106 protein-coding genes and 2 tRNA genes (2 of these 108 running past the window's edge) are annotated in these 112,351 nt (G+C 61.6%); 43 read left to right on the top strand and 65 right to left on the bottom strand.

The annotated features are described in order from the left end of the window. From alr to SM766_RS07995, 11 genes are all read right to left on the bottom strand, one after another. Nucleotides 1-1,010: the 5' portion of an alanine racemase gene (gene alr / locus SM766_RS08045; RefSeq protein ID WP_368947459.1), read on the bottom strand. Its footprint begins 28 nt before the window's first position; only the first 1,010 of its 1,038 coding nucleotides appear in the window; the start codon lies at nt 1,008-1,010; its stop codon lies off the left edge, out of view. A 108-nt stretch (nt 1,011-1,118) separates the two neighbouring features. After that, nucleotides 1,119-1,568, bottom strand: coding sequence for a YybH family protein (locus SM766_RS08040; protein ID WP_368947458.1), 450 nt, complete (start codon nt 1,566-1,568; stop codon nt 1,119-1,121). A gap of 39 nt (nt 1,569-1,607) precedes the next feature. Further along, on the bottom strand, nt 1,608-3,134 hold the full coding sequence (locus SM766_RS08035) for a replicative DNA helicase (protein WP_065273175.1): 1,527 nt from the start codon (nt 3,132-3,134) through the stop codon (nt 1,608-1,610). A 254-nt stretch (nt 3,135-3,388) separates the two neighbouring features. After that, nucleotides 3,389-4,069 (bottom strand): orotate phosphoribosyltransferase, encoded by a 681-nt coding sequence (locus SM766_RS08030; protein WP_274836758.1) that lies wholly within the window; start codon nt 4,067-4,069, stop codon nt 3,389-3,391. Nucleotides 4,070-4,211: 142 nt separating this feature from the next. Next, nucleotides 4,212-5,267, bottom strand: coding sequence for a dihydroorotase (gene pyrC / locus SM766_RS08025; protein ID WP_368947457.1), 1,056 nt, complete (start codon nt 5,265-5,267; stop codon nt 4,212-4,214). Nucleotides 5,268-5,388: 121 nt separating this feature from the next. After that, entirely contained in the window at nt 5,389-6,345 is a 957-nt protein-coding gene (locus SM766_RS08020) for a phosphoadenosine phosphosulfate reductase (RefSeq protein WP_274831868.1), read from the bottom strand. Between the two features lie 114 nt (nt 6,346-6,459). Continuing rightward, entirely contained in the window at nt 6,460-7,602 is a 1,143-nt protein-coding gene (locus SM766_RS08015) for a glycosyltransferase family 2 protein (RefSeq protein ID WP_368947456.1), read from the bottom strand. Between the two features lie 4 nt (nt 7,603-7,606). Then, nucleotides 7,607-8,296: an FkbM family methyltransferase gene (locus SM766_RS08010; RefSeq protein ID WP_368947455.1), complete on the bottom strand. Its 690-nt coding sequence runs from the start codon at nt 8,294-8,296 to the stop codon at nt 7,607-7,609. A gap of 4 nt (nt 8,297-8,300) precedes the next feature. Further along, on the bottom strand, nt 8,301-10,646 hold the full coding sequence (locus SM766_RS08005; protein WP_368947454.1) for a glycosyltransferase family 2 protein: 2,346 nt from the start codon (nt 10,644-10,646) through the stop codon (nt 8,301-8,303). A 2-nt stretch (nt 10,647-10,648) separates the two neighbouring features. Further along, nucleotides 10,649-11,272, bottom strand: a complete 624-nt coding sequence (locus tag SM766_RS08000; RefSeq protein WP_368947453.1) for a sulfotransferase — start codon at nt 11,270-11,272, stop codon at nt 10,649-10,651. Next, the gene (locus SM766_RS07995; RefSeq protein ID WP_368947550.1) at nt 11,269-12,315 is read right to left on the bottom strand and encodes a glycosyltransferase family 2 protein; all 1,047 of its coding nucleotides are present in this window, start codon (nt 12,313-12,315) and stop codon (nt 11,269-11,271) included. Before SM766_RS07995 ends, SM766_RS08000 begins: the two co-directional genes overlap by 4 nt. A 331-nt stretch (nt 12,316-12,646) precedes the next feature. Here SM766_RS07995 and SM766_RS07990 point away from each other — a divergent pair, with 331 nt between their 5' ends. The 10 genes from SM766_RS07990 (at nt 12,647) to SM766_RS07945 (ending at nt 22,743) form a co-directional block, all read left to right on the top strand. Further along, a complete protein-coding gene (locus tag SM766_RS07990) occupies nt 12,647-13,555 on the top strand; it encodes an AAA family ATPase (protein WP_368947452.1) in 909 nt (302 codons plus the stop codon). Beyond that, the gene (locus tag SM766_RS07985; RefSeq protein WP_274831874.1) at nt 13,555-14,070 is read left to right on the top strand and encodes a hypothetical protein; all 516 of its coding nucleotides are present in this window, start codon (nt 13,555-13,557) and stop codon (nt 14,068-14,070) included. The genes SM766_RS07990 and SM766_RS07985 overlap by 1 nt, the downstream gene beginning before the upstream one ends. After that, the gene (locus SM766_RS07980; RefSeq protein ID WP_368947451.1) at nt 14,070-15,323 is read left to right on the top strand and encodes a vWA domain-containing protein; all 1,254 of its coding nucleotides are present in this window, start codon (nt 14,070-14,072) and stop codon (nt 15,321-15,323) included. The genes SM766_RS07985 and SM766_RS07980 overlap by 1 nt, the downstream gene beginning before the upstream one ends. Before the next feature lie 103 nt (nt 15,324-15,426). Next, complete coding sequence (locus tag SM766_RS07975; protein ID WP_368947450.1) at nt 15,427-15,972, top strand: YeeE/YedE thiosulfate transporter family protein; 546 nt, start codon at nt 15,427-15,429, stop codon at nt 15,970-15,972. A 3-nt stretch (nt 15,973-15,975) separates the two neighbouring features. Next, nucleotides 15,976-16,566, top strand: coding sequence for a DUF6691 family protein (locus SM766_RS07970; protein ID WP_274828719.1), 591 nt, complete (start codon nt 15,976-15,978; stop codon nt 16,564-16,566). 146 nt (nt 16,567-16,712) lie between these two features. After that, nucleotides 16,713-17,696 (top strand): XdhC family protein, encoded by a 984-nt coding sequence (locus SM766_RS07965; protein WP_368947449.1) that lies wholly within the window; start codon nt 16,713-16,715, stop codon nt 17,694-17,696. Next, a complete protein-coding gene (locus SM766_RS07960; RefSeq protein ID WP_368947448.1) occupies nt 17,693-18,709 on the top strand; it encodes a molybdopterin-binding protein in 1,017 nt (338 codons plus the stop codon). Before SM766_RS07965 ends, SM766_RS07960 begins: the two co-directional genes overlap by 4 nt. Before the next feature lie 168 nt (nt 18,710-18,877). After that, on the top strand, nt 18,878-19,363 hold the full coding sequence (locus tag SM766_RS07955) for a (2Fe-2S)-binding protein (RefSeq protein ID WP_368947447.1): 486 nt from the start codon (nt 18,878-18,880) through the stop codon (nt 19,361-19,363). A gap of 113 nt (nt 19,364-19,476) precedes the next feature. Then, complete coding sequence (locus SM766_RS07950; RefSeq protein ID WP_368947446.1) at nt 19,477-21,840, top strand: xanthine dehydrogenase family protein molybdopterin-binding subunit; 2,364 nt, start codon at nt 19,477-19,479, stop codon at nt 21,838-21,840. Between the two features lie 108 nt (nt 21,841-21,948). Next, nucleotides 21,949-22,743, top strand: a complete 795-nt coding sequence (locus SM766_RS07945) for an FAD binding domain-containing protein (RefSeq protein ID WP_368947445.1) — start codon at nt 21,949-21,951, stop codon at nt 22,741-22,743. 69 nt (nt 22,744-22,812) lie between these two features. On the opposite strand, the gene SM766_RS07940 is transcribed toward SM766_RS07945, so the two are convergent. Both SM766_RS07940 and infC read right to left on the bottom strand, forming a co-directional pair. Continuing rightward, complete coding sequence (locus tag SM766_RS07940; RefSeq protein WP_368947444.1) at nt 22,813-23,412, bottom strand: SAM-dependent methyltransferase; 600 nt, start codon at nt 23,410-23,412, stop codon at nt 22,813-22,815. Nucleotides 23,413-23,544: 132 nt separating this feature from the next. Continuing rightward, the gene (gene infC, locus SM766_RS07935) at nt 23,545-24,006 is read right to left on the bottom strand and encodes a translation initiation factor IF-3 (RefSeq protein ID WP_237028470.1); all 462 of its coding nucleotides are present in this window, start codon (nt 24,004-24,006) and stop codon (nt 23,545-23,547) included. Nucleotides 24,007-24,534: 528 nt separating this feature from the next. Here infC and SM766_RS07930 point away from each other — a divergent pair. Beyond that, nucleotides 24,535-25,212 (top strand): hypothetical protein, encoded by a 678-nt coding sequence (locus SM766_RS07930; protein ID WP_368947443.1) that lies wholly within the window; start codon nt 24,535-24,537, stop codon nt 25,210-25,212. 124 nt (nt 25,213-25,336) lie between these two features. Here the strand turns inward: SM766_RS07930 and SM766_RS07925 are convergent, their stop codons facing one another. The 6 genes from SM766_RS07925 to cobA all read right to left on the bottom strand — a co-directional run bounded on the left by SM766_RS07925 (nt 25,337) and on the right by cobA (nt 30,293). Further along, nucleotides 25,337-26,200: a ferredoxin--NADP reductase gene (locus SM766_RS07925; RefSeq protein ID WP_368947442.1), complete on the bottom strand. Its 864-nt coding sequence runs from the start codon at nt 26,198-26,200 to the stop codon at nt 25,337-25,339. 121 nt (nt 26,201-26,321) lie between these two features. After that, entirely contained in the window at nt 26,322-26,723 is a 402-nt protein-coding gene (locus SM766_RS07920) for a DUF934 domain-containing protein (protein WP_368947441.1), read from the bottom strand. After that, the gene (locus SM766_RS07915) at nt 26,720-27,481 is read right to left on the bottom strand and encodes a phosphoadenylyl-sulfate reductase (protein ID WP_274828706.1); all 762 of its coding nucleotides are present in this window, start codon (nt 27,479-27,481) and stop codon (nt 26,720-26,722) included. Before SM766_RS07915 ends, SM766_RS07920 begins: the two co-directional genes overlap by 4 nt. Before the next feature lie 4 nt (nt 27,482-27,485). Next, entirely contained in the window at nt 27,486-29,150 is a 1,665-nt protein-coding gene (locus SM766_RS07910; protein WP_368947440.1) for a nitrite/sulfite reductase, read from the bottom strand. Then, on the bottom strand, nt 29,143-29,451 hold the full coding sequence (locus SM766_RS07905; RefSeq protein WP_274831886.1) for a DUF2849 domain-containing protein: 309 nt from the start codon (nt 29,449-29,451) through the stop codon (nt 29,143-29,145). Before SM766_RS07905 ends, SM766_RS07910 begins: the two co-directional genes overlap by 8 nt. Beyond that, entirely contained in the window at nt 29,451-30,293 is an 843-nt protein-coding gene (gene cobA, locus SM766_RS07900; protein WP_425537292.1) for a uroporphyrinogen-III C-methyltransferase, read from the bottom strand. Before cobA ends, SM766_RS07905 begins: the two co-directional genes overlap by 1 nt. 146 nt (nt 30,294-30,439) lie before the next feature. On the opposite strand from cobA, the gene SM766_RS07895 reads away from it, so the two are divergent. After that, nucleotides 30,440-30,913: an Lrp/AsnC family transcriptional regulator gene (locus SM766_RS07895; protein ID WP_065273197.1), complete on the top strand. Its 474-nt coding sequence runs from the start codon at nt 30,440-30,442 to the stop codon at nt 30,911-30,913. A gap of 25 nt (nt 30,914-30,938) precedes the next feature. Here the strand turns inward: SM766_RS07895 and SM766_RS07890 are convergent, their stop codons facing one another. Next, a complete protein-coding gene (locus SM766_RS07890; RefSeq protein WP_368947439.1) occupies nt 30,939-32,120 on the bottom strand; it encodes a cytochrome P450 in 1,182 nt (393 codons plus the stop codon). A 73-nt stretch (nt 32,121-32,193) separates the two neighbouring features. Here SM766_RS07890 and SM766_RS07885 point away from each other — a divergent pair, with 73 nt between their 5' ends. The 5 genes from SM766_RS07885 to SM766_RS07865 all read left to right on the top strand — a co-directional run bounded on the left by SM766_RS07885 (nt 32,194) and on the right by SM766_RS07865 (nt 38,687). Further along, nucleotides 32,194-33,960, top strand: a complete 1,767-nt coding sequence (locus SM766_RS07885) for an ATP-binding protein (protein ID WP_274828699.1) — start codon at nt 32,194-32,196, stop codon at nt 33,958-33,960. Further along, nucleotides 33,957-35,198 (top strand): sigma-54-dependent transcriptional regulator, encoded by a 1,242-nt coding sequence (locus SM766_RS07880; protein WP_368947438.1) that lies wholly within the window; start codon nt 33,957-33,959, stop codon nt 35,196-35,198. Before SM766_RS07885 ends, SM766_RS07880 begins: the two co-directional genes overlap by 4 nt. 265 nt (nt 35,199-35,463) lie before the next feature. Then, nucleotides 35,464-36,465 (top strand): DctP family TRAP transporter solute-binding subunit, encoded by a 1,002-nt coding sequence (locus SM766_RS07875; RefSeq protein ID WP_368947437.1) that lies wholly within the window; start codon nt 35,464-35,466, stop codon nt 36,463-36,465. Nucleotides 36,466-36,576: 111 nt separating this feature from the next. After that, a complete protein-coding gene (locus tag SM766_RS07870) occupies nt 36,577-37,269 on the top strand; it encodes a TRAP transporter small permease (RefSeq protein WP_368947436.1) in 693 nt (230 codons plus the stop codon). Then, entirely contained in the window at nt 37,269-38,687 is a 1,419-nt protein-coding gene (locus SM766_RS07865) for a TRAP transporter large permease (RefSeq protein WP_274833635.1), read from the top strand. Before SM766_RS07870 ends, SM766_RS07865 begins: the two co-directional genes overlap by 1 nt. Before the next feature lie 163 nt (nt 38,688-38,850). On the opposite strand, the gene tpiA is transcribed toward SM766_RS07865, so the two are convergent. The 7 genes from tpiA to rimK form a co-directional block, all read right to left on the bottom strand. Beyond that, nucleotides 38,851-39,603, bottom strand: a complete 753-nt coding sequence (tpiA, locus tag SM766_RS07860; RefSeq protein ID WP_368947435.1) for a triose-phosphate isomerase — start codon at nt 39,601-39,603, stop codon at nt 38,851-38,853. Between the two features lie 147 nt (nt 39,604-39,750). After that, complete coding sequence (locus SM766_RS07855; RefSeq protein WP_065273204.1) at nt 39,751-40,110, bottom strand: HesB/IscA family protein; 360 nt, start codon at nt 40,108-40,110, stop codon at nt 39,751-39,753. A 112-nt stretch (nt 40,111-40,222) separates the two neighbouring features. Beyond that, complete coding sequence (locus SM766_RS07850; protein ID WP_368947434.1) at nt 40,223-41,461, bottom strand: glycerophosphodiester phosphodiesterase family protein; 1,239 nt, start codon at nt 41,459-41,461, stop codon at nt 40,223-40,225. 103 nt (nt 41,462-41,564) lie between these two features. Beyond that, nucleotides 41,565-41,927 (bottom strand): SUF system Fe-S cluster assembly protein, encoded by a 363-nt coding sequence (locus SM766_RS07845; protein ID WP_065273205.1) that lies wholly within the window; start codon nt 41,925-41,927, stop codon nt 41,565-41,567. A gap of 113 nt (nt 41,928-42,040) precedes the next feature. Beyond that, nucleotides 42,041-42,322 carry an NfeD family protein gene (locus SM766_RS07840; RefSeq protein WP_368947433.1) on the bottom strand — a complete coding sequence of 94 codons (282 nt, stop codon included), beginning with the start codon at nt 42,320-42,322 and terminating at the stop codon, nt 42,041-42,043. Beyond that, nucleotides 42,322-43,212, bottom strand: coding sequence for an SPFH domain-containing protein (locus tag SM766_RS07835; RefSeq protein ID WP_274833639.1), 891 nt, complete (start codon nt 43,210-43,212; stop codon nt 42,322-42,324). The genes SM766_RS07840 and SM766_RS07835 overlap by 1 nt, the downstream gene beginning before the upstream one ends. Before the next feature lie 82 nt (nt 43,213-43,294). After that, a complete protein-coding gene (gene rimK / locus SM766_RS07830; protein WP_368947432.1) occupies nt 43,295-44,707 on the bottom strand; it encodes a 30S ribosomal protein S6--L-glutamate ligase in 1,413 nt (470 codons plus the stop codon). Nucleotides 44,708-44,776: 69 nt separating this feature from the next. On the opposite strand from rimK, the gene tgt reads away from it, so the two are divergent. The 3 genes from tgt to lon all read left to right on the top strand — a co-directional run bounded on the left by tgt (nt 44,777) and on the right by lon (nt 49,358). Further along, a complete protein-coding gene (gene tgt, locus SM766_RS07825) occupies nt 44,777-45,907 on the top strand; it encodes a tRNA guanosine(34) transglycosylase Tgt (protein WP_274836779.1) in 1,131 nt (376 codons plus the stop codon). Between the two features lie 145 nt (nt 45,908-46,052). Then, nucleotides 46,053-46,712: a hypothetical protein gene (locus SM766_RS07820; RefSeq protein ID WP_368947431.1), complete on the top strand. Its 660-nt coding sequence runs from the start codon at nt 46,053-46,055 to the stop codon at nt 46,710-46,712. 234 nt (nt 46,713-46,946) lie between these two features. Then, nucleotides 46,947-49,358, top strand: coding sequence for an endopeptidase La (gene lon, locus SM766_RS07815; protein WP_368947430.1), 2,412 nt, complete (start codon nt 46,947-46,949; stop codon nt 49,356-49,358). Nucleotides 49,359-49,425: 67 nt separating this feature from the next. Here lon and SM766_RS07810 read toward each other — a convergent pair whose 3' ends face one another. The 3 genes from SM766_RS07810 to SM766_RS07800 all read right to left on the bottom strand — a co-directional run bounded on the left by SM766_RS07810 (nt 49,426) and on the right by SM766_RS07800 (nt 51,558). After that, nucleotides 49,426-49,965 (bottom strand): GNAT family N-acetyltransferase, encoded by a 540-nt coding sequence (locus SM766_RS07810; protein WP_368947429.1) that lies wholly within the window; start codon nt 49,963-49,965, stop codon nt 49,426-49,428. 25 nt (nt 49,966-49,990) lie between these two features. Further along, entirely contained in the window at nt 49,991-50,248 is a 258-nt protein-coding gene (locus tag SM766_RS07805) for a YjhX family toxin (RefSeq protein WP_274828683.1), read from the bottom strand. Between the two features lie 257 nt (nt 50,249-50,505). After that, on the bottom strand, nt 50,506-51,558 hold the full coding sequence (locus SM766_RS07800; RefSeq protein ID WP_368947428.1) for a Glu/Leu/Phe/Val family dehydrogenase: 1,053 nt from the start codon (nt 51,556-51,558) through the stop codon (nt 50,506-50,508). Between the two features lie 132 nt (nt 51,559-51,690). On the opposite strand from SM766_RS07800, the gene SM766_RS07795 reads away from it, so the two are divergent. The 3 genes from SM766_RS07795 to SM766_RS07785 all read left to right on the top strand — a co-directional run bounded on the left by SM766_RS07795 (nt 51,691) and on the right by SM766_RS07785 (nt 55,604). Beyond that, nucleotides 51,691-52,152 (top strand): Lrp/AsnC family transcriptional regulator, encoded by a 462-nt coding sequence (locus tag SM766_RS07795; protein WP_065273805.1) that lies wholly within the window; start codon nt 51,691-51,693, stop codon nt 52,150-52,152. Nucleotides 52,153-52,269: 117 nt separating this feature from the next. Next, a tRNA-Val gene (locus SM766_RS07790) sits at nt 52,270-52,344 on the top strand. A 383-nt stretch (nt 52,345-52,727) separates the two neighbouring features. Next, nucleotides 52,728-55,604 (top strand): class I SAM-dependent DNA methyltransferase, encoded by a 2,877-nt coding sequence (locus tag SM766_RS07785; protein WP_368947427.1) that lies wholly within the window; start codon nt 52,728-52,730, stop codon nt 55,602-55,604. A gap of 655 nt (nt 55,605-56,259) precedes the next feature. On the opposite strand, the gene SM766_RS07780 is transcribed toward SM766_RS07785, so the two are convergent. The 14 genes from SM766_RS07780 to SM766_RS07715 all read right to left on the bottom strand — a co-directional run bounded on the left by SM766_RS07780 (nt 56,260) and on the right by SM766_RS07715 (nt 73,240). Next, nucleotides 56,260-56,808, bottom strand: a complete 549-nt coding sequence (locus SM766_RS07780) for a recombinase family protein (protein WP_368947426.1) — start codon at nt 56,806-56,808, stop codon at nt 56,260-56,262. A gap of 303 nt (nt 56,809-57,111) precedes the next feature. Next, complete coding sequence (locus tag SM766_RS07775) at nt 57,112-58,587, bottom strand: reverse transcriptase domain-containing protein (protein ID WP_368947425.1); 1,476 nt, start codon at nt 58,585-58,587, stop codon at nt 57,112-57,114. An 813-nt stretch (nt 58,588-59,400) separates the two neighbouring features. Next, nucleotides 59,401-62,844, bottom strand: a complete 3,444-nt coding sequence (locus SM766_RS07770) for a DUF927 domain-containing protein (protein WP_368947424.1) — start codon at nt 62,842-62,844, stop codon at nt 59,401-59,403. Nucleotides 62,845-63,094: 250 nt separating this feature from the next. Then, entirely contained in the window at nt 63,095-63,298 is a 204-nt protein-coding gene (locus SM766_RS07765) for a hypothetical protein (protein WP_368947423.1), read from the bottom strand. A 291-nt stretch (nt 63,299-63,589) separates the two neighbouring features. Further along, the gene (locus SM766_RS07760; RefSeq protein ID WP_368947422.1) at nt 63,590-63,868 is read right to left on the bottom strand and encodes a hypothetical protein; all 279 of its coding nucleotides are present in this window, start codon (nt 63,866-63,868) and stop codon (nt 63,590-63,592) included. 76 nt (nt 63,869-63,944) lie between these two features. Beyond that, nucleotides 63,945-64,418 (bottom strand): hypothetical protein, encoded by a 474-nt coding sequence (locus SM766_RS07755; protein ID WP_274840623.1) that lies wholly within the window; start codon nt 64,416-64,418, stop codon nt 63,945-63,947. Next, a complete protein-coding gene (locus SM766_RS07750; protein ID WP_274840624.1) occupies nt 64,400-64,645 on the bottom strand; it encodes a hypothetical protein in 246 nt (81 codons plus the stop codon). The genes SM766_RS07755 and SM766_RS07750 overlap by 19 nt, the downstream gene beginning before the upstream one ends. A 209-nt stretch (nt 64,646-64,854) precedes the next feature. Further along, entirely contained in the window at nt 64,855-66,453 is a 1,599-nt protein-coding gene (locus tag SM766_RS07745; protein WP_368947421.1) for a site-specific integrase, read from the bottom strand. A 191-nt stretch (nt 66,454-66,644) separates the two neighbouring features. Beyond that, a complete protein-coding gene (locus SM766_RS07740) occupies nt 66,645-67,328 on the bottom strand; it encodes an ATP-binding cassette domain-containing protein (RefSeq protein ID WP_368947420.1) in 684 nt (227 codons plus the stop codon). Next, nucleotides 67,325-69,070, bottom strand: a complete 1,746-nt coding sequence (locus SM766_RS07735) for a branched-chain amino acid ABC transporter ATP-binding protein/permease (protein ID WP_368947419.1) — start codon at nt 69,068-69,070, stop codon at nt 67,325-67,327. The genes SM766_RS07740 and SM766_RS07735 overlap by 4 nt, the downstream gene beginning before the upstream one ends. After that, nucleotides 69,045-69,893 (bottom strand): branched-chain amino acid ABC transporter permease, encoded by an 849-nt coding sequence (locus SM766_RS07730; RefSeq protein WP_368947418.1) that lies wholly within the window; start codon nt 69,891-69,893, stop codon nt 69,045-69,047. The genes SM766_RS07735 and SM766_RS07730 overlap by 26 nt, the downstream gene beginning before the upstream one ends. 10 nt (nt 69,894-69,903) lie before the next feature. Then, a complete protein-coding gene (locus tag SM766_RS07725; RefSeq protein WP_368947417.1) occupies nt 69,904-71,052 on the bottom strand; it encodes a substrate-binding domain-containing protein in 1,149 nt (382 codons plus the stop codon). Nucleotides 71,053-71,081: 29 nt separating this feature from the next. Continuing rightward, the gene (iaaH, locus tag SM766_RS07720; RefSeq protein ID WP_368947416.1) at nt 71,082-72,464 is read right to left on the bottom strand and encodes an indoleacetamide hydrolase; all 1,383 of its coding nucleotides are present in this window, start codon (nt 72,462-72,464) and stop codon (nt 71,082-71,084) included. 59 nt (nt 72,465-72,523) lie between these two features. Next, on the bottom strand, nt 72,524-73,240 hold the full coding sequence (locus tag SM766_RS07715) for a helix-turn-helix transcriptional regulator (protein WP_065273806.1): 717 nt from the start codon (nt 73,238-73,240) through the stop codon (nt 72,524-72,526). Here SM766_RS07715 and SM766_RS07710 point away from each other — a divergent pair. Then, on the top strand, nt 73,239-73,469 hold the full coding sequence (locus tag SM766_RS07710) for a hypothetical protein (RefSeq protein WP_368947415.1): 231 nt from the start codon (nt 73,239-73,241) through the stop codon (nt 73,467-73,469). The two genes, SM766_RS07715 and SM766_RS07710, sit on opposite strands and share 2 nt — an antisense overlap. 147 nt (nt 73,470-73,616) lie before the next feature. On the opposite strand, the gene SM766_RS07705 is transcribed toward SM766_RS07710, so the two are convergent. Together SM766_RS07705 and SM766_RS07700 are read right to left on the bottom strand one after the other, a co-directional pair. After that, nucleotides 73,617-74,186 carry a thermonuclease family protein gene (locus tag SM766_RS07705; protein ID WP_065273219.1) on the bottom strand — a complete coding sequence of 190 codons (570 nt, stop codon included), beginning with the start codon at nt 74,184-74,186 and terminating at the stop codon, nt 73,617-73,619. Between the two features lie 358 nt (nt 74,187-74,544). Continuing rightward, on the bottom strand, nt 74,545-74,814 hold the full coding sequence (locus SM766_RS07700) for a DUF6455 family protein (protein WP_274828536.1): 270 nt from the start codon (nt 74,812-74,814) through the stop codon (nt 74,545-74,547). 792 nt (nt 74,815-75,606) lie between these two features. Here SM766_RS07700 and glnE point away from each other — a divergent pair. The 4 genes from glnE to SM766_RS07680 all read left to right on the top strand — a co-directional run bounded on the left by glnE (nt 75,607) and on the right by SM766_RS07680 (nt 80,510). Beyond that, the gene (gene glnE / locus SM766_RS07695) at nt 75,607-78,405 is read left to right on the top strand and encodes a bifunctional [glutamate--ammonia ligase]-adenylyl-L-tyrosine phosphorylase/[glutamate--ammonia-ligase] adenylyltransferase (protein ID WP_368947414.1); all 2,799 of its coding nucleotides are present in this window, start codon (nt 75,607-75,609) and stop codon (nt 78,403-78,405) included. Continuing rightward, complete coding sequence (locus SM766_RS07690; RefSeq protein ID WP_368947549.1) at nt 78,398-78,667, top strand: hypothetical protein; 270 nt, start codon at nt 78,398-78,400, stop codon at nt 78,665-78,667. Before glnE ends, SM766_RS07690 begins: the two co-directional genes overlap by 8 nt. Nucleotides 78,668-78,746: 79 nt before the next feature. After that, on the top strand, nt 78,747-79,961 hold the full coding sequence (locus tag SM766_RS07685; RefSeq protein WP_368947413.1) for an RSP_2647 family RNA methyltransferase: 1,215 nt from the start codon (nt 78,747-78,749) through the stop codon (nt 79,959-79,961). 6 nt (nt 79,962-79,967) lie between these two features. After that, on the top strand, nt 79,968-80,510 hold the full coding sequence (locus SM766_RS07680; RefSeq protein ID WP_368947412.1) for an RSP_2648 family PIN domain-containing protein: 543 nt from the start codon (nt 79,968-79,970) through the stop codon (nt 80,508-80,510). Between the two features lie 2 nt (nt 80,511-80,512). Here SM766_RS07680 and SM766_RS07675 read toward each other — a convergent pair whose 3' ends face one another. From SM766_RS07675 to SM766_RS07645, 7 genes are all read right to left on the bottom strand, one after another. Next, nucleotides 80,513-81,505, bottom strand: a complete 993-nt coding sequence (locus tag SM766_RS07675) for an LLM class flavin-dependent oxidoreductase (RefSeq protein WP_368947411.1) — start codon at nt 81,503-81,505, stop codon at nt 80,513-80,515. 105 nt (nt 81,506-81,610) lie between these two features. After that, nucleotides 81,611-82,297 carry a M48 family metallopeptidase gene (locus tag SM766_RS07670; RefSeq protein WP_065273224.1) on the bottom strand — a complete coding sequence of 229 codons (687 nt, stop codon included), beginning with the start codon at nt 82,295-82,297 and terminating at the stop codon, nt 81,611-81,613. A gap of 31 nt (nt 82,298-82,328) precedes the next feature. Then, the gene (locus SM766_RS07665; RefSeq protein ID WP_368947410.1) at nt 82,329-83,771 is read right to left on the bottom strand and encodes an HD-GYP domain-containing protein; all 1,443 of its coding nucleotides are present in this window, start codon (nt 83,769-83,771) and stop codon (nt 82,329-82,331) included. A 148-nt stretch (nt 83,772-83,919) separates the two neighbouring features. After that, nucleotides 83,920-85,104, bottom strand: a complete 1,185-nt coding sequence (locus SM766_RS07660; protein WP_065273226.1) for a vWA domain-containing protein — start codon at nt 85,102-85,104, stop codon at nt 83,920-83,922. A 19-nt stretch (nt 85,105-85,123) separates the two neighbouring features. Beyond that, a complete protein-coding gene (locus tag SM766_RS07655; protein ID WP_165832664.1) occupies nt 85,124-85,291 on the bottom strand; it encodes a hypothetical protein in 168 nt (55 codons plus the stop codon). Between the two features lie 47 nt (nt 85,292-85,338). Beyond that, the gene (locus SM766_RS07650; RefSeq protein ID WP_490363348.1) at nt 85,339-86,724 is read right to left on the bottom strand and encodes a DUF2927 domain-containing protein; all 1,386 of its coding nucleotides are present in this window, start codon (nt 86,722-86,724) and stop codon (nt 85,339-85,341) included. Between the two features lie 180 nt (nt 86,725-86,904). Continuing rightward, nucleotides 86,905-87,747 carry an AAA family ATPase gene (locus tag SM766_RS07645; RefSeq protein WP_065273228.1) on the bottom strand — a complete coding sequence of 281 codons (843 nt, stop codon included), beginning with the start codon at nt 87,745-87,747 and terminating at the stop codon, nt 86,905-86,907. A gap of 198 nt (nt 87,748-87,945) precedes the next feature. On the opposite strand from SM766_RS07645, the gene dksA reads away from it, so the two are divergent. Further along, on the top strand, nt 87,946-88,368 hold the full coding sequence (gene dksA / locus SM766_RS07640) for an RNA polymerase-binding protein DksA (protein WP_065273809.1): 423 nt from the start codon (nt 87,946-87,948) through the stop codon (nt 88,366-88,368). A gap of 99 nt (nt 88,369-88,467) precedes the next feature. Beyond that, nucleotides 88,468-89,646 carry an FAD-dependent monooxygenase gene (locus SM766_RS07635; protein ID WP_368947409.1) on the top strand — a complete coding sequence of 393 codons (1,179 nt, stop codon included), beginning with the start codon at nt 88,468-88,470 and terminating at the stop codon, nt 89,644-89,646. Nucleotides 89,647-89,677: 31 nt separating this feature from the next. On the opposite strand, the gene xth is transcribed toward SM766_RS07635, so the two are convergent. Continuing rightward, nucleotides 89,678-90,484: an exodeoxyribonuclease III gene (xth, locus tag SM766_RS07630; RefSeq protein WP_368947408.1), complete on the bottom strand. Its 807-nt coding sequence runs from the start codon at nt 90,482-90,484 to the stop codon at nt 89,678-89,680. 396 nt (nt 90,485-90,880) lie between these two features. Here xth and SM766_RS07625 point away from each other — a divergent pair, with 396 nt between their 5' ends. The 3 genes from SM766_RS07625 to SM766_RS07615 all read left to right on the top strand — a co-directional run bounded on the left by SM766_RS07625 (nt 90,881) and on the right by SM766_RS07615 (nt 93,419). Beyond that, nucleotides 90,881-91,240 (top strand): DUF6749 family protein, encoded by a 360-nt coding sequence (locus SM766_RS07625; protein WP_274833681.1) that lies wholly within the window; start codon nt 90,881-90,883, stop codon nt 91,238-91,240. A 161-nt stretch (nt 91,241-91,401) separates the two neighbouring features. Beyond that, on the top strand, nt 91,402-92,463 hold the full coding sequence (locus SM766_RS07620; RefSeq protein ID WP_368947407.1) for a DUF6902 family protein: 1,062 nt from the start codon (nt 91,402-91,404) through the stop codon (nt 92,461-92,463). Continuing rightward, entirely contained in the window at nt 92,463-93,419 is a 957-nt protein-coding gene (locus tag SM766_RS07615; RefSeq protein WP_368947406.1) for a DMT family transporter, read from the top strand. Before SM766_RS07620 ends, SM766_RS07615 begins: the two co-directional genes overlap by 1 nt. A 95-nt stretch (nt 93,420-93,514) precedes the next feature. Here the strand turns inward: SM766_RS07615 and SM766_RS07610 are convergent, their stop codons facing one another. Next, nucleotides 93,515-93,838, bottom strand: coding sequence for a HesB/IscA family protein (locus SM766_RS07610; protein ID WP_368947405.1), 324 nt, complete (start codon nt 93,836-93,838; stop codon nt 93,515-93,517). A 92-nt stretch (nt 93,839-93,930) separates the two neighbouring features. Between SM766_RS07610 and SM766_RS07605 the strand changes: the two genes are divergently transcribed. From SM766_RS07605 to SM766_RS07575, 7 genes are all read left to right on the top strand, one after another. Continuing rightward, nucleotides 93,931-95,082, top strand: a complete 1,152-nt coding sequence (locus tag SM766_RS07605) for a deoxyguanosinetriphosphate triphosphohydrolase (RefSeq protein WP_368947404.1) — start codon at nt 93,931-93,933, stop codon at nt 95,080-95,082. A 152-nt stretch (nt 95,083-95,234) separates the two neighbouring features. Next, nucleotides 95,235-96,980, top strand: a complete 1,746-nt coding sequence (gene argS, locus SM766_RS07600) for an arginine--tRNA ligase (protein WP_274831987.1) — start codon at nt 95,235-95,237, stop codon at nt 96,978-96,980. 93 nt (nt 96,981-97,073) lie between these two features. Next, entirely contained in the window at nt 97,074-98,330 is a 1,257-nt protein-coding gene (locus tag SM766_RS07595) for an SPOR domain-containing protein (RefSeq protein WP_368947403.1), read from the top strand. Further along, a complete protein-coding gene (gene nagZ, locus SM766_RS07590; protein WP_368947402.1) occupies nt 98,327-99,334 on the top strand; it encodes a beta-N-acetylhexosaminidase in 1,008 nt (335 codons plus the stop codon). Before SM766_RS07595 ends, nagZ begins: the two co-directional genes overlap by 4 nt. Beyond that, nucleotides 99,327-100,124 carry a segregation and condensation protein A gene (locus SM766_RS07585; RefSeq protein WP_368947401.1) on the top strand — a complete coding sequence of 266 codons (798 nt, stop codon included), beginning with the start codon at nt 99,327-99,329 and terminating at the stop codon, nt 100,122-100,124. Before nagZ ends, SM766_RS07585 begins: the two co-directional genes overlap by 8 nt. Continuing rightward, nucleotides 100,124-100,801 carry an SMC-Scp complex subunit ScpB gene (scpB, locus tag SM766_RS07580; protein WP_274831991.1) on the top strand — a complete coding sequence of 226 codons (678 nt, stop codon included), beginning with the start codon at nt 100,124-100,126 and terminating at the stop codon, nt 100,799-100,801. The genes SM766_RS07585 and scpB overlap by 1 nt, the downstream gene beginning before the upstream one ends. An 84-nt stretch (nt 100,802-100,885) precedes the next feature. Next, complete coding sequence (locus SM766_RS07575; protein ID WP_065273241.1) at nt 100,886-101,125, top strand: hypothetical protein; 240 nt, start codon at nt 100,886-100,888, stop codon at nt 101,123-101,125. 28 nt (nt 101,126-101,153) lie between these two features. Here the strand turns inward: SM766_RS07575 and SM766_RS07570 are convergent, their stop codons facing one another. The 8 genes from SM766_RS07570 to SM766_RS07535 form a co-directional block, all read right to left on the bottom strand. After that, nucleotides 101,154-102,239, bottom strand: a complete 1,086-nt coding sequence (locus SM766_RS07570) for a 2'-deoxycytidine 5'-triphosphate deaminase (protein WP_274831992.1) — start codon at nt 102,237-102,239, stop codon at nt 101,154-101,156. Nucleotides 102,240-102,375: 136 nt separating this feature from the next. Beyond that, a tRNA-Pro gene (locus SM766_RS07565) sits at nt 102,376-102,452 on the bottom strand. A gap of 72 nt (nt 102,453-102,524) precedes the next feature. Beyond that, complete coding sequence (locus SM766_RS07560) at nt 102,525-104,132, bottom strand: MerR family transcriptional regulator (protein ID WP_368947400.1); 1,608 nt, start codon at nt 104,130-104,132, stop codon at nt 102,525-102,527. Nucleotides 104,133-104,176: 44 nt separating this feature from the next. Continuing rightward, nucleotides 104,177-104,479 (bottom strand): integration host factor subunit alpha, encoded by a 303-nt coding sequence (gene ihfA, locus SM766_RS07555; protein ID WP_065273243.1) that lies wholly within the window; start codon nt 104,477-104,479, stop codon nt 104,177-104,179. Between the two features lie 92 nt (nt 104,480-104,571). Then, nucleotides 104,572-105,543, bottom strand: a complete 972-nt coding sequence (locus SM766_RS07550; RefSeq protein ID WP_368947399.1) for a beta-ketoacyl-ACP synthase III — start codon at nt 105,541-105,543, stop codon at nt 104,572-104,574. Between the two features lie 21 nt (nt 105,544-105,564). After that, on the bottom strand, nt 105,565-106,674 hold the full coding sequence (plsX, locus tag SM766_RS07545) for a phosphate acyltransferase PlsX (RefSeq protein WP_065273245.1): 1,110 nt from the start codon (nt 106,672-106,674) through the stop codon (nt 105,565-105,567). Between the two features lie 39 nt (nt 106,675-106,713). Continuing rightward, on the bottom strand, nt 106,714-106,920 hold the full coding sequence (gene rpmF / locus SM766_RS07540) for a 50S ribosomal protein L32 (protein ID WP_065273246.1): 207 nt from the start codon (nt 106,918-106,920) through the stop codon (nt 106,714-106,716). Between the two features lie 238 nt (nt 106,921-107,158). Further along, nucleotides 107,159-107,695, bottom strand: coding sequence for a YceD family protein (locus tag SM766_RS07535; RefSeq protein ID WP_368947398.1), 537 nt, complete (start codon nt 107,693-107,695; stop codon nt 107,159-107,161). Between the two features lie 98 nt (nt 107,696-107,793). Between SM766_RS07535 and SM766_RS07530 the strand changes: the two genes are divergently transcribed. The 3 genes from SM766_RS07530 to SM766_RS07520 all read left to right on the top strand — a co-directional run bounded on the left by SM766_RS07530 (nt 107,794) and on the right by SM766_RS07520 (nt 111,034). Beyond that, the gene (locus SM766_RS07530; RefSeq protein ID WP_368947397.1) at nt 107,794-108,264 is read left to right on the top strand and encodes an outer membrane protein assembly factor BamE; all 471 of its coding nucleotides are present in this window, start codon (nt 107,794-107,796) and stop codon (nt 108,262-108,264) included. 129 nt (nt 108,265-108,393) lie between these two features. Further along, nucleotides 108,394-109,155 (top strand): GNAT family N-acetyltransferase, encoded by a 762-nt coding sequence (locus SM766_RS07525; protein WP_368947396.1) that lies wholly within the window; start codon nt 108,394-108,396, stop codon nt 109,153-109,155. Between the two features lie 67 nt (nt 109,156-109,222). Beyond that, nucleotides 109,223-111,034: an ABC-F family ATP-binding cassette domain-containing protein gene (locus SM766_RS07520; protein ID WP_490363079.1), complete on the top strand. Its 1,812-nt coding sequence runs from the start codon at nt 109,223-109,225 to the stop codon at nt 111,032-111,034. Nucleotides 111,035-111,189: 155 nt separating this feature from the next. Here SM766_RS07520 and SM766_RS07515 read toward each other — a convergent pair whose 3' ends face one another. Next, nucleotides 111,190-111,945, bottom strand: coding sequence for a 3-hydroxyacyl-CoA dehydrogenase (locus SM766_RS07515; RefSeq protein ID WP_274828512.1), 756 nt, complete (start codon nt 111,943-111,945; stop codon nt 111,190-111,192). Nucleotides 111,946-111,996: 51 nt separating this feature from the next. Further along, nucleotides 111,997-112,351: the 3' end of a GNAT family N-acetyltransferase gene (locus tag SM766_RS07510; protein ID WP_368947395.1), read on the bottom strand. 587 nt of this gene lie beyond the right edge of the window; only the last 355 of its 942 coding nucleotides appear in the window; its start codon lies off the right edge, out of view — the gene reads right to left on this strand; the stop codon is at nt 111,997-111,999.

Genomic DNA, 112,351 nt, shown 5'->3' with positions numbered 1-112,351 from the left:
GCGCCAAGAGAGGTCAGGATCTCATACCCGATGGTACCGGCTGCATCGGCCAGCGCGTCGACGGTCTGCTGCTCGTTCAGAAGGGTCAGAACGGCGGGATCCTCGGACAGATCGGTGACGTCGATGGTGATCAGATCCATGGAAATGCGGCCCACAACGGGGCAGGGCGTGGCTCCGGCGTAGGCCTTGATGTCGCCATCGGTCATCCGGCGCAGCAGACCATCTGCATAGCCCGCCGCGACGGTTGCGATGCGGCATTGGCGCGGCGCGGTCCAGGTGTTGCCATAGCCGACGGTCTCACCGGGCATCAGGTCGCGGATCTGGATGACCGGCAGGTCCAGTTGTACCACGGGCAGCGCATCGCCAAATGGGCGACCGCCGTAAAGACCGATACCGGGGCGGCAGAGATCGAAATGGTAATCACGGCCCAGCAGCATGCCGCCGGTGGCCGACAGGGACCGGGGCACTTCGATACCGTCGGTCATCTCCTGGAAGGCTTTCAATTGCTGCGGGTTCATCGGGTGGTCCGGCTCATCCGCGCAGGCAAGGTGCGACATCAGCAGCACCGGGTTCTGGCCCAGTGCGATATCGCGCACGGCGGCCCATTCGCCAGGCTCCATGCCCAGCCGGTTCATGCCGCTGTCCAGCTGCACACCAAAGGGGTGGCCGGGCAGCGCCTCGAAATGGCGCAGCATCTGATCGAGCGAATTCAGCATCGGCGTCAGCTGGAAGTCGCGCAGGAGTTTTGCATCGCCCTCCATATGACCGGAAAAGACCGAGATCCCCGGACCGGGGCCCAGGGCGCGGCGCAGGGCGACGCCTTCCTCGGCGATGGCCACAAAGAAATTGCGCGCTCCGGCCTTGGCCAGAGCGGTGGCGACGCGGCCTGAATCGAGGCCGTATCCATTTGCCTTGACCACTGCGGCGGTCTCGCAGTTGGTCTTGGTGTTCAGGTTCCGCCAGTTTGTCACCAGCGCATCCAGATTGATTGTCAGTCTTGCCGTGCTCATGCCCCGTTCATGACATGCGCGCCGCAGGGGTCAAGTGGAATTCGCCCTGCTTTGGCCTAGGCGCGGCCTCCTTGGCGTGCTCCCGCCTGTGGCAGGGCATTCAGGCGGTCAGTCGCGGTCTTTTGCCGCTGTCGGCATGGAGGCGTTGGAGTGCCAGAAAATCCGCACACAGGTGGCAAGCCCTTGCTCGTTCAGATCGGCAACCAGGGTGCCGTCCAGCTCCATCCGGGGCAGGGGACCGCCGGGCTGGAGGTCGGGCAGGCCGGTGCCAGTGGATTTTGCCCAGATCTGGAACAATTCCTCGCTGGCGACCTGATAGGTGACGTTCCAGTGGCCGATGCCCCCGGTGGGCGTTTCGGCCAGAACCGAGGGCGTCAGGCATATATCCTGTTGCAGCTTGATCCGATCCCAGTAACGGGCCAGTTCGTCGGGGCCGGTCTGCACCTGAAAGGGCGTGTTCCAATATTGCCCGTCGGGGGTGAATAACGCAGAAAAGCCATCGGAATCCTGCGCCTCCCAGACCCGTTTGTAGGCCTGCATGAAATCATGGATGCGCATTGGATGTCCTCTGGCTGAGCTGTTTTGGGAAAGCCTGCTTTATTCGTAGCCGTCCGGCTGCTGCTGCCAGGATTTGGCGAGGTTGCCAAAGCGGGTGAACTGCGCCTCAAACGACAATTCGACCGTGCCGATGGGACCGTGACGCTGTTTGCCGACGATCACTTCGGCCTTGGCATGCAGGCGCTCCATCGCCTGTTTCCACTCTTCCATCTTGTCCAGCTCGTGATCGCCGGGTTTTTCGCGTTCCTTGTAGTATTCTTCGCGGAACACGAACATCACCACGTCGGCATCCTGTTCGATCGAGCCGGATTCCCGAAGGTCCGACAGTTGCGGGCGTTTATCGTCCCGGCTTTCGACCTGACGAGAGAGCTGCGACAGGGCCACCACCGGAATGTTCAGCTCTTTCGCGATGGCCTTCATCCCCATCGAGATTTCGGCGATTTCGTTCACCCGGTTGTCGGACATGCCGCGGCAAAGCTGCAGGTAGTCGATCACCAGAAGGTCCAGCCCGTGGGTCCGCTTCAGGCGGCGGGCGCGGGCGGCTAGCTGCGAAATCGGCAGGGCGGGCGTGTCGTCGATAAAGAGCGGGCAGCTTTCCAGATCCTTGGCGGCCTGCACGAAGCGGCGGAATTCGCCTTCGGTCATGTCACCCTGACGGATCTTGTGGCTGGAAATCTCGGATGCTTCGGCAAGGATACGCCCCGCCAGCTGTTCGGCGCTCATCTCGAGTGAGAAGAAGCCGACCACGCCGCCATCCACGGCGCCTTCGGTGCCATCGGGTTTCACCCCGCGTTTATAGGCCTTGGCGACGTTGAAGGCGATGTTGGTCGCGAGCGAGGTTTTACCCATCGAGGGGCGGCCTGCAAGGATCAGAAGGTCCGACGGGTGCAACCCGCCCAGCTGTTTGTCGAGATCATCAAGACCGGTGGAAATCCCGGCCATGCCGCCGCCACGCTGATAGGCCTCGTTGGTGACGTTGACCGCCTCGGTCACCGCTTTCAGGAAGGACTTGAAACCGCTTTCGGTCTGGCCCTGTTCGGCCAGCTGATAGAGCGATTGTTCCGCTTCGACGATCTGTTCTTTCGGCTCCGAGGACACATCCACCCGGCGCGCCTTGTCAGAGATCGACTGCCCCAGCGCGATCAGCTCGCGCCGGATTGCCAGATCATAGATCATCTGAGCATAGTCGCGCACAGCGTAGGCCGAGATCGAGGCCCCGGCCAGTTTTGCCAGATAGGCCGGACCGCCCAGCTCCTTCAGCCCTTCATCATCTTCCATGAAGGCCTTCAGCGTCACCGGAGAGGCCAGCGCGTTCTTGGAGATCCGCGCCGCGGCGATTTCATAGATGCGGGTGTGGACCGGGTCGTAGAAATGGGTGGAATTGATGATCGACGCCACGCGGTCGTAGACGTCGTTGTTGGTCAGGATCGCCCCCAGAAGCTGCTGTTCGGCTTCGACCGAATGGGGCAGCTCGTTTGCCTCCATACCGCTGGCCTGTTGCGGGGCATCAGGTTCGGGCATGGGCGCGGGGGGCTGGTCGCCATCAAATGGGGTCAATTCGTTCATCACGGCTCTCTTCGTTCGGTCCGGATAGATAGGTCAATTCGCTGGCCCAAAGCCATCTGGAAATCCCTGTGGGCAACCTGTGGATAGCTGCCCGGTGTCTGGGGATCTTTGCGGCCCCCGCAGGGCGGGACGCTATATCGGGTAGCATGGCACGGATGTACGCCCAAATAAAGTATCCAGCACACTGGGGCTGTTCTGCCGAACTGGCGTGCTGGATCAGGGCTTAAACGGCAGGCCGGGCCTGCCTGCACGTTTTAGGCGGATTTATGCGCATCCTGCCAGGCACGCGGGTCCTTGAGGAACTTCTCCACCTCATCCAGCGTTTCGGTGCTGAAGGCTTCTTGCGCGCGGGCCTCGGCCAGAACATCCCACCAAGTGCAGAGGTAGTGCAGCTCGACCCCGTGATCACCCAGCGTCTTGGTCGTCTCAGGAAAGATGTCGTAGTAGAAGATCACCGCCGTGTGGCCACAGGTGGCGCCGGTTTCGCGGATCGCATCGACAAAGGACAGTTTCGAGCCGCCATCGGTGGTCAGATCCTCGACCAGCAGCACCCGCTCGCCTTCGCTCATCGCGCCTTCGATGCGGGCATTGCGGCCATAACCTTTGGGCTTTTTGCGCACATAGGTCATCGGCAGCGCCATGCGCTCGGCCACCAGCGCAGCAAAGGGAATGCCGGCCGTCTCACCACCCGCGATATTGTCGAAGGCTTCAAAGCCTGCGTTGCGCATCACGGTGACGGTCATGAAATCCATCAGCGTGGAGCGGATCCGCGGGAAGGAGATCAGCTTGCGGCAATCGATATAGCTGGGCGAGGGCAGGCCGGAAGCCAGCGTGTAGGGCGTTTCGGTGTTGAAGTTCACCGCACCGATTTCCAGCAGCATCCGGGCAGAGAGGCGGGCGATTTCTTCGGCAGAGGGGTAGGAGGAGGGGATCATGTGGCAGCTCCGCAAATTGAATGTCTTTCCCCATGCGCAGCCGCAATGCCACGCAGGTTTTCGCGCCCGCCATTGGGGACGGGTCGGGCGCGAACCGGATCGCATGCGGTCCGGGGAATTTTGGCAAGGATCCGCCTCGGGCTCACGCCTGAACCGTCCAATGCACCGGGAAGCCGGGATCGAAGACCGTCACTGGGCCTTCGCCGCTTTCGATCTTTTCCGGGAAGGCGGTGGGGGCGTCCTGTTTGACCAGGGTGATGGTGCTGTCGTTTTCCGGCAGGCGGTAGAAAGCCGGGCCGTTTTTCGAGGCAAAGCCTTCCAGCTTGTCCAGCGCGCCATCCTCTTCGAACACATGGGCGAGCAGCGCCATGGTGTTGGTGGCGGTGAAACAGCCGGCACAGCCGCAGGCGCTTTCCTTGTTGGGGTCGGTATGGGGGGCCGAATCCGTGCCGAGGAAGAACCGAGCATCGCCCGAGGTCGCCGCCGCACGCAGGGCCAGACGGTGTTCTTCGCGCTTGGCCACCGGCAGGCAGTAATAATGCGGTTTGATGCCACCAACCAGGATGTGGTTGCGGTTGATGATCAAGTGATGGGTGGTGATGGTCGCGCCAAGGTCCGCCGCGTTGGCCTTCACATAGTCCACACCGTTGGCGGTGGTGATATGCTCCATCACGACGCGCAGGCCGGGGGTGGCGCGGCGTACCGGATCCAGCACCCGGTCGATGAACACGGCTTCGCGGTCGAAGATGTCGATGTCGCTGTCGGTCACCTCGCCATGCACACAAAGCGGCAAGCCGATTTCGGCCATTTTCTCCAGCACCGGACGCACCTTGTCGAAATCACGCACGCCCGAAGCCGAATTGGTGGTGGCCCCGGCGGGGTAGAGTTTCACCGCCTTGATCAACCCGCTGGCATGGGCCGCGGCCATATCGCCGGGATCTGTGTCCTCGGTCAGATAGAGCGTCATCAGCGGCTCAAAGGACATGTCGCCCGGCAGCGCGGCCAGGATGCGATCGCGATAAGCGGCAGCCTGCGCCCCGGTTACCACCGGCGGCACCAGATTGGGCATGATGATGGCGCGGCCGAAATGGCGCGCTGTCTCCGGCAGCACGGCCTGCAGCATGGCGCCGTCGCGCAGGTGCAGATGCCAGTCATCGGGGCGGGTGAGGGTCAGCGTCTGGAGCGTGGTCTGTGTCATGGCGCCGCGTTAGCACAGGCACGCAGAAAGGGGAAGAAAGAAGCCCGCCACAGGACGATCTGTCACCGGTGCCGAGTGCTGGGCATAACTATTCTATCAGACGGCGAGGGGCGCGTTGGGATCAGCGTTCCGGCGGCAGGGTGAAATCACCCTCGGCGGCGCGTTTGCGCAGGTTCTGCAAGCGTTGCCGGAACCGCGGCGCGCGCAGGCGCGCAGTCACGTTGCGGCACAGCAGGGTCATCAGGTAGGGCCGGTCGCGTTTGTCGAGATGTCCCATGACGTTGCGCAGATAGGCGGTGTTGTTGCGCCGCGCGCGCAGAACGCGTGATAAAGCCAGATCTGTCAGCTTGCCCGAACCAGCCATCGACAGGATCTGATAGAGCACATCCATCTCGATCAACCGCGTCTGCACCGCCTCGCCAAAGTCCGGCAGACGGCGGCGGGTGACATTGCTGCGGGCAAACAGGGCTGCGTGCATGGCATCCAGATGTTCGCGCGGATCATACAGGACAAAGGCATGATCTGCGGCGTCCAGCATATCGGGCGCATAGCCATAGCGGTCGGTGAAAGAGGTGCGGCGCATCTCGATGAAGCGTTCATCCCATTCGGTCATGCGCGGATCCAGCGTCGCCTGCGGCTGGATGGCCACCACGGTTGCGCCGGGGGCCGCTACCGAAAAGGCGCTGGCCGCATAGCCGCAGGGGCCGGCGCCATAGAAGACGACATTGTCGAATTCCTCGAAGAACCCGTCGTCGATCAGCTGGTCGATGAAGCCAAAGACCTGTTCGTCGCGGAACCAGGTGTCGCCATCCGAAATCATGCACAGATGCGACCAGCCAAGGTTGCGGACCAGATCAAAGCCCAAGGGTTGCGCCAGTTCGGACAGGCTCTGGATGCCCTGGATGGTTTCAAAGCTCACAAGGAGCGTGTTGCCCTGATCGATGAAGGCGGCGCAGTGGCGCGCGCCCAGAGGCTGGAACATACCCAGTTCCTCGCTGAGCACAGCAAGCCGCTCTTTCCACTGGGCCGGTTTCAGCCCGGAAAGATCTGTCTCAAGCGCGTCTGAACCGTCCTGCATGCCCATGATCCTCTGCCTCCGGACCTTTGACGGACCGGTAGTTGGGTCTGAAGCTAGGGGCGGAATGCGGCAAAATTGAGAAAAACTCATGCCAGTTTTCCGGCTCTGCGCGAGTCAGTCCGTGCCGCTCTCTTTGGGCGTCTCGGTCTCTGCGTTGGCGCGGTCTGCCGATTGCTCCGGGGGCGCTTGTGGTGCGGGGGCGCTGAGTGCCTGTTCGGCCCGGCGTCCCAATGTTGCGAACCCGGCCAGGGTGCGCGCGGTGACGGCGTTGATCGGGCGCGAGGGCGGGGTCATCAATAGCCGGGCAAAGAGGGCGCGAAACGGTTCCTGCAACATCAGCTCGCGGAACCGGGCGTGTCGCCAGGCCACGGCTTTTTCGTGCAGGCGGGCGAGTTTGCCATCTTCCAGCAGCAGCGCCTGAATGGCGGCGCGCGCCTCGCTGTAGCGGGCAATGGAGGTATCTTCATCAGTGTTGAAGTTGCGTTCGACCCAGTAGTCCACATCGAGCATATGATCCGAATGCACCGCGCGGCCTCGGTCTGCCTTCAGGACAAAGCTTTCCATCGCGCCAAGCGCATAGTGGTTCAGCTGAGCCAGCCGGTGGTTGGGCTGGCCGTAGTCGGAAAACAGGCGTCGGGTCTTGAACTGCGGCCCCAGTTCGCGCCCTTCGCAATCGAACCAGCGGAACTGCTCAAGCGCACTGTCGTCCTCTACCCCGCGCGGGCGGTGCACCCCGGTTTTGCGATAGGTGCCGTCGTTGCGATAAAGCGTCTTGAACATCGCCGCGCGCCAGGGCCAGTGGATCACCTCGGGGGCGCAGCGGGTGAACTGCTCCGTCACCGGCGTGTCCTCATAGCGCAGGGTGTCGCCACTACCGAACAGCCGCCATGTCAGGGTGATGGCGTCGGCCTCGGGCAGCGCTTCCAAGAGGTCGCCCAACTGACCACGGCCCGCGTGGATATTGACGAATTCGTCGATATCCAGCGCCATGATCCAGTCGGCTTTTTTCACCAGCCGGTGCCGGTCCGCCAGCTTCAGGGCGCTGAACTGGATGCCACCCTTGCCGTAGGGGCCGTCGTTGCGCACATGGGTCAGGTGGCCAAGGTCATCGAGCCGGTCCAGCATCCTGTCGGTGCCGTCCTGGCAGTCGTTTGAAAAGACAAGGAAATCGGTGAACCCCACGGCGCGGTGATGGGCCAGCCATTCCAGCAGAAAGGCACCTTCGTTTCGCAGGGTCAGGATGGCCAGATACCGCATGGTCCTACCAGTCGGACCGGAACACGGCGACCTTGCCATGCGACCAGCGCGGGAAGAATACCAGACCGGCGGCATCAAGGCATTGAAAGACCTTGCGGATGCCTGCCTTGCCGATCCATTGCGGATGGGTTTCGATCAGCACCGCACGCAGCGAGGACAGGTCCATCTTGGGCAACAGCTCTGCCTCGGCGCCCTCGATATCGCAGATCAGCACGCTGGGCTTCAGCTCTGCCATCACCCGGTTCATGTCGCGCATCGGCACTTCGACCTGCTGAACGTCAGGGCCATCCTCGGCCATTGGTGTCAGGGAAGAGGCAAGGAAGTTGGGCCGCACATAAAAGGGCGCGGTGCCGTCGCTGTCGCTGAGCACTGCATGGGTCACCTTGGCGTTCTGGACGCCATTGAGAGCATGCACCCGGTGGATATAGGGCAAGAGCTGCGGGTTTGCCTCGAACGAATGCACGGATTGCGCCGGGGTCTGGGTGGCGACCAGCGTCGACATGAAACCGATGCCGCCGCCGAGTTCCATCACCACATCCCCGGCGCGGATCAGCTTTCTGGCGGCCACGGCCTCCTTTGCCTCATAGGCGCCGGTGCGCAGCAGTTTGCGCACGCGCGGTGGCAGCACCGCCTTGTCCAGCGGGAACTTCATATCCAGACAGGTCAGAACCGGGTCGGTGGCTGCGGCGGTCATGTCTTCAGCTCTCCATATCCAGCGCAAGCGCATATGCAACGCGTTCGGTTGCGGTCAGTTTTACGTCCAGTGCCTGCCGGTAAAGGGTTTCGAATTCCTCCATCCCATGCAGTTCCTCGGCCTTGGCGCGATGCCAGTCGAGGCCTTTTTCGTGCCACTGGCGCAGGGTCGTATCCTCCATCAGCCTATCATATTCGGCGCGCAGGCGCGGAAGATTGCGCTGGATGGTGACGTCCGTGTGGTCGTTCCAGTCCATGCGGATCCAGTAGTTGAGGCCGATGGAGCGGTCCACATGCAGGGCACGTCCGCGCTGGCGTTTTACCAGAAAACTTTCGGCCGAGCGCAGCGCGTAGTGGTTGAGCTGCAGCAGATCGTAACCGATGGAGCGGCGCGAGTTGCGCCATCCGTTGTCGAGTACATCCTGCGTCATGTCGCGGCCCGATCCGTTGACCCAGCGGACCTGATCGCGGAACCCGTCCTGCAGCTTGTTGGGGCGGTGGCAGCTGATCTTCTGGTAGGCGCCGGTGTTTTTGAACATCGTTTTGAAACCCCAGACCGTGTGCGGCTTGGGGCAGTATTTCGGCGCGCAGGCATCAAACTGGCCGATGACAAATTCGTCCGACAGCCGTGTCACATCGTTATGGCCAAACAGGCGCCAGGTCATCGCCACATTGGTGGCATCCGGCACCCGGTCAAAGAAATCCTGCAGGGTGCCGTTGCCACAGCGCACGTTGATGAATTCATCAACGTCGATATGGACGATCCAATCGGCCTGGGTGATCACCGGTTCCTGCAGCGATTGGTTCAGTGCGTGTTGCTGCGGAGACTTGCCGCGCCAGTCGTCGTTGTTGCGGTGCTGCAGGATGCCCTTCTCCTGCAACCGGTCGAGGATCTCGGTGGTGCCGTCTTCGCAGCCATTGGTGTAGATCAGGAAGTTGTCCACACCGATGGCGCGATGAAAGGCGATCCATTCCAGGATATAAGGCGCCTCGTTCTTCATGCAGCCGACGATCACATTGCCGCTGCTGCCCGCAGGCAGGGCGCGGCGTGGCACCTCCGCATAGGGGGCGGCACGCGCGGTTTCATCCAGCGCGCCGATATTGTCATGCGGCCGGAAGGGCGAGGTTTGCAGCATTTCGAAGTTTTTTAACGCCAGCGGGGTCATCACCTTGCGGGCCTGCGCGGTGGGTTCCGTGGTGGCTGGGTCCGGCTTGGCCTCTTCCGCTGGTCGGGAGGCGCGGGTTGCGGCCTCAATCTGCGACATGAAGCGCAGCAGGTATTGCGAGGCGCGAAAGCCCATTTCCGGGTCTGCCTCCTGCCACTCTGCGCCGGAATGGTCTTGGACACCGGCCTGGGTGGCGAAGCTGGCTGCAGACAATCCGGGGTGCTGCTCGGCAAGGGCCTGATTGGCGGCGGCAAAACGGGCCGAGATGCAGGGCAGATGCGCCGGGTCCATCGGGGCGCCGTCGATCTGCAGCTCATTCAGGAAACCGCGCCACATTTTCGGCGGTACGATCCTGCCCTGATGCAGGGTGATGTGTTGCAGCAGACTATTGAGCCTCCGTGCCCGCGTCAGCCAGGGCGCAGCGGGCATTGCGGGTGGCGTGGCGGCCCCGCAACGACCAATTTGATCGCTGATGCCAATGGCGGCGCGAATCTCTTTGGTGGCCTCCGGCCCGTAAAGCAGGGCCTCGTCGTAAGAGCGGAAGATCATGGACCCGGCGCCGAAAACACTCTCCCAATGCTGTTGCAGGGCCGGATAATCGAGCCAGAAAGGCGCGCCTTCGGTCTCTTCAAACTGGTTTTCCTGCGGTCTGATCTGCGGCTGATGCGCGAGGCAGGCTTGCCACCAGTCCGGTTGATCGGCCAGCGCCAGTTCGCGTTCCAGCGGGGCAGCCCGTCCGTTCAGTACCTGCGCGCCATAGCTGCGCGCCAGCAGGCGGGCGGGATCATCCAGATGCGCCACGAGGCTGATATCGCCGGATAGCGGGGTCAGCATATCCTTCAGCCGCATCAGCTCGCTGCGCCGGTGCAGCCTGCCGCCCAGTTGCGAGGCCGAGAGGATCAGAATGTCCGGCTGCGCCTCATTGACCTCACGGATCAGATCGGCGCTCAGCTTGTCGCGCAACAGCGCCTGCCGCTCGGGATCGGCAAGGCCGCGGGCATGGCGCAGCGGGTCCACGTGTTCCGGATCGGTCACTGCCATGAACAGGCGCGTGTGATTGCTGCCGCCGGGAGAGGTGGGAAACAACACGCCCTTGCTGCGCAGCTGGTCCCGCTTGTGGGCCAGAACCTTTTGCAGCCGCTCGGCGCCTGTATGCTCGAGCCCGATATGAAGAACGATGCGCATGGTCAGGAACGTGCCTTCCGGTTGACGTTGGCCTGGCCCCACCAGGGCAGATCGCGCCCAAGGAACGCGCCCACCCGCGCCTGTGCATCGGCATCCGCGACGTTGATCTCAAGATAATCGGGATCCTCGCGGAACCAGTGTTTCAGCGCCTCGTAATGACCGTCGATCCAGATCATCTGCTGTTCGGGGGTCTTGCCGTATCCGATCGGCAGGCCTGGCACCGTGTTGGCGGGCAGCCGGGCGGTGCCGAGGTTGTTCCAGGCCATGATCGATTTGGAATGACTGGCCGCATCGCGCCGGGTGGCGATGAATTTGAGCCCCGGGTTGAGATCCTTCAGCACCTTCAGCAGGGCAAAATCGAACTGCGGCCAAACCGAGAATTTGCCGTGGATAAAGCTCACCTCTGACAGCGCATCAAAACCATCCAGATAGGCCATGGGATCGCCGCGCTCATATAGCCCTTTGTAAAGGAGGCTGCCGACGAAAATCCGCCGCTTGCCGGGTTTGTCTTCCTCGCGGTCGCGCAGGCGGTGATCGGCCACGGAATAGCCCGCCTGCGACAGCGCCTTGCCCAGCGTGGTGGTGCCCGACTTCGGCAGGCCGAGGTTGATGACCTTGAGGCTCATTGCGCCGCCTCTTTGGTCCAGAGGCCAAGATCGCGCAGCAGCGCCTCTTCCTGCGGCGGCAGGGCGGGGGCGGCGCGCAGTTGATCGCGCATCGCCTGATAGCTGGGCTGGGCCAGCAGCTCATCGCGTCTCGCACCGTGCAGGCGCACTGCCGCCTCGTGCAGGGCGGCGATCTCGGGGTCGGATTTCAGATCGGCAAGCGCCGCCTCCATCGCCGGGAGATGGCGTTGGATCGACAGGTCCTCATAGGCGGGGTCATTGCGTTCGCGCCAATAGGTATCGTCAAAGGCGCGATTTTCCCGGTTCACATCGCCGCGGTCATTCTTCACCAGATAGCTGTCGAGCGAGCGCAGCGCGTAGTGGTTCAGCGTCGCAAGGCTGCGGGCGCCTTTGGCCGGGAGTTTGCGGATATGATCGCGGTTTGCAGCCATCAGGAACCGGAAGGGCACCCGGCGGCCGCCACCATCGGTCCAGACGGGCCGCTTGTCCTTGGCCAAAGCCTTGCGGAAGAACGGGCGATGCGCGCCATAGTATTGCAGCGGAAAATCGCGGCGTACCAGCGTCTTGACCTCGATTGAACCATCGGCGCAGCAGATATCCGGGTTGTGCGAGCGGGTGAACTGGGCGATCACCGGCGCGTCCTCAAAGGCCTCGACCCCGTCGTTGGCAAAGAACTGGAAGCTGAGCGAAATCGCCTGGGGATTGCCACAGGCCGCGATCAGATCGGGGATTGTGTGATCGCCCGTATGGATATTCAGGAACTCATCCACATCAGCCACCCAGACCCAGTCGGCATCCGCCACGATGGGCTGCTGGCGCGCGTGTTTCAGCGCCTCCATCTGGTAATTGCGCCCCTCGGCCGGGTTGGGCAGATGCTGCACCAGCCCCCGCGCCGCCAGCGCATCCAGCAGGTCATCGGTGCCATCGCTGCAATCGTTGGAATAGAACAGGAAATCCGTGACCCCGATCAGCCGGTTGTAGGCGATCCATTCCAACAGGAACGGGCCTTCGTTCTTGACGCAGGTGACGGCGGTGATGCGCATCATGCATCCCCTTTGGCGTCCCGGCGCGAAGTGCCGGGCTGTGTTGATCCGTGGCGCATCATTCGATCTGTTGCCTTGCCGCCTGCATCTTGCCTCTCGTTACAGCACATCGTCGTCACACATGGATCGGGTGCAGCCGGGGCTATCGTCATTGCCAAAATCCATGGCAGGGCGGGCGCCCTGCGTCAATCATTGCAGGGTGTATAGCCGTTAACCCTTGTCGAAGTGTTGCCCAACAAACGAAATCAACAATCCGAAAACGGGGGCAGACCAGCCTTGACCGCGCGCTGGGCGCATGGCCTCTTGGTGCGACCAAGCGGGGAGGCAAGGCATGAAAGAGGCGCAATCCATCGATCAGGTGCAACAGATGTTGGGCGAGCAGGGCTATGTCTGCGGCCGGGCGCTTGCTACCGTGGTTTTCCTGTCGCTGCGTCTGGGCCGCCCCTTGTTCCTGGAAGGTGAGGCTGGCGTCGGCAAGACCGAGATCGCCAAGGCGCTGTCGGCGGCGCTGGGCCGTCGTCTGATCCGGCTGCAATGCTACGAGGGGCTTGATGCCTCCAGCGCGGTTTATGAATGGAATTTTGCCGCGCAGATGGTGGCGATCCGCACCGCCGAGGCTGCCGGAGGCGCTGACCGCGCGGCGCTGCAGAGCGAGCTGTTCTCTGATGAGTTTCTGATCGAACGGCCACTCTTGGAGGCGATGCGCCCCGATGAGAATGGCGCGCCCGTTCTGCTGATCGACGAACTGGACCGCACCGATGAGCCCTTCGAGGCGTTCCTTCTCGAGGCGCTCAGCGATTTTCAGGTGACCATTCCGGAACTTGGCACCATCAAGGCGCCCGAGCCGCCCATCGTGATCCTGACCTCCAACCGCACGCGTGAGGTGCACGACGCGCTGAAACGGCGCTGCCTGTATCACTGGGTCGATTACCCCGATTTCACCCGCGAGGTCGAAATCCTGCGGGCCCGCGCGCCGGAAGCCTCTGAAAAACTCAGCCGCGAAGTGGTCGCCTTTGTCCAGGCGCTGCGGACCGAGGATCTGTTCAAGAAACCCGGCGTGGCCGAAACTATCGACTGGGCCAATTGCCTGCTTGCGCTCGACGTGATCGACCTCTCCCCCGAGGTGATCGCCGATACATTGGGCGCGATCCTGAAATACCAGGACGACATCGCGCAATTGCAGGGCTCCGAAGCGAAACGCATCCTCGACAAGGCCAAGCAGACACTGGAGGAGGCCTGATGCACTATGCTGGTGCGCCCCTTGTCAGCAAAGCAACGGCAACGTCTGGCCGGGCGTGCTTATCACTCGCGGTCGTGGTGGTACTGACGACCCATCTGGAAATTGACACCAGCAGTCTGGAGTTCTTGGGGATTTCCTTTTCTGAGAGCCAGTTGTCTTCGGGAACCTTCTGGGTGCAGCTCATTTTGATCTTCTCTCTGACACTGAATTGGATTGGGGATCTGATTTCTTTGGCCAAGTGGAACTCGTCCATGACCAGCAAGGGAGTAGCAACACTTTTTGGCGGAGGTGGAACGATGAAAGGGCGTCTTGAATTCGTGATAGAGCACCTTGAGCGCGCGATTGATCCTGAAAATGAAATAGAAAAAGGAAATCTCTCCTACGTGAAAAGGCAGCTAGAAGAAATTAACTGTAGCCTTTGGTGGCATGAGAAATATGCCATTCTCTACGTGGTGGGTCTACATTTTCTACTTCCCGTCTCAATTTCACTCTGGGCTATTTGCGAACTGATCTGATGGTTGAACTGCCTGAGCTTTCCCTGCCGGACGATCCGAAACTCGTCCAGAACATCACCCATTTCGCCCGCGCTCTGCGCAAGGCGGGGCTGCCCATCGGGCCGGGCCGGGTGGTGGACGCGGTTGAGGCGGTAGCGGCAGCGGGTTTTACCAGTCGGCAGGATTTCTACTGGGCGCTGCACGCCTGTTTCGTGACCCGCCCCGAACACAGGGCGGTGTTTGCGCAGATCTTTCGTCTTTATTGGCGCGATCCGCGGTTTCTGGAGCATATGATGGCGGCGATGCTGCCTGCGGTGCGCGGCGTGCAGGAAGAGCGCGCCGCCAAACCCGGTGAAAAACGCGCCGCCGAGGCGCTGCTGGATGGCGCCAACGATCAGATCGATGTGCCAGAGGGGCAAGAGGACGAGGGCACCGAGTTCGAGATCGACGCGACGCTGACCATGTCCTCGGAGGAGCGCCTGCGGTCCTTGGATTTCGAGCAGATGAGCACCGAGGAAGTCGCCCGCGCCAAACGCATCCTTGCGCAGATGCGCCTGCCGGTGCAGCCGATCCAGTCGCGCCGCCTGATGGCCGCTCCGCATGGGCAGCGTGCCGACTGGCGGCGCACCCTGCGCGATGCGGCCCGCCGGGGTGGCGATCTGCAGGAGATCGCCCGCGCGAAACGGCGCATCCGCTGGCCCAATCTGGTGGTGATCTGCGATATCTCCGGCTCCATGAGCCAGTACAGCCGCATCGTGCTGCATTTTCTGCATTCGGTCGCCAATCAAAAGGGCGCGGGCTGGGCCAAGGTGCATGGTTTTACCTTTGGCACGCGGCTCACCAATATCACCCGACATCTGGCCACGCGCGATGTGGACGCGGCCTTGGCCGCAGCGGGCGCCGAGGCGCAGGACTGGGAGGGCGGCACCCGGATTGGATCCTGCCTGCATGAATTCAACCGCGACTGGTCGCGCCGGGTGATGGGGCAGGGGGCGGTGGTGCTGCTGATCACTGACGGGCTGGACCGGGACGACCCGGACCAACTGGCCAGGGAGATGCAGCGCCTGCACCTGTCATCGCGGCGGCTGATCTGGCTGAACCCGCTCTTGCGCTGGGAAGGCTTCGCCCCCAAAGCACAAGGTATCCGCTCCATGCTGCCCCATGTGGACAGTCTTCGGGCCGGCCACTCCATTGCCTCGCTCGAAGATTTGGCGCAGGTGATTTCCCGCCCCGAGGACCAGGGCGAAAAGGCGCGGCTGATGGCGCTTCTCTGATGAATTCCGAAAGTCGAATGTAATTGATCTGGGTCAAGCCTGATCTGCGCTCATCCTGCTACATTCCGTAAATGGAATGTAATTTGGGAGGCTGATGATGGCCATGAACTGGAAAACCGGAGGGCTCCTGCTGGGGTTCGTCTTCTTTCTGGCGGTGCTGCTGGTCAAACCGATTGGCGTGTCCACGCAATTCGTGATCCTGGACGGGATCATCGGCGATGCGGTGAACAGCGAATTGGTGACCAAGACCGAGGAAGGATATACCTCGACCAATGCCTATCTGGCGAAATCGAATGGCAAATACGCCAAATCGGTGATGAATCCGCTGAACTACAGCTTTGTCTTTGTGCTGGCGATGGCCGTTGGCGGCTTTCTGTCGGTGATGGCGCGCGGTGGCCTGCCCGAGCGGGAGCGGAGCATCCCCGAACTGTGGCGCGCCAATATGGGGGACGGGACCGCCCTGCGCTACGGCGCGACCTTTGTTGGCGGCTTCATCGTGCTGTACGGCGCGCGCCTTGCGGGCGGATGCACCTCGGGGCACATGATGTCGGGCATGATGCAGACCGCGCTGTCGGGCTATCTCTTTGCCGCCGGGGCCTTTGCTGCTGCGATCCCCGTATCCCTGATCCTGTTCAAGAAGGAGGCCTGAGCCATGATGTCTATCGTTCTCGCAATTGTTATCGGCCTGGCCTTCGGCGCGGTTCTGGACCGTATCGGCGCCAGCAACCCGAACATGATCGGCAAGATGCTGAACCTCACCAACCTCAACCTGGCCAAGACCATCCTTCTGGCCATCGGCACCGGTTCGGTGCTGATGTTCGCGGGGCAGATGCTGGGCTTTGTCGATGTGGGGCATATGTCCGTCAAAACCGCCTATGTGGGCGTCTTCATCGGGGGCCTGATGTTGGGTGCGGGCTGGGCGCTGGCGGGCTATTGCCCCGGCACCGGCGTTGTGGCGGCGGCTTCGGGGCGTAAGGATGCGCTGTTCTTCATCGCGGGCGGCCTTCTGGGTGCTGCGGCCTATATGGTCACCTACCCGATGTGGAAATCGAGCGGCCTTCTGGACAGCATCGCGGGCGGCAAGGTTACTGTTGGCACCGTGCCGGGGTCCAAGTTCGACGGGCTGACGGCGCTGCCGGGCGATATCCTTGGCATCGTTCTGGGCCTTGGCTTCATCGCGCTGGCCTTTGCCCTGCCCGAGCGGCTGACGCCCTCCAAATCGAACCTGCAACCGGCTGAATAGGCACCCTCCCGCGCCTGTAAAATGCCCGAACGCCCGCCGGTCCCGGCGGGCGCTTTGCGTTTTGCGCTGCGTTTTCGGCTTGAAACCTCTGGCCTTCGCGTCAACCTTGGGGGCAACAAGGGCGGAAGACACGCCGGGAGGATTGCATGTCAGAGGAAACCCAGCGTTTCGAGAACGCGCCAGAGGTGGCGCTGGAATGGCACAGGGATGGCACCGGGGCTGCATTGGCCACGGTGGTGCAGACCTGGGGATCGGCGCCGCGCCGGGCCGGATCGCAGCTGGTGGTGGGCGGCGATGGCCGCATCGAAGGCTCGGTCTCGGGCGGCTGCGTCGAAAGCGCGGTGGTCTTTGAGGCGCTGGAAGCCATCGAGGATGGCAAGCACCGCCTGTTGGAATTTGGGGTCAGCGACGATGATGCCTTTGCCGTGGGGCTGGCCTGCGGCGGCACCATCAAGGTTCTGGTTGAACCCGTGGGCGACGCCCTGCCGGTGGATCTGCTGGAGGAACTGGTCGCGGCCCGCAAGGATCGCATCGCGCTCGCCTATGAGGTGGATCTGGACAGCGGCGCGCGCCGTCTGGTGCGCGATGGCTATGCTGAGCGCCTGCGCATGGACCGCTCCGGGGTGGAGGAAGACGGCAAGACCTTCGTTGCCGTGCACAACCCGCCACTGCGGCTGATCGTGGTGGGGGCGGTGCATATCGCCCAGGCACTGGTGCCCATGGCGCGTATTGCGGGCTACGATCCGGTGATCATCGACCCGCGCGAGGCCTTTGCCGCCGCTGCGCGGTTCCCCGGTGAGCGGCTGATGGACGACTGGCCCGACGAGGCGGTGGAAAAGCTTGGCCTTGATGCCCGCACCGCGCTGGTGCTGCTGACCCATGATCCCAAACTCGACGATCCGGCGCTGGAGGCAGCGTTAGGTGCGGATTGTTTCTACATCGGTGCGCTGGGCTCGACCCGCACCCATGCCAAACGGGTGGACCGGATGGTGGCGGCTGGCTTCACCAAGGAGCAGATCGGGCGCATCCACGGGCCCATCGGTCTGGATATCGGCGCGGCGGGGCCGTCTGAAATCGCGGTGTCGATCCTGGCCGAGATGACAGCGGTTCTGCGCGGCAAAGCCTCATGAAGTTCGGCCCGGTTCCGCTGGATCAGGCCGAGGGGGCGATCCTGGCCCATTCCCTGCATCTGGAGACCCGCAAGATTGCCAAGGGCACGGCGCTGACCCCGGCGGATCTGAGTGATCTGGCCGCCTCCGGGTTTTCCGAAGTCACCGCCGCGCGGCTGGAAAGCGGGGATATGCACGAGGATGCGGCGGCGCAGGCGCTGGCCCACGCCATCGTTCCGGACCCGGGCGCCCAGGGCTTGCGCATTTCCGGCGCCGGGGCGGGGCGGGTGAACCTTTACGCCGAAACCTGCGGTGTGGTGGAGCTGGACCGGGCGCGGCTGGAGGCGGTGAATGCGGTGGATCCGATGATCACCATTGCGACCGTGCCCGCCTATCACCGGGTCGATGCAGGCGGCATGATCGCCACCATCAAGATCATCGCCTACGGGGTGCCAGAGGCGCACCTGAGACAAGTGGCAAGGAATGCAGGCGGGGCGTTGCGGGTGCGCGCCCCGGTCTACAAGACCGCAACCCTGATCGAAACGCGGGTTTCTGCGGATGTGCCATCGGACAAAGGGCGCGCGGCGATGGCTGGGCGGCTCGACCGGATGGGAATGGCGCTGACAGATCGCGTGGTTGTGCCCCACCGCGAGGCGGAGCTGTCCGCAGCCATCGCCGATGCGCCGGGAGAGGTCATCCTGATCCTTACCGGATCGGCGACCTCGGACCCGCTGGATGTTGCGCCTCAGGCGCTGCGGCTGTCGAGGGGCACGGTGACGCGCTTTGGCATGCCGGTGGATCCGGGCAACCTTCTGTTTCTCGGCGCGCTGGGCGAAAAGCCTGTGATCGGCCTGCCGGGCTGCGCCCGTTCGCCTGCGCTCAATGGCGCGGACTGGGTGTTGGAACGGGTGATCTGTGGCGTCGCGTTGCGCGGGGCGGATATCGCCGCCATGGGGGTTGGCGGGCTGCTGAAAGAGATTCCCACCCGGCCCATGCCGCGCCGCGCTGGACAGGATGACGCCGGGCGTGGCTGAACACTGCGCCAGAGAGCACAAAATGTCCGCATCTCCAACGTGTTACGCGCGGCTTCTTGCCGTTTGGCAAAAATGTTACGGCCAGAGGCATTTCTGGGGGTTCGCGCCAGCCGCATCCCGTGCTTAACTCCTATTCAGCCAAACAAAAGTAGCGAATGGGAGGAATTCATGGCGAAGGTCTCGATGACCGTGAACGGCAAGCCCGCCAGCGGTGATGTGGAGGGGCGCACGCTCCTGGCGTCATTTCTGCGCGATGAGCTGGGGCTCACGGGGACACATGTAGGCTGCGATACCAGCCAGTGCGGCGCCTGCGTGGTGCATGTGAACGGCAAGGCGGTCAAATCCTGCACCATGCTGGCGGCCGAAGCAGACGGCGCAGAGGTTGCCACCATCGAAGGGCAGGCGGCTCCGGATGGTACGCTGAATAAGATCCAGCAGGCGTTTCAGGATCACCACGGGCTTCAGTGCGGTTTCTGCACGCCGGGCATGGTGATGTCGGCGGCGGCGCTGCTGAAGGAAAACCCCAAGCCGACCGAAGCCGAGGTGCGCGCCTATCTCGAAGGCAATATCTGCCGCTGCACCGGCTATCATAACATCGTCAAGGCGATCCTTGCCGCGTCCGGTCAGGACGTGACGGCCATTGCTGCCGAATAAGGCCATAAGCCCGCCGCGGGCAGCGCAGGGAGGCGCGGCCCGGGACAAAAGACAATTTTGCATGACCAAGAGGTGTGCCCCGGCGCGCACCATCCAGGGAGGAGATTTGGACAATGCCAAAGGATAGTGGCATCGGCGCCAGCCCGAAGCGGCGCGAAGACGTAAGGTTCCTGACCGGAACCGGCAATTACACCGACGACATCAACCTCAACAATCAGGCCTATGTGCATTTCCTGCGCTCGGATGTGGCCCACGGCAAGATCAACGGCATCGACACCACGGCTGCGGCCGCGATGCCCGGCGTCATCCGCATCTTCACTGGCGCTGATTTCGAAGGTGTGGGATCGATTCCCTGTGGCTGGCAGGTGACCGACCGCCATGGAGAACCGATGCAGGAACCTGCGCACCCGGTTCTGGCTCAGGGCAAGGTCCGCTATGTGGGCGATGCCATCGCCGCCGTGGTCGCAGAAAGCCGCGAGGAAGCTCGCGACGCCGCCGAAGCGATTGAGCTCGATATCGAAGAACTGCCCGCCGTCATCGACATGAAGGAGGCCGTCAAGGAAGGCGCCCCCAAGGTGCATGACGATCTCACCTCGAACCTCTGCTATGACTGGGGCTTCGTGGAAGAGAACAAACCAGCGGTGGACGAGGCCTTTGCCAATGCGGCCCATGTGACCACGCTGGAGCTGGTCAACAACCGTCTCATCGCGAACCCGATGGAGCCGCGCGTGGCGGTGGGCGATTTCAACCGGGCCACCGGGGAATCGACGCTTTATACCACCTCGCAGAACCCGCATGTGATCCGCCTTTTGATGGGCGCTTTCGTGCTGGGTATCCCCGAGCATAAGCTGCGCGTCATCGCGCCGGATGTGGGCGGCGGTTTCGGCACCAAGATCTTCCATTATGCCGAGGAAGCCTTCTGTACCTTCGCGGCCAAGGCGCTGAACCGGGCGGTCAAATGGACCTCTACCCGGTCCGAGGCCTTCATGTCGGATGCCCATGGACGCGATCACGTGACCAAGATCGAACTGGCGCTGGATGCGGAGAACAACTTTACCGCGCTGCGCACCGACACCTACGCCAATATGGGCGCATACCTGTCGACCTTTGCGCCTTCGGTGCCGACCTGGCTGCATGGCACGCTGATGGCGGGTAACTACAAGACGCCGCTGATCTATGTGAACGTGAAGGCCGTCTTCACCAACACGGTGCCGGTCGATGCCTATCGCGGCGCGGGCCGCCCTGAGGCGACATTCCAGCTGGAGCGCGTCATCGACAAGGCCGCGCGCGAGCTGGGCGTCGATCCCATCGCGCTGCGGCGTCAGAACTTTATCACCGAATTCCCTTATGCCACCCCGGTGGCGGTGGAATATGACACCGGCGATTACAACGCGACCATGGACAAGCTGATGGAGGTTGCTGATTTCGCAGGCTTCAAGGCGCGCCGCGCCAAGAGCGAGGAAAACGGCAAGCTGCGCGGTCTGGGCGTCAACTGCTATATCGAGGCCTGCGGCATCGCGCCGTCGAACCTTGTCGGGCAGCTGGGCGCGCGGGCGGGTCTTTATGAATCCGCCACGGTGCGAGTGAATGCGACCGGGGGGCTGGTGGTTATGACCGGCAGCCACAGCCACGGGCAGGGGCATGAAACCTCCTTCCCGCAGGTGATCGCGGATATGATCGGCATCGACGAAAGCATGGTCGAGATCGTGCATGGCGACACCGCCAACACGCCGATGGGCATGGGCACCTATGGCTCGCGCTCGCTTGCCGTTGGTGGCTCTGCCATGGTGCGGGCGACGGAAAAGATCATCGCCAAGGCGAAGAAGATCGCCGCGCATATTCTGGAAGCCTCCGATGCGGATATCGAGCTGAAGGACGGCCAGTTCTCGGTTGCGGGCACGGATAAATCCCTGGCCTGGGGAGATGTCACGCTGGCGGCCTATGTGCCGCACAACTACCCGCTTGAGGATATGGAGCCGGGGCTGGAAGAGACCGCCTTCTACGATCCGGCGAACTTCACCTATCCTTCGGGCGCCTATGCCTGCGAGGTGGAGGTCGATCCCGAGACGGGCAAGGTCACCATCGAACGTTTCGCGGCGGCGGATGACTTTGGCAATATCGTCAACCCGATGATCGTCGATGGTCAGGTGCATGGCGGTATCGGTCAGGGCATCGGTCAGGCGCTGCTCGAAGGCTGCGTCTATGACGAGAACGGTCAGCTTCTGTCGGCCTCTTACATGGATTACGCCATGCCGCGCGCCGATGATCTGCCCTTCTATCAGGTGGACCATTCCTGCCAGACGCCCTGTACCCATAACCCCCTTGGGGTGAAGGGCTGCGGTGAGGCCGGTGCCATCGGATCGCCGCCGGCGGTTGTGAATGCGGTGGTGGACGCGCTGCAGGCTGCGGGTAAAGATGTGACGCATATCGACATGCCACTCAGCCCCGGCCGCGTCTGGGCTGCGATGAACAGTTAACACCGGGGCAGGGGCCGGGCAGATGTGCCGGGTCCCTGCACCCATGGGAGATTTGAACAAAAGAACAAGGGGGGAGATCCCCCGGCATTCTTTGGGAAGGAAAGCGGAATGTATAATTTCGAGTTTGAAAAACCTGCCTCCATTGCCGACGCGGTTGCCGCGCTGGCAGAGGAAGACGCGCAGGCGCTGGGCGGTGGCCAGACCCTGCTGCCGACCATGAAACAAAGGCTGGCGATGCCGTCGAAACTGGTCTCGCTTGCTGGGATTGGTGAAATGCAGGGCGTCTGCCGCGAAGATGATGGCAGCCTGGCAATCGGCGGCGCCACCACCCATGCCACCGTTGCCTCCGAGGCCGCAGCGCATTATCCCGCGCTGGCCGAGCTGGCCAGCCATATTGGCGATCCCGCCGTGCGCAACCGGGGCACCATCGGCGGCTCGCTTGCCAATAACGATCCGGCGGCCTGCTATCCGGCGGCGGTTCTGGGCAGCGGCGCAACCGTGATCACCAATGCCCGCGAAATCGCGGCGGATGATTATTTCGATGGTCTTTTCACCACCGCGTTGGAAGAGGGTGAGATCATCACCGGCGTGCGGTTCCCGGTGCCGGAGGCCGCGAACTATCAGAAGTTCGTGCAGCCTGCCTCGCGCTTTGCCCTGGTGGGGGTTTTTGTCGCCAAATACGCGGACGGGGTGCGGGTTGCCGTCACTGGCGCGTCGGAAGAGGGTGTGTTCCGCTGGAGCGAAGCTGAGCAGGCACTGGGCAAGGAATTCCGCCCCGACGCTCTGACGGATCTGCGCATCAACCCGGCCAACATGATGGGCGATATCCACGGCACCAAGGAATACCGTGCCCATCTTGTCGGTGTCCTGACCAAACGCGCCGTGGCCGCCGCCACAGGCTGAGCCACTGGGACAGAACAGCAATGGGGCCTCGCAGCACTGCGGGGCCCTTTTTCATGCGGGTACCTGTGGTCAGGCGGGTTTGCGCGCCACGAAATCGATGAGGGCGGACATGCCGCTGTGGCCGCGTCCCTCCTGCACCTCCCGCTCATAGGCGCGGTTCTCCAGGATGTCCCAGCCTACGAAATCAGCGGCCAGCTGAGCCTCGGTGTACATGTTCTCGGCAAAGGGCGGCCCGCCGGTGCCGAATTCCAGCTGTTTCGGCGTATAGCCATGCAGCAGCAGCACACCGCCGGGTTTCAGGCTGCGTTTCATGCCTTCGAATTGCACCTTGCGATCCTTGGGGCCGACGAACTGGATGAAAATGCCGACCACCAAATCATAGGCATCCTCAGGCCAGTCATGGGTGAGGATATCAACGTTTTGGAAATCCACCGTGACGCCACGCTCTGCCGCCAGATCACGGGCGCGGGCAATGGCGGTGGGGGCGAACTCATAGGCGGTCGTCTCAAGCCCCCGCTGCGCCATGTAGACGGAATTGCGCCCCTCGCCATCGGCCACCGACAGGGCCGTCTGGCCCGGCGTCAGATAGGCGGCATGTTCGGTCAGGAACCGGGCTGGTTCGGTCCCGAACACATAGTCATCGGAGTTTGCAAATCGTTCTTCCCACATGTCGGCTCGTCCTGATCGCATGGCTGTTTATCAGGGGCGACAATGACAACGCCCCCGGCGCAGTCAAGCACCGGGGGCGGAATAGAAAGGCGGAATTCAGCCAGTCAGAGGCCGGTCCGTTAGCGGCGCAGGCTATTTCTGCGGCAGCGGGCCGATCATCATGATCATCTGACGGCCTTCCATCTTCGGCATGTTTTCGATCTTGCCGATATCTTTGACGTCTTCGGCCACACGCTCCAGCAGCTCACGGCCGAGGTTCTGGTGCGCCATCTCGCGGCCGCGGAAACGCAGGGTGATCTTCACCTTGTCACCGTTTTCAAGGAATTTGAAAACGTTGCGCATTTTCACGCTGTAGTCATTGGTGTCCGTGTTCGGGCGGAACTTGACCTCTTTGACCTCGATGATCTTCTGCTTTTTACGGGCTTCGCTTTCGCGTTTCTGTTGCTCGTATTTGAACTTGCCGAAGTCCATGATCTTGCAGACCGGCGGATTGGCGTTCGGCGAGATCTCCACAAGGTCCAGACCCGCTTCCGCTGCCATCTCCATCGCCTTGGCCGGATGGACAACGCCAACGTTCTCCCCTTCGGCGCCAATCAGGCGGATTTCGGGGGCGCGGATTTTTTCGTTCGTGCGCGGGCCGGTATCACGAGGCGGCGGCGCGTTATGAGGTCTGCGGGCTATGGGTTCAATCCTTTGATGGTTGCCGATTTTCGAGCATGAAATCTAAACCGGGGCGCGGCGTCTTTCAAGCGGGAACCGATGCGGGCCTCCGTGAAAAGAGGCGATTGTCACCGCAGAACCGGCGCAGCGTTCCCGCAGCCGGGCCTGCGGGCAGGCAGGCACCGGTGCCCGGTGGGCTGGACGGCAGTTGGTCAGGTGCGATTGGCATTCGATTCGGAGGGCAGGTGTCAGGGGGAAAGCGTTCCGGTTTCCGGCGCAGGCAAAGCCCCGCCAATCGTCCGGGATCCGGTCGGCGGCGGCTGGCCGATGACGCGTCCGGCGGTTTTTGCCCCTTGTGGCGGGCGCTGCGGGAGGCCAGCTAGCCGGTATCGAATGTCGCAAGAACACGCGCCGGTCTGCCTGTCGCCAGACAGGTTCCGGCCAGAACAAAGGAGAGACATCATGAAACCGGTTATTGTTGCCGTAGCAGCCGGGGTGGTGGCGATTGGCGCTTACTATGCCTTTTCCGTCCAGACCGAAGACAGTGTGATCAGTAACGCGCCGGCCAACACGGATGCCCCCGCAGCCGTGACAGAGCCTGCACCTGAGGCAGAACCAGAACCAGCACCGGTGGTCGAGGAAAGCACCGAGGCAGAGGCTCCCAAGTCAGTGGCAGAGCAGGCCGAAGAGGCTGCTGAAGCGGTTGAGAGTGCCGTAGAGGAGACCGTCGAAGAGGCCGCAGCCGATGCCGAGGCCGCCGTGGAGGGCGCTGCAGATGCGGCAGAGACCGCAGCAGATGCGGCAGAGACCGCTGCAGCTGCTGCAGTGGAGGCGGCAGAGGATGTTGTCGAACAGGCGGATGAGGCTGTCCGCGACGCGGTTGAGAGCGCAACCCAGGCTGCGACAGACGCGGCGGGCAGTGCCACGGACCCCGAGGGGGAGCAGGCCGCAGATCAGGCCATGTCGGAGGCGCTGACGCTGGAAGGCTTCGATTATGAAACCGTGACCACGATGATCGCGGATTCGGACCTCTCCGAGACGCAGAAATCGGTTCTGACCGGGGCGGTTGACGCGGCCAAGGACAGCCCGGTGATGCTGAAGGCGGCGCTGGATCAGGTGAAGGCCGCGCTGAACCTGTAATTCCTACGCTGGATTGCAGCGGCGGGATAACCCACTGGTACAAAAGAAAAGCCGCGCCGCCCGTATCAGGGTGGCGCGGCCTTTTTGTATCTGGCCATTGGCGGCTTGCGTCAGGCGTGCTGGCTTAGTCGAGGAAAGCCTTTTCCACCACATATTGCGCGGGCTTGGAATTGGCGCCTTCTTCAAGGCCCGCCGCTTCCAGCATGTCCTTCAGTTCCAGGTTGAAGGCCAGGTTGCCGCAGATCATCGCCCGGTCGCTCTCGGGGTTGAGCGGCTCAACGCCCAGATCCTTGTAGGCCTCGCCCGAGTTGATCAGGTCGGTGATCCGGCCCATCTTGGCACTCTCTTCGCGGGTGGTGGTGGGGTAGTATTTGATCTTCTTCCAGAAGCCCTCACCGATCACCTCATTGAGCAGCTCGTCGTCCTTCAGGCTTTCGATCAGTTCCCGGCCATAGGTCAGCTCGCCTGCGGTGCGGCAGGTGTGGGTGATGATGACCTCGTCGTAATCCTCGTAGGTCTGCGGCTCGCGCAGCAGCGAGGCGAAGGGCGCAAAGCCGGTGCCGGTGGCGAAGAACCAGATGCGTTTGCCGGGCAGCAGGGCGTCATGCACCAGGGTGCCGACGGGCTTGGGCCGCAGGATGATCTGATCGCCTTTTTTGATGTGCTGTAGTTTCGAGGTCAGCGGACCGTCCTGCACCTTGATCGAGTAGAACTCCAGCTCTTCGTCCCATGAGGGCGAGGCGATGGAATAGGCACGCAGCAGTGGCTTTTGCTTGCCGGTCTTGGGATCGGGGTCGCCCATCAGGCCGATCATCACGAACTCGCCCGAGCGGAAGCGCAGCGACGCAGGCCGCGATACCCGGAAGGAGAACAGGCGGTCTGTCCAGTGCTTGACCGCGGTCACGGTCTGGGCGTCCGGCAGGGTCGGGGTCGCCTTGGCGGGCTTGGCTTCGGAGGCAGTGTCGGTCACGGCGGTCATCTCGTTCATCGGTTTCACTGCCGGTCTGGTAGACCGGCACCTCTGATTAATCGTTGATTCAGGTCAGGAAAAGCTTTGTTTTTCCCGAATTACGGTTTGTGGGGGTGTCTGACGCGAGATCAGGCCCGTCTCAGCGGGCGGCCCGGCCGCGTCCCAGACGTGCCTGATAGTCGTGCGCCTGCCAGTTTGCCCGGGCCAACCACTGGTCCTCGGGCTGACGGGCGGCCAGATCATCATCGATCTCGACCTCGTCAAAGCCGCTGCGCCGCGCCATGGCGTATTGATCCGCCAGCACGTGACCATAGGCCCGGAGCCGCCCGATATAACCCATCTGCCGCAATTGCCGCGCCAGGGTGAACCCGCGCCCGTCGGCAAAGCTGGGGAAATGAATACGGATCATCTCGCAGCCGGGGATGCGGTTCGACAGGGGGGACAGATCCGCATCGGGCTGCAGGTCCAGCGCGTCTTCACCTTCGTAGTCGGCCTGCCAGCTGTCGGGGCCAAATCCGGTGTCGGTCACAATTACAGTCATTTGGGGTCAGCTCCTTTGCGGGTGAGTTTGCCATCCACGATGTGGATGCCGCATTCTTCCTTGTTCTGATCGCGCCAGCGTCCGGCGCGGGGGTCTTCGCCTTCAGCCACCTTCGAGGTGCAGGGGGCGCAACCGATCGACGGGTAGCCCTGCGCCACCAGCGGATGGCGCGGCAGGCGGTTTTCTTCCATATAGGCGCGCACGTCCTCGGGCGCCCAATGGGCCAGCGGGTTCACCTTGATGCGTCCGGTGCCGTCCTCGACCTCGAAAAAGTCGAGCGCGGCGCGGCTGCCGGACTGGAACCGTTTGCGTCCGGTGATCCAGCCGTCATAGCCCGACAGTGCGTTTTGCAGCGGCACGGTCTTGCGCAGGTGGCAGCAGGCGTCGGTGTCCGAGAACCGCAAGGCGCCATAGGGGTCCTTTTCGGCGATATCCTCGGCGCGGATGACCTGCACGTTGCGCAGGCCAAGGCGCTCGCTCACCTCCTGCTGATAGACCAGCGTTTCGGTGAACAGCAGCTCGGTATCCACGAACAGCACCGGCACGGCGGGATCGATCACCGCCGCCATATGCAGCAGCACAACCGATTCCGCGCCAAAGCTGGAAACCAGGGCGATCTGCCCGGCATCCTGCAGGGCGCCCTGCATCACGGCGGTGGCTGAATGATGCCGGTAGCGGGCATTCAGCATCTCCACCTTTTCCGCCAGGGCGGTGTCCGGTGCAGCCCCATTGGGGCTGCTCTCTGCGAGCTTCAGCATCGCTCTAGGCCACCTTTTTGCGGGCTTCGGGATAAAGCACGGCTTTGAACGGTTCCATTCCGACGCGGCGGTAGGTATCGATGAAGGTCTCGCCTTCATCGGTCCGCAGTTCCAGATAGGCGCCGATCAGACGCTCGACCGCCGGAACGATCTCGTCATAGGCGAAACCGGGGCCGGTGCGTGTGCCGATGGCCGCCGTTTCAGTGGCATCACCGCCAAGGGTGATCTGGTAGTTCTCTACCCCGGCGCGATCCAGACCCAGAATGCCGATATGGCCGACGTGGTGGTGGCCGCAGGCATTGATGCAGCCCGAGATCTTGATCTGCAGGTGGCCCACGTCGTGCTCCAGCTTCAGCTCTTCGAACCGGGTTGCGATATCCTGCGCAACCGGGATCGAGCGGGCGGTGGCCAGGGCGCAATAGTCCATGCCGGGGCAGGCGATGATATCCGAGATCAGGCCAATGTTGGCGGTCGCAAGGCTGACCTCTTTCAGGCGGGCATGGATCGCGGGCAGATCCGATTTCAGGACATGCGGCAGGATCACGTTCTGCTGGTGGCTGATGCGCAGCTCGTCATAGCCCAATTCCTGCGCCAGATCCGCCATCACGCGCATCTGCTCGGCAGTGGCATCGCCGGGGGTGGCGCCATGCGCCTTGACCGAGATGGTGACGATGGCGTGGTCTTCGTTGCGGTGCGCCGACAGGTTGGTGTCGGCCCAGGCGCGGAACACCGGATCGTTGTCATAGGCTGCATCATAGGCCGTGGTGTCGCCGCTGCGCAGGGCGGGGGGCGTGAAATGCGCCTTGATTTCTTCCAGCAGCTCCTGATCGGCGCCGTTGAACTGGGCGCGGCGTTCGATAAAACGCTCTTCAACCAGGTCGCGGATCTTGTCGATGCCGTTTTCCTGCACGGTGATCTTGATCCGGGCCTTGTACTTGTTGTCGCGCCGACCCAGCAGGTTGTAGACGCTAAGCACCGCCTCAAGATAGGGCAGCAGGTCCGCCTTGGGCAGGAACTCCCGTAGCACCTTGCCGATCATTGGCGTACGGCCAAGGCCACCACCCACGATTACCTCGAACCCGGTCTCGCCTTCGCGGGAGACCATGCGCAGCCCGATGTCATGAGCACGGGTCACGGCGCGGTCCTCTTCGGCGCCAGTCACCGCGATCTTGAACTTGCGGCCCAGGAACTGGAATTCCGGGTGGTCGGTGGACCATTGCCGGATCAGCTCGGCATAGGGGCGCGGATCTTCCAGCTCACCCTTGGCGGCGGCGGCAAAGTGATCCGAGGTCACGTTGCGTACGGTGTTGCCCGAGGTCTGGATCGCGTGCAGGCCCACTTCGGCCAGCGCGTCCAGCATGTCCGGCACGTCCTTCAGGGTCGGCCAGTTGTACTGGATGTTCTGACGGGTGGTGAAATGGCCATAGCCCTTGTCCCACTTTTCGGCCAATAGCGCGAGCTGGCGCATCTGGGCGCTGCTGAGCGTGCCATAGGGGATTGCAACCCGCAGCATATAGGCGTGCAGCTGCAGATACAGCCCGTTCATCAGGCGCAGGGGTTTGAACTCGTCCTCGGTCAGGCTGCCGTCGATGCGGCGCTCTACCTGGGCACGGAACTGGGCGTTGCGTTCAGCCAAAAAAGCGGCGTCAAAGTCGTTATACTTATACATTGGAGAGAGCCTCCTGTTTGCCATGGGCGTAGTTCGAGGGACCGGTGCGGCGGAATTCTTCGCGGAAGTGGACAGGTTCGGGGCCATCCGCGCCAGGTTTGGCGTCGGTCAGGTAGATGCCGACAACGTTGAGAGCATCGCGTTCGGCGGCCAGCAGGCGCAGCTGCGCCTCGGCTTCGTCGGTAATCAGCTCGGCCTCGCTCAGCGAGCGGCTCCAGCTGTCCTTGGCGGTGTAATAGATCACGTCGCCCTCAAGGAGGTCATTCGCGGTGATCACTTTGGGCGTAAAGGGACGGGGCATCAGGCGAGCTCCATATTCAGATCGGAGGTAAGGTCAGAGGCGAGGTCGGGCAGGGCGGCGAGGCTTTGACGCGGCGCCAGCCCGAGGAAGGTAAGGGCCGGGCCGGACAGACCTGCCGCAGCCAGATCGGCGGGCAGCCGGTCCAGCGTTGTTTCCAGAACGCGCTGGTTGGCGCGCGAGGCATGTTCGACGATGGTCACCGGCGTAGCCCGGTCCGCGCCGTGCATGATCAAACGGCCCTGCACGAAACGCGCGGATTTCTTGCCCATGTAGATCGCGGCCACCTCACCGGGGCGCGCCAGGGCGGTCCAGTCGTGATCGGCAAAACCGCGCATGTCGTGCCCGGTGAGGAACCGGACCGAGGAATTGCGCCCGCGTTGCGTCAGGCTCTGACCGATGGCGGCGACCGCAGCAGAGGCGGCGGTGATGCCGGGCAGGATCTGGTAGCCGATCCCGGCAGCGTCGCAGGCGGACAGCTCTTCGTCGAGGCGGCCAAAGACGGTGGGATCGCCGGATTTGAGCCGCAGCACCTTGCGGCCGGCACGGGCATGGGCCACCAGACGGTCGCAGATCTCCTCTTGCGACATGGAGGGGCCAAAGCCTTCCTTGCCGACATCCTCCAGCGCGATGCCCGGGGCGGCTAGGGCCATGATCTCGGGGCTGACCAGGCGGTCGAACAGGATCACATCCGCGGCCTGCATCGCTTTCAGCACCTTCAGAGTCAGCAGATCGGGATCGCCCGGGCCAGAGCCGGCAAAGGCAACCTGTCCCGGCGCGGGGCAGCACATGCCGTCTGCGCGTTCAGGGCTGGCAGAGGGAATGATCGGGGCAAAACTGGACATGTGGCGCCTCATTTCTGGTGTTTGACTTGACCCCCAATATAGGAAATATTCCCATTTAAGCGCCATACGTCCGCCCAAATAAGGACATGTGTTCCACGTGGTTCGGGGCTTGGTGACCAAGGTTTCGATGCAGAGGGAAAATTAGAATGACAGTGCGGATTGATGCCACGGATCGGAAAATCCTGGCGGAGCTGCAACGCGACGCCAGCCAGTCGCTGGATGAAATCGCCAAGCAGGTGGGCAGCTCAAAGACCCCGGTCTGGAATCGCATCCGCAAACTGCGCGAGGCCGGGGTGATTGGCCGCCAGACCGTGATCCTGGACGCCGAGGCGCTGGGGTTCGAGGCTTGTTTCTTTGTGCTCATCCGAACCTCGGAGCACGAGGCGGAATGGCAGGCGTCCTTCCTGCAGGCGCTGCGCGACCGCCCCGAGGTGCAGGAGGCGCACCGGCTGGCAGGCGATATCGATTACATCCTGAAGGTGCGGGTGAAGAACGCGCGGGCCTATGACAAATTCTATCAGGCGCTGATTTCAGAGGTGCGGGTGCACAATGTGACCGCGCTCTTGTCGATGGAGGAAATCAAATCGACCACGCTGCTGCCGCTGGAGCCAGCGGAGTAGGGGAAGTGGAGGGTGGCGCCGACCATCAGCGGCTCACCATCAGCCGGTTGAGGCCATGAAAGTGGTAGCTGTCTGAATACTCGGGTTTTTCTGCCAGACGCAGATCGGGGCAGCGCTGGAACAGGATGGGCAGCGCGATGCGCATTTCCAGCCGTGCCAGCGGCGCGCCGACGCAGAAATGCAGTCCGCCCCCAAAGGACGTGTTGGTCTTGGCCGGGCGGCTGGGGTTAAAGACCTCTGGATCATCAAGCACTGCCGGGTCGCGGTTGGCCGCACCCAGAAGCAGCGCCACCTGATCGCCGCGCTGGAAGGTATGGTCGAAGACCTCGGCCTCTTCATAGGCATAGCGGGTGAACATATGCAGTGGCGGATCATAGCGCAGGATTTCCTCGACCAGTTGGTCGATCCCGTCCTCGGTCAGCCAGGCCGGATCCCAGCCCTGTTCCAGCATCGTCTTCACCCCGTTGCCAAGGGCGTGCACTGTTGCTTCGTGCCCCGCGTTCAGCAGCAGTATGCAGGTGCCGATCAGCTCATCCGTGGTCAGGCTGTCCCCGGCCTCCTCGGCGGCAATCAGGCGGGTGATCAGATCATCCTGCGGATCGCTGCGACGTTGATCGATATAGCTGCGCAGATAATCGGAAAAGGCGGCAGATGCCTCGGCGGCGGAATGCTCGGTCTCTTCCGTGCGCCCGGCCTGATACATGGCCACCATCCGGTGCGACCAATCCAGAAGCTGCGGCGCCATCTCCTCGGGTACGCCGAGCAGGCGGCAGATGGTCACGATCGGAACCTGCGTGCAATAGGCCTGCAACAGATCAAAGGGCTGGTCCGGAAAGGCATCGATCAGATCATGGCACAGCTGGGCGATATCCGCCTCAAGCGCGGTAATCGCGCGCGAGGTAAAGGCCCGCATCACCAGCTTGCGCAGGCGGGTGTGGCGTGGCGGTTCGGCGTCCAGCAGCGAATGAGCCTCGACAGCCAGAAACGGTGCCAGATGGGCCGGGCCGGGCGTGGCCATTTCGGCGGGGATTTCCCGCCCGAAGCGGCGGTCCCGCAGCAGCATGTGAACGGCCGATTTGCGAAAGGCTGCCACCATGTCGTAGTCCTGCCAATAGTGTAGGGCGCCCGCGTCGCGGGCTTTGGCGTAGAACGGATAGGGATCTTGCACAAAGGCCGGATCGGTCGGGGACTGATGCAGTGTTTTCATGCGGCGACTTTTGCCATGGCGGCTGGTCAATGCAAGGTGAGTTTCATAGTCTGGCCTGCATGAGGCAGTATCAATGATCAAACAAACCATGTGGCAGCGCTGGGGCCTATTGCTGGGATTTGCATGTGCAGTCGCAGGGCTGGCGGCTGCGGTCTGGATCTATGGGTACCGGCAGGCGCTGGACTCGCTGGCAGAGCGCAGCGCGGCGGATCTGGCATTGGCGTCGGATCGGGTCAGCACGCAGTTGCAGATCTATCAGGAACTGGCTGTTCTGACGGCGGATCATCCGGTGCTGGACGGGCTGGATACGGCGGCGGGGCAGCAAGAGGCAGCACGGCGTCTGCGCGAGGTGGCGGACAAGACGGCGGCGCTCGACGTGTTCTATGCAGACCGTTCGGGGCGGGTTCTGGCCTTTGCCGAAGGGGTCGCCGGAGGCTCGGTGGCCGATCAACCCTATTTCAAACGTGCCATGCAGGGCGCGCTTGGCACCGGTCAGGCGGTGCTGCTGCCCGAGGGGCGGCGGGCCTATTTCTATGCCGCGCCCAGCTTTGCGCCCGGCGGCGGCGTGCTGGGGGCGCTGGTGGTCGTGGCCGATGTAGAGGATGTGGAGCAGACCTGGCGCGGCTCCTTGCCTGCGGTCTTCTTCACCAACCGCAACGAAGAGGTGTTTATTTCCAACCGGCCGGAATTGCTGTTCTGGCGACGGGCTGAACGGCTGCCTGGCAGCGCGGCCGAGGGAGGCGATCCGGTTTCCTTCGCGGTGGAAAACCATGGCGGGCACGAGGTCTGGCAGATGTCCGGCAGCTCCTACCTGCCGCAGCAGGCGCTGCACCTGACGGTGGACCTGCCGGTCATCGGTATGCGTGGAGAGATCCTGGTGGATGTCGCCCCGGCGCGGCGTATCGCTGCCTTGCAGGCGGCCGCTCTGACGGCGGTGTGTCTTGCATTCGGCACGCTCCTGTTCCTCGCGACCGAGCGGCGCCGAACCCTGGCCCGGGCCAATGTCATTCTGGAAACCCGGGTAGAGGCCCGCACCCAGGCCCTGCAGGTGATCAACACTCAGCTGCGCCGCGAGGTCCATGAGCGACAAGAGGCCGAAGCGGCGCTGAAACAGGCGCAGGAAGATCTGGTCCAGGCCGGGAAACTCTCGGCGCTGGGGCAGATGTCTGCGGGCATCAGTCACGAGCTGAACCAACCGCTGATGGCCATTCAGCAATATGCCGAAAACGGCGCCGCCTTTCTGGAACGGGAAAAGCCCGAGCGCGCGGCGGAAAACCTGACCCGGATTTCCAGCATGGCCGAACGCATGGCGCGGATCATCAAGAACCTGCGGGCCTTTGCTCGCAACGAAAGCGAACCGATGGCGCGGGTTGATCTGGTGCAGGTGATCAATGCGGCGGTGGAACTGACCACGGCGCGGCTGGAAACGGACCATGTGGCGCTCCATTGGGCAGCGCCATCCGGTCCGGTCTACGCCTGGGGTGGCGAGGTGCGGCTGACCCAGGTTTTTGTAAACCTGATCAATAACGCCGCCGACGCCATGATGGAGCAGGACCAGCGGGCGATCCGCATCGCGCTGGAATGGCCGTCACAGCAAACTGGCGCGCGGCTGCGCGTTCATGTCCGTGACATCGGCCCGGGCATCAAGGAACCGGAAAAGATGTTCGAACCTTTCTATTCGACCAAGGCCGTGGGCAGCGCCGAGGGGCTTGGCCTTGGGCTGTCGATCTCTTACGGGTTGGTGCAAAGTTTCGGCGGCCACATCCGCGGCTGCAACAGCAGCGATGGTGCGGTCTTTACCGTCGAACTTGACCCCTGGAGCGAGGAAGAAGCTGCATGACCCGGCGGGTACTGCTCGTGGATGATGACGCGGCGGTGCGCGAGGCGCTGTCGCAGACGCTTGAGCTGAACGACCTGGAGGCGGTGACAGCTGGCTCTTTCGTGGCGGCCAAGGATCTGATCTCTCCCGAATTTGATGGCGTGATCCTGTCGGACATTCGCATGCCGGGGCGGGACGGGTTTCATCTTTTGACCTATGCGCATGAGATCGACGCCGAACTGCCGGTTATCCTGCTGACCGGCGAAGGCGACATTCCGATGGCGGTGCGGGCGATGTCGGAGGGCGCCTTTGATTTTCTGGAAAAACCCTGCGCTCCGGGGGATCTTCTTTCGGTGCTGGAGCGGGCGCGCAAGACCCGGGCACTGGTGCTGGAAAACAGACGCCTGAAGCGCCAGCTGGAGGCGGGCGATCCGGCGGCGCGGATGCTTTTCGGCACCTCCCCGCAGGCAGAGCAGCTCAGGACGCGGGTGCGCGCAGTGGCGCCCACCGGAGCCGAGGTTCTGGTGACAGGTCCGGCGGGCAGTGGCGTTTCCAAGGTCGCTGAAGTCATCCACCTGATGTCACCGCGGGCGCAGGGCGCCTTTGTGAAGCGACCCGCCGCCGGGATGTCCATCGAAGCCTTTGATGCGCTGTGCCAGGATGCAGCGGGCGGGTCGTTGTTTCTGGATGAAATCCCGGCCATGGCCGACGCGGTGCAATACGCGGTTCTGGAACGGCTGGAGCAGGGCGTCGCCGCCCGGGTGATCGCAGGAACCACCAGCGATCTGGCGCAGCTGGCCACCAGCGGCGCCTTCAATGCTGACCTGTTTTATCGCCTGGATGGCATGCGGGTGCGCATTCCATCGCTGGCTGAACGGCCCGAAGACATCCCGGTTCTGTTCCGTCACTACGTGGCCCAGGCGGCCGAGCAGGCGGGCATCGCGGCGCCCGAGATCAGCCAGGAGCATCTGGCGATGCTGATGGCGCAGGACTGGCCTGGCAATGCCCGCTCGCTGATGTCGGCGGCCATGCGGTTCGTGCTTGGCATGCCCGAGGAAGTCTCGGTCGGCTCTGGTCTGGGGCTGGCGGAACAGATGGCGCAGGTTGAGCGGTCCTTGCTGATCGCGGCCCTGGGGCGCCAGAACGGGCGCGCTTCGGCGGCGGCGGCGGCGCTGAAGCTGCCGCGCAAGACCTTTTACGACAAACTGGCCCGATATGGCATCCGCCCCGAGGACTATCGCCGCGCCTCAGATGCGTGATTCCAGCGGTTGAAAAGATGGCGTTACGGCTGTGCGGAAATCCGCACACCTCGCGCTGATCCCTGTGCGGGTTTTCGCACAGCCTATAATTTAGGCGCCTGCGCCCGGGAACTGGGCGCCATGCATCTGTCTGAAAAGTTTATAAAAAAATCAAAATCAGCCGAATCACGACTCAATTCTTGAGCGGGGCAGTGCGATTCGCGATCCTCTCCGCGGGGCTTGTGCATTGCGCACAGGCTATGGAGAGAAATCTGGGAGGACTATTATGAAGTTCCTGACTGCTACCGCCGCCGCTCTGGCGATGACCGTATCCGCTGGTGCCGTTCAGGCGGCCTGTGACGAAGGCGAGATCGTCGTCAAGTTCAGCCACGTCACCAACACCGACAAGCACCCCAAGGGGATTGCCGCGACGCTGCTGGAAAAGCGTATCAACGAAGAGATGAACGGCACCATGTGCCTTGAAGTCTATCCGAACTCGACCCTCTACAATGACAACAAGGTGCTTGAAGCGATGCTGCAGGGCGACGTGCAGCTGGCCGCGCCGTCGCTGTCCAAGTTCGAGAAATTCACCAAACAGTTCCGCCTGTTCGACCTGCCGTTCATGTTCAAGAACATCGATGCGGTTGACGCCTTCCAGGCGTCCGACAACGGTCAGGCGATGCTGGATTCGATGCAGCGCCGCGGCCTGCAGGGCCTGGCTTACTGGCACAATGGCATGAAGCAGATGTCGGCCAACAAACCGCTGGTCGAGCCGACCGACGCCAATGGCCTGAAGTTCCGCGTGCAGTCCTCGGACGTGCTGGTGGCGCAGATGGAAGCGATCGGTGGCAGCCCGCAGAAAATGGCCTTTTCCGAAGTCTACGGCGCTCTTCAGCAGGGTGTTGTCGATGGTCAGGAAAACACCTGGTCCAACATCTACGGCAAGAAGTTCTTCGAAGTGCAGGACGGGATCACCGAAACCAACCACGGCATCATCGACTATCTGGTGGTGACCTCGGTGGACTGGCTGGACAGCCTGGAGCCGGAAGTACGCGACCAGTTCCTGACCATCCTGTCGGAAGTGACCGAAGCGCGGAACTCTGAATCCGCCAAGGTCAACGCAGCAGCCAAGCAGGCGATCATTGATGCCGGTGGCACCGTGCGTCAGCTCTCGGCCGAGCAGCGCCAGTCCTGGGTCGACACCATGAAACCCGTCTGGGCGCAGTTCGCCGGTGACGTGGGTCAGGACAAGATCGACGCCGCACAGGCGATCAACGCAGGCTTCTGATAGCCGCACCCCGGGGCGCGCCATCCAAGGATGAGTGCTGCGCCCCGTTTTGCAGGCGGCGTGGGGATCCGCCGCCTGCACCATTTTATCAACATAGCAGGGGAGACTGGCATGTCGGGGGCAAGAACCGGCCCGGCCGGGGTCATCAATACGCTGGAAGAAACGCTGATCGCGCTGCTGTTGGGGCTGATGACAGTGATCACCTTTGCCAATGTGGTGGCGCGTTTCGTGTTCAACTCCAATATCCTCTGGGCGCTGGAGCTGACGGTGTTCCTTTTTGCCTGGCTGGTGCTGCTGGGGGCGTCTTACGCGGTCAAGACGCATGCGCACCTGGGGGTGGATGCCATCGTCAACACGCTTGCGCCGCCTGCACGCCGCGTTGTGGGGCTGATCGCGGTTGGCGCCTGCCTGCTGTTTTCGCTGTTGTTGCTGAAAGGTGCCTATGATTACTGGGCGGTGTTTGCGGATCTGCCGCCGACCTCGGGGCGCTGGTTCCCGACCGGGCTGGATATGAAGGCCCGCAGCCAAAGCTTTTACGAGGTGCAGGACGTGCCGATGGTGGGGATCATCCGGTTTCTGGAGGATCTGATCAACTACGGCGATTCCTACGAAAAACTGCCCAAGGTGGTGCCGTATCTGATCCTGCCGCTGTCGATGCTGCTGCTGGTGATCCGGTTTGTACAGGCTGCCCTGCGCATCTGGCGCGGTGAGGCCGACCGGCTGGTGGCCAGCCACGAGGTTGAGGACGAACTGGACGAGGCCCGCGCCCGCGCCACCGGAGAAAAGACGGGGGGAGAAAACTGATGGACGTCGTTCTGCTTTTTGCCATGGTGGTTGGCCTGATGCTGATCGGCGTGCCGATCTCCGTCTCGCTGGGCCTCAGCTCCACCCTGTTTCTGCTGGTCTATTCGGACAGTTCGCTGGCCTCGGTCGCCGGCACATTGTTCGAAGCCTTCGAAGGCCATTTCACCCTCTTGGCCATTCCGTTCTTCATTCTCGCCTCGACCTTCATGTCGACCGGCGGTGTGGCGCAGCGGATCATCCGGTTCTCGATTGCCTGCGTCGGCCATTTTCAGGGCGGTCTGGCCATCGCTGGCGTCTTTGCCTGCATGATGTTCGCGGCGCTGTCCGGGTCCTCTCCGGCGACCGTGGTTGCCATCGGCTCCATCGTGATCGCAGCAATGCGCCAGGCGGGCTATTCCAAGGAATTCGCGGCCGGTGTGATCTGTAACGCCGGCACGCTTGGCATCCTGATCCCGCCCTCCATCGTGATGGTCGTCTATGCGGCATCGGTCGACGTTTCGGTCGGACGGATGTTCCTTGCCGGTATCATTCCGGGCCTTCTGGCCGGGGTGATGCTGATGGTGACGATCTACGTCATCGCCCGGATCAAGAACATGCCCAAGGGCGACTGGGCGGGCTGGGCCGAAGTCGGCGCCTCCTTCCGCGAGGCGTTCTGGGGCCTGTTCCTGATTGTGATCATCATGGTCGGTATCTATGGCTACCCGTGGTATTCGCCTGAACTGGGGCTTTACAAGGAAGGCGCGATCTTCACGCCGACCGAAGCCGCCGCCGTGGCATCCGTCTATGCTTTCCTGGTGGCAACCTTTGTTTACCGCGACATGGGACCGCTGGCGGGAACCGAGGTGCGCCCGCGCCGCACCGTCCTGCAGGCGCCGCTTGCGCTGCTATCGGTCTGGTTCCACAAGGACACCAAACGGGCGCTGTTCGATGCGGGCAAGCTAACCGTGACGCTGATGTTCGTGATCGCCAACGCGCTGATCTTGAAACACGTACTAACCGACGAGCAGGTGCCGCAGCATATCGCCAATGCCATGCTGTCGGCGGGCTTTGGCCCGGTGATGTTCCTGATCGTGGTGAACGTGATCCTGCTGATCGGCGGTCAGTTCATGGAGCCGTCGGGCCTGTTGGTGATCGTTGCGCCGCTGGTGTTCCCGATCGCAATCGAACTGGGCATCGACCCGATCCATCTGGGCATCATCATGGTGGTCAACATGGAGATCGGCATGATTACCCCGCCGGTTGGCCTGAACCTCTTTGTCACTTCCGGGGTTGCGGGCATGCCGATGATGGCGGTGGTCCGGGCGGCCCTGCCGTTCCTGGCGGTGCTCTTCGTCTTCCTGATCATGGTAACCTACATCCCATGGCTCAGCACGATGATCCCGAATGCGCTGATGGGGCCGGAGATCATAACGAACTAGAGATTCACGAGTACCGAGTTGTGTAAGAGTTGGTACGAGTGAGGGCGCCCCGGGAGATCGGGGCGCCATTTTCGTCTGCGAGTCGAGAAGCAAAGGCCGTAAAAAAGCCCAGCTCTGCGTCAGAGCCGGGCTTGTCATTCACTTGTGAGGCCGCGCCTCTTGGTCAGGCGTTCTCCAAAGCCGAGATGATCGGAGAGAAATCCGCGGCGGTCAGGCTGGCGCCGCCAACAAGGGCGCCGTCCACGTTCGACACGGCGAAGATCTCGGCTGCATTGCCGGGTTTCACCGAGCCACCGTAAAGCAGGCGAATGCCTTCAGCGGTCTCGGCGCCAAAGCGATTGGTCAGCTCGGCGCGCAGGAAATCGTGCACCTCGCCGATCTGCTCCAGCGTTGGAACCTTGCCGGTGCCGATGGCCCAGACCGGTTCATAAGCGACGACCAGCGTGGCGCCGCTGGCGCCCTCCGGCACCGAACCGGCCAGCTGTGTGCCGACGACCGAAAGGGTCTTGCCTGCTTCGCGCTCTTCCAGGGTCTCGCCAAGGCAGACCACGGCCAGCAAACCGGCAGCAATGGCGGCTTCGGCCTTGGCAAGGACAATGGCGTCGGTTTCACCGTAATCGGCGCGGCGTTCAGAGTGTCCTAGGATCACCGCGCTTGCGCCTGCATCCAGCAGCATCGCCGCGCTCAGATCGCCGGTATGCGCCCCCGAGGCCGCGGCGTGGCAGTCCTGACCGCCGATTTGTACCGGTCCGCCGCGGGTCGCGTCCGCTGCGCGCGACAGCAGCGTTGCGGGCGGGCAGATCAGGATGTCGGTGCCATCCGGCGCCGGATGGCCTTCAGCCAGCGCAGCAAGCTCGACCAGTTCTGCCCCGGTGCCGTTCATTTTCCAGTTTCCCGCCGCCAGTTTCCGCCGCATGTGTCGCTTCCCTTGTTGTTCTGTGGCGTGGTGGTAGCACCCCGCGTCAGAGGGAGCAATTGTGCAAGACGCCGCTGGCAGGGGCGGGCAAAACACAAAAGGGCGACCGAAGCCGCCCCATGCAATGAATACCGTAGCTGCAGGCGATCAAGCGCCGGGCATATCCTTGAAACTGATCGACTCGCCGCAGCCGCAGGCCTCGGCGACATTGGGATTGTTGAACTTGAACCCGCTTTCCAGCAGCGTGGTTTCATAGTCGATCTCGGTGCCGAACAGGAACATCTGTGCCATCGGCGCGATCATCACCCGGGCGCCGTCCTGTTCCACGACCTCGTCATTGGGATCGGCGTCATCGACGTATTCCATGGTGTATTCCATGCCGGCGCAGCCGCCTTTTTTCACGCCAATGCGCAGGCCCGCGTGGCCCGCATTCTGCATCAGCTTTGAAATCTGCGCCGCAGCCTTCGGGGTGATGGTTACAGCCTGTTTGCCGGGGATACCGAACATGAAAGTCTCCAGTTTCGCGCGTTACCCTCAATCTAGGGTCCTGCGGCGGCAGGCTCAAGGGGGCGGCGGCAGATGCGATGCACAGGTGCCTGTGCGGTGGCGGTTTTTTTGTCTACAGGTCCATGCAGTTGGCGTAATAGGTCACCGTTGCAGGCCAGTCGGAAAAGACACCGGAGACGCCCACATCCTGCGCCAGAACGTCCAGCACCTGATAATAGGCCGAGGCATCCGAGATCGCCGGTTTCACTGACCGGTAATACCAACCGCCGCCATTTGTCAGCGGCCCAGAGCGCTCCATCGACCAGGCGATGATCTTGAGCCCCGCCTCGCGCGCCTTGATGGCATAGGGGGAGGGCACGATCTTCCCGTCCTCCAGCGCCAGCAGCATCCAGATCGGCGGTGCGATATAGTTGACCCCCATATCCGCCAGCTCCTGCATGCTCGGCTTGAAACTCGCGGGGTTGGAGGGATCCACCTTGCCTTCATCGGCGTCGGATTTGGAATAACGGTCATCGAGGTACACCGCCTGCGCGCCGAACTCCGGCTCGTTCTCGATCCAATATAGGACATCGCTGAGATCGAAACTTTGCAGCCAGACGTCCGATGCTGGCACGCTCGCGGATTTGTATTCCTCCACCAGCTTCTGCGCGTAGTCTTCCTGCGTGAACCCGTTGAAGGGCATCTTCACCGCGGGGGCCTTCAGCTCGGGCGTGAACTTGGCGCCAAGGCTGCGGAACAGCGTGATGGATTCCGCATGGGTCATGCTGCGGGCGCCGTCCACATAGAGCGTGCTGCGCCAGGGCGCGACGCCGCCCTGATAGGCCTCAGCAGTCGTGGCCGTCTTGTCGCGGCTGTCCATCTTGGGAGTCAGGCTGCGGAACTCTTCCAGCGTGATCTCCGAGGTGCGGCACTCGGCCTTGGCGTCCGCGCCGCCACCTGCGGGGGTGAAGGGGGTGACGCAGGTGTCGGCCAGATCGCTGGTCAGGATATCGGTGGTGGTGTGAAGATCGTTCTGGGCATGACGGCAGACCAGTTCCAGATCCTTGGTAAAGGTCACGTCGCACTCAAGGATCCCGGCGCCCATCTGCGCGGCGGCCATGTTGCTTTCGATGGTGTGTTCGGGAAAGAGCAGCGGTGCGCCGCGATGACCGATGGAGAATTCCGTGCGCTGCGGCACCTGCGCGGCGCAGGACTGCAGCCGGTCCTTCAGCGCGCCCGCGGGCAGTTTGTCGACCAGATAGGCCGGGCGAGGGCCATAGGTCAGGGCGGTTTCGGCGATAGCAGAAGTGGCGGCAAGCGACAGGAGTAGGCCGGGCAGGGTAAGGGCCGACAGGGAAAAGGATAGGCGCAAAGGGATTCTCCGGAAAAATCAGGTTTGAAACAAAAATCGCGGCGCCGGGTAACACCCGCGCCGCGATCCCATGAAACTATTGTGATGATGCACGGGGCAGGGGTTACATGAACCCAAGTTCCAGACGCGCCTCGTCCGACATCATCTCCATGCCCCAGGGCGGCTCCCAGGTCAGTTCGACATCGACGGATTTAACGCCGGGTACGGGCGAGATCGCATCGACGATCCAGCCCGGCATCTCACCAGCGACGGGGCAGCCCGGTGCGGTCAGGGTCATGATGATCTTCACGTCGTTTTCTTCGTTGATGTCGATGGTGTAGATCAGGCCCAGCTCGTAGATATTGACCGGGATTTCAGGGTCATAGACGCTACGGCATGCGTCTGCCACCGCATCGTAAAGCGGGTGGGAAACAGAAGACGGCGCGATCAGCGGCGCCCCTTCAAGAGGTTCGGAAGCGTTGGTCATATCGGTCCCTGACTGGTTATCCGACCGTTTATATAGGGAACAGGGCAAGCGGCGTCCAGTCTTGGACCGCAGGGAACTTGCGCGCTGGTGCAGATGATAGAGGCGATTTTTGACTAGTCGTTGATATCCGTGTCGAAGGTCTTCACCTGCCCGCGCGGCAGGGCAAAGGCGCGGCGCAGGACAAGCCAGGCGATGAGCGATATCGCCGCAAAGAGGAAGACCAGCACAGGCAGGCCAAAGGTGCTGCTGCCCATCGCAAGAAGCAGTACCCCGACGCCAAGGGCGCCGATGGCAAAACCGAGGAAGACAAAGCCCGGCGCCAGCACCTCCAGAATGCCAAGTACCAGCGCCGCAGCGCACCAGACCCACCAGAGTGCCCAGAAGGGAGCGGCCATCACTTGTTTCCTTTCAGCATCTTGAAGGCGTCTCCAAAGGCTTCAAGCGCCTGCGCCGGGACCACGATGGTCTGGCTGCCGGTGCCTGCACCAAGGGTGTTGAGCGCCTCCACCTGTTTCAGCGCCACCTGATACTGCGCCGCCTCCAGACCGTTTTCGGCAATCGCCTTGGCCACCACTCCGGTCGCATAGGCTTCGGCATCAGCCTGAATGCGGCGGGCCTTGGCGGTTTGTTCGGCGGAATACAGTTCCGCATCGGCGGCGAGTTCCACCGCGCGTTTCTTACCTTCCGCCTCGGTCACCTGCGCCCGGCGCGCGCGTTCGGCATTGAGCTGCTGCAGCATCGCATCGCGGGTGGCCTGATCGAGGTTCACGTCAAGGATCTCGGCGCGCGTCACTTCAATCCCCCAGTCATCTACCGCGCTTTCGACGCTGCGCTTGATCTCGCCAATCAGCTGCGAGCGGTTGGATTGCACCTCATCCAGATCCATCTTGCCGATTTCAGCGCGAACAATCCCGGCGACGGTGGTGGCGATGGCACCATCTACATCCCGGATGCGGTAGACTGTCTTTTCCGGCTCCAGGATGCGGTAGAATACCGACGTATCGATCTCTACCAGCACGTTGTCGCGAGTGATCGCATCCTGGCTGGCGTTCGGCAGTTGCCGTTCAAGGATCGACACCTTGTGACGGACCGCATCCAGAAAGGGCACGATGAAATTGATGCCGGGGCCAAGCACCGACTTCAGGCGGCCAAAACGTTCGACGACAAATTTTTCCGACTGCGGAACGATCCGGACGCCTTTGAGAATGACGACGATCAGGAAGATCGCCCCGAGAATGTAAAGCAGGCTGCCGGACAAGAGGGCGGTAATCTGATCTTCGTTCATAACTGGAAATCCTTTCTGAAAGGTATGGAACCAAGATCGGGTGGCGGCGGCGCGCGGTCAAGCCCTGCAGCCGCCAGTGGGATCACTTGCGCGCCGTCGCCTGCTTGCGCACCCGCAGGGGGGCGGGGCGCACGTGGTCTTCGATCTCGTCATAGATCAGCCCGGCAATGTTTTTCTTCGAGGTCCGCTCAATACCTTCCAGCCCGGGCGAGGAATTGACCTCCAGCACCTTTGGCCCGGTTTCCGAGCGCAAGAGGTCCACCCCCGCCACGTTGAGCCCGAATGCCTTGGCCGCCTTTACAGCTGTGGCGCGTTCTTCCTTGCTGATCCGGACCGAGACTGCGCTGCCGCCAAGGTGCAGATTGGAGCGGAAATCGCCCTCGGCGCCCGAGCGTTTCATCGCCGCGACCACCTTGGAGCCGACGACAAGACAGCGGATATCCTCGCCATTGGCCTCTTTCACGAACTGCTGCACCAGGAAGTTTGCCTTGAGTCCGCGAAAGGCGGTGATCACGGATTCGGCGGCCTTCTTGGTTTCGGCCAGCACGACGCCTTTGCCCTGGGTGCTTTCCAGCAGTTTCACGATCAGCGGGGCACCTCCGACGATATCGATCAGGTTTTTTGTATCCTTGGGCGAGGCGGCAAAGGCGGTTTCGGGCATGCCGATCTTCTGACGCGCCAGTACCTGATGGGCGTGCAGCTTGTCGCGACTGGCGGTAATGCCAGCGCTGCCGTTGACGCAAAAGGTGCCAAGGGTTTCGAACTGGCGCAGCACGGCGGTGCCATATGGGGTGATCGAGGCGCCGATGCGTGGGATCACCGCGTCATAGCGGGGCAGGCGCTTGCCGTCGTAATGCACTTCGGGCGCCAGCGCATTGATGTCCATGTAACAGCGGGTGGTGTCGATCACCTCGACCGTGTGGCCGCGTTTCTCGCCTTCCTCGACCAGTCGGCGGGTGGAGAAATTGTCCTCGCGGCTGAGCACGGCAATGCGCAGCACCCGGTTCGGCGCGGCCTTGCGGATGTGTTTCGAGGCATAGACGGCATAGTCCAGCTCTGGCTGGCAGAACCGTTCCGAAGGCGCCACCGCGACGTTCTCTCCCAGCGCCTGGCGACCCAGAAGCATATGCAGTGTCATACCGCTGCGATCGGTGAGGGTGACTTCGATGGGCCAGCTGTGGCCATCGACCACCAGATCGGTCGAGATGACATAGCGCATTTCGCTTTCGCCATTGGAGGAGGTCACCTCACGCCGGTCGATAATATCGGCAGAGCAGGGGATCCGCAGCCCTTCCTGCCCCGGCACGGGGTGGACGGTAAAGCGTACCTTGGGGGCGGCAGCCGGTCCGAAGGTTTCGATTTCAGTGGCATGCAAGGCAGAGGTGCGGGCGCCGGTGTCGACCTTGGCCTTCATTGCAGGCAGGCCAAGCCCCGGCAGGCTTACCCATTCCTCCCAACCGAGGGTCAGTTTTGCGGCGTGCTCGTCTGTGGACATGCGCTTGGCTCCTTGGCATTAGGGGAATCTTATGGTCGTCAGATGACAGAACTAACGCAGGAAGTCGAAATGTCAGAGCTTTTCAAGTTTGAAATGAAAGCGCAGGACGGAAAAGCACGCACCGGTGTGATCCAGACGCCGCGCGGTGACATTCGCACGCCTGCCTTCATGCCCGTTGGCACCGCTGCGACGGTCAAGGCGATGATGCCGGAAAGCGTGCGCGCCACCGGCGCTGACATCCTGCTGGGCAATACCTACCACCTGATGCTGCGTCCAACGGCTGAGCGGATCGACCGGCTGGGTGGCCTTCACAAGTTCATGAACTGGCAGCGTCCGATCCTGACCGACTCGGGCGGGTTTCAGGTGATGTCGCTGGCGGGCCTTCGCAAGCTGACCGAGAAGGGCGTGACCTTCAAAAGCCATATCGACGGCTCCCGGCACGAGCTGACGCCAGAGCGCTCGATGGAGATCCAGCGGCTCTTGGGCAGCGATATCGTGATGTGTTTCGACGAATGCCCGGCGTTGCCTGCGGACCGCGACCGCATTGCCGAGTCGATGCGCCTGTCGATGCGCTGGGCCGAGCGCTCCAAGGACGCATTTGGCGACCGGCCCGGCCACGCCCTGTTCGGGATCATGCAGGGCGGGCTGGAGCAGGACCTGCGCGAGGAAAGCGCCAAGGCGCTGACCGATATCGGCTTTGATGGCTACGCGGTGGGTGGCCTTGCGGTGGGCGAGGGGCAGGAGGCGATGTTCGGCTGCCTTGACTACGCGCCGGACATGCTGCCGCAGGACAAGCCGCGCTACCTGATGGGCGTTGGCAAGCCCGACGACATCGTCGGCGCCGTGGCGCGCGGCATCGACATGATGGATTGCGTTCTGCCGTCACGATCCGGCCGGACCGGACAGGTCTTTACCCGCCGGGGGGTGGTCAACATCAAGAACGCGCGGCACGCGGATGATCCGCGTCCGCTGGATGAAGAGTGCAGCTGCCCGGCCTGCTCGAACTACTGCCGCGCTTACCTACACCATGTGTTCCGCGCCAACGAGATGATTTCGGGCATGCTGCTGACCTGGCACAACCTTCACTACTTTCAGGAGATCATGCAGGGCATGCGCGATGCGATTGCGGCGGGGACGTTCGAGGCCTGGCAGAAGGACTTCCACGACACCCGCGCTGAAGGTGATATCGAGCCGGTGTAATCGGGGGGGATAAAACCGCTGACCACCCTTTTCCGGGTAAGAGGCGGGGGCTGATTGCCCTGTACCTGCGTGGCGACCGTTTATGCCTTGTTCACCAGTTGTGAAGACCTTTTTGCTAGTTTCCCGCCAAAAGGGGAGAATGGTGATGAGGTGGTATCTGGGGCTGGCTTTTGCGGCCTTGATGGGCGGCTCGATGGCAGCTCAGGCGCAGGCGACACAGGATAACACCACGCCAGGATCGCTGGCAGAGGCATCAAGTTTCTTCAAGGCGCCGCGCCTTAACGGTTGCAGCATTCCGCTAGAGGATCTGGTCAAAGGTGGCTCTGCCGGGCTGCGCGGCCAGTGGATCGTTCAAAAAGGCCCGGGAGAGATGTCGACGGCTGTGGGCGGGCGCATCGAGATGGTGCCGCTGCCGCAACGCAGCGGCGATACCCTGTCGCTGCGGTTTCGCAATGGCAGGCTGGTGGCGGATTCACCGGTGCTGGGGCTTATTGGGATCTCTGTACAGGACCGGGGCCCACTAAAGCCCGGAACGGGGCTGCGCGCCGAAAGCGTCGGCCGCGGCGATCTGCCGGATGATGCCGAGGTGTTCCTGGATGAGGTGTCTCTGGGGCCGCTGCCCTGCGGCGCCGATCAACTGATCAGGCTGGCCCTGCTGGCCGAGCGTCCAACCGGCACCGGAGAGGTCTTGCGGCAGGAGGTGCGTTTGTTCCTGATCGATGAAACACGGATGAGCGGAACCTATATTGAAACCGGGCCGGGCGGGCGGATGGAGCGGGGATTCATCACCCTGATGCGACGCTGAATTGACCCGCATGGCCCAAACCGGGGGCAGCTCGCAGCCCCCTTCACCATTTGCTCACCCTTCCTGCATTTGCGCCCTTGTGGTCGCCGCCCTGCAGGGGCAATGTGAGCGCAAAGATTGAGGCGCTGCGGTTGAAATACATGCTGAACCGCACCAGATAACAGATCAAAGAGGAGACGCCTGCGGCTGCCGCTACCTGGGGCCTGGACGTCTTGCCAAAGAAAAGGACCGAGTATGCAAGAGCCACTCAATTCTTCCTATCCCGTGCTGCCGCTGCGTGACATCGTGGTGTTCCCGCACATGATCGTGCCGCTGTTTGTCGGCCGGGAGAAATCGGTACGCGCCCTGGAAGAGGTGATGGCCGATGACAAACAGATCCTGCTGTCCAGCCAGATCGACCCCTCAGAGGACGATCCGGAAAGCGATGGCATCTACCGCGTCGGCGTGCTGGCCAGTGTGCTGCAGCTGCTGAAGCTGCCCGATGGCACCGTCAAGGTGCTGGTCGAGGGCCAGACCCGCGTCAAGATCACCGATTTCCTGGAAAACGACAGCTATTTCGAAGCCCGCGCCGAACTGCTGAACCAGATGCCCGGCGACGTCACCACCACCGAGGCGCTGGTGCGCACCGTTGGTGATGAATTCGAACGCTACGCAAAAGTGCGCAAGAATATCCCCGAAGAGGCGCTGAGCGCAGTTGGCGAGACCACCGAGCCCGCCAAGCTGGCGGACCTTGTTGCCGGTCACCTCGGCATTGAGGTGGACCGCAAGCAGGAGTTGCTCGAGACCCTCTCGGTCAGCGAACGTCTGGAAAAGGTCTATGGCCTGATGCAGGGCGAAATGTCTGTCCTGCAGGTCGAGAAGAAGATCAAGACCCGCGTCAAATCCCAGATGGAGAAGACCCAGCGCGAGTACTATCTGAATGAGCAGATGAAGGCCATTCAGAAGGAGCTGGGCGATGGCGAGGAAGGTTCGGGCGAAGTGGCCGAGCTGGAAGAGAAAATCGCCGAGACCAAGCTGTCCAAGGAAGCCCGCGAAAAGGCCGATGCCGAGCTGAAGAAGCTCAAGAACATGTCGCCCATGTCGGCCGAAGCCACGGTTGTGCGCAACTATCTGGACTGGATGCTGTCGATCCCGTGGGGCACCAAATCCCGCGTCAAGAAAGACCTCAACCGCGCGCAGGATATCCTCGACAAGGACCACTACGGCCTTGAAAAGGTCAAGGAACGCATCGTCGAATACCTTGCCGTGCAGCAGCGCTCGGCCAAGCTGAAGGGGCCGATCCTGTGCCTCGTTGGCCCTCCGGGTGTGGGTAAGACCTCGCTTGGCAAATCCGTGGCCAAGGCAACGGGGCGTGAATTCATCCGCATCAGCCTTGGCGGCGTGCGTGACGAGTCCGAGATCCGCGGCCACCGCCGGACCTATATCGGCTCCATGCCCGGTAAGATCATCCAGGCGCTGAAAAAGGCGAAAACCACCAATCCGCTGATCCTGCTCGACGAGATCGACAAGATGGGCCAGGATTTCCGTGGCGACCCGGCCTCGGCGATGCTGGAAGTGCTTGATCCGGAACAGAACTCCACCTTTGTGGACCACTACTTGGAGGTGGAATACGACCTCTCGAACGTGATGTTCCTGACCACGTCCAACAGCTATAACATGCCGGGCCCGCTTCTGGACCGGATGGAGATCATTCCGCTGTCGGGCTACACCGAGGACGAAAAGCGCGAAATCGCCAAGCAGCACCTCGTGTCCAAGCAGGTGAAGAACCACGGCCTCAAGGCCAAGGAATTCGAACTAACGGATGAGGCGCTGACCGACATCATCCGCACCTACACCCGCGAGGCGGGCGTGCGGAACCTGGAGCGTGAAATCGCAAAGGTGGCGCGGAAATCGCTGACCAAGATCGTCAAGAAGGAAGCCGAGAGCGTCAAGGTCACCCATGACAACCTCGACGAATTCCTGGGCGTGCCGAAATACCGCTTTGGTCTTGCTGAAAAGGAAGATCAGGTCGGTGTCGTGACCGGTCTGGCCTATACCTCGGTGGGTGGTGAGCTTCTCTCCATCGAGGCGCTGCGCCTGCCGGGCAAGGGTCGCATGAAGACCACCGGTAAGCTGGGCGATGTGATGAAGGAGTCGATCGAGGCTGCTTCCAGCTATGTGCGCTCGGTTGCGCCGCAGCTGGGGATCAAGCCGCCAAAGTTCGACAAGTGGGACATCCACGTGCACGTGCCCGAAGGTGCCACGCCCAAGGACGGCCCCTCGGCGGGTCTGGCCATGGTGACCTCCATCGTGTCGGTGCTGACCGGGATCCCGGTACGCAAGGACATCGCCATGACCGGCGAAGTCACTCTGCGTGGCAATGCGCTGGCCATCGGCGGGCTCAAGGAAAAACTTCTGGCAGCCCTGCGCGGCGGCATCAAGACGGTGCTGATCCCCGAGGAAAACGCCAAGGATCTGCCGGATATTCCCGACAACGTGAAGGAAGGTCTGGAGATCATCACGGTGAGCCACGTGTCCGAAGTGCTGAAACACGCACTGGTGGGCAGCCCTGAGCCGATCGAATGGGACGAGGAGGCCGAAGAGGCCGCCGCTGCCCAGGCCGCGCTGGAGGCGAAATCCGCATCGGCAGCCCCCACCGCGCATTAAGCGCCGGTAGCAGTAAGACAGGAAAGGCGGCCCGCTCGGGCCGCCTTTTTCTTTTTTTGCTCGATACCTACCAATACTCCGGATTTCGGAAGGGCGCGGCGCAGGAGGCAGGGCCGACCAGCGGCGCGAAGGCTCCGCCAGTCAGCGATTGGCCCAGCCAGCCATGCGGGTAGGAAAGGGGCATGGGCGCAGCGGCCTCCTGTTCGGTGATCTGCCTGAACCCGACCTTGGCGTAGAAATTGACATCGCCATAGGTCAGGATGATATCAACGCCATGCCTTTTCAGCTGGCTGAGGCCATGGCGCAGAAGCGCCTGACCAGTGCCCTTGCCCTGCTGATCCGGCGCAACCGCTACCGGCGACAACAGAAAGACGACCCGGTCGTCCTGATCATAGCGCATCCGCGTGAACAGGATGCTGGCAACCACCGCGCCGCCCTCTAGCGCGGAGAAGACAAACAAATCCTCCTCTTCCACCGTGGTGAGTAGGGCGCGCACCAGCGCAGCGATGGTTTGCCCTTCGTCGGCGCCTTCCGACGCGGTGAAGGAGGCGGCGAACAGGTCGGTGATCTCTGCTGTTCGCCCCTTGTGGCCTGACACAAATTCCATGGTCTGCTCCTTTGATGTCATGATGTTATCGTTGGTTCAGCTGCGCGCGTACGGCTTTGATCCCCAGTCGCGAGGCGCGATAGGGTTTGCCGTCGCGCGATTGGATGAAACGGCGTTTGTGCAGGCGCTGAAAGACGCCAAGGGTGCAGTCCGACAGAACGTTGCCCTCGCGCGTGTAGCAGGTGATACTGCGGATCTTGCCGTTTTCACTGCGTTCATGATGGATGCTGCCGCCAAGGGCGAGCTCGTGCAACACGCGTTGCTCGTGTTTTGAGATATTCAACGGAAGTCTCGATTTTATGAGAGTGCAAGAAAAGAGGTCACTCAGCCGATGCCGTGAGTGTCCTTGTTGCGTCCTGCGTTCCCGATGTGCTGTGCCGGGAACGGGCTTATGCCCGGGTCTCTTCCATAAAATCTCCAAATGCATGAGGCGTCAGCCCCATGTCTTCTGCCCTAAATAGGGAGGCAAACCCGCGCTGACAAGCGGCAGCGACAAATGGCAGCTGCCGCTGTTGCATCTCTGTAATCGTTGGGGTGGGCTTAAGCCGCTGCGGCCTGCGCTATCTTCGCCCGCACGGTGGCAATGGCCACGGCATCCGGGCTGATGTCCTGCTGACGCGCCTGGTTGAGCACCTCGGCCATGGTCGCTTCCAGCGCAGCAAGTTTCTTGGCCACATAGGCCTCGCGATCCGCGATTTTCAGGATCTCGGTCGCTACGTTGATGATGCCACCGCCATTGGCGATGAAATCGGGCGCATAAAGGATGCCGCGTTCATGCAGGGCCTGACCGTCCTCGGGGGTGGCCAGCTGGTTGTTGGCACCGCCTGCGACGATCCCGACCTGCAACAGGGGGATGGTCTCGGCATTGAGGATGCCGCCAATGGCACAGGGGGCAAAGATATCCGCCTGCATGGTGCAGATCTTGTTGATGGCAACCGGGCGGGCGCCGAATTCCGCGACCGCGCGTTCGATGCGCTGTGGGTCCACATCTGTGACGATCAGACCGGCGCCCGCGTCATTCAGGAACTGGCACAGATACCAGCCCACATGGCCCAGCCCCTGCACTGCCACCGTGACGCCCTGCAGATCGGCGCTGCCGACCTTGTGCGCCCGGGCGGTGCGGATGGCGTTGAAGATGCCGCGCGCGGTGATGGGGGAGGGATCGCCGCTGGCAAACTCCCCATTGGCAAGCCCGGCGACATAGGGCGTTTCATCGGCCAGCAGCGCCATGTCGGCAGGGCTCATGCCCATATCCTCGGCGGTGATGTAGCGGCCGTTCAGGCTGTTGATGGCGCGACCAAAGGCGCGCAGCATCTCTGGCGTCTTGCTTGTTGTCGGGTCGCCGATGATCACCGCCTTGCCGCCGCCCAGTGGCAGGCCCGCCGCGGCGTTCTTGTAGGTCATGCCCTCGCTCAGCCGCCGAACATCCTCCAGCGCCTCATCCGCAGTGGCATAGGGGCGCATCCGCAGCCCGCCAGCGGCCGGTCCGGCCTCGGTTGAATGGATGGCGATGAAGCCGGTCAGACCGACGGCGGGATCGTCGACACGGTAGATTTCTTCGTGACCGGGAGAGGCGATTTTGGTGAGGGTCATACTGACAGGCTCCTGAACTAACGGCACCAAGATACCGGGTATGGGCTTCGGGAATTTTCCAAAAATGCCCTCAGGAGTGGTTGGTTTTGAAGTAATTTGCTAACATGGCGCTAAATAATGGAGGAAATCACTATGGACGCCATTGATCGCAGGATTGTCACCGCGCTGCAGCGGGACGGTCGCATGAAACTGGCTCAGCTCTCAGAAGAGGTCGGCCTGTCGCCCACCCCCTGCGCCCGGCGGGTGTCGATGCTGGAAGAAGCCGGGATCATCACCGGCTATTCCGCGCGGGTTGATCAGGCCAAGGTCGGGCTGGCCGTCACCATTTTTGTCGCTGTTGAGCTGGAGCGCCAGTCGAAGGACGCGCTGCAGGCCTTTGAAAATGCCGTGCGCCAGTTCGATCAAGTGATGGAGTGCTACCTGATGACAGGCAGTCGCGATATCCTGCTGCGGGTGGTGGCGCAGGATCTGACGGATTTCGACCGCTTTCTGGAAGAGCAGTTGATGAGGGTGCCGGGGATCCGCAATACGCGTTCCAGCTTCACCCTGCGCACCATGATCCGCCGGGATGTGCTGCCCGGCGGACCCGGCTGAGGCGGCCAGGGCAGGCGGGATGAGAAAAGAGGAAGCCGGAAAAAGAAGCGGACTGGTGAAAATCTTCATATCCCCCTCTTGCAGAGCGGTGATCCTGACGGTAATACCCGATCCCACGGGTGATTAGCTCAGTGGTAGAGCGCTTCGTTCACATCGAAGATGTCAGGAGTTCAAATCTCTTATCACCCACCATCCTTTCTCCTCTTGTAAACGTGTTGAAAAACAGAGGCTTGCGGTGATTTTGGTGAGCGCTGCCAAGCGGCTTCCATTGTACTTTTGCCGTGCTGGCCATTGTACTTTTCGGCCGGATCAGCAGCGAAAGCTCCCCCTAAATAAGCCCTGTGAAGCTCAGGCTTCCGACTCATCTTTTGCGTCCTCCTTTGCCAGCTCGGCTTCGTACAAGCACAGGAGGCCTTAGGCATCCGCAGTTCAAAAAGCGTGTGTGGTCTGAGCTGAATCTATTGGACCGAAACCACGGGAGTGACGTCTGTGGACACTGTGTGTCGTGTGGGTTGAGTTGTGCTGGTTTTTGTTGCCCCCTAGGTGCTATGCATTGAGAAAACTTAGGTGATTTAATGCAGGCCACTGATTTCATAAAAAAATGGGAAGCTTCGGAGCTGAAGGAGCGAAGCGCTTCCCAGTCCCACTTCAACGACCTCTGTGCACTTCTCGGAATTGAAGACCCCATCAGTGCTGATCCCAAGGGCGATTGGTTCACCTTCGAGCGCGGTGCGTCCAAGACCTCAGGCGGAGAAGGTTGGGCGGACGTTTGGCGCAAAGGGTGTTTCGCTTGGGAATACAAGGGCAAGAAGAAGGACTTAGACAAGGCCTTCGATCAGCTCTTGCAATATTCCATTGCGCTGGAAAACCCGCCGCTCCTGATCGTGTCGGACATGACGCGCATCCGTATTCACACGAACTGGACGAACACCGTTCAGCAGGTCCACGAGATTACCACGCCGGATCTTCTGGACGCCAGCAAGCGCGACTTCTTGCGGGCCTGCTTCACCGATCCAGAGAGCCTGCGCCCATCAAAAACGCGGCAGGCCCTAACCGAAGAGGCTGCACAGAAGTTCGCGTCGCTGGCCCAGCGTCTGCGTGGCCGTAAGCATGACCCTGAGATCGTCGCACATTTTGTAAACCGTCTAGTCTTCTGCATGTTCGCCGAGGATGTCGAACTTCTGCCAAACAAGATGTTCCAGAAAATGCTGGAACTCTGCCAGAAAGACCCGTCCGAGTTTCAGCCCTTCGCAAAGGATCTGTTCGCCGCCATGCATGCAGGTGGGCGGGTCGGATTCGAAAAAGTGGAATGGTTCAATGGTGGCCTGTTCGACGACGACACAGCGCTACCACTGGAAAAGCAAGACCTACAGGAGCTGCTCGCCGCCGCGAAGCTGGATTGGTCCGAAATCGACCCGTCGATTCTGGGCACCCTATTTGAGCGTGGCCTTGACCCGGACAAGCGCTCCCAGCTTGGCGCGCACTACACCGACCGCGACAAGATCATGCAGATCGTGGGTCCGGTGGTGGTGGAGCCACTGCTTGCCGAATGGGCCGAGGTGAAAACGCAGATCGAAGCGGCGCTGAGCAAGGCGGAGAGCGCCAAGTCGCGCTCTGCTCGGACCAAGGCCGAGAAAGAGGCCGAACGCCTCCACGCATCGTTTCTAGAGCGCTTGCGGGGCTTCCGCGTGCTGGACCCTGCCTGCGGGTCCGGCAACTTCCTATACCTGTCCCTTTTAGCGCTCAAGGACATTGAACACCGTACGAACCTTGAGGCTGAGGCCTTGGGCTTGCCGCGAGGCTTTCCGACCATCGGTCCAGAATGCGTTAAGGGGATTGAGCTGAACCCTTATGCCGCTGAACTCGCCCGTGTGTCGGTCTGGGTCGGGGAAATCCAGTGGATGCGCCGGAACGGTTTCGATGCTGCTCGGAACCCGATCTTGCGCCCGTTGGGGACCATCGAAAACCGGGATGCCGTACTTGCCCCGGACGGATCCAAGGCAGACTGGCCGGAAGCTGACGTGGTGGTTGGAAATCCGCCGTTTCTAGGAGCCAGCAAAATTCTGGGCGAGCTAGGAGAGGAGTATACGAGAGCTCTTCGAAGTGCTTGGGGCGGCGAAGTTCCGGGTTTCGCCGATCTTGTGTGTTATTGGTTCGCCAAATGCTATTCTCAGATGAAGCAAGGTCGCCTCAATGCAGCCGGATTGGTTTCCACAAACTCAATCCGTGGAGGCGCAAACCGAGAGGTTCTCAAGCCAATAGTTAGGGACTTCCATATCGACAATGCTTGGTCGGACGAGGAGTGGACTGTGGAAGGCGCGGCTGTCAGGGTCTCGATGATCTGCTTCACTTCTGATGAACCACGAGCAGCAATTCTGAATGGACGAGAGGTAGGAGAGATACATTCGAACCTGACCGCAAATGAGCACGGTTACGATCTAACCAAAGTCTCGCGCCTATCCGAGAATGCGAAATGTTGTTTTGAGGGCATGAAGAAATATGGAAAATTTGATGTTGAAGGCTCTGTTGCGCGAGAGTGGTTGCAACTCCCCATAAACGTAAACGGAAAACGAAACTCGGAAGTGCTTTTCCCCCTGATAGTCGCCTTGGACATTGTCCGAAGGCCATTAGACAGATGGGTTATTGACTTTGGTACACATCCCGAGTTGGACGATGTCCGTCTTTTTGAAATCCCTTTCGCGCATATAGAAGAGCATGTCTATCCTTATCGTCAGACGGTTAGGCGCGAGCGAACTCGTCGAAGATGGTGGGTATTTGAGGAAGCACGGGTGGCACTCAGACAGAAAACTGACGGAATGCCGCGCTATATTGCAACACCACGGGTCGCAAAGCACCGAGTGTTTGTTTGGCTAGATAGCTCTTGCAAGCCGGACACCGCGATTGATGCCATCGCTAGAGATGATGATACCACATTTGGTGTGCTGCATTCTCACCTCCACGAATTATGGTCATTGCGCATGGGTACTTTCCTAGGCAAGGGGAATGATCCGAGATACACACCTTCCACCACCTTCGAGACATTCCCCTTCCCAGAGGGTCTGACGCCGGACATTCCCGCTGCCGACTACGCCCTTGATCCGCGCGCCCAGAAGATCGCCGAAGCAGCGGAAGAGCTAAACCGCTTGCGCGAAAATTGGCTGAACCCGTCTGATCTCGTGGACCGCGTTCCCGAGGTGGTCGAAGGCTACCCCGACCGGCTGATACCGAAAGACGACAAAGCCGCGAAAGAACTCAAGAAGCGCACCCTGACCAACCTCTACAACGCCCGCCCCGCATGGCTGGACCACGCCCACAAGAAGCTGGATGAAGCCGTGGCAGAGGCCTACGGCTGGGGCGACGACTGGCGCGACGGCAAGCTGACCGACGATGAAATCCTTGCACGCCTCTTCCGGCTCAATCAGGAAAGAGCGGCAGCGCAGGACAAGGCATGATAAAGACGGCGGCGCTGGTCGGGCAGGGTGGCAGACCAATCAGCGCTGCCCAGTCTCGCGGGACCGAATAGGGGAAATCGCGAAACCCTAACCGTCGAGATAACCCATTGTACAGAAAAGTCGGTTCCTTCAAAAATCTGAGCGCCCGAAACAGGTCGATATTGACCCGGTACTCTAAGGGCTTTGGGCTGGGGTGGGTGCAACAAGATTCCGATTTCTGTCGATAATTTCTAGGGCTGAATCGTTATGTAAACAGGGGTCTCTTCTGTGCGGGTGGGTCCCTCCGGTCCTAAATCTATTACGTGGTGAACAATGGCGGTGGGCAATTAGATCGGGGTCAGGCAGCAACCGATGTACTAAACCTCACTTCGACGCGGTTGCACAACAGTCGGTCGACAGCACCCGTCACGCTTCTGAGAGAAGGACGTACTCCCCTGACGGGTCCCATGCCTTTTGTTTTCAAGTTTGTATCCGGTTTTTGCCCGTCTGTTGAGGCCGCTGACGCGGCAACCACCAGCTTATCAGGCACGGAAAACCGCCAAAGTCAGGTTATTCCACCTCAGTCAACATCAGAGCCTGTGAGGGGGGAGACGCGGCAGAAAAATCATTGTTGGCGACGTTTCGGTACCCCGCCTTACCGGGCCTCTGCAGTCTTCTAAACATCGTTCAGGATACGATAGACGGAAGTCCGACCGATGCCCAGTTGTCGTGCTATCTCAGTGGGGGTGACGCCTTCTTTATGCATATTCAGGACAGTGTCAGCCTGTGCCCGCGCCGTCGGCTTGCGCCCCTTGTATTTTCCTTCTGCCTTGGCCTTGGCAATACCCTCTCGCTGGCGTTCCAGCATCATTTCTCGTTCGAACTGTGCGACTGAACCAAGCATGTTCAGGAGTAGAGTTCCCGTAGGCGTTGCCGTGTCAATGTCCATCGCGAGGATGCGTAGATTTGCGCCCTTTTTCTTTATTTCATTGACGATTTCGCCAAGGTGCAAGACCGAGCGGGCGAGGCGGTCAAGCTTCGTACAGACTAAAGTATCGCCCTCGCGCAGATAGTCGAGTGCCGCCGTCAGGCGGGGGCGTTCTCCTATTGAAGAGGTCTGTTCCTCGAAGGTCTTCTCGCAACCTGCGGTCTTCAGGTCGCGCTTCTGAGCTTCAAGACCGGCTTCCTGTTCCAAAGTGCTGGTGCGAGCGTACCCAATAAGCATTGTGATCTCTGAATCTGTTCCCCAAAGTCCAAAACATTGTGGTGAATCCGTTCCAAAATGTCAAAACAACTCTTATGGAACACTTGTTCGGGGTGTTTCGACTGTTCCGCGAAGGCCTGCTCTATTGGTACAGGTTTGGCGATAGGGCTTCCCTGTCAAGTTTCTGTCTTTTTAGGTGCATTATTCGTGCGTTAGCTATGCCTACAACTTTTTGAGAGTTGCAGGCGTTGCGGCGCGTGGCCGCTGAACGGAACTTCGGAGTTTGAAGTCTCACCTTAAGAAGAGCATCTTGAGTGCTGGGGCCTACTCGCTGCCGTTCGCTTTCGGGAGATCAAACATGGCCACAGTGGACGGGACGCCAAGTACCATGGCTTTGGTTCTAGGGTCAGTTTTCCCAACCCGGCGGACGATGAATCCGTGATAGTCCGACACCTCTTTCGAAATGAAATTGTCGAGATGTACGAAGGGTTGGCGTTGATTGCAGAACGCGAATGACTTTTGCCACCCGTACACCCTCCGCCCAATAGCATCCAGCGTGGCACTCTGTGAATGTTTAGTGTTCAACGTGCCGCCTTTTTCTAGTGCATCCTTGATGGCAGACTTCGAGGATGAAAGCGTTTCTCTAATACTGTGTTTCAAGTTGGCTACCGACTGTCCGCTCGGGGCGCATCGCTTTGGTTGCATAGTGCATCCTAAGAAGTTAATGGCCTTGCTACACTCTCCCTGCGCCGCTTTGTCTGACCCCTCTGCGGGCGTGTAGAGGCCGAAACCAAAGTCTGTTAGGGTCTTCTCAGCGTAAGCTTTGGCAGCTTCGATGGTTTCCCAGTCCGCACCGACCATGAGAATGTCGTCGATGTACCTTACCGCCGTTACTCCCATGGTGTTCAGCTTCTGATCCATTTCATACAGCAAGACGTTTCCTGCGAAGGCGGAAAGAGAAGATCCTTGGGCAACGCCGATCCCGTCTTTAGGGAACAGGTGAGTGTAGCCAACCAACTCCTCTTCATTCCCCAAGTGCACCTCAAGGGCCTTAGAAAAAAGTACACAGAGTTCTTCGTCTCCGGTCTCGCTTCTAACGAATTCTACGACCTTGTCTTGAGGAATGCCCGTAAAGAAGGATCGAATATCGGATTGAAAGTAAAATTTCGCACCGGCGTCCATCGCAGACATAACCGTCTCGATTGCTGGGCGAACCCCACCGTAAGGGTAGATGAGACCTCCCACGCCATACTTAGATCGGTTGACGTCATTGATGCGTCCCAACCTATCGTCGGGCTCCGTCTCAAAGCGAGTGTTCGGGTCTCTTAAGTCGCGTGCTTTTCGTGGCTGCAGAACTTGCAGTATTGCCCTTTGAACCACTCGGTTCTGAATCGTGGCAATGGCGATGGGGCGCGGGTCCTTTCCTGCTGTGAGACGCTTGCGCTTGTCCTTCAACACGCCTTCAACAGGATCAAACGAGAGGTTCCCAGTACGCAGGTGTTTGATAATTCGCCTAAGATGCCGCTGATGGGCGTGTTCGAACTCCGAGGCTTTACCTCGAATTTCCGCGTTACCCGATAGCAAAGCGCTACGTTTCACGTGCCTCCACGCTGAAAAAATGTTCTGTTCGCTTCTGACTTCTTCGAATAGCGTCTTCGTCATGTTCTTCGCTCGGGTCCTCCGCTCATACAATCCCGACCGTTGACGTACACCATCCACTGCGCACGGCATGGCCGCGACGACAGACACCTCAGCGGCAACTGCCACCTTGGCGCGGTCTCCGTGGCGCACGATCCGCATGGAAAGCTCCAGCTTCACGTCGGACGCCATGGGGACCATGGACGCTACGGCGAGCGCGAGCAAAACTCCGCACGCGCCGGTGAGCCAGCTCAAGCGAGCCGGTTTTTCAGGGCAAGTTCACACATTTCGTCACCTTCCACCTTAGCAGGTTTTTAGCAATGTCAAGCGCGTTACGCCCCGGCCACGCCCGCCGCTTCGAAAGCTTATCTGCTGCTTGGAGGCCGTCAGAAGACGGAGCATTCACAGCTTCAAAGCCAACGGTCAGGCTCAGCCCATCCACTGCGCACGGCATGGCCGCGACGACAGACACCTCAGCGGCAACTGCCACCTTGGCGCGGTCTCCGTGGCGCACGATCCGCATGGAAAGCTCCAGCTTCACGTCGGACGCCATGGGGACCATGGACATGCTACATATTGTGGTAACCCTAGGTTGAATAATCAAGAGGGAGTAAGCAGCTTTTTGCTAATCGAATGCCATTTGTCCACGTTTGGCGGCGTGGACAAATGGTGGACAAATAAATTTCCCCTTCAAACCCCTTATTTTTATGGTCCTATTGTCTCTATTTGTCCATTTGTCTATTTGTCCAAAATATATATGACGTCCCTTTCGCCCTGCCTAACACATACCCCTGATTGCGTCGCCGAGGGTGTATGTCTCCGTCCGTGTCCGTCCATCCAAAAATCGGTGGACAACGCGGACAAATGGACAAATGGATCGCAACTTATTGATAATAAGTGCATTTTATTTGCCCATCCATTTGTCGACCGCCTCACCAGATGGACAAAAGGGCGCTAACGCGCCCCCTGTCCCCCCTATCCATGCACGAACTCGCCCGAAACCCGGATGTTCTTTTCACGCCCTTCACCGGGTACGTATTCATGATACCACTGCATCCGGTTACCCTTCCTGCGTTCCACAAGAGCACCCGCCCCGCGCAGCCGTTCTGCGAGCGCCTTAATATCGGTCGTGATGCCAAGCTTGCCCAACCGGTTGACCGGGATGATATAAGTACGCGCCAGCATTTCCGCTTCCGGGTCCTGCATCTTGTTGTGGGCGGTATCGTCGGGCCGTCCGTTCTCTGACAGGTGCCCGTAATATCCAAGAATTTCCTGCCGGTTGAACTCGCGTTCTTCATGCATGGTCACTACGTCACCCGTCTGGATGCCCCGGCGGAGCGCGGTACGCAACGCCTCCACCTGCTGCCGGTCGGTGTCCAGATGCCCCATGCGGGCGTCCATGTTGTCTTCCAGAATCTCGCGCATGTATTCGCGTACGGGAACATTGCTAAACAATCCCGCGTCCTGTGCGATTTCCCCAGTCACCGTGAAGATAGCAGCGACACGTACCACCCGGCGAGCAGAAGACCCCGGCGCAAGGTCGGACCATTCATCCATGATGCGACGAACGCGGCTCCGCACCTCGTCCCGCCCCAGCTTCGCCAGCGCTTCGGCAAACACCGGTGCGGTCACTCCAAAAATCGCCCGTTCCCGGTCATCGCCGGACAAGACCTTGATCGCCTCCAGTTCAACGCTGTCCGGGGCAAGCTCCGCCGCGCTGCTGAAATTGACGGAAAACGTCCGGGCAATGGTGCCGGTCTTAGTATCAACGCCCCCCGCCTCGAACACCCGCAACATGTCACGCTCAGCAGAGGTAACGAAACAGGTACGCCATGACCTAGTCCGCCGCCGTCCGCCGTCTGCCGTGCCCCGTCCGCGTCCCTGACCTTCCGCCCACTGCATAAGCGTCCGCTGCTTCTCGTTTGCGTCCAGCCTAGATGCGCCGTCTTCGTCCAGAACGTACACCGCACCGTTTGCCTGTTCAGCCTTGGTCTCGACATAGGCAGGCGTCGCGTCTGCCTTGTCGAAAAGACCAGTCGCATCCGGCGGCGCATGGTGCGCCGCACCAGCCTTGCCTGCCGAGGACTTGCCGCGCCCGCCGTCGCCTTCATGAGCAAGGATAACAGAGACATCATTTTCGATGTAATCGACCACCATCCCCACGAGTCCAGAGAGATAACCGGGCATGAAATACTTGCCGTTGACGCCCGTCAGGGCGGTAGACGCATAATAGTGGTGGTCTTCCAGCGTGCCCCGCGTATTCCCGCTAATGTGGGCCTTGGGATCAAGGATGTACCGGGTCTCACCTTCGTTCACCACGTTCCCCGTGGGCGATACATAGGTGTCGCCATACCACCCCGGCTTCTGCACCAATACGGCTTCATTGTCGGTCTGCACCGCCTTCAACAGGGCTACCATCACCGGAACCTTTGCCATGGCGTCGATTTCAAGGCCGTCATCAGCGAGACGGGAAATCAGGCTACCGGAATCCCTGAAAGCGTCCCCGATGGAATAGACCGACTCCACGATCCCGCGCTGTGCAGAGCGGTGGCGATACCGGATCGTGATTTCATTCGTGCGGCCTTCCTCAGTTTCGCCGAAGGCGACGAACGGGACCTCGAAAGCGCGGCACAGGCGCTTGGAATCTGCGTCAGGCTTTTCAAGGTCCGGGGCATAGAACCATCCGGCCTTGTAGGTCACGAAATCAGGCAACCACGCTGCGTTCTGCGCGGCACGTTCAACTGTGGCGCTGGTGGCCTCTTCCAACGGCACGAAAGGCTCAGGGGCAGAGTTACGCCGGGACTTCGCGATCTTCTTGCGCTCTTCGGCCTGCGTCTTGCGGTCCAGCCTATCCCAGATGCCCCGAACGTCATCCAGCCTCAGAATGGTCTGCTTGGCGAGCGTGGCGCTGATACGCCCCCGGATGCCCTTGTCGGTGATCTCTGCGGCATGGGCTTCAGCAATGAAGGACACCACGTCGGACTCGTTGGCGTCCATCGTGAATTCAGCCGCGCGCGCTTCGAAGTCCTGCGCCTGTTCAGCCGCTTCCGCCCGTTCCTCTTCCAGCTCCGCCGGGGTCAGTTCTTCGAAGGGTCCCGGTTCGTCGGGCGCGCCGATCATGAAGGACGGGTCTTCCAGCCAAGCCGGGTCAATCATGCCGTCTTCGATCCACCGGGCCACGTAGTGCACGGTATGCGGGTACTTCTCCTTGCACGAGTGCTGGCAAAGCACCTTGGCAAAACCGTGTTCAGTCTCGCCAGCATTCCAAACGGTGGTGGACGTGGGGCCGCTTTCCGAGGTGTGTTCATCGGAGAACGGGCATTCGACGTGCAGACGGTCGCTGCCTTCGCTCTTGGCAACGTGGGAGTCAGACAGCATGTCTACCAGCAACCACCGCTTGCCATAGCGCCGATACAAAGCAGCCACGTCGATTCCGGTGCTGGTGGTTACGTCGGGGATGTTAGAGTTGCCCTTGCCACTTCCTGCCTGCGAAAACGGATTGTCAGCGCCCTTTGCGACCTCCGGGATTTCTTCCCACTGTACCGGACGTCCCCGAAAAACGGCGCAGTACCAGTCCGCGCCGGGGCGGTGCTTGGCAATATACAGAATACGCGAAGGGTCCACCGCAACGGGGTCAATCTGTACGCCCAGCATCTGGGCCAGCCCCCGGACCTTGTTCGCCCAGATTTCCTGCCCGCGCCTGGGACTCGGGTCCAGCGTCGTGATGTCCACCGGTTCTTCGAAGAGTGCGATAGCCCGCATCTTCTGCAAGGGCGGGCAGGACCACGCGGCCTGAATCTTCCCGTCAATATCAGCGCGGGGGTCGGTCAGCTCGCACTGTGAAATGAAGTCTTCGGAATACGCCCCCTTGTGGCGCAGGTGCGCCCGAACCGTTTCCGTGGTCACTCCGTCCCCGTGCTTCAAGATCGTATCCACGGGCGCGCTGTCCGTGGTCCGGTTGTGATTGTGCGAGGTGTACAGGACGATTGCGAGGCGGGACGTTTCGCAGCGGTCAATGACGTCCGCAAGCGGCTGTTCCGGTTCAATGTCCAGACCAATGGCGAACATGCCGCGCATGTTGTCCGCATTGCGCTCGCCGTTGGCGCTCGCCCCGAATACGTACCCCGCGCCGTCCTTCCGGTCGTCTTCGCGGTGCCACGTCAAGGAGTCGTCCAGCCATTCGCCCCAAGTCTTTGCCTTCGGACGCCAGCCTCGCGTCGGCATGAACCGCTTTCCCCAATCCTTTTCGATCAGGGGGGCGGTACAGCCCATAAGGGCGTCGAATTCTTCGGACGCTTCGCCGTGTATATAGGCGTTGTTCCACGTCTCGCCCGTGTTCCACGGCGCACGCTTGTTGCTTGCCTGTTCACGGGACAGTTCCTCGCTCAGATCATAGACCTTCGCCGTGTTTCCTTCCATTCGTATTTCTCCTTGTGCAGCCAGATTATCATTTACTCTCTCCTTCAGACCTGTTCGTGCGGCCCCATCTCGTGGGGCGTCGGGCGGCAATAGAACAAGACAAGCTTGCCGCCCCAGTGTGTCTTTGACTGGGCCGCTGACGCGGCCCTTTCCTTACAGATTGCAAACCGGTTCTAATTCATCCTGAGCTTGTCAAATTGCGCTTGGCTTACCTGCTGTCACTTCGTCAGGCAGGCGCGGTCGTACTTCTTCATGGTGCTATTCCGCGTACGTACCTCTCGGCGTCCGCCACGTGCGCCGCAAACTGCGTCTGTAGCTCCTTCAGTTCCTCGACCATGGGCACTGACAGCGGACCCTGCGATGCTTCACTGATTTCAGCGCCGGTACAGACCAACTCCGTCAGGAGCATGAACTCTTCAGCCTCACTGCTCCCCAGCGGGATAATTTCTGCCATTCTCATTTCTCCGTATCATTTCGAATATGACGAACTTGGTAGGAATTCGAGTGGTAGTAAAGCGTAACATTTTGATTTTGTGTGGTTTTATGTGGCTTCGATTGTCGCGGAAGCTGACATTTCGGGAAATCGCACATCCGCCAATTTAGTTTGTAGCCACTAAGTGCCGAGATGATGGGCAGAAGTGCCGGAGCGCTGAGTGTCACGCAAAATGACACTCTTGGAAAATGTCACATCATCCGCCCGAGATGACGTTGGGTCACTTGGGGATTTAGCACACCTTCTAGTGCTTCAAACCGGTGCGAAGTCGTCCAGCACGTCCGTCAGGTTGTTGGCAAGCACGGGCGGATAGGAAAAATCTCCCAACTCTGCGGCCCCACGTCCGGTGCTCCAAGTCGCGGGGTCAGGAGAGAACCCCGCGCGGCGCAGGACATGACGCGCGAGCTTGCCGTCACCGTCCAACACATTCACCAACCAAGGCAGTGAGATGCGCAAGCCGCGCCCACGCGACTTGTTGGCTTCATTCCGCAGGAGGTCGGCGAGATCATCAATCATGTCGGTCTCGTCCATCTTAGTTTCCGTATCTGGTAAGTCTGGTGCCCCGGCGGGAAGGAGAGGACCCGCCGGAGTTTGCACGGCGGAGTTTTCAGTCCTTTCCGTGCCCATAGCCCTGCGCAATTGCGCGTTCAAAGCGCTGGGCCACATGTTCAGCGATATAGGCGTCAAGCCTGCCAGCGTCGCGCGCCAGTGCCATCTTCCGGGCGCGCGGAATTTCTTCCAGAACTTCACGGGTCAGCCGTTCGCGCAGATCATCATCTGATGATGCCAGAGAGCGCTGGGAGAGTTCGCATCCACGAACTGCGTCACGCGCCCACTGCGCCCAACCTGCGGCGTCTGAGGGCAATTCAGCGACGGTTGCACCCTCAAGGTGCGCGAGCACCTCAGGCCGCAAGATCACTTCCTTCGCCAGCTTCTCTGCCATCAAAGACGAAAGGCGGTTTCCGTACTCGCGTGCCAGCGACAAGGCCATATTCTGCCGGACGCTCTCCAGCTTTTCTGCCTGCGGCTTAGTCAAGCCGCGCTCCAGATTTTCGATTGCGTTCAGTTCGTGGGCGGCCATGGATAGTTTCCCTTGTCAAAAAGTGCGTGAATGTAGAAAGTGTCACCGAAGCCTGCGTCCTTGACGCGTGGAAGCACGGCGCTGATTGAGTATTTCTTTTCCCTGCCTCCGCCCTTCGAGCTTGAAGGAGCCAAGACGTGCGGCAAGGGATACGGATGATTCATAAGGCGGCGAGCAGCGTGGTATGAAATGCCCAGCGCTTCACCGACCTGACGGGTCGTCAGCATCTGCGGTCCTCATTGGTAACGATGGAAGAAAGAGCGCCCCCGGCGCGTCGGTCTGCATCCCCGATGCCAGCCGATGGCCCAATATTACCACAGAGCTAGGTCCGCTCCAAACCTGAGCAAAAAACGGGTCACGTTTTTTGCGTGGTCGTTCAAAAGAAAAAAGGCCCGCCGGATCGGAGGGCCTGTTCTTCAGTGGTTCTTGGTAGGGGTCACCAATACTCAACTGCGTCCAGCGCCTTTCGCAGCATCGCCAGCCCTTCCGGCGTGTCGTTCAGCCGCGTTTTGTAGTTTCGCAACTGGCCCTGTCCGCTGACATGTCCAGTGATCCCGCGAATGACGTCATCGGAGTGCCCCGCGCGCTGCAGGCGGTCAACAAGCGTATCTTTCGTACTGTAAAGGACGTGGCGGTCATTGGTGAATCCGGCCTGTCTGATCGCTTTGGTGAACGAATCCGACATGGTGCCGGCGACTGACTCAGGCTTGGTCTTGCCGAGTTTCCAACCGCCTGCCTGCATGAACTCGTGAAAGCCGGTGAGGTGCATTGTCATAGGCAGAGTGCGGCTAATGCCCGTTTTCGTTTCGGTGATATAGATCGAGTCAGGTGTCACGCTTTCGGGCTTCATGCGGAAAACTTCGACGGGGCGGGCAGCAGTGTAGAGCGCAACTCGAAACGCCCATTTGAATGCTTCCTGCCGGTCGGGATCGTAACGGGAATCGGGTCCCCAAGCTTTCTGCAATAGCCCCCAAATACGCTTGATTTCGCCGTCATCGAACCGTTGCCACCGCGTGGCCTCAATGTGCGTCCCAGCGCGGGGCATCTTGACCTTGTCGGTAGGCATTGCATCGAAACCGGGGACTAGTTCTTCGGAAATTGCCCAACGCATGATCGCTTTCACGGGGGCGAAATATTGCGCCACTGACTCTGGTTTTAGGCCTTCTTCAAGCAGGTGATCGCGATACAGGCGCAGTTTTTCTGGCGTGAACTGGTGTAGCGGCAAGTCGCCCAGTTTGTCGGTCATCGTGTCGATTTTGCCGCGATAGCTCCGCATGGTTGCAGCGCTTGAATTATTGAGTTTGAAGTAGCGCTCACGGAGGGAGGAAAGACGGTATCCATCGCTTTCCTTTGATTGGCCAACCAGTTCCGCAAGGCGAGAGTTCAGGGCTGTATGCAGCGCGTCGTAAACGGCGGCAGAGCCAATCGCTGTCGGGCGAGCTGGCTGCAACAACTCGGTCAATTTCGCTCCTATCGGGTCAGACATCTCGCTGGCGAGGTGAGAGGTGTCGCCGAATGCGTATGCGGCAAAATTAGATAGGGTCTTAATTGCTATGTCAGTTGGCATCTGGCCCGACCGGCTTAAAACGGCCTCGGTTTGCCGCCAGAGTTCCTGCTCAGGGCCAGCTTCTCCGGCAATTACAATGGCATCATCATGCGGTTTGGTTGTGGAAATTGAGAGCGCTTCCCCATCAAAGGCGACGTAGTGGTGCTCCAGTCTTTGATTGAGGATGTGTTCTGCCGCCAGTGCGGCTGTGCCGCTGTTTCGCGTCGATACGTGTTCTCGCGCGCCATCGTCGCTTCCAAGTCGCGCAATCAGTTGGTCATGTTCTTTGGTATATGCCTCACACTTGATCTTTGCTTGATCGAACTTGCTTCCTAGCGACAGGTCCCATCTCTTTCGCCCAAGACGTGGCTGTAGGGCCTTTGGAACGTCGCGCAGATATTTGAATGCCACCCGGTTTTGGCGGGAGTATGCCGCCATGTATCTGGGGAACTCGATTTGTTCTTTAGCTTGCTGTTTGGCGGTCGGCATCGTGACGATTCCATTGTACTTTTGGTTGGGAAACCATTGTACTTTTCGATAATTTCGTCAATGAAATAGGGGTTTTATGGATGTTTTTGCCGTGAGGCTGTACAAATCTCTTATCACCCACCATTCCTTCCTTTTCGAATTCACTCGTTTGGGTGATGGCGCCCGCAGGGAGCTGCCGATTTTAGTCTCGGTCATAGGCTTAATATCGACCGTAATCGCTCTATAGAGACCTCGTTTGCGGGTTTGTCCAGAACCACCGTTCCGGCGTCGAGGCCGAGATACCAATCGGAAATACCGGTCAGAAAGCTGAGGTTCTGTTCGCACAACAGAATACCGGCCCCGGCTTTCGCACGGTCCATCAGGCACTCCGCCATATGGGCGATGTTTTCCGGCTGAACGCCCTCGGAGGGTTCATCAAGGACAATCACCTTTGTGTCCTCGATCATAGCGCGGACAAAGGCCAGGATTTTACGCTCACCGCCGGACATGGTGCCTGCGGGCTGGTCCAGCCGTTCTGCCAGCCTTGGGAAGCGGTCGAAATACCTCTCCGGTCCCTCCCGGTTGCTGCCGAGGGTCAGGTTTTCCCGGACCGTCAGATCGTCGAACACCATCGATGTCTGGGGCATGTAACCGATGCCGCGTTTGCGCCGGGCATGCGAAGGACGTGAGGCGACAGAATGCCCTTCCAGCCGGATATCACCAGCCCCCGCAATCAGGCTGCCCTGCACAAGCCGCGCAAGGGTGGTCTTGCCAACACCGTTCCGGCCAAAGACCCCTAGAACGCTGCCTGCTTCGATCCGGGCCGAGACGTTGAACAGAACATGGGTGTCCCGGTAGCCGCCGGTCAGATTGTCGATTTCCAGAAGCGAGATCATTTGGTGCCTCCCGCATAGACGGCCTGAACCTCGGGATTGCTGCGCACCTTGTCGAAGCTGTCAAAGGCGAGCACCTGCCCCAGGTGCAGGACCAGAACCTTGTCCGAGATCGCCTGAACGATGCTCATGTCGTGTTCGATGACGATGACCAGACCGCCGGTTTGTGCCTGATATGTCCGCACAAGTTCGGTCATCAGCGCCGTTTCATCCGGGGAAAGCCCTGCACAGGGTTCGTCCAGCAGCAATACCCGAGGCTCAGATGCGATGGTCATGGCGTATTCCAGAAACTGACGGTGGCCTTGTGGCAGATGTGCGACCGGCGCGACCAGATCTTCCTGCAGAGGCACCGCGGGGCGTTTTAAAAGCTCCGTCAGCGATTCCGATCGCCAGTGCAGGGTCGCGGGGCGCAGCAGATCCACCAGCCGTGCCCGGTTGGCCATCATGGCAAGCGCCAGGTTTTCGGAAACGTTCATGGAAAAGAACACGGAGGGCACCTGCAACTTGCGGCCAATGCCGCTGCGCAGCGCCTTGTAAGGAGGGCGCGCGTGAATGTTGCGCGACCCCAATGCAATGCTGCCGCCGGTGATCTGCAGGTTGCCGGTGATCGCGTTGAGCGTGCTGGTCTTGCCCGCGCCATTTGGCCCGATGACGCTGATGATGCCGGTCGAGGGCGTGTCAAAGGTCACGCCGTTCAGGATTCGGACGACACCGATCTGCAGATGAACATCGTCAAATCGCAGCGCGCCGGAGGCGTCGGTCGGTTTGCTTGGCGGAGCCGCGATGGAAGGCGCGCGCCTGCCGGGCGTTGCGGGCCGGATGCGCCGGTATGCGGCCTCCAGCAGCTCCGCGATGCCGCCGGGGGCCTTTAGCACCACTAGAATGAAAGCCAAGGCCATCAATAGTTCCCAATAGGGCAAACTGTCGCGCAGCTCGGCTGAGGCCCAGCCGACGATGACGGCTCCGACCAGCGGGCCAAGCACGTGAAACCGGCCGCCCACAGCGGTCAGGATGACCATTTCAGCGGAGAGGCCGAACCCCATCGAGGTGGGCGTCACGATCCCCTGATGCGAAGCAAAAAGCCCCCCGGCCAGGGCCGCAATGGCGGCAGAGAAAGCAAAGGCTGCGCCTTTGATGACATGGGTCGGAAATCCTAGCAGCTGGAGGCGCGGTTCGTTGTCGGCCACGGCCTTGGCGATCAGGTTGACCGGAAGTCGGTTCAGGATGAACAGCAACAGGCTGACCAACACTGTGGCTGCGACGATGACGTAGTAAAATCTTCCGAAGGGATCGAGATTGCCGAGGCTGGGAAACCCACTCATCCCGTTGAAGCCGCCGGTGAGCGGCGTGGCGGTTCCGGCGATCTGTTCGGCGATCATCACCAAGGCCAGTGTGATCAGTGAAAAGTATGGACCGCTTTCCTTCCGACCGCGAAAGATCAGCGTGGCCAGAAGGAAAGCAAACACGGCGATGGCAGCCAATACGGTGACGGCCAGGAGGAGGTCGATGCCGAGTCCGTTTCCGGCGCGCAGGGTGTCGGCCGTGACATAGGCGGCAAATCCGAAGAACAGTGCCTGCCCCAGCGGCAGCACCCCGGTCTTGCCCCAGAGGTAGCCGATGCCTTGAGCTGCAATGCCATAGATCAAGTACAGCCCGATCTGGTAGGCCGTGAAGTCGCCGAACACCTCGGGGATCAGGAGAAGCACTGCCAGAAGCAGGCTAACGGGAAGAAGAACGGATACCATCAGGTTTCAGCCAGAGAAAGAGAATGGAAAGAGAGAGAACAGCCAGATAGCCATAGGTCTGATTGGCAACGGCCCCGAGGACGGATTGCGTTCCCGCGATAATACCCGCGCCGATGCCCAGCCCTTCGAGGGAGCCAAGACCGCCGACCACAAGGGCAAAGAACGAGCGGATCAGGTAATCGAGCCCCATCATCGGCTCGATCCGGATGGTGGGCGCCAGGATCAACCCGGCCAGCCCGGCGGTGCAGCAGCCGAAGATAAAAGCGCCAGCCGACAGCCGGGCGGTATTGATGCCCACAGCCTCGGCCAGGTCCGGATTGCCGACCATCGCCTTGATCCGGGTGGCAACCTTGGACCGGGCATTCCACCAGAACAATGCCGCGAAGCCTGCGAGGATGCCAAGGATGACGGCAATGCGATAGGCAGGGTAATCGGCGCCCAGAACGCTTATCGTGCCGCTGATGGGCGGGGTGACTGATTGATAGCCCCGTCCAAAGATCAGCTCCACCGCTTCGCGGAGCAGGATGGCGATGCCCCAGGTGGCCAGCAGGCTGTCGAACATCCGGCCATAGAGGTGACGGATGATGGTGCGCTCAAGCACGAAGGCCACGAAGGCAACGGTCAGCAGGCAAACCGGAACCTGCAGCCATGCAGGCAGACCCAGCGAGGAGGTGATGACCGGGGCATAGGCCCCGATCATCACGAATTCCCCATGTGCCATATTCATGATCTGAAGCTTGCCAAACACGATGGCCAGCCCCAGGGCGACCAGCGCCAGGGTGCTGATCTGCCAAGCAAGGTTGAGGACAAGAACGGAGGACATGGGCGCAGGCTCAGTCCGCGCAGGCTTCGGAGGAGGCCACCTTGTCGAAGGAGGCAACGATGTCGAAGGTGCCGCCACTGCCATCGGCAAGATAGATCGTCTGCGCCATATGGCGTCCGGTCAGTGTGTTTTCACCGCGGGGCGTGCTCCATGTGGTACCTTCGGCGGCGGCATCCATCGCGGCAACGTCAAGGCTGCCCGCCTTGTTCGCGAGCGCGGCCAGCAGCATCAGCCCTTCATAAGCGGACTGACCAAGGCCATTCAGAGCCGGTGCATCCGCCCCGAAGGCTGCCGTGTAATCCGCCGCAAAGGAAACCGCAGCGTCCGCTTCGATGGAGGCAAAGTATCCCGAAGAAGAGAAAAGCCGGTCCGCGTTCTCTGCGCCGATGCCTGCAAGGGTATTTTCCTCGATCAATGTACCAAGGCGGAGGGCCTGCTCATCCAGACCAAACCCCGCAAAGCTGACGTTGAAGCCGACGGACCCGCCCCCGACCAACGTGATCAGAATGGCGTCGGCGCCGCTTTCCTTGATGCGTTGCAGCGAGGAGTCGAATTCAGAAACCGTGAAAGGCACGTATTCCTCGCCCACCACTTCACCGCCTGCATCGGCGATATAGTTCTTCGCGAGCGCATTTGTGTCGCGCGGCCAGTTGTAATCATGGCCGATCAGATACCATTTCGACGCGCCTTCGTTTTCTGCCAGATATGGGATCACCGGTGCCAGCTGCTGGCTGGGGGTTTCGCCGGTGACATATAGGCCGGGCGCGCAGGAGTTGCCTTCGTATACAGGGGTGTAGACATAGGGAACTTGCCCGTTGAAACGCCCGATCAGTGCTTCGCGTACTGCGGAATCATGCATGCCGACAAAGGCTTGCGCGCCTTCGCCCTTCCACAGGCGCAAGGCGGCCTGTGCAGCCTCGGCCGGGGGCACGCCGACATCGGCGAAGACCAGTTCGATTGCCTCGCCGTTGATGCCACCGGCCGCGTTGATCTGCTCGGCCGCCAATGTGGACGAGTTGCGGGTGGAAGGGCCAAACAGGCCTGCCGGGCCAGAATCCGGCACCAGCACTCCCACCTTGATATCGGCGGCGGCAGAGACTGTCCCAAGGGCTAGCGTCACCGCAGCGCTGGCAAAAAGTTTGGTTGTTGCTTTCAGCATTTTTATTCTCCCTGTGTGGATGTCGGCGTCTATCGCGCCATTGATTTTTCTGCGGCCCGCGCCAAAGCGAGCAGCGCACGGTCCTTACCGGGCAGGCCGTCAAACTCGATGCCGACCGGAAGGCCCGAGGAAACGGGGCACGGAAGCGAGATGCCTGGGGCGCCGATATTCGATCCAAGGTCGGTATTGCGGATGTAGGTGGGGAAGGTGGGGCATTGGTCACCGTTCAATGTAACGGTTTCGTCCTCACCGATGGGCCGTGCGGGCAGGGGCGTAGTCGGGAAGACAATCGCGTCCAATCCGTTGTCTTCGAAGACCTTGCCGTAGATCTGCCGCATCGCTGGGCGGTGCACATCCATCGCAGCCCGGTAGGCGGCTTCCGGCATCGCCTCGTCCCCCAGCTGACTGCCGATGGCGCCTGCCACATCAGGGGATCCGATGCCCTTGATGAGTGTTTCAAAGGAAACCTCTGGCGCGTGTTCGGCCAGATAGGCAGGAAGGTCACGCATGACCTCGTAGAAAACGACCGGGAAGCTGAAGGCTTCGTTGTGTGGCCAGATGCCATCGAAATCGACGTCGACAAGCTTAGCTCCCGCCGCCGACAGCACCGAAAGCTGCGCCTCGACCGCTGCGGCAACCACCGGATCGAGGTTGTCATAGAACATGTTCCGGGGCACGCCCAGCGTGACATCGGTCATCGCAAGCTCCGCGAGCGCGGCATCATCGCCGGATAGGACACCATCGAAGAGGGCTATGTCGCGGGTGCTGCGGGCCAGGGTGCCGACGGTGTCGCGGGTGTGGGAGATCGGCACGACGCCGTCGCTGTCATAGCGCCCGGTGGTCGGGCGGAAACCAATCACTCCGCACAGTGCTGCAGGAATGCGGCAGGAGCCGCCCGTATCCGTGCCGAGACCCGCCGGGAAGATCCCGGCTGAAACAGCGGCAGCGGTGCCGCCGGAGGAGCCGCCGGCGATCAGGCCGGGATCCGCCGGATTGTGCACCGCGCCGGTGACCGCATTGTTCGAAGTGATCCCGAAGGCGAGCTCGTGCATCCCCGCCTTGGCGCCGATGAAGCCGCCGGCCTTGGTGATGCGCTGCACAACACCGGCATCGGTGGCCGGAGTATGCCTTAATAGCGCCTTGGTACCGCCGGAGGTCGGATAGGCCGTTGTGTTGATATTGTCCTTGGCCACGATGGGCAGCCCGGCCAGCGCGGCCTCCGGGTGGGCTTCAAAGGCTGCGGCCGCCGCCTGGACAACCTGCCCGGCATCGAAACTTTGCAGCGCATTCAGATCGGCGTGTTTCGCGGCCCGCTCTGCCAAGGCTTCGGCATAGGCCGCCGGTGAAACCGATCCTTCCTTGAGCGCAGCGACCGTTGCAACGGCGTCCAAACGTTCCAAATCCAGCGTCATTCCTGTCTCCCTGATGGTTGGGGAACAGGATAGGTTTCGGCAGGATTACATTCCTATCATCACAAATGATGATTTTTCTCGGCCAAGAAAGGTGCCAGCTGGGTACGCCGGTTCAGCCCGGATTTTCGGAAGATGGAGGCGATGTGGGAGCGCAGGGTCGGCTTGGAAAAGCCCAGCTTTGCGCAGAGTTCATCATCGCTGAGGCCGGTGATCAAGAGATCGGCAACCTCGGCCTCGCGCACCGTCAGACCCAGATCATCGGCGATATGTGCAAAGCGGAGAGAGGGCGTTTGCTGCGTGGAACTGCGCGCGCGGACCAGCGCGTTAACAAGGCTGGGCCCGACGGCATCTACGATCCGGGCATCCCGTGGCGTGAAATCCTCGCGGTTTGCGCCGCGCCAGATCCGCAGGTCGCCGATGTTGTCGCCCCGGTCATAGGCAAAGAAATCCATACCGTAGCACAGGCCATCTTGCTTCAGGAAATCGTTGTAGAACTCGGTCTTGACCAGCCGGTCGTGGCGCATCACTTCGCTGACCGGTGTCGCCTTCTTGCGCTTTTGCAGGGTTGGTGTGATCGGGTCGTTGAACTGAAAATAGCTTTCGTAGCGGCGTAGGTTGTCGTCGCTCATGTTGATCTGAACGCAGGACACGAACCTCTGCTCGGCATCATCCCAGACGTAAGAGGCGAAATAATCCGCCTTGAGAAGATCCAGCATCTTTTGGCCGACACGGCGACGGACCTCGCAATGGTCAAAGGCACCACTGAGGTCTCGCATGATCGAAAAGATCAGCTCGGTTTCTGTTTCGGTTAGCTTCACTGGCACCAGTCGAAAGGGAACACGGCTTTACTGTTGCAGAAAGAAACATCCACAACAAGAGGAGCGCGTTGCAAGGTCGAATCCCGATGCGGGCAAGGTGGGAAAATGGGCTGTATGGGAGGCTGCGCGGCTGAAGACCAGGCAGTTTTATGTTCGGGCGCAACCAGAATTCGTCATCCCGTGCTGAATGCGAAAACTCCGCACAGACCGGGTGGCGCGACTGCAGGTGGCGTCCGCAGGCGTCAATAAGGGGGCTGTGCAAAGGTAAGGCCAGGGGCGCCCGGCAAAAAAATGCGCTGGCCCCCGGTCTGGTCTGCATACGTGGTGAGAACGGTCAGTCCTGTTCGGCGTCCCAGTTCCAGGGCGGAGCGGTTTCGGCCTGCCAGATGCCGCGCGCATTGGCCTGCGCGATCGAGGCCTGCGGGACATAGCGGCCGTCATTTTCATGCGCCCAGGCCAGTCCTTCTTCGACCAGCAGAGCCCCGACGTCGACCCCATCGGCATCGCAGGTGGCCAAGTGTCGGCCATAGTGATCCTGATCGGTGCTAAAGCATTCCACCCGCTCAGCTTCGTTCACAATGGAGCGCACCCGTTGGCGCGCCTGGGCGGCGCAATCCCAATAGGACCCGTCCGGCGTGTTGCAGCGCTGCACCGCGAGCGGCGCATCAATATCGACGAGGCGGATGTTCAGATCGCCCATAGCCAGCGAATCGCCATCGATAACCCGAAAGTCCCGGCCCGGCGCCGACACCAGCGGCACGACCTCACCGGCCAGTTTTTCGATGCTGTGCAACTGCAGGAAGATCTTTGCGGAAATGGGATCGCCGGGCTGCAGATCGGCAGACATGGCAGCGCTGGCGGCAAAAGTAAGGGCGATACGGGCGGCAAGGTGTTTGATTTTCATCGGCGTGGCTTCTCTGATGATATTTGTCAGGTGGTGCTGATGGTTAAAAACTCGAATGAGCAGGATCATGCCCTCAAACAGGCCAATATTTGGTTAATGGCGGTGCAGACAGTGCCAGAGCGGTTCATCAGGGGCCCGCATGGCACGCCGTTGGGGCGCCGTATTCTCCCCCAGAAATCATACCGCTATGCCCCGCATCTCACCCTGGCCGAGCGGGGGGACAATCCAGGGAAGCCGCCCCGGGCAGTCTCAGGTGTTCAGTCTGCAGGTCTGCAGGTCTGCAGAGAGGCAGGACAAGGGCTCTTGTGGGCCGCGCCGCAGTTCGGCTGCCACAAGGCTGCGGGCAGAGGTGTCGGGATTAGGGTTTCAGCCGCTCAAGGATTTCCAGGTTGGCGCAGAAGGAGGGCGCAGCGGTCGCATCGGGTTCTGCGTTGCGCCAGTGTTCGCATTGCCGGGCGCAGTTGGAGGAATTGCAGCGATGCACCATGGTGGCATAATCCACTGCGGTGATGTCACCTTTCTTCATGGCGGCGCCAAGATCGACACCGGCAGCTCTGGCGGCGGTGGACATCAGGCCGATGGATTTGCTGAGGTACCCGGGCCTTGTCAGTTTTTCTGCTGTACTCATCAAAAAAGTGTCTCCGACCCACGCCAAAGGCGCGGCTGCTGTTGGTTCGTCGCGTGTTCAAGGCGACCATTCATGTCGAGACCGGCGGAGGAGCCGACCACGTCATCAGTTGCGTTTCCAATCTGACCGACAGCGACAGTTAAGGTGAAGAACGCGGCACGAATGGGGCACCAAAGCGCCAATCGGTAAGTTTCCGTAAAGACTAGTTACGATTTTATTCGAGCTGTCCTTATGGCGGTCACGCGACACGGCCTGAGAGAGAACCAGAGGATGGTACTGTCGCGCTATCGGCCCGGTCTGTCCGTGTTCGGAGCTGGGGGTGTTTCTTGGACTTTTACGCCACGATGGGGGCGACCAGCCTGGTCAATGGGCGTTGCAAAAGAGATAGGCTTTTCTTGCGCGCTGCCCGCCCATTCCACCGGCGCGGCCATGCTCATCGATGGTCCGGTTTGAACGACGGCTACTCGGTACGATACTCGCTACATCCGAAAGCCAAACCCTTTGGGAAGGCCCCAAAGGTGGGCATTTGGCTCTGGTTCCTGACAACGGGATACTGAATTACTGGCACATTCGGGCAAGGGAGAGGAGCACAGCCACACCTCACTATAACGTGATACAACCCTGGGTGGTTATGGGGGTATTCCAGACCTCTGCGTGGTTTGCTGCTCCGCCTTGTCGTTGGCACCAGATTACCGCGCCCTTATGACCTGGTTCAGCGGGCCGGGGAGAGGGTGGGCAGGCGCCGCCAAAAGGCGCATTGACGCCGGTTTCACGGCAGCACAGAGTCCCGATATGAATGCTGCCTTTGACATCACCCGCCTGCCGCGCCCCTTTGATTCCGAACTGGGTGCAGAAACCCGTGCTCTGGTGCCTTCGGCTTCGGCCGAAGTGGCTGAGCTTCTGGCCGGGACCGGCGGCTCCAGCCCCTATCTGAAAGGTCTGATCACGCGGGAAGCAGCCTGGCTGCCCGAAGCCCTGGCAGATCCCGAGACGGCGCTGGAGGCCGTGTTTGCCGACTGCCGCGCCATGGCGCCCGATCAGCTGAAACCGGGGCTGCGTCAGGCCAAGCGGCGTGTGGCCCTGCTGACGGCGCTTTGCGATCTGGGCGGTGTCTGGCCGCTGGAACGGGTGACTGGCGCGCTGACCGATTTCGGTGCGCTTTGCGCTGATGTGGCGATCAAGTCGGAAATTGCGGCGCTGATCCGGCGCAAGAAACTGCCGGGAATGACTGAGGCAGATGTGGAAACCGCAGGCGGGTTGACCATCCTCGCGATGGGCAAGATGGGCGCGCATGAGCTGAACTACAGTTCTGACATCGATATGATCTGCCTCTTCGACGAAACCCGGTTCGACCCGGATGATTTCTATGAGGCGCGTCAGGGCATGGTGCGGGCCACTCGCAATATGTGCGCGTTGCTCAGTGACAAGACCGGGGATGGTTATGTCTTCCGTACCGATCTGCGCCTGCGCCCGGATCCCTCAGTGACGCCGGTCGCCATGGCGATGGAGGCGGCGGAGCGCTATTATGAGAGCCTCGGGCGCACCTGGGAACGTGCCGCCTATATCAAGGCGCGCGCCTGCGCCGGGGACATTGCCGCGGGCGAGCGGTTCCTTGCGGCATTGCGGCCCTTTATCTGGCGCCGCCATCTGGATTTCGCGGCCATCCAGGACGCCCACGACATGCGGCTCAGGATCCGTGAAAACAAGGGCACTGGCGGTGTGATCACCGTGCCGGGCCATGACATGAAACTGGGACGTGGCGGTATCCGCGAGATCGAGTTCTTCACCCAGACCCGGCAACTGATCGCGGGCGGACGCGATGAAAGCCTGCGCCTGCGTGGCACGGTCGAAGGGCTGGCGGCGCTGGCGGCGCGGGACTGGATCCGCGCCGATGTCGCTGCAACCCTGACCGATCACTACCGGTTCCACCGCGAGGTCGAGCATCGCATTCAGATGGTACATGACGCGCAGACCCACCGTATGCCTCAATCCGAGGATGGCATCGCCCGCGTCGCCTGCCTGATGGGGCGGGATCCGGCTGAGCTTCAGTCGGAAATCCGTGACCGGCTGACCGAGGTCCATACCCTGACTGAAGGCTTCTTTGCGCCGGACGCAAAACCGGCGGCGGCGCCTGCGCTGCCCGAAGGGCTGGATGAATCGGTGATTGCCCGCTGGCCCACCTATCCGGCGCTGCGCTCGGCCCGGGGGGCGCAGATCTTTGACCGGCTGAAACCGGATCTTCTGGCGCGGCTGGCGCGTACCGCAAAACCGGCTGAGGCGCTTTTGGCACTGGATGGCTTCCTCGCTGGTCTGCCCGCCGGGGTGCAGCTGTTTTCCCTGTTCGAGGCCAATCCGCAGCTGCTGGATTTGCTGGTGGATATCGTCGGCACCTCTGGCGAGCTGGCGGCCTTCCTGTCGCGCAATGCAGGCGTGTTCGACGCAGTGATCGGCGGCTCCTTTTTCGATCCCTGGCCGGGCGGTGCGACGCTGCGGCAGGATCTGGAGGCGCTGCTGGCGGCCGAAGGGGATTATGAAACCCAGCTGGACACCACCCGGCGCTGGTGCAAGGAATGGCATTTCCGTATCGGGGTGCACCACCTGCGTGGCCTGATCGATGCCGAGGCTGCGGGCGTGCAATACGCCGAACTGGCCGAGGCGGTGATTGCCGCATTGGTGCCCTGCGTCGAGGCGCAGTTTGCCGAAAAACACGGGGCCGCGCCCGGGCGCGGCGCAGCGGTGGTGGCGATGGGCTCGCTCGGGGCCGGGCGCATCAATGCGCAGTCCGACCTTGATGTGATCGTGATCTACGATCCGCAATCGGATGAAGGATCCGAAGGCAAGCGACCGCTGGCGACGCGCCCCTATTTTGCCCGGCTGACGCAGGCACTGATCACCGCGCTGACCGCACCGATGGCGCAGGGGCGTCTTTATGAGGTCGACATGCGTCTGCGCCCCTCGGGCAATCAGGGGCCGGTGGCGACCAGTCTCGCCAGTTTTACCAACTACCAGCAGAACGAGGCCTGGGTTTGGGAACATCTGGCGCTGACACGGGCGCGCAGCATCGCCGGGCCTGCGGATCTGATCGCCGATATCGAAGACCTGCGTAGCGCGGTGCTGAGCGGCCCGCGTGAGCGGCTGCAGATCCTTACCGAGGTGGCCAACATGCGCGCCCGTATCGCGGCGGCCAAGGCCCCGGTGGGGGTCTGGGATGCCAAGACGGGGCCGGGCAGGATGATGGATATCGAACTCGTCGCGCAGGCTGGCGCGCTGCTCTCTGGTTCGGGGGCGCGGGATGTGGCGACTGGTCTGGACGGCGCCGTCGCATGTGGCTGGCTGGATGCCGCAGAAGGTACCAGACTGGCGCAGGCCTATCGCCTATTCTGGTCGGTGCAGACCGCAGCGCGGCTGTTGTCGGCCAAGGCGCTGGATACCGCAGCAATCGGTGAGGGCGGCGCGCAGTTCCTGTGCCGCAGCACCGGATTTGAAACGCTGCAGGGTTTGGAGCGGGACTTGGAAGACAGCTATGCGGCCTGTCGTGCGATGATCGACGGGGCGCTTGATCGGGAAGGTGCAAATGGCGCAGATGAGTGAGCAGGACCAGATGGACCCCAAGGGGCTGATCCGGGAATCCTTCCGGATCGACGGGATCGACATGTCGCAGTGCCGCAGTATCTTTCTGGACTGGGCGCTGAGCCTGCCCGGAGGGATTGATAACCGCGATGCGATGCAGCGCCTGCTTGCCAAATATGAGGACGGAAAGCCGGACCACCCGATGGTCATCGTTCTGCGTGAGGGGCTGGCCGAGGTCGTGAAGCCGCGTCGGCGCGGCGGCTGGCGCAGTCGGGATCGCTAGGCGTTCGGCACCGCGCGCTATTACCGACTGGCGCGCTGCGGCCTCTTCCCCTCTATCTGCCTTGCGGCTATGAGGGGGCATGACAGACACAGCCTCCGCGCCGCAGCGCCCCCGCGTAAAACTGAAGCCCAAGGCCAATGCCCGTGCGATCCGGCATGGGTTTCCCTGGGTTTATGCCAATGAACTGGTCACCGACCGGCGCACCCGGAAACTGGCGCCGGGCACATTGGCAGTGCTTGAGGATGAGGCGATGCGGCCGCTGGGGCTGGTCTCGGTCAATCCCGACAGCAAGATCATCGGCCGGATGCTGGACCGCAATCCCGAGGCGCAGATTGATCAGGCCTGGTTCGAGGCGCGCCTGTCGCGGGCGCAGGAAATGCGCGCGCAGCTATATGATGCGCCCTTCTATCGACTGGTCCATGCCGAGGCGGACGGGCTGCCTGGCATCGTCATCGATCGGTTCGGAGATGCTTGCGTTGTGCAGCCCAATGCGGCCTGGGCCGAAACGCATCTGGAGGCGCTGACCTCCGCACTGGCAACCGTCACCGGCGCAGAGGTGATCCTGAAGAATGCCTCCGGCCGCACCCGCGGGCTGGAGGGGCTGGACGATGTCAACGCCACCCTGCGGGGCGAGACGCCGGATGCTCCGGTTCCGGTTCAGATGAATGGCGCGACCTATATGGCGGATCTGACTGGCGGGCAGAAAACCGGCCTGTTCTTCGATCAACGCGAAAACCACGCCTTTGCTGCCCGGCTGGTGGCACCGGACGCGCGCGTGCTGGATGTGTTCTCCCACGTCGGTGGTTTTGGTCTTGCCATGCTGGCGGCGGGCGCCGGGTCGGCGACCTGCGTCGATGGATCGGCAGCGGCGCTGGATCTGGCGGAGCAGGGGGCTGCAGCCGCAGGTTGGCAGGACCGGTTCACCGCGCGGCAGGGCGATGCCTTTGACGTTCTGGCTGCACTCGGCAGTGAGGGCGCGCAATTTGACGTGGTGATCTGCGATCCGCCCGCCTTTGCGCCCTCCAAGAACGCGCTGGAGGCCGGTCTGCGTGCCTATGAACGGGTGGCCAAACTGGCCGCGCCGCTGGTGGCGCCAGGCGGGTATCTGGGGCTTTGTTCCTGTTCGCACGCGGCGGATCTGACTCGCTTCCGCAACGCCTCGGCGCGCGGGATCGGTAAGGCCGGGCGGCGGGGGCAGCTCATCCACACCGGATACGCCGGGCCGGACCATCCGCAGATGCCGCAGCTGGCCGAAAGCGGTTACCTCAAGGCCGTGTTTTTCCGGTTGGATTGACGCCTCGTGAAACTGCTTCTTGATACCTGCGTTCTCTATCCCACGGTGATGCGTGAAATGCTGCTGGGCGCGGCGCGGCTGGGGCTTTATGCGCCGCTCTGGTCCGAGCGTATCCTGGAGGAATGGCGCCGCGCGGCGCTGAAACTTGGCCCCGAAGGGGCGGCGCAGGCCGCGTCCGAAGTTGCGCTGTTACAGGCGAACTGGCCCGGTGCACTTGTGGCGCCCGCACCGGGAGTGGAGGCGCGGCTGTGGCTGCCGGATGCGGCGGATGTGCACGTGCTGGCCGCCGCCATTGCGGGGCATGCCGATGGCATCGTCACCATGAACGCCAAGGATTTTCCGCGCCACACCCTGTCCGAGGAAGGGTTGAAACGCATCGGCCCGGATGAGTTGCTTTATGATCTGTGGCTCAAGGAACAGGCCGGGATTCAATCGGTCGGCGAGGCCGTTCTGGATGAGGCCAACCGCCTGTCCGGCGGCGGCTGGCAGATGCGCCCCTTGCTGAAAAAGGCACGCCTGCCACGGCTTGCCAAGGCGCTGGCGGGCTGAAGCTAGATCTCTTTCAGGATTTCTGCGGCGATCTCGAACGACTGCATCCGGGCCTGATGATCGTGGATCTGCCCGGTCAGGATCACCTCATCGGGCTGATAACGTCCAATGATCTCCGATAGCTGGCTGCGCACACTCTCTGGGCTGCCCACGGCGGTGATGCGCAGTGCCTCGTTCACACCTGCCAGCACATGCGGCTCCAGGTGCGCATTGATGTCATCCACCGGGGCGGGCAGCTTGCCCGGACGACCCAGCCGCAGCCGGGCAAAGGCCTGCTGCATGGTGGAGCGCAGCCGGATGCCTTCGGCGTCACTGTCGGCGGCAAAGACGTTGATCGCCATCATCGCGTGCGGCTTGTCCAGGAAGGCCGAAGGCTGGAAGGCGTGCCGGTAGACCTCCAGCGCCTCCTCCAGCGCCTGCGGCGCGAAATGGGAGGCAAAGGCATAGGGAAGGCCCAGATGCGCAGCGAGCTGCGCGCCATAAAGGCTGGAGCCGAGGATCCAGACCGGCACATTGGTACCCTGGCCCGGGAAGGCGCGCACCGGCGCCTGCGGGTCCTCGGGCGCCATGAAGCCGATCAGATCGATCACATCCTGCGGAAAACTGTCGCCACTGGCAGCGGCGCCCATGCCCCGGCGCAGGGCGCGGGCGGTCTGCATGTCGGTGCCGGGCGCCCGGCCCAGCCCCAGGTCAATCCGGTCACCATAAAGGGAGGCGAGCGTGCCGAAGGCCTCTGCCACCATATAGGGCGCATGGTTGGGCAGCATGATGCCGCCCGCGCCGATCCGCATGGTGCTGGTCTGGCTGGCGATATGACCGATCAGAACGGCAGTCGCGGCGCTGGCGATGCCGGGCATGTTGTGATGCTCGGCCAGCCAGTAGCGGTGATAGCCAAGGCTTTCGGCCTTTTGCGCCAGTTCGGTGCTGTTCTTTAGCGCCTGCGGGATGGCAGAGCCTTCCGGAACCGGGGCAAGATCGAGCAGGGAATAGAGCATGAGCGCGGCCTTTTGATCGAGTGTTTTCCAAGATGTGGCGCCTCTTCCCGCGGGGCGCAAGGCGTGTGGCAGAGCAGGGAGGCGCAAAGGCGGTATGACCTTCCGTCAGGCCTTGGCCCAATCCGCCTCCAGCCGTTCGATGGCGGCGATGCGCTGTTCGGTCTTGGGGTGGCTCATCAGCCAGGCTGGCGCCATGCCCGCGCGCGACTGGGTCAGTTCCTCAAGCTTGCGGAATAGACTTTTTTGCGGTTCGACCCCGATGCCTGCCTTCATCAGCAGGGCGGCCGCATATTCATCCGCCTCGTATTCATCCCCACGCGACAGCCGCGCAGCCAGAAGATTTGCCAGAAGTCCGGCAATCCAGGGGCCGACAAAAGGGATATAGCGCCCGAGGATCATCATCAGCGCGGTCCTGAGGGCGTTCTGGCCGGAAAAGTCGATGATGCGTTTCTTTGAATGCCCCAGCGCCACATGCCCCAGTTCATGCGCGATGACCGAGGCGAGCTCCGCATCGCTGACATCGCCCGCCTGATACTTGGCGTAGAACCCGCGGGTGATGAAGATACGTCCATCGGGGGCTGCAAGACCGTTCACAGGGTCGACCTCGTAGATGAAGACGGGGATATCCGCGACCTCCAGCGCTGCCGCCATCTGGTCGGTCAGCCGCTTCAGTTTCGGGTCCGCAAGCCGGGTTGAACGGGCATCAAGTTCGCGGTGGGTCCGCCAGACCGAAATCCGGTAGGAGACGAGGCCATAGAGCACGGCCAGCAGAATGGGAGTGAGACGCAGCATGAGGTAGATATGGGGCGGGCAAGCCCCGCGCTCAAGCGGATTGTTGGCCGCTTTTCGTGGAAACCTGCGCGAGGCTATCCCATTCGCAGTCGCCCTGCAGGGACGTCGCAGGCCAGCCGCTGGCCGTGATCGCATCCTGGAGCGCGGCATAGCAATCCGGATCGATACCGGTGCCGGACATCTTGTCCATGATCTTATAGGCTTCCTCCAGCGGCATCGCATCGCGATAGGGGCGGTCGGCGGTCAGTGCGTCAAAGACGTCGGCCACGGCCATGATCCGCATGTCCCGCGTCAGCGCCTCTCCCTGAAGCCCATAGGGATAGCCCTTGCCATCGGGGCGTTCGTGGTGGGCCACGATCACTTCGGCCATCCGCCGGAAGGCGCCAACCCGGCTCAGCACGTCATAGCCCCAGACCGGATGCTTGCGGACGATATCCATCTCGTCCATCGTCAGCTTGCCCGGCTTGTCCAGAATGGTGTTCGAAATGCCCAGCTTGCCAATATCATGCAGCAGCGCGGCGCGGGTCATCCACCGGGTGTGGCAGGTCGCCAGCCCCAACTGTTCACAGATCATGCGGGTATAGCGGGCGACACGTTGGGAATGGCCGTGGGTAAAGGGACTTTTAGCGTCGATCACCAGCGAAAAGGCATGACTGATCTCATCAAGGTAGTCCTCGTTCACCTCTGCCGTGTGCAGGGCATGGGCGCAGGAGAACACCTGTTGCTCCAGTTCCGGTGACAGCAGGTCATGGGCGAAACCGGGGTCACGGATCAGGCTGGTGAAGACGCGGACCAGATCGGGGTCGAACCAGACGCCCGCGCGGTTTTCCATCTCCCGCGCGGCAGCTTCGGCGCCGAAATCCAGGGTAAAAACATCCGTCACCTGCGCCATCAGGGCGATGCGCGACAGGAGCGGGATCTGATCGCCCTGCAGGCCCAGAGGCCGCCCACCGCCGTCCCAATGTTCATCAAGTGAGGCGATCGCCTCGGCCACCTGTTCGGAAAACCGCATGCGGCGGGCGATTTCCGCCCCGCGACCGCAGCGATTGCGGACCAGCTCTTGCCCGATTTCGTCCCGGTGTCCGATTACATGGCGCAAAGTCTTCAGCCGCGTCAGCGGCGGCGCCCCCCGGGCTGTGCTGCGCAGCACAAAGGGCATGCCTTCGCGGCAGCCTTTGACGCGTTTGAAGGTCCGTTTGAAGGCCAGATCATCCATCATGTAGAGTTCGTTGATCCGGGCCGCGTTAGAACTGCAACCGGTGTCTTTCATCAGCAGTGTGAAATACAGATCGGTGCGCATTTGCGGCGGCAGGTCCAGCGCCTCGGCCACCTGCATGCCGATCCAGGCGCAGCGGATGCAATGGCCCTTGGGCTGGCCTTCGGTCATATCCAGCGCGTGGCTGAGTGCGCCAAGGACTTCTCCAAGACGAAGCTCCGGCCCGGCGGTGCCGTCAAAGTTTGTGCCAGTGGTCATTAAATGGCTGTACTCGATAGGGATGCAGAACTGGGCATCGACGCTAATCGCGCGTGTTTGACGATTGATTAACGGTTTCCCGCGTCCGAAATCAAAATACGCAGGAATTTATTTAAGTTGGTATGAAGTGCAGCCTGCAAGCCGGAGCTTACCGGGTCAGCTCGCGCATGCCTTTTTCCAGCCCGTGCAGAGTCATCGGCACCATGCTGTCCTCGAAAATCTCGCGGATCATTCCGATGGAATGGGTATGGTCCCAGTATTTCTCTGGCACCGGGTTGATCCAGAGATTGGATTTCCAGTGTTCGCGCGCGCGTTGCAACCACACCTGTCCAGCCTCCTGGTTCCAATGCTCATTGGCGCCGCCCGGATAGGCGATTTCATAGGGCGACATCGAGGCATCGCCGACGAAGATGCATTTGTAGTCCGGCCCATAGGTGCGCAGCACCTCGTGCGTCGGCGTTTGTGCATCCCAGCGGCGGCGGTTGTCGCGCCAGACGCCTTCGTAAAGGCAGTTGTGAAAGTAGAAGTATTCCAAGTGCTTGAACTCAGACCGCGCGGCCGAGAACAGCTCTTCCACCACCTTGATATGCGGATCCATCGAACCGCCCACGTCAAGGAACAGCAGCACCTTCACGGCGTTGTGCCGCTCGGGCCGGGTTTTCACGTCCAGATAGCCATGTTCGGCGGTGGCGCGGATGGTATTGTCGAGATCTAGCTCTTCTTGCGCCCCTTCGCGGACCCAGCGGCGCAGGCGCTTCAGCGCGACCTTGATGTTGCGGGTGCCAAGCTCTACGTCGCCATCGAGGTTCTTGAACTCGCGCTTGTCCCAGACCTTCACCGCGCGGCGATGGCGGCTTTCCTTCTGGCCGATGCGCACCCCTTCGGGATTATAACCATAGGCGCCAAAGGGCGAGGTGCCGGCGGTGCCGACCCATTTGTTGCCGCCCTGATGGCGCCCTTCCTGTTCCTTCAGGCGCTCTTTCAGGGTTTCCATCAGCTTGTCAAAACCGCCAAGCGCCTCGATCTCAGCCTGTTCTTCTGGCGAAAGATGCTTTTCCGCCATCTTGCGCAGCCAGTCTTCGGGGATGTCCACGGCGTCCAGCACGGCTGAGGCGGGCAGTGCCTCCAGCCCTTCGAATGTGGCGGCAAAGGCGCGGTCGAACTTGTCGATATTGCGCTCGTCCTTCACCATGGCGGCGCGCGCCAGGTAGTAAAAGGCGTCAAGATCGTAGGTCACCAGCCCTTTTTTCATGCCTTCCAGAAAGGTCAGGTACTCCCGCAGCGAAACGGGGACCGAGGCCTGGCGCAGGTTTTCGAAAAAGGGTTGAAACATCTGGGACCTTTCTGGGCAGTTACACCGCCATCCGGTGAATGATCAGGGTGGCGAGCATCCCGACAATACCAAAGGCAATGGCATAGACAGCGCCATATTGCAGCATGTCGGCGAGATTGCCGTTACGTTTCCGGGCCGTCAGCGCGCCTGTCAGCGCCCCCAGCAGCAATGCAGCGATTACGATCATCTTGTCAGTCCGCCTGTGTCATATGTTCCATGGATCCCCGGCCGGTCTTAGTGCGGGCGCAGATTTGCGACCTCCCGCAGCTTGGCCCGGACGGCCCAATCCGGGCCGAACCCGTAGCGTGCCCATCCAAGGCTGTCCAGCCTGACCGCGGAGGCGGCGTCGAATTGCCCCGCAAGGTCTAGCGCTTCGGCCTGCATCATCAAGGCCGTGGACAGCAGCGCGGCGTTTTCATAGCGGGCTGCGATCTCGGGAACCGGTTCCAGCAGCGTCAGGGCCGCATCGGGCTGGCCCCGGGCGATGGCGTAGGCCGCCATGCGTGGGCGGATGCGGGCCTGGTGCAGCTCCGTGCCGGGCTGACCGCGCAGGATTTCCATTGCGGAAGCAAACAGGGTCTGGGCGCTGTCCGGGGCATCGGCCTGTATCAGGCGGCCCAGAACATAAAGCCCCTGCGCCTGCCTATGGTCCCGCCAGCCGCTGGCGCGGCCGATTTCCACGGCGGTGCGGGCCGCCAGCCTGCGCTCTGACAGGCGGGTGTCGGGGCCCAGCGCGGTTTCGATGGCGGCGATCCAGCGGCGCGGCGTTGCGGGCAGCGGGCGAGGCGGGATGCCCTGGCCGCGAGGGTTCAATCGCGCCAGGATGCCGGGCAGGCGGGCGGCGACCTCGGCACGGGTCATGCCAGTCCGCAATTCCGGCGCATAGGTGGCGCGCAGGATCAGCATGTCAAAGCCGGTCAGAACGGTGTGCACATTGTCATCGTTAAAGACGGAATCCGACAGCCGGTACAGATCGTTCAGCGGGCCAAGCGCCTGCGCCAGCTCTTCGTGCAGGCAGTCGCGCAGCTCTTGCGGGCTGACGTCGCTGGGCAGGAACAGCGCCAGATTGTCCCGCTGGCGCATCCGGGTCCAGTCGGTGTCCGGGCTGCGCCGCTTGCGGCGGAAATCCTTCAGCGATGTGACGTTAGGCACCACGAAACAGGCCGCCTTGGGCAGAGCCTTGCGGATCGCCTTGCGCGAGACGGTTTCGATTGTGATCCGGGCGCTGTCACCATTCGCCCGGGTGATGTCGATCCCGGCCTCATTGCGCAATCGTGCCAGAAGGCGGGTCAGCTCGTGCTCGAAACCGGGGGGCGGGGCGCCTGTTACCCGCAGCGTGATGGGGCCGTCAAACCGGGTAAAGACGGGCAGGGTGCCGCCGCCTTCGAGATTGAAATGCAGATCCAGGAAATCCCGCGCGATATCGCGGTTTGCCCGTTGTGGTGGCTGAGGGTGCGCGGCGGCGAATGCCTTGGCCGGGGGCAATGTGCTGTCGGCGATGGCGGCGCGGCCCGGCTGGCTGCCGTCAAAGGCGCCGGTGCAGCCCACAAGCGCAGCGCAGGCGAGGGCAAGCAGGACCCGGGGCGCCCGGGCAGTGTCACGATGCGTTCTTCTGAACAAAAACGGCGGTCTCCGGAAAAACGGGCTGGCGGGATGCTGCGGTGCCATCAGTCGGCTACGCCCCGGCAAGGATAAGCTATCGCGAAAATAAGTAAACGCAGCATCAAAACGCAGGAACGGCCGCCGCTACTGCCGAAATGGGCGGCAGCGGTGAGGTCAAGAGCGGTGCCCTGGTAAGCGTCAGCCTCGGCGCCCGCGTGCCATGAAGGCCAGCCGTTCGAACAGATGCACGTCCTGTTCGTTCTTCAAGAGCGCCCCATGCAGCTTAGGCAGCGCATCGGCGCCGTCGCGCGCGAGATCCTCGGGGGTCAGATCCTCGGCCAGCAGCAGCTTCAGCCAGTCGATGACTTCGGAGGTCGACGGCTTCTTCTTCAGACCCGCGGTGTCGCGGATTTCGTAGAACTGTGTCAGCGCCGTGGTCAGCAGGCTTTCCTTGATACCAGGGTGGTGCACTTCGACGATCTTTTTCATCGTCTCGGCATCGGGGAAGCGGATGTAATGGAAGAAACAACGGCGCAGGAAGGCGTCCGGCAGTTCTTTTTCATTGTTCGAGGTGATGATCATGATCGGGCGCTGCTTGGCGCGGATCGTCTCGCCGGTCTCGTAGACGTGGAACTCCATCTTATCGAGTTCCTGCAAGAGGTCGTTGGGGAATTCGATGTCGGCCTTGTCGATCTCGTCGATCAGCAGCACCACCTTTTCGTCGGCCTCGAATGCCTCCCAAAGCTTGCCCTTCTTGATGTAGTTCTTGACGTCATGCACGCGTTCATCGCCCAGCTGGCTGTCGCGAAGGCGGCTTACGGCATCGTATTCGTAAAGGCCTTGTTGCGCGCGGGTGGTGGATTTCACGTTCCACTCGATCATCCGCAGACCCAGAGCGTCCGCCACCTGTTTGGCCAGTTCGGTCTTGCCGGTGCCCGGCTCGCCCTTGACCAGCAGCGGCCGCTCCAGCGTGACGGCGGCGTTGACCGCCACTTTCAGGTCATCTGTTGCAACGTAATCCTTGGTGCCCTGAAATTGCATGTCTGTCCTGCGTCCTCTGGTTACTCTGTGCCCGTTTCCGGGCTGCAATGATGCGGTTTGGTCGCTTTTAACCCGGCTGGTTTACTATTGTGTAGTGACAATCTGCGCGGCAGGGGATAAACGCTGCGGCATGGGGAGCCGCAATGTTTGGAACGATTTGAAGAGACCAGCATTATGGGCCAGACCGAAGGAGCCGAGATGAAGCAAGAAATGTTTCTGCCGGAAGACTATCGTCCGGCCGAAGACGAGCCTTTCATGAACGAAAGGCAATCTGAATATTTTCGTCGTAAGCTGCTGAACTGGAAGCACGAGCTGCTTGCAGAGAGCCGCGACACTATCGAAGGATTGCAGGACAACACCCGAAACATTCCCGACGTTGCAGACCGCGCAAGCGAAGAGACGGACCGTGCTCTTGAACTGCGCACCCGCGACCGCCAGCGCAAACTGGTCGCAAAGATCGACGCGGCCATCCGGCGCATTGATGAAGGCGAATACGGTTATTGCGAAGTAACCGGCGAACCGATCTCGCTGAAACGCCTGGACGCCCGCCCCATCGCCACCATGAGCCTGGAAGCGCAGGAACGCCACGAGCGCCGCGAAAAAGTTCACCGCGACGACTGATCGTCTCTCGGCGAAGGCAGAAACATTGACGTCGGGGCCTGTGGCTCCGGCGTTTTTCGTTTAAGGGAAACCGGACCGGAGAATCTGCGTAGGCGACCCATGGAACTGACGGATAAGAAAATCACCATTGTGGGCGCTGGTATTGGCGGTCTTGCGGCGGCGGTCGCCCTGCGCCGCAAGGGTGCGCGGGTCACGGTTCTGGAGCAGGCCGAGGCGATTTCCGAAGTGGGCGCCGGGTTGCAGATCACCCCGAACGGTCTGGCGGTGCTGCAGGCGCTGGACCTGGCCGAGGATCTGGCCTGGACTGCCCCGCGGGCCCGCGCTGTTGTGCTGCGCAGCCATGCCAAAGGGGATGAGGTTCTGCGCCTCGATCTGGAGCAATACGCGGCGGATCTGCGATACTATTTTGTGCATCGGTCGGATCTGATCGGCCTTTTGGCGGATGCCGCTCGGCAAGAGGGCGTGAAGGTGCGCTTGTTGCAAAAGGTCGAACGGGTCGAACCTGGGCCGGAGCCAATGGTGCATCTGGCCAATGGAGCGGGCTGTGGCGGTGATCTGGTGATCGGCGCAGACGGGCTACATTCGCGGGTGCGCGCGGCACTTAACGCCCCGCGGCAGCCGTTCTTCACCGGGCAGGTCGCCTGGCGCGCCATCGTGCCGAACCATATCGGCCTGACGGCTGAGGCTCAGGTCTTCATGGGGCCGGGCCGCCATTTGGTGGCCTATCCGCTGCGGGACGGCTCCATCGTCAACCTTGTCGCCGCGCAGGAGCGGCGCGGCTGGGCCGAGGAAGGCTGGAACTTCAAGGACGATCCGGACAATCTGCGCCGCGCCTTTGCCGGGTTTGGCGGCGATGCAAAGGACCTCCTGAACGCGGTCGAGGATGTGGCGCTCTGGGGGCTGTTCCGGCACCCGGTGGCAGAGAGTTGGTATGGCGAGTCCATGGCGCTGTTGGGCGATGCCGCCCATCCGACGCTGCCCTTTATGGCGCAGGGGGCCAATCTGGCGCTTGAGGATGCCTGGACGCTCTGCGCCGCGCTGGAAGAGGCCCCTGACATGCAGACCGGTTTGGCGCTTTATCAGAACCGTCGCCGCGCCCGCGCGGAGAAAGTGGTGGCCGCCGCCACCGGCAATGCCTGGAAATATCACCTGCGCCCGCCGCTCAACTGGCCTGCGCACCAGGTGCTGAAACTGGCTGGACGGCTGGCGCCGCAGATGATGGTGGGGCAGTTCGACTGGATCTACCGCCATGATGTGACTGCGCCGCAGCCGGGCTGATCCGGCTGGGCTGAGCCGCCGCGCCGCGGCCTCAGATGTCGAGTTCGACCCAGACGGGCACGTGATCCGACGGCTTTTCCCGCCCGCGAACGTCCTTGTCGATCTGGCAATCCGTCAGCAGATCCGCCGCCTGCGGGGTCAGCAGGAAATGGTCGATGCGGATCCCGTCGTTGCGGTTCCAGGCGCCTGCCTGGTAATCCCAGAAGGAATAATGGCCCGGCCCCTGATGGCGGGCGCGGAAGGCTTCGGTAAAGCCGAGGTTGACGATCCGCTGGAAGGCGGCGCGGCTTTCGGGGCGGTGCAGGGCATCCTCGGCCCAGGCCTCGGGGCGTTTGGCATCCTCTGGCTGGGGGATGATGTTGTAATCCCCGGCCATCAGTGCGGGCATCTCATCGGCCAGCAGATCCTTGGCGCGATTGCGCAGCCGCTCCATCCACGCGAGTTTATAGGCGTATTTGCCGCCGGGCACCGGGCTGCCATCGTCGGTCAGCTCCACCGGGTTGCCGTTGGGCAGGTAAAGCCCACAGATGCGGATCGCCTGTTTTCCGATCACGGTGGCCTCGATCCAGCGTGCCTGCTCGTCACTGTCATCGCCGGGCAATCCGCGGCTGACATCTTCGAGCGGCAGTTTTGACAGGATCGCCACTCCGTTGAAGCTTTTCTGACCATGGGTTTCGACGTTGTAACCGCGTTCTTCGAAAATCTCGCGCGGGAAGGCCTCGTCGACCGATTTGATTTCCTGCAGCAGAACAACATCCGGCTGTGCTTCATCGAGCCAGTCGGGCAGGGCATTGGCGCGGGCTTTGATGCCGTTGATGTTGAACGTGGCGATTTTCATGTCGGATCTCCAGGCGCGCCCGGCGACCGCAGGGGTGCGGGCGGGGCATTTGGGGTTGCCGATCTATCGCCCAAACAGGGGGCCAGAGCAAGGGCTGGCCACGGAGGGGCGAATCACTTATGCGGGCTGGCGCTGACGGGTGAAAGGCTCGTTTTGCGACTTTGCATGTATCCACCTAGGGTTGTTGTTTTTGGTCTTGCAGGACTGCCTTTGTGGATAAGGATTAGTATAAGGTGTGTATGGTTTTAAATACCTGTAATTAAACGGTAATTTGCATTTGAAAGTTAAAGTACCTGCCGCGGAAAAAGCAACCTGAAATTGCAGATTCCGGTTTGGGAATTGCCAGCTCCGTGCCAGCGTTTTGGTGGCGATAATGCCCAACACTCGGAGGTTTCCATGACTGCTTTGCTCAAGAAAAATCACGTTCAATCCGCCGCTACTTCATCCGTTGAGGCTGCTGCTGCCAGCCTGTTTGGCGGCGAAGCTGTCGAGATGTTTTCGTCCGGATCGGCGCCCTCTGCAGACCTGATGACAGGCGGCGGTGCGGAGATGTTCAGCTCCGGTTCCGCGCCGTGTGCGGCGGATAGTTTTGGCGGTGAGGCGGTTTCGCTGTTCAGCTCGGGCTCTGCACCGGTTGCGGATGGCAGCCAGTCCAGCGGCGCGCTGACCGGTCTTTTTTCCTCGGGCTCGGCGCCGCAGGCCCGGGCGCGCACCGATCAGGGGGATGTCACCGGCCTGTTTTCTTCGGGCAGCTGAGGCAGGTGCCCCTATAAAAACCGCACCATAAACAGGGGCGATGATCATGACCTGATCATCTAAAAGCGGGGGCACCGCCGATCCGATCCGGGGGTGCCCGCAATACTGATCCTTCTACTGCCCACCACCCACTGCACAGCGCACAAAAGGAGCTCGCCTCCATGGCACAGGTTCTTGCCTTTCCGACAGATCGTATCCGGCCCCCGGGGGGCAATGTGGCTGTGCTAAGCGATACCTTTGCGCGGCAACGGCGCAGCCGGGAGAATGTGTTCTGGCTAAAGGAAAACGCCGAGTTTCTGAATATTCTCGAATGCACGGGGGCAGAGGTGCCGGTCGCGGCACTTGCACCTTTCGAGGCGTTTTACGACACAGCAGAGCGGCGGTTGAGTTTCTTCCGGCAATATTACCGCTTCATCCTGTCCATCTGTCTGGATCTGGAGGATCTGGGAGTGGATGGCGGCAAGGGTGAAGAGATGGCTGCCTGGGTTGAGGGCAGCGATCTGGTGGGCGCCGAATTGTCCGACCTGCAACGGGCCGAGGCACGGCGGCTGCTGGCGCGCCGGGGGATCATGCTGGACTTGCCGGGGCTGGATCAGCGTCTGCATGATTTCATCGAAAACTCGCAGACCTTTGCGCTGCCGAACAAAAAGGCGGGATATGAGCTCACCCATATCGTGTTCTACCTGTCCGAATACGGTCGCAGGGATCCGCGGCTAAGCCAGGCAGCGCTGCGCAGTCTGGAGTACGCCGGGGTGGTGTCATTTCTCGATCAGGATGCGGATCTGCTTGCCGAGATCTGCATCGCGCTGCGCTATGCCGGGGGAGAGGTGTCTATGATCTGGGAGGACTGGCTGACCGCGCAAACCGATGGTTTCGCCGCAATACCGCAGGGCTTTACCGGCGGGGGCGATGACTATCACTGCTATTTTGTCTGCAACTGGCTGCGCGGCCTGAGTGGCGGGAAGGCCTTTGACCACCGGCTGCCGCAAGGCGCGACGCACCTGAAGGCGCCAGCGGGCGCCGGGGTTCTGCGCAGCCTGTCCATGGCTCTGTATGAGGCAGACGTGGCGCGCGGCGGGGACTGGGCGCTGGCGCGCGACAGGCTGGCGTCAGGGCTGGATCCGGCGCAGCGAAACGTACTGGCGCAAGCCGAAAACAGCTGCGCCTGTTTCGGGCAGTTCTTCGAAGGCTTCCTGCGCAGCGGCCAGGCGGGGCGGGCGTGATGGGATTGCCCGTTGCCCTGACCGGCGCGATGTTCGCTGTCCTTTATACCGGGTTTATCGCCTCGGCCGATGGTATCACCAAGCTGTTGGCAGGCGGCTATGCCCCGGCGCAGCTTTATGCTCTGTCCGGCGCCGTTGTTGCGGGGCTTTGCGCCGCGACCACCTTCATCCGCGGCGGCGCCCGGTCGCTACCGGACGGGCTGCGCACGGACTGCCGCTGGGCCATGGCGCTGCGGTCCGCGGCCACGGTGGCGGCGGCCTTGTGTTTCTTCTATGCCTTCCGTCTGCTGCCTTTTGCCGAGGTGTTCATCTTTATCGGGCTGATGCCGCTTCTGGCCGGGCTGATGTCGGCGCCGATCCTGCGCGAGCGGGTGCGTCCCGGCGCCTGGCTGGCACTGGCGGCGGGTTTTGGTGGGGTGATCTGCGTCTTTCCGGGCGGTCTATCCAGCCTGACAGCGGGCCACGTGGTGGCGCTGGGGGCCTCTGTGCTGGGGACGCTGTCGATCACGCTGTCACGCTATATCGGTCGGCATGAGCAGAACGTGCTGGCGCAGGTGTTCTATCCCAATCTGGCGCTCAGCCTTGTCATGCTGCCGGTGCTGCCCTTTGTCTGGCTGCCGATGCCAATGGCGGATGTCGTCTGGGCGCTGAGCTATGCCGGGCTGTTGTTCGGGGCGCGCTGGCTGCTGGTGGCGGCGTTGCGGCGGTTGCCATCCTATGCGGTGACGCCGCTGATGAACCTGCAATTCGTCTGGATGGTGCTGATTGGCGCCCTTGGGTTTGGCGAGCTACCGGGGCAGGGCACCTGGATGGGCGCCGCAGTGATTGCTGCCTCGGGGATTTATCTTGTCTGGGATCAGCTAACCCCGGGTGGCAATGTCTGGAGCAAGTCGATGATCAATGCGCGGCGGCAGGTCCGGCACCGCGCAGGTGTTGCAATGCGCACGGACCCGTAATCCGGTCGTCGCCTGCCAGATCTTTCCGAGGCGTGGGAATAGTCTTTAACGATCGGGGCACCGACGCGAGTGTGGCGATGCCCAGATGAAGAGATTTACATCGAGAAGGAGGTGCCGCAGCCGCAGCTGGAGGTGGCATTCGGGTTCTCGATGGTGAAACGCGCACCGATCAACTCTTCGGTGAAATCGATGACCGCGTTTTCCAGAAACGGCAGCGAGACCGCATCCACCACAACCTTTTCACCGCTGCCTTCGAGCACCAGATCCTCGGGCGTCGGGGTGTCGAGGCCGATCTCATACTGGAAACCGGAACAACCGCCCCCTTCGACGGCAACCCTCAGGGCCTGGCCCTGACCGGCGGCGCCGATCTCGGCGAGGCGAGCAAAGGCGCGTTCTGTGACTTTTGGGGGCAATTGCATATATTTTCTCCCAAATATGTGGTGCCGCGTGCTAACCCATATATAGAAAGTCCTGGGCGGGCGACAAGATTTGCGAAGGATAAAGATCAGAAATGAATGCGCCTTTTGCGACGATGCCAAATCGGAGCCGTGGCCGGTTGGTCGCCGAGGAAGAAAGCTACTTCCGCTCTCCCTTTCAACGGGACCGTGACCGCATCATCCACGCCAGCGCCTTTCGCAGGCTCAAGCACAAGACGCAGGTCTTTGTCGAACACGAAGGTGACAACTACCGCACCCGGCTGACCCATTCGATCGAGGTCGGGCAGGTGGCGCGGACGATTGCCGGGGCGCTGGGGCTCAATCAGGAACTGACCGAGGCGGTCGCGCTGGCGCATGATCTGGGGCACACGCCCTTTGGCCATACGGGCGAGGATGCGCTGCATGCGCTGATGGCGCCCTATGGCGGCTTTGATCACAATGCGCAGGCGATCCGCATCGTCACCAGCCTTGAACGCCACTATGCCAATTTCGACGGGCTGAACCTTACCTGGGAAACGCTGGAGGCCATCGCAAAGCATAATGGCCCGGTCACTGGCCCGCTGCCCTGGGCGCTGGCCGAATTCAACGACACCATGGATCTGGAGCTCAGCACCCACGCCAGCGCCGAAGCGCAGGTGGCGGCACTCGCCGATGATATCGCCTATAACAATCACGATTTGCACGACGGGTTGCGGGCAGAGCTGTTCAGCGATGCGGAAATCGCCGATCTGCCCATCGTCGGATCGGCCTATCGCGAGGTGGACCTGCGCTATCCTGGGCTTGAGCTGAACCGGCGCCGACACGAGGCGCTGCGGCGCGTCTTTGGCGTGATGGTCGAAGATGTAATCGCGACCTCCCGCGGCCTGTTGCAGGAGGCCGGGGTGCAAAGCGTCGAAGATGTGCGCGCGCTGGGCACGCCGGTAGTGGCCTTTTCCGACGGGTTGTGGAGGGATCTGAAGGAGATCCGTGCGTTCCTGTTCCTGCGCATGTACCGGGCGCCGAAGGTCATGAAGAAACGCGCCGAGGTGGCGCAGGTGGTCGAAGCGTTGTTTCCCTACTTTCTGGCCAACCCTTATCAGATGCCGGAACGCTGGCACGCCGAGATCCGCGCTGCGGACAGCAAGACCGTTCTTGCGCGTCTGGTGTCGGATTACATTGCGGGCATGACGGACCGATTTGCGCTGCAGGAACATGACCGGCTGATCCTGGGGAAACCTGCGGCCTAGCGCAGTGGACTGGCGCGCATGAGGGCCATTCGGGCGTTGCGGACCAGTTTGCGCTGCCCATTGGGGCATGACAGGCCTTGTGGCGGTCGCTGATGGTTGACCCCTGACGCAGGCGTGGGTATCCGCTAGATCAAACCAATAGGACGCCCGATATGAACCTCTTCAACGATATCCGCTCGCTTGTGATCGACAGCCTGAACGCGTTGACCGCCGACGGCACGCTGCCCGAGGGGCTTTCTTTCGACAACGTGGCGGTGGAGCCGCCCCGCGATCCGGCGCATGGGGATATGGCGACCAATGCAGCCATGGTGCTGGCAAAACCAGCCAAGAAAAAGCCGCGCGACATTGCCGAGGCACTGGCGGCACATCTGGCGCAGGATGATCGGATCACCTCTGCCGAAGTGGCTGGTCCGGGCTTTTTGAACCTGCGTCTGGCGCCGTCCGTCTGGCAGGGTGTGCTGGGTTCCGTTCTGGCGGATGGCACGGCCTATGGGAAGTCCGAGCTGGGGCAGGGCAAACGGGTCAACGTGGAATATGTCTCCGCAAACCCGACCGGCCCGCTGCACGTGGGGCACACGCGCGGTGCCGTCTTCGGCGACGCGCTGGCCTCGCTGCTGGCCTATGCGGGTTATGACGTCACCCGCGAATATTATATCAACGATGGTGGCGGTCAGGTCGATGTGCTCGCCCGCTCTGTCTACCTGCGCTATCTTGAGGCGCACGGCCAGGAGGTCGCATTCGAGGATGGCACCTATCCCGGCGATTACCTGATCGAGGTCGGGCAGGCGCTGAAGGACAAGGTAGGCGATGCCTATGTCGGCAAAGGCGAAGAGGTCTGGCTGCAGGAAGTGCGCAATTTCGCTACCGACGCGATGATGGATCTGATCCGCGAGGATCTGAAGCTGCTCGGCATCGAAATGGATGTCTTCTTCTCCGAGAAATCGCTTTATGGCACCGGCAAGATCGAAGCCGCGCTGGAAAGTCTTGATGCCAAGGGGCTCATCTACCAAGGCGTGCTGGAGCCGCCGAAAGGCAAGAAGCCGGAAGACTGGGAGCCGCGTGAGCAGACCCTGTTCAAATCCACCGAACACGGCGATGACGTGGATCGTCCGGTCAAGAAATCCGATGGCGCCTGGACCTATTTCGCCCCCGATATCGCCTATCACTATGACAAGGTGGAGCGTGGCTTTGACGAACTGATCGACATCTTTGGCGCCGATCACGGCGGCTATGTGAAGCGCATGAAGGCCGCTGTGTCGGCCCTGTCCGATGGTAAGGTGCCACTGGATATCAAGTTGTGCCAGCTGGTGAAGCTGTTCAAGGACGGTCAGGAATTCAAGATGTCCAAACGGGCAGGGACATTTGTCACCCTGCGCGACGTGGTCGAGGCCGTGGGCCCTGATGTTACCCGCTTCATGCTGCTTACCCGCAAGAACGATCAGGGCTTTGACTTTGATCTCGACAAGGCGCTGGAACAGTCCAAAGACAACCCGGTCTTTTACGTGCAATACGCCAATGCGCGGATCTGCTCGACCTTGCGTAAGGCGGAAGAGGCGGGAATCGCTTCTGATGATGCGGCCCTAGCCGATGCGGATCTGTCGCTGCTAGCCGCTCCGGCGCAGCTGTCGGTGGCCCGCAAGCTGGCGGAATGGCCGCGCCTGGTGGAAATTGCTGCCCGCAGCAACGAGCCACACCGCGTAGCCTTCTACCTCTACGATCTGGCTTCGGATCTGCACGGCCTGTACCATCTCGGCAAAAGCGACAAAAGTTTACGATTTGTTAACGAGAGCAGCCAATCGGCAACACATGCCAATTTGGCACTTGCACGGGCCGTTTCCATTGTCATTTCCGCTGGTCTTGGTATTCTTGGCGTGACCCCGGCGGAAGAGATGCGATAAAAATACGCACAGACCGCCGGAACGAGGCAGTTCAAGAGACCCGAAAATGCGGCGCAGGTGATGTGGCGCATGAAACGGGCAGTGAGGCGGATAATGGCGTATTTTACGCAGGCGGGCACGCGCCCGGCCTATGACCAGAGCGGAGTCGCAGATGGCGATTCTGCCGGTGGTGTTCAGTATCAGCGACAGCAGCAGTTCGGTGCCTATGACCCGTCGGTCCAGCCGCAGGCACAGCAGAGTTTTGTTCCACCCCAAGCCACCGCAGCCCCTGCCGCGCCCTATGCACCGCAGGGTTTTGGTGGCTTTGATCCGGCGCAGGCCGATGGGACCGGCTATGAGGCAGATGCCTATATGGCCGATGATTACGGCTACGCCGAGGATGCTGCGGCTGCCGGGCGGGCAGGATTTGGCCGGATGGCCGGAATGCTCGGTGCGGTCGCTTCATTGGCGCTGGTCGTCGGGATCGGCGTCTGGGGCTACAAGCTGGTGATGCGCGATGTCAGCGGCGTGCCTGTGGTGCGCGCGGTCGAAGGGCCGATGCGCGTGCAGCCGGAAAACCCCGGCGGCCGTCCGGCAGACCATCAGGGGCTGGCAGTGAACGCCGTGGCCGCAACCGGCACTGCCGAGGATCCAGCAGAGCGTCTGGTGCTGGCGCCGCAACCCATTGAGCTGACCGAGGACGACCGGCCGATGTCGGAACTGGCGCAGCAGGCCGAACAGAACCGCGCCGACCGCGAGGCGCCCGCAGTTTCCGATCAGTCTCTGGCCGCCTATCAAAGCGGTGACATCAACGCCCTGGTGGCTGAACTTACCGATGGGGTAACGCCTCTTGGTGCAGAGACACCGGATGCAGCGCCGGAGCAAGTTTCCAATGCCTCTGTCGCGGCCCCCGAGATCGTACAGCCGCAGCCCCTGAAGCCGGTTGAAATCGCCGCTGTTTCATCCGCGCCGCAACCCTCTGCCGCGCTGTTGAAAGCGCCGGGCGTCAAGGTTTCGCTGCGCCCGAACCTGCGGCCTGCGCGGTTCACCCCCGCAGCTGCCCCGGCCGCAACTCCCAGCTCTGCTGTCGCGATCGAGGTTTCTGCCGACAGCCTGCCCGCAGGTACGCGCCTGGCACAGCTTGGCGCCTATGAAAGCGCAGAGGTCGCCCGCTCCGAATGGGACCGGATCTATGCGCAGTTCGACGACTACCTTGCCGACAAGAAACGGGTGATCCAGCGCGCCGAAAGCGGTGGCCGCACCTTCTACCGTCTGCGGGCCATGGGCTTTGACGGGCTGTCCGATGCCCGCCGGTTCTGTTCTGCACTGGTGGCAGGCAATGCCGACTGCATCCCTGTGACCACCCGATGACAGGATTTGGCGCGACCATTCTGGATGCAGAGGGGCTGCGTCTCACCCAGAATGAAAAGGCCCTGTTCCGCGATGCGGATCCTTTTGGCTTTATCCTGTTTGCCCGCAATATCAGCTCTGCAGATCAGGTCCGTGCCCTCTGCGGAGAGCTTCGCGACTCCGTGGGCCGCGATTGCCTGATCACCATCGATCAGGAAGGTGGCCGGGTGCAGCGCCTGCGCCCGCCACTGGGGCGCGACTGGCTGCCGCCGATGGAACACGCGGTTCAGGCTGGTGACGGCGCCGAACGGGCCATGTATCTGCGCTATCGCCTGATTGCGCATGAGTTGCACGCGCTTGGCATCGACAGCAACTGCGCCCCGATTGCAGATATCGCCTCTGCCGACACTCACCCGTTTCTGCGCAATCGCTGCTATGGCGAGGCTTTGCCGGATGTGACCGCACTGGCTCGCGCGGTGTCCGAGGCGCATCTTGATGGCGGCGTGGTGCCGGTTCTGAAACATATTCCCGGCCATGGCCGCGCGGTGGCGGACAGCCATCTGGACCTTCCGCATGTGGCCGCATCCGCTGCCGATTTGGAGGCTACGGATTTCGCGGCCTTCCGGGCGCTGAATGACCTCCCGATGGCAATGACGGCGCATATCGTCTTTGACGCGCTTGATCCGCGCCCCGCGACCCTGTCGCCCCCGGTGATGGAACGGATCCGCAAGGACATAGGCTTTGACGGGCTGATCATGACCGACGATATCTCGATGAAGGCCCTGCAGGGGGCACCGGCAGATATCGCCGGGCAGTCCCGCGCGGCGGGCTGCGATATCGTTCTGCTGTGCAATGCCGATCTTGCCGTGCGTACGCAGGTGGCAGAGGCTGCCGGAACCCTGGATGAGGTGGGGCAAAACCGCGCCCTGCGGGCCATCGCGGCGCGCAAAACCCCCGCTGCGCTTGACATAGAGGCTGCCGAGGCCGAACTTGCTGCCCTGATGGGCGGAAAGGTTTATGTCTGAAGAGTCACTTTTTCCGGAAGAAGTTCAGCCCTCGGTCGAGGACCGGCTGGCGGCTGAGGCGCTGATTGTCGATGTCGACGGCTATGAGGGGCCGCTCGACCTGTTGCTGACTCTGTCGCGCACCCAGAAGGTCGATTTGCGGCGTATTTCGGTTCTGGAACTGGCCCGGCAATACCTCAGTTTCGTGGAACGCGCCAAGGAGCTGCGGATCGAACTGGCGGCTGATTATCTGGTGATGGCGGCCTGGCTGGCCTTCCTGAAATCGCGGCTGTTGCTACCCGCCGACCCCGAAGAAGAAGGCCCCTCGGGGGAGGAACTGGCGGCGCATCTGGCATTCCAGCTGGAGCGGCTTCAGGCCATGCGCGATGCGGCGGCGCGGCTGATGGGGCGGGACCAGCTGGGGCGGGATTTCTTTGCCCGTGGGCAAAGCGAAACGGTCGAACGTATCCGCACCGTGACCTATAGCGCCAACCTTCTCGACCTGATGCAGGGCTATGCCCGGATCCGCACCCGCGACGATTTTCGCCCCTTCGTGATGGACCGGGATTCGGTCTTCACCATGGAGGAGGCGTTGGAGCGGATGCGCGGCCTCATTGGTTTTACCGGCAGCTGGACCGATATGCTGAGCTACCTGCCGGATGGCTGGCACAGTGATCCCGTGAAACGGCGCTCGGCCACGGCGGCGACCTTTGCCGCCTCGCTGCAGCTGGTCAAGGAAGGCCAGCTGGAAATCCGCCAGAACGAGACCTTTGCGCCGATCCAGTTGCGCCACCTGAACGGGAATACCTGATGGAAGATTTCAGCAACCAGGAGCCGGACAAGGCGCAGCAGGAGTCGGACAGCCTGTTCGATGCCCCGCCCATGGCTGAGCAGGAGCGCATGGTCGAGGCGGTGCTGTTCGCCAGTACCGAGCCTGTCACCCTCCGTGATCTGGAGGCCCGCATGCCGCATGGCTGCAATCCTGGCGAGGCGCTGGAATACCTGCGCAAACGCTACGAGGGGCGCGGTGTCAGGGTGGTGCGCGTGGGCGATGCCTGGGCAATCCGCACGGCGCCGGACCTTGGCTTCCTGATGCAGAAGGAAATCGTCGAGACCCGCAAGCTGAGCCGGGCGGCAATCGAAACCCTGGCCATCATCGCCTATCATCAGCCTGTGACGCGGGCCGAGATCGAAGAGATCCGCGGCGTATCGGTGTCCCGGGGCACCATTGATCAGCTTTTGGAAATGGAGTGGATCCGCCTTGGTCGCCGCCGTATGACGCCGGGCCGCCCGGTGACATTCGTGGTGACACCGGTGTTCCTGGATCACTTCGGCCTGGAAAGCGCCCGCGACCTGCCGGGGTTGAAGGAACTGCGCTCTGCCGGGCTGCTGGAAAGCCGCCCGCCGCCGGGCAGCTTCCCGACGGGGCAGGGCGGTGACGACGGGGACGAGGATCCCGAGGAGCAGCCAGAGCTGTTCGAAAGCTGACGATTTCGTGTGCGGGGGCAGCCTGCCAATAAATCGTCCCATTCCGATGTCACAATGGCATGTGAACGGAACCGGAGCCTAATGATGAACGTCGAATCCATTCTCAACATGATCATGCGCCGCCTTGTCGGGCGGGCCGTCAACTCTGGCGTGGATGCGGGGCTCAACGCGCTGTCGGGGCGCAGTGGAAAACGCGGGCGGGGCGGGCAGGCGGAAAACCGACCCGAGACACCGGCAGAGGCGGAAGAACGCGCTGAACGCGAAAGGATCCGCGAGATGCGGCAGGAGCGGCGTGCGCGGCGCGCCCAGCGGGACAACCGCTGAGCTTTTCCGCCTGGGGGCGCTTCCGGCGTCAGCTAGATTGCGGCTGTTTGAAGTGCTTGGACAGTTTCAGTCCCTGTCCCTGATAGTTGGAGGCTATGCCCGCGCCATAAAGCTGCTGCGGCACCTCAGCCATACGTTCATAGACCAATCGACCGACGACTTGCCCGTGTTCCAGCACGAAAGGCGCTTCGTGGCAGCGCACCTCAAGCACGCCACGCGATCCAGCTCCGCCCACTGAAGCGTGACCGAAGCCGGGATCGAAAAAGCCCGCGTAATGCACCCGGAATTCCCCGACCATGGCCAGATATGGCGCCATTTCGGCGGCATAGGCCGGCGGGATATGCACGGCCTCGCGGCTGACAAGAATGTAAAAGGCGCCGGGATCCAGAATGATGCGGCCCTTGGTGGTGCGCACCTCTTCCCAGTAATCCTGCGGATCGTATTCGCCGATCCGGTCCAGATCGATCACCCCGGTATGCGGTTTGGCCCGGTAGCCCACTAGATCGGTACCTGGCAGTTGCAGGTCTACGGAAAAGCCCAAGCCATCCTCGATCACCGCCTCGCCATCCACCAGCGGGCTTTCTGCGTGCAGCGCGCTGAGTTCCTGATCGCTCAGCACCGCCTGACCGGTGCGGAAGCGGATCTGATTGAGCCGCATGCCGGGGCGCACCAGCACGGAGAAGGAACGCGGGCAGATCTCGGCGTAAAGCGGCCCGGTGTAACCCGGCTTGATGCGGTCGAATTCCTCGCCGCCATCGGTGATGGTGCGCGTGAGCAGGTCCAGCCGCCCGGTTGAGCTTTTGGCATTGGCCACGGCGGAGACGTCCTGCGGCAGGGCCAGCCCTTCGAGGAGCGGCACCACGTAGACGCAGCCCTTTTCCAGAACAGCGCCGCCATCCAGATCAATGCGGTGCATTTCAAATTCAGAGAGGCGATCAGCGACCGTGTTGCCGTGTCCGGAGAGGAAGGAGGCGCGCACGCGGTAAGCCACATGGCCCAGCCGCAGATCCAGACTGGCAGGCTGGATTTGCCCGTCGATCAAAGGCTCGGACAGGGTGATCTCGCCCTGCTGCAGCATGGTTTCCAGTGTCTGGCTGGGTAAAACGCCTGTCATTGTCTTTCTCCCGTCTGGCCGGGCATTCGCCCGGTCGGGCTGCTGTTCAAGACGACCCAGATGATGGTCCCGATCCGTAACCCCAGGCTACACATACACAAAACGCCTGGGTGCGCAAACACCCAGGCGTTTTGTATGGTCGGGCTAGCAGGACTCGAACCTGCGACCTTCCGTCCCCCAGACGGACGCGCTACCAGGCTGCGCCATAGCCCGTTGAAGCGCTTTCTACCGTTTTTCCCGGCGGGGGCAAGAGGCATTGCCAAGTTTTTCCGCTGCTTTGGAAAATTAATGTGCTTCCAGCCATTGGCGCAGCTCGGCGGCGCATTCGGCAACTTCGGCGCGCACTTCGGGCCGCAGTTCCGTTGTCTGCGACAACAGGGCCAGAACACCGGGACGCAGGCTGACCTGGGCGGCCAGATTTTCGTCGGGCACGGAAATGATTCGCGGCTTGGATTCCTCCATCGGGAGATCCCCGGTCGGGGGGAAGCCTGCTTCGGGTACATCGGTTGCCGCGTCCTGCTCCGCATCGTCCGGCAGGCCTGGAGGGGCAAATCCTTCCCGCGGTGCATCTGCATCCATGGCATCCTGCAGGGCTGTATCTGCGTCGGATTCGGCCAGTTCCTCGCCCAGTTGCTCTGAGAGTTCCTCAGATCGGATGGCTTCGACAGGGGCTTGCTCGGATGCGGGTTCAGGCTCGTCATGCTCCGTAGCCATAGCCTCAGTCGGCGCTTCCTCGGCCATCAGGTCGGCGTGGGCATCGCCCAATTCGGCGGGCTCGCTCTCACCCAAGGGCGTGGGAGCGTCGAGGTGGCTGGTGAGCGGTACAGCAGGGTCAATCGGCGCGGTCGGCGGCACGGTCTCGTCCGGTGCAAAGCTGACCTCCAAGGGAGGCTCCGCCTGATCTTCGGTTGGCACAAGCGCTTCTGCATCCGCATTCGGCGCCGACTGGACCTCGCTGTCGGTGTCATCCGCGGTGCTGTCCGACTCGCCTGTGAAGGGGGCCGGTTCGGCGGATGCCTCCGGCGCGGCGGTTTCCTCGATCACCGGGTCTGCCTCGCATTCCGGGGCAGGGGCGTCGTGGCCGCCAAGGTCCATCATGATCTGTGCAGGTTCCGGCTCTGTGGAGACGGGCTGCACCTCGTCGAAAGGCAGGCTTTCTTCGCCGCTCAGGTCGTCTTGTGGCGGGGGAAGCTCTTGCGACAGGTCAGAGGCAATAGGTTGATCCGCCGATGTGTCGGGCTGCGCATTGGGGGCCTCGGACAGGGCATCGTCGGCCTCCGCCTGCACCAGTGGCGCCTCATCCTGATCCAGCTCCGAGATGGTCTCTGGAATGCTCTCAGCTTGCGATGCACTGGGCTGGGCGCCCGCCTGGCTTTCGTCAGCGACCTCGGCAAAGGGATCAAATTGTTCCTGTTCGAAAAACGGCAGATGGCTGGCGGGGCGCGGCGAGTCTTCTTCCGCTCCTGCGCTTTCGCTCGTGATCTCGGGGGCGCCCTCGACGCTGTCCCCTGGCGTTGCGCCAGCGCCGGGATGCGCTGCGGCAGATTCTGTGGCTGCATTGCTCTGGGCGAACCCACCGCCGGATCCGGTTCCGTCCGGTTCTCCGGGGGAGGCCGTATCAAGGCTATGGGACATCTCGGAGACATGGGTAATGCCAAGGTCGCGCAGAATTGCCTGAACTTCCTTGATGGACATGCCATCGTCATGCAGCAGCTTGCGAATGCCACCCAGAAGCAGCATGTCCGCAGGGCGATAGTATCTGCGCCCACCGGCTCGCTTGACCGGTTTTACCTGGGTGAATTTGCTTTCCCAGAAGCGCAGGACATGCGCTTGCACCCCCAGCCATTCCGCCACTTCGCTGATGGTGCGGAAGGCGTCTGGTGATTTGGACATGGGTATTGATTCCGTTGGTTCTGGACCGGTCGGGGCAGCCGTCTTCAGCTGCGGTTGCCGTCAGCGACTCGGTCTTTCATCAGATGGGAGGGCCGGAAGGTCAGCACACGGCGTGGCTGAATCGGAACCTCTTCACCGGTTTTGGGATTGCGCCCCACACGTGCCGTCTTGTCCCGGACGCTAAAGGTGCCGAAAGAAGAGATTTTCACCTGCTCCCCGCGGACAAGGGCGTCTGACATGTGCTGCAGCATGCTTTCAACCAGTTGCGCGCTTTCGTTGCGGGAGAGGCCAACCTCGCGGAAAACGGCCTCGCTCAGATCCATTCGCGTCAGAGTTTTTTCGCTCATACCAGTCCCCGTTGTTTGCTCAAGCATAGGGGGTGGGGAATTTCACTGTCAATATCAATGAATTGCGCGCTGCGAGATTGCGCTGGCCCGTGCTACCAGCGCAGCACGACCGCGCCCCAGGCCAATCCGCCGCCGATCGCCTCGGTGACGATCAGGTCGCCGGGCTTGATCTGGCCGCGTTTCTTGCCGACCGACAGGGCCAGTGGAATCGACGCAGCAGAGGTGTTGCCGTGGTCCTGAACGGTCACCACAACGTTATCGAGGCTGAGGCCCATCTTCTTGGCGGTGCCCTGAATGATGCGGATATTGGCCTGATGCGGCACGATCCAGTCGACGTCTTCGGCGCCAAGGCCCGCGCGTTCCAGTGCTGTGGTTGCGGTCTTGGCCAGTTTCTCCACGGCATGGCGGAAAACCTGGTTGCCCTGCATGCGCAGATGGCCGGTCGACTGGGTGGAAACACCGCCGTCTACATAAAGCAAATCCTTGTAGCGCCCGTCAGAATTCAGATCGGTGGCCAGAATCCCGCGGTCATCGCTGGTGCCCGTGCCGGTCTGTGCCTCCAGAATCAGCGCGCCGGCGCCATCACCGAAGAGCACGCAGGTCGACCGGTCGGTCCAGTCCATGATGCGTGAGAAGGTTTCGGCGCCAATCACCATAACCCGGTCAGCCTGACCGGAGGCGATCAATGCGTTTGCGTTGCAGAGCGCATAGACGAAGCCGGCGCAGACCGCCTGCACGTCAAAGGCAAAGCCGCGGGTCATTTCCAGCTGCGCCTGCACCATGGTGGCCGCCGAAGGGAAGGTCAGATCGGCAGTCGAGGTGGCCACGATGATCGCGTCGATATCGTCAGCCACAAGACCGGCATCGGAGAGCGCGGCCTTGGCCGCTGCGGTTGCCATCGAGGAGGTGGTTTCGCCCTCTTCGGCGAAATGGCGGCGTTCAATCCCGGAGCGGGAGCGAATCCATTCGTCCGTGGTGTCCAGGGTGGCTTCGAATTCCGCGTTTTCGACCACGCGTTTAGGGAGATAATGGCCGGTGCCTACAACTACTGCACGTCGCGTCATTCTGTGACTGCCTTCTTGGTCTTATTTTGTTGAGATCCGGTCGTCGTCGTCGGAGCCTGCGGCATCTTGGGTAAGCTCCACGGCGGATGCAACCCGCGCGGCCAGTTTTTCGGCAAAACCCTGCTCGGCCAGACGGAAGGCCAGTTTTACTGCGGCCGATACCCCGGTGGCATCGGCGCCGCCGTGGGATTTTACCACGGTGCCGTTTAGGCCCAGAAACACGCCGCCATTGGCGCGCCGCGGATCGATCCGTTTTGCCAGCCGCGACAGAGAGGTATAGGCCAGCAGCGCCGCGATCTTGGACAGGAAGGAATATTCAAAGGCCTCGCGCAGGGCCGAGCGCACCAGGCTGGCGGTGCCTTCACCGGTCTTGATCGCCACATTTCCGGTAAAGCCGTCGGTGACGATGACATCTGCCACATTGCCGGGGATATCGCTGCCTTCGACAAAGCCGACAAATTCATAATCGGCGATTCCGGCATTTTCAGCGATCAGCGCATGGGCTTCTTTCAGCTCGGCGCGGCCCTTGTGTTCCTCGGTGCCGACGTTGAGCAGGCCAACCCGGGGACGGGCAATGTCCATGGAATTACGAGTATAGGAGGTGCCCATCAGCGCGTATTGCAGCAGATCCTGCGCGTCGGCGCGCACATCGGCGCCCACATCCAGCATCACGTTGAACCCCTGCGGGTTGCGTGATGGCCAGAGAATCGCAATCGCGGGGCGGTTGACGCCCGGCACCTTGCGCAGGCGCAGCATGCTGAGCGCCATCAGCGCGCCGGTATTGCCGCAGGAGACGACCCCGGCGGCTTCGCCGTTCTTCACGGCGTCCAATGCGGACCACATCGAGGTGCCCTTGCCATTGCGCATGACCTGGCTGGGCTTGTCGTCCATGGTGACAACGCTGTCGACATGACGAATAACGACGCGATCCGCCAGGATGCGCCGTTTGGCAACCAAGGGTGCCAATTCGTCTTCGGGGCCATGTAGAATGAATCCGATATTCGGGTTCTTCTCGGCGGATTTCGCGATACCGGCCACCACTACGGCAGGGCCGGCATCTCCGCCCATGGCATCGACAGAAATCACAATTTTACCAGTCTGCGCTTTGGATTGATCGGGTTTGCCCGTCATAGGTAAAGCCTGCCTGGCGTTATGTGATCAAAGGAGGGCTTACGCCGCGTCCTCATCCATGTCGATTTCGTCGTTCGCTGCAACGATTTCTTTATCGTCGTAGTGGCCGCAGGACGGGCACACGTGGTGCGGACGCTTCAGTTCGCCGCAGCTGGAGCATTCGTTCGGGTTTGCAGCAACCAGGGCATCGTGCGCGCGACGGTTGTTGCGGCGCGATTTGGATACTTTGTTCTGTTGGACGGCCATGTCTCAACCTTTGTCTGCTTGGCGCCTTGGGGCCATCCCCGCCGCGCGATTTCATTGTTTTGTCGTGATCGGTGTGACGTGCGTGTAGGCCGCAGCCTCTCCGATGTCCAACCAAAAATTCCGATGAGCGCGCGAAAATACTGCGAATCCTCTGCGGCGCAAGCGGTTTTTTAGGGCAGGCGGGGCGTCAGTACCAGCAGGAAGTTCACCATACGGTATTTTTCCGCCTCATTTACCGTCAGTCGTCGCCTTTCAACTGTTCCTTGAGAGCCGAAAGGGCGGCAAAGGGGCGGGTATCTTCGTCGCGCATGGGTTTAACACCCGGTTCAGCGAACACTGCTTCGCCCAGTTCCTGGCCTTCTTTGCGCGGGTAAGCGGGAATCGCCAGGGTCAGTGCCTCAATCATTACTTCATAGGGATCGATGCTGCTGCCCAGCGGTTCGATGGTCTCATCCTCGGTCATTTCGGCTTCGGCGTCTTCCGGTTCCTCGTAGGATGCCATGTACTGTCGCCGCACCTTCTGGTCGATCCGGGTGGTGACCGGATCCAGCGTGACCACGCAGTCCTGCACCACCGTGGCGCCTAGGATGGCGGTCAGCACCCAGTCCCGGCGCCCGCTGGCGCGGATCTCGCCTTCGAACCGCAGCTTGCGCAGGCTGTTGACCTCCAGATCCCGCGCCAGGGCAGCCAGGGCATCGGCATCGGGGCGGATATCAAAGGGCGTCGGGGCGTTCTGCGGCAGATCCGCGACCCGGAAAGCAGTGCTGTCAGCCATTTTGCAAACTTTCGTTTCTTGAACCAGAAGGCTGCATTAGGTAATCGGGATGGGCGGCGTAATCAAGCCGGGGTCGCGGCAGTCTTTCGGGGGGCATCATGGGTGCACAGTCAATCAAGCTGAAATCAGCGGCAAAGCTGGCGGCGACACTGCTGCTGTGCGGATCCTTGACCGCCTGCGCGGCCAGCTATCGCAAGCACGGCTATGTGCCAACCGAGGAAGATCTGGCAGAAGTGGTCGTCGGCGTGGACAGCCGAGACTCGGTTGCGGAGAGCATCGGTATTCCTTCGTCTTCCGGCGTGCTGAACGAAAGCGGCTACTACTATGTGTCCACCCGGATGCGCCATTTCGGCGCTGCGGAGCCGAAACCGGTGTCCCGCGAATTGGTCGCGGTCAACTTTGACAACCGTGGCGTGGTGAGTGGCATTCAGCGTTTCGGGCTTGAGGATGGCCGGGTGATCCCGCTGCAGCGCCGCGTCACATCCTCCAGCATCGAGGACAAAACCTTCCTGCGTCAGTTGATCGGCAACCTGGGCAACTTCTCCCCGGATGCAATCCTCGACCAGTAAGCAGGTATGGCCATGGGTTGGGGTATCTGTCGTGCGGTTGTGATCAGGGGACGCTAGTCTGACTGCGCCCTATGGAAACGCAGATGGGGTGCCGGATGAGAGGTCTGGCGGCCACATGGGGGATCGGCAATGGCGCAGTCTGCAACGCTCCTGACGGAAACACTCCTCAGCAAAGGCCGTTATCTGGCCCGGTTCGCAGGGACAGATGCGGATCTTCACGCGGCGCAAGAGTTGCGCAGCCAATGCTTTGGTACTGTAAAGCCGGATCGTGATCCCTATGATTCCCGCTGCCGCCACATACTGATCGAAGAGCGGGACACCAGGGCACTGATTGGGTGTTTCCGGATGCTGACGCTGGAGAACGGTCAGGACATTCCCCAAAGCTATGCAGCCCAATACTATGACCTGTCCCGGCTCAGTTCCTATGAGGGCCGCATGGCCGAGATCGGGCGGTTCTGCATTCGGGAAGGCGCCGCGGATGCAGACATCTTGCGCATCGCCTGGGGGGCGATCACCGCCCTGGTGGACGCCGAAGATATCCGGATGCTGTTCGGGTGCAGTTCCTTTGCGGGCACGGAGGCGGCGCCCTACCTCGACAGTTTTGCAATGCTGCGGCAGCGCCATCTGGCGCCCGGCATGTGGCAGCCTGTGATCAAGGCGCCGCAAGTGGTGCGGTTTGACCACCTGCCGACGCGCATACCGGACCAGAAGGTGGCCCTGCGCCATATGCCGCCTTTGTTGCGGACCTATCTGTTGATGGGCGGCTGGGTCAGCGATCACGCGGTCGTGGATGAGGAGCTCAATACGCTGCATGTCTTTACCGGCGTCGATGTCGGGGCCATCCCGGAGACGCGCAAACGCCTGCTGCGCGCTGTGGCAACCCCGGTATAGCCGATTTCCACGGCTCCCAGCCGTGGTCGGCGTTGACGGCGCGGGCGGGCCGGTTTAGCTGGCTTTCATGGCACGAATTCCTCTTTTGCAGATGTCCGGCATATCGCTCACCTTTGGTGGCGATCCGGTGTTTTCCGATCTCGACCTCGTGGTGCAGCCCGGTGACCGGGTTGCCCTTGTGGGCCGCAACGGCTCGGGTAAATCCACCCTGATGAAGGTGATGGCGGGCCTCGTCGAACCGGATCAAGGCAGCATCGTGGTGCCGCCAGGTAAATCGGTAGGCTATATGGAGCAGGACCCGCAGATGACCGGGTTTGCGACGCTTGGTGATTTCGCCGCCAGCGCCCTGGAGCCGGGCGAGATGTACCGGGTGGAGCGCGCGGGCGAGGGGTTGAAGTTTGATCCCGCGCGCCCGGTGGAGACTGCCTCGGGCGGGGAACGGCGCCGCGCGGCCCTGGCTAAGCTGATGGCCGAAGCGCCCGATCTGATGCTGCTGGATGAACCGACCAACCATCTGGATATCGAGGCGATCACCTGGCTCGAAGGGGAGTTGAAATCCACCCGCGCGGCCTACGTGCTGATCTCTCACGACCGGGCCTTCCTGCGCGCGCTGACCCGCGCCACACTGTGGGTCGACCGGGGGCAAGTGCGGCGTCAGGAAAAGGGATTTGACGCCTTCGAGGCCTGGCGCGACAAGATCTGGGAAGAAGAAGACCAGCAGCGGCACAAGCTGAACCGGTTGATCAAATCCGAAAGCCGCTGGGCCGTCGAAGGTATTTCGGCTCGGCGCAAACGCAACATGGGCCGGGTGCGAGCGCTGCAGGACCTGAAGGCCGAGCGCGCGTCGCAGATTAAACGCCAGGGCGCGGCCGAACTGGCGCTGGATGCCGGACCCAAGTCAGGCCGCAAGGTGATCGAAGCCGAGGGCCTTTCCAAGGCCTTTGATGATAAGACCATCGTCTCGAACTTCTCGCTGAAGGTGCAGCGCGGCGATCGCGTCGCCTTTGTGGGGCCCAACGGCGCGGGCAAGACGACGCTGCTGAAGATGCTGCTGGGGCTGGAAGAGCCGGACGCGGGCAGCGTGACCCTTGGCACCAATCTGGAGATTGCCCTGTTCGATCAGACCCGCGATCAGCTCGATCCCGATGCCAGCCTCTGGGAAAACCTGACAACGGATCCGGCGCTGGGGATTTCCGGCAAGGCTGATCAGGTTATGGTGCGGGGACAGCCCAAACATGTGGTGGGCTACCTCAAGGAATTCCTGTTCGATGAACGGCAGGCGCGGGCGCCGGTGCGCTCCCTGTCAGGTGGGGAAAAGGCGCGGTTGTTGCTGGCCCGACTGATGGCGCGGCATAGCAACCTTCTGGTGCTGGACGAGCCGACCAACGATCTCGATGTGGAAACGCTGGATCTGCTGCAGGAGCTTTTGGACGCTTATGACGGCACGGTGCTGCTGGTCAGCCACGACCGGGATTTTCTGGACCGTGTTGCCACCACCACCATCGCCATGGAGGGCGACGGGCGCGCCACGGCTTATGCGGGCGGCTGGAGCGATTACCTGTCCCAACGCGCACCGAAAGAGGCGGAGGAAAAGGTCGAAAAGTCAAAACCTTCCAAGCCAAAGCCGAAACAGGAGGCGGCGCCGAAGGAAGGTCTCAGTTTCAAGGAAAAACACCGGCTTGAGGCCCTGCCGGATGAGATCGACCGGCTGGAGCAGGAGATCGCCAAACTGGAACAGCTGATGGCAGATCCCGAGCTGTTCACGCGTGAGCCGGTGAAGTTCAAGAAAGCCACCGAAGCCCTTGTAGAGCGCCAGGAAAAACTGGCTGCAGCAGAGGAAGAGTGGCTGGAGCTGGAGGAAAAGGCGGGCGATGCCTGAGCGGATTTGTTTCGTGCGCGAAACATTGTATAAAGTCAGCATCTTATCGTTAACTATTCATTTAAAGATGCGGTAATTAGACTGCCACAAGAAAAGGGGCGCCTGATACGGCGCCCCTTTAATATTTTGGATTAAAGTATTGTTAATCCTCTATTTTAACGCATGCGCAGGGCGCCGTCGATGCGGATCACTTCGCCATTGAGGTATCCCATCTCGACGATGAAGCCTGCGAGGCGGCCGTATTCCGCCGGATCGCCAAGGCGCGGTGGGTTCGGCACATCGGCGGCCAGTTGCTGTTGCACTTCTTCGGGCAGACCGGCCAGCATCGGCGTCATGAAGATGCCCGGTGCGATGGTCATTACCCGGATGCCCGAGGACGCCAGATCCCGCGCCATCGGCAGGCACATGCCGACGACACCGCCCTTGGAAGCGGAATAAGCTACCTGGCCTTTCTGGCCGTCAAAGGCGGCGATGGACGCGGTGTTAATGATCACGCCACGGGCGCCATCGGGCTCGGGGTCGTTCTTGGCGATCTCTACCGCCGCCAGCCGTGCCACGTTGAAGGTGCCGACGAGGTTGATGTCGATGGTGCGCTTGTAGGCATCCAGCGGATGTGCGCCGTCTTTGCCGACGGTCTTGATACCATAGGCGATGCCGGCACAGTTCACGCAGGCGGAGATCCGGCCCATCTTCTCGGAAGCAAAGGCAATCGCTGCGGCAACCGAGTCTTCGTCGGTGACATCGGTCTGAACGAAAAAGCCGCCAATCTCGGCCGCCACCTTCTCGCCGCGCTCGGCGTCGCGGTCAAGAATGGTAACCTTGGCACCGCCTTCTGCAAAATGGCGGGCAGTCGCCTCGCCAAGGCCGGATGCGCCGCCGGTGATTACCGCGCATGTCTGGTCAAGTTTCATGAGCAGGGGTCCTCCCAGTATCTGAACATGTGTTCAAATAAACATGGGGGATCAGATCTGTCCAGCGGTACCCGCCGTCATCATGCGCCGGTCCAGCCGCGCCAGTGGCGCCAGCAGGCGACCCATCGGCGGCCAGAAAATCCAGGTGCCACCAAGACGGTGCAGGTCGGCGCCGGTGCCAAGTTTGAACCGGGCGAGGCCAGGCGCGTCTTCGGTGTTGATAACGCCAAGATCCAGCGTTTTGCAGCCCTGGGCCGAGAGCCAGCTCATCGCTTCCCACATCAACAAGTTATGGGCCGACAGCTGTTTGCCGCGGTCGCTGCTGTGGGACAGGTGGTAGGTCGCATGCTGCCCGTGCCGCAGCACCAGAATCGCCGCCACAGGCTCTTTGCCCTCGAAGGCCTGA

It is taken from the genome of Pseudophaeobacter sp. A-200-2, assembly GCF_041008815.1.
Lineage (GTDB): Bacteria > Pseudomonadota > Alphaproteobacteria > Rhodobacterales > Rhodobacteraceae > Phycobacter > Phycobacter gallaeciensis_A.
This window is presented reverse-complemented; position numbering and strand designations above follow the sequence as displayed.

What these genes read in the sequence shown, in the direction of transcription:
- tgt (WP_274836779.1), top strand. Translation starts at nt 44,777, where the DNA reads ATGTCAGAGCTTTTCAAGTTTGAAATGAAAGCGCAGGACGGAAAAGCA.
- SM766_RS07585 (WP_368947401.1), top strand. Translation starts at nt 99,327, where the DNA reads ATGTCTGAAGAGTCACTTTTTCCGGAAGAAGTTCAGCCCTCGGTCGAG.
- SM766_RS07885 (WP_274828699.1), top strand. Translation starts at nt 32,194, where the DNA reads ATGATCAAACAAACCATGTGGCAGCGCTGGGGCCTATTGCTGGGATTT.
- SM766_RS07835 (WP_274833639.1), bottom strand. Translation starts at nt 43,212, where the DNA reads ATGAACGAAGATCAGATTACCGCCCTCTTGTCCGGCAGCCTGCTTTAC.
- SM766_RS07985 (WP_274831874.1), top strand. Translation starts at nt 13,555, where the DNA reads ATGCACTATGCTGGTGCGCCCCTTGTCAGCAAAGCAACGGCAACGTCT.
- SM766_RS08035 (WP_065273175.1), bottom strand. Translation starts at nt 3,134, where the DNA reads ATGAACGAATTGACCCCATTTGATGGCGACCAGCCCCCCGCGCCCATG.
- argS (WP_274831987.1), top strand. Translation starts at nt 95,235, where the DNA reads ATGAACCTCTTCAACGATATCCGCTCGCTTGTGATCGACAGCCTGAAC.
- SM766_RS07905 (WP_274831886.1), bottom strand. Translation starts at nt 29,451, where the DNA reads ATGCCCCGTCCCTTTACGCCCAAAGTGATCACCGCGAATGACCTCCTT.
- dksA (WP_065273809.1), top strand. Translation starts at nt 87,946, where the DNA reads ATGAAGCAAGAAATGTTTCTGCCGGAAGACTATCGTCCGGCCGAAGAC.
- SM766_RS07810 (WP_368947429.1), bottom strand. Translation starts at nt 49,965, where the DNA reads ATGGAATTTGTGTCAGGCCACAAGGGGCGAACAGCAGAGATCACCGAC.
- SM766_RS07520 (WP_490363079.1), top strand. Translation starts at nt 109,223, where the DNA reads ATGGCACGAATTCCTCTTTTGCAGATGTCCGGCATATCGCTCACCTTT.
- rpmF (WP_065273246.1), bottom strand. Translation starts at nt 106,920, where the DNA reads ATGGCCGTCCAACAGAACAAAGTATCCAAATCGCGCCGCAACAACCGT.
- SM766_RS07620 (WP_368947407.1), top strand. Translation starts at nt 91,402, where the DNA reads ATGGCACAGGTTCTTGCCTTTCCGACAGATCGTATCCGGCCCCCGGGG.
- SM766_RS08020 (WP_274831868.1), bottom strand. Translation starts at nt 6,345, where the DNA reads ATGCAGGACGGTTCAGACGCGCTTGAGACAGATCTTTCCGGGCTGAAA.
- tpiA (WP_368947435.1), bottom strand. Translation starts at nt 39,603, where the DNA reads ATGCGGCGGAAACTGGCGGCGGGAAACTGGAAAATGAACGGCACCGGG.
- SM766_RS07735 (WP_368947419.1), bottom strand. Translation starts at nt 69,070, where the DNA reads ATGGTATCCGTTCTTCTTCCCGTTAGCCTGCTTCTGGCAGTGCTTCTC.
- SM766_RS07550 (WP_368947399.1), bottom strand. Translation starts at nt 105,543, where the DNA reads ATGACGCGACGTGCAGTAGTTGTAGGCACCGGCCATTATCTCCCTAAA.
- SM766_RS07635 (WP_368947409.1), top strand. Translation starts at nt 88,468, where the DNA reads ATGGAACTGACGGATAAGAAAATCACCATTGTGGGCGCTGGTATTGGC.
- nagZ (WP_368947402.1), top strand. Translation starts at nt 98,327, where the DNA reads ATGACAGGATTTGGCGCGACCATTCTGGATGCAGAGGGGCTGCGTCTC.
- SM766_RS07880 (WP_368947438.1), top strand. Translation starts at nt 33,957, where the DNA reads ATGACCCGGCGGGTACTGCTCGTGGATGATGACGCGGCGGTGCGCGAG.
- SM766_RS07690 (WP_368947549.1), top strand. Translation starts at nt 78,398, where the DNA reads ATGAGTGAGCAGGACCAGATGGACCCCAAGGGGCTGATCCGGGAATCC.
- SM766_RS08000 (WP_368947453.1), bottom strand. Translation starts at nt 11,272, where the DNA reads ATGAGCCTCAAGGTCATCAACCTCGGCCTGCCGAAGTCGGGCACCACC.
- SM766_RS07915 (WP_274828706.1), bottom strand. Translation starts at nt 27,481, where the DNA reads ATGCTGAAGCTCGCAGAGAGCAGCCCCAATGGGGCTGCACCGGACACC.
- xth (WP_368947408.1), bottom strand. Translation starts at nt 90,484, where the DNA reads ATGAAAATCGCCACGTTCAACATCAACGGCATCAAAGCCCGCGCCAAT.
- iaaH (WP_368947416.1), bottom strand. Translation starts at nt 72,464, where the DNA reads ATGACGCTGGATTTGGAACGTTTGGACGCCGTTGCAACGGTCGCTGCG.
- SM766_RS08005 (WP_368947454.1), bottom strand. Translation starts at nt 10,646, where the DNA reads ATGCGCATCGTTCTTCATATCGGGCTCGAGCATACAGGCGCCGAGCGG.
- pyrC (WP_368947457.1), bottom strand. Translation starts at nt 5,267, where the DNA reads ATGACACAGACCACGCTCCAGACGCTGACCCTCACCCGCCCCGATGAC.
- glnE (WP_368947414.1), top strand. Translation starts at nt 75,607, where the DNA reads ATGAATGCTGCCTTTGACATCACCCGCCTGCCGCGCCCCTTTGATTCC.
- SM766_RS07865 (WP_274833635.1), top strand. Translation starts at nt 37,269, where the DNA reads ATGGACGTCGTTCTGCTTTTTGCCATGGTGGTTGGCCTGATGCTGATC.
- SM766_RS07625 (WP_274833681.1), top strand. Translation starts at nt 90,881, where the DNA reads ATGACTGCTTTGCTCAAGAAAAATCACGTTCAATCCGCCGCTACTTCA.
- SM766_RS07530 (WP_368947397.1), top strand. Translation starts at nt 107,794, where the DNA reads ATGGGTGCACAGTCAATCAAGCTGAAATCAGCGGCAAAGCTGGCGGCG.
- SM766_RS07755 (WP_274840623.1), bottom strand. Translation starts at nt 64,418, where the DNA reads ATGGCCGCCCACGAACTGAACGCAATCGAAAATCTGGAGCGCGGCTTG.
- SM766_RS07535 (WP_368947398.1), bottom strand. Translation starts at nt 107,695, where the DNA reads ATGGCTGACAGCACTGCTTTCCGGGTCGCGGATCTGCCGCAGAACGCC.
- SM766_RS07740 (WP_368947420.1), bottom strand. Translation starts at nt 67,328, where the DNA reads ATGATCTCGCTTCTGGAAATCGACAATCTGACCGGCGGCTACCGGGAC.
- SM766_RS07780 (WP_368947426.1), bottom strand. Translation starts at nt 56,808, where the DNA reads ATGCTTATTGGGTACGCTCGCACCAGCACTTTGGAACAGGAAGCCGGT.
- SM766_RS07675 (WP_368947411.1), bottom strand. Translation starts at nt 81,505, where the DNA reads ATGCTCTATTCCCTGCTCGATCTTGCCCCGGTTCCGGAAGGCTCTGCC.
- SM766_RS07750 (WP_274840624.1), bottom strand. Translation starts at nt 64,645, where the DNA reads ATGCTGACGACCCGTCAGGTCGGTGAAGCGCTGGGCATTTCATACCAC.
- SM766_RS08010 (WP_368947455.1), bottom strand. Translation starts at nt 8,296, where the DNA reads ATGACCGCCGCAGCCACCGACCCGGTTCTGACCTGTCTGGATATGAAG.
- SM766_RS07575 (WP_065273241.1), top strand. Translation starts at nt 100,886, where the DNA reads ATGAACGTCGAATCCATTCTCAACATGATCATGCGCCGCCTTGTCGGG.
- cobA (WP_425537292.1), bottom strand. Translation starts at nt 30,293, where the DNA reads ATGTCCAGTTTTGCCCCGATCATTCCCTCTGCCAGCCCTGAACGCGCA.
- SM766_RS07980 (WP_368947451.1), top strand. Translation starts at nt 14,070, where the DNA reads ATGGTTGAACTGCCTGAGCTTTCCCTGCCGGACGATCCGAAACTCGTC.
- SM766_RS07875 (WP_368947437.1), top strand. Translation starts at nt 35,464, where the DNA reads ATGAAGTTCCTGACTGCTACCGCCGCCGCTCTGGCGATGACCGTATCC.
- SM766_RS07955 (WP_368947447.1), top strand. Translation starts at nt 18,878, where the DNA reads ATGGCGAAGGTCTCGATGACCGTGAACGGCAAGCCCGCCAGCGGTGAT.
- lon (WP_368947430.1), top strand. Translation starts at nt 46,947, where the DNA reads ATGCAAGAGCCACTCAATTCTTCCTATCCCGTGCTGCCGCTGCGTGAC.
- SM766_RS07560 (WP_368947400.1), bottom strand. Translation starts at nt 104,132, where the DNA reads ATGTCCAAATCACCAGACGCCTTCCGCACCATCAGCGAAGTGGCGGAA.
- SM766_RS07660 (WP_065273226.1), bottom strand. Translation starts at nt 85,104, where the DNA reads ATGTTTCAACCCTTTTTCGAAAACCTGCGCCAGGCCTCGGTCCCCGTT.
- SM766_RS07785 (WP_368947427.1), top strand. Translation starts at nt 52,728, where the DNA reads ATGCAGGCCACTGATTTCATAAAAAAATGGGAAGCTTCGGAGCTGAAG.
- SM766_RS07990 (WP_368947452.1), top strand. Translation starts at nt 12,647, where the DNA reads ATGAAAGAGGCGCAATCCATCGATCAGGTGCAACAGATGTTGGGCGAG.
- SM766_RS07515 (WP_274828512.1), bottom strand. Translation starts at nt 111,945, where the DNA reads ATGAAACTTGACCAGACATGCGCGGTAATCACCGGCGGCGCATCCGGC.
- SM766_RS07770 (WP_368947424.1), bottom strand. Translation starts at nt 62,844, where the DNA reads ATGGAAGGAAACACGGCGAAGGTCTATGATCTGAGCGAGGAACTGTCC.
- scpB (WP_274831991.1), top strand. Translation starts at nt 100,124, where the DNA reads ATGGAAGATTTCAGCAACCAGGAGCCGGACAAGGCGCAGCAGGAGTCG.
- SM766_RS07655 (WP_165832664.1), bottom strand. Translation starts at nt 85,291, where the DNA reads ATGATCGTAATCGCTGCATTGCTGCTGGGGGCGCTGACAGGCGCGCTG.
- SM766_RS07970 (WP_274828719.1), top strand. Translation starts at nt 15,976, where the DNA reads ATGATGTCTATCGTTCTCGCAATTGTTATCGGCCTGGCCTTCGGCGCG.
- SM766_RS07925 (WP_368947442.1), bottom strand. Translation starts at nt 26,200, where the DNA reads ATGAACGAGATGACCGCCGTGACCGACACTGCCTCCGAAGCCAAGCCC.
- SM766_RS07595 (WP_368947403.1), top strand. Translation starts at nt 97,074, where the DNA reads ATGGCGTATTTTACGCAGGCGGGCACGCGCCCGGCCTATGACCAGAGC.
- SM766_RS07820 (WP_368947431.1), top strand. Translation starts at nt 46,053, where the DNA reads ATGAGGTGGTATCTGGGGCTGGCTTTTGCGGCCTTGATGGGCGGCTCG.
- SM766_RS07845 (WP_065273205.1), bottom strand. Translation starts at nt 41,927, where the DNA reads ATGACCAACGCTTCCGAACCTCTTGAAGGGGCGCCGCTGATCGCGCCG.
- ihfA (WP_065273243.1), bottom strand. Translation starts at nt 104,479, where the DNA reads ATGAGCGAAAAAACTCTGACGCGAATGGATCTGAGCGAGGCCGTTTTC.
- SM766_RS07605 (WP_368947404.1), top strand. Translation starts at nt 93,931, where the DNA reads ATGAATGCGCCTTTTGCGACGATGCCAAATCGGAGCCGTGGCCGGTTG.
- SM766_RS07855 (WP_065273204.1), bottom strand. Translation starts at nt 40,110, where the DNA reads ATGTTCGGTATCCCCGGCAAACAGGCTGTAACCATCACCCCGAAGGCT.
- SM766_RS07870 (WP_368947436.1), top strand. Translation starts at nt 36,577, where the DNA reads ATGTCGGGGGCAAGAACCGGCCCGGCCGGGGTCATCAATACGCTGGAA.
- SM766_RS08040 (WP_368947458.1), bottom strand. Translation starts at nt 1,568, where the DNA reads ATGCGCATCCATGATTTCATGCAGGCCTACAAACGGGTCTGGGAGGCG.
- SM766_RS07765 (WP_368947423.1), bottom strand. Translation starts at nt 63,298, where the DNA reads ATGGCAGAAATTATCCCGCTGGGGAGCAGTGAGGCTGAAGAGTTCATG.
- SM766_RS07975 (WP_368947450.1), top strand. Translation starts at nt 15,427, where the DNA reads ATGAACTGGAAAACCGGAGGGCTCCTGCTGGGGTTCGTCTTCTTTCTG.
- SM766_RS07965 (WP_368947449.1), top strand. Translation starts at nt 16,713, where the DNA reads ATGTCAGAGGAAACCCAGCGTTTCGAGAACGCGCCAGAGGTGGCGCTG.
- SM766_RS07920 (WP_368947441.1), bottom strand. Translation starts at nt 26,723, where the DNA reads ATGACTGTAATTGTGACCGACACCGGATTTGGCCCCGACAGCTGGCAG.
- SM766_RS07665 (WP_368947410.1), bottom strand. Translation starts at nt 83,771, where the DNA reads ATGACCACTGGCACAAACTTTGACGGCACCGCCGGGCCGGAGCTTCGT.
- SM766_RS07670 (WP_065273224.1), bottom strand. Translation starts at nt 82,297, where the DNA reads ATGCTGCGTCTCACTCCCATTCTGCTGGCCGTGCTCTATGGCCTCGTC.
- SM766_RS07685 (WP_368947413.1), top strand. Translation starts at nt 78,747, where the DNA reads ATGACAGACACAGCCTCCGCGCCGCAGCGCCCCCGCGTAAAACTGAAG.
- SM766_RS07995 (WP_368947550.1), bottom strand. Translation starts at nt 12,315, where the DNA reads ATGCGCATCACCGCCGTCACCTGCGTCAAGAACGAAGGCCCGTTCCTG.
- SM766_RS07840 (WP_368947433.1), bottom strand. Translation starts at nt 42,322, where the DNA reads ATGGCCGCTCCCTTCTGGGCACTCTGGTGGGTCTGGTGCGCTGCGGCG.
- SM766_RS07700 (WP_274828536.1), bottom strand. Translation starts at nt 74,814, where the DNA reads ATGAGTACAGCAGAAAAACTGACAAGGCCCGGGTACCTCAGCAAATCC.
- rimK (WP_368947432.1), bottom strand. Translation starts at nt 44,707, where the DNA reads ATGTCCACAGACGAGCACGCCGCAAAACTGACCCTCGGTTGGGAGGAA.
- SM766_RS08015 (WP_368947456.1), bottom strand. Translation starts at nt 7,602, where the DNA reads ATGCGGTATCTGGCCATCCTGACCCTGCGAAACGAAGGTGCCTTTCTG.
- SM766_RS07725 (WP_368947417.1), bottom strand. Translation starts at nt 71,052, where the DNA reads ATGCTGAAAGCAACAACCAAACTTTTTGCCAGCGCTGCGGTGACGCTA.
- SM766_RS07525 (WP_368947396.1), top strand. Translation starts at nt 108,394, where the DNA reads ATGGCGCAGTCTGCAACGCTCCTGACGGAAACACTCCTCAGCAAAGGC.
- SM766_RS07745 (WP_368947421.1), bottom strand. Translation starts at nt 66,453, where the DNA reads ATGCCGACCGCCAAACAGCAAGCTAAAGAACAAATCGAGTTCCCCAGA.
- SM766_RS07715 (WP_065273806.1), bottom strand. Translation starts at nt 73,240, where the DNA reads ATGCGAGACCTCAGTGGTGCCTTTGACCATTGCGAGGTCCGTCGCCGT.
- SM766_RS07705 (WP_065273219.1), bottom strand. Translation starts at nt 74,186, where the DNA reads ATGAAAATCAAACACCTTGCCGCCCGTATCGCCCTTACTTTTGCCGCC.
- SM766_RS07945 (WP_368947445.1), top strand. Translation starts at nt 21,949, where the DNA reads ATGTATAATTTCGAGTTTGAAAAACCTGCCTCCATTGCCGACGCGGTT.
- SM766_RS07645 (WP_065273228.1), bottom strand. Translation starts at nt 87,747, where the DNA reads ATGCAATTTCAGGGCACCAAGGATTACGTTGCAACAGATGACCTGAAA.
- SM766_RS07960 (WP_368947448.1), top strand. Translation starts at nt 17,693, where the DNA reads ATGAAGTTCGGCCCGGTTCCGCTGGATCAGGCCGAGGGGGCGATCCTG.
- SM766_RS07950 (WP_368947446.1), top strand. Translation starts at nt 19,477, where the DNA reads ATGCCAAAGGATAGTGGCATCGGCGCCAGCCCGAAGCGGCGCGAAGAC.
- SM766_RS07940 (WP_368947444.1), bottom strand. Translation starts at nt 23,412, where the DNA reads ATGTGGGAAGAACGATTTGCAAACTCCGATGACTATGTGTTCGGGACC.
- SM766_RS07795 (WP_065273805.1), top strand. Translation starts at nt 51,691, where the DNA reads ATGGACGCCATTGATCGCAGGATTGTCACCGCGCTGCAGCGGGACGGT.
- SM766_RS07910 (WP_368947440.1), bottom strand. Translation starts at nt 29,150, where the DNA reads ATGTATAAGTATAACGACTTTGACGCCGCTTTTTTGGCTGAACGCAAC.
- SM766_RS07890 (WP_368947439.1), bottom strand. Translation starts at nt 32,120, where the DNA reads ATGAAAACACTGCATCAGTCCCCGACCGATCCGGCCTTTGTGCAAGAT.
- SM766_RS07775 (WP_368947425.1), bottom strand. Translation starts at nt 58,587, where the DNA reads ATGCGGATCGTGCGCCACGGAGACCGCGCCAAGGTGGCAGTTGCCGCT.
- SM766_RS07895 (WP_065273197.1), top strand. Translation starts at nt 30,440, where the DNA reads ATGACAGTGCGGATTGATGCCACGGATCGGAAAATCCTGGCGGAGCTG.
- SM766_RS07610 (WP_368947405.1), bottom strand. Translation starts at nt 93,838, where the DNA reads ATGCAATTGCCCCCAAAAGTCACAGAACGCGCCTTTGCTCGCCTCGCC.
- SM766_RS07800 (WP_368947428.1), bottom strand. Translation starts at nt 51,558, where the DNA reads ATGACCCTCACCAAAATCGCCTCTCCCGGTCACGAAGAAATCTACCGT.
- SM766_RS07730 (WP_368947418.1), bottom strand. Translation starts at nt 69,893, where the DNA reads ATGTCCTCCGTTCTTGTCCTCAACCTTGCTTGGCAGATCAGCACCCTG.
- SM766_RS07710 (WP_368947415.1), top strand. Translation starts at nt 73,239, where the DNA reads ATGATCGAAAAGATCAGCTCGGTTTCTGTTTCGGTTAGCTTCACTGGC.
- SM766_RS07570 (WP_274831992.1), bottom strand. Translation starts at nt 102,239, where the DNA reads ATGACAGGCGTTTTACCCAGCCAGACACTGGAAACCATGCTGCAGCAG.
- SM766_RS07930 (WP_368947443.1), top strand. Translation starts at nt 24,535, where the DNA reads ATGAAACCGGTTATTGTTGCCGTAGCAGCCGGGGTGGTGGCGATTGGC.
- SM766_RS07760 (WP_368947422.1), bottom strand. Translation starts at nt 63,868, where the DNA reads ATGGACGAGACCGACATGATTGATGATCTCGCCGACCTCCTGCGGAAT.
- plsX (WP_065273245.1), bottom strand. Translation starts at nt 106,674, where the DNA reads ATGACGGGCAAACCCGATCAATCCAAAGCGCAGACTGGTAAAATTGTG.
- SM766_RS08030 (WP_274836758.1), bottom strand. Translation starts at nt 4,069, where the DNA reads ATGATCCCCTCCTCCTACCCCTCTGCCGAAGAAATCGCCCGCCTCTCT.
- SM766_RS07615 (WP_368947406.1), top strand. Translation starts at nt 92,463, where the DNA reads ATGGGATTGCCCGTTGCCCTGACCGGCGCGATGTTCGCTGTCCTTTAT.